Origin of the sequence: Glaciecola sp. 2405UD65-10 (assembly GCF_048820975.1) — a bacterium.
Classification (GTDB): domain Bacteria; phylum Pseudomonadota; class Gammaproteobacteria; order Enterobacterales; family Alteromonadaceae; genus Glaciecola.
In genome coordinates, this window is the sequence record NZ_JBMEUF010000001.1 from 2,364,531 (window position 1) to 2,479,873 (window position 115,343).

The window sequence follows — 115,343 nt, forward strand, 5'->3', positions numbered from 1 at the left end:
AAGGCTTGCACGCTCACTCCCATTCGCCCATAGCAAACGGCTGACTCTGCTTGGCAAAAATCAGTTACCAAGCTTATGATGTCATCACTTGAAATACCCACATACTGAGCCACTTTTTCGGGCGTATATTGAGACACATATTGTTCCACTTCCATTAGCTGCGGGGTGTATTCAAGCAAGTGCCCCGGCTTAGTAAGCTTGTGCGTAAATAAGGTGTTTACCATTGCTAGCAATAACAACACATCGCTGCCCGGTTTCACAAAGTGATGTTGGGTGCTTATATCGGCGGTTTCTGATTTTTTAGGGTCAATCACTACCACCTTACCACCGCGCGCTTGAATGGCCTTCAAACGCTTTTTGATATGAGGCACGGTCATAATGCTGCCGTTTGAAGCCAAAGGGTTGCCGCCAATAATCATGAAATGCTGGGTGTGATCAATGTCAGGAATAGGGATTTGAGACTGATGCCCAAACAACTGGCGGCTCACAATATGGTGAGGGAGTTGGTCAACTGACGTCGCGGAATATCGATTATGTGATTTTAATGCTCGGTAAAAATAGGGGCCAAACAATATAGCCCCCATGTTGTGAGCGTTAGGATTCCCTAAATAAGTGGCTACCGATTCTTGCCCATGCTCTTGCTGTACCTTAAATAAACTGTTGGCGACTTCATCTAAGGCTTCCTCCCAGCTAATTTCTTCCCAGCCATTCACTGTTTTTCTAAGAGGTGTTTTTATACGGTCAGGATCATCATACAAGTCTTTAAGCGCCATGGCCTTGGGGCATACATGGCCTTCACTGAAAGGGTTTTGTTTATCACCCACTATTGACACAATTTGTCTTTCTTCAGTGGTAACTTCAATACCGCACATTGCTTCACACAAAGTACAGGTAGAAAAATGCTTTTGTTTTGACGCTGCCATAAAAAACCTTATTAAACGTTAAATTAACGTATTGTTAACAAGTTTAATTTAGCCCTTAAGCGCCTTATACACAAGCATCATTGCTATGAATAATTCGTTTTACTAGTTTCGATACAGCGTTTTAATTAAATGATAACCAAAGCGAGTTTTTACAGGCCCATGCACTTTCAGAATTTCTTTTTTAAATACTACGTCGTCAAAGGCTTTTACCATTTGCCCACGTTTAAATTCACCTAAATCACCGCCTTTTTTACCCGACGGGCAAGTAGAATACTTTTTAGCTAAGGTGCTAAAATCTTTGCCTTTTTTGATCTGCTCAAGAATATCCTGAGCTTGTTTTTCGGTTTTAACTAAAATATGTAGGGCGCAAGCGCTAGCCATAATAATGTCCAAGGTAAACAAATATGCGCGAATAATACCTAAAACCGCGGGTAAAAGCACTTTAATTGCCGCCCTCAAATGCAGGTATTGCTTGCCCTGAGCGCGTTTTTACTATACTCTCGCGCCTGTTTCCTCCTCCACATTAAAAGTACCCCAAATATATGAGTTTCTCTTCCCTAGGTTTATCAAGCCCCTTAGTAAGTGCTATTGAAGCAAAAGGCTACAAAACGCCAACGCCAATACAAGAACAAGGCATTCCTGCCGTGTTGTCTGGTAAAGATGTAATGGCCGCTGCCCAAACCGGTACTGGTAAAACAGCTGCCTTCACGCTTCCGCTTATTGAACGGTTTGCCACTCACTACAAAGCGCCGCGCGCTAACCATATTAAGGCACTGGTACTTACCCCTACTCGCGAATTAGCGGCTCAAGTAGCGGCCAATGTGGATGAATACAAAACCAATACTGATATCCGCTCACACGTAGTGTTTGGCGGCGTGTCTATTAACCCGCAAATGAAAAACCTGCGCCGTGGCGTTGATATATTAGTAGCTACTCCAGGGCGTTTGTTAGATTTATTTAGCCAAAATGCCGTAAAATTTGCAGATTTAGAAGTACTTGTGCTTGATGAAGCCGACAGAATGCTCGACATGGGCTTTATTCATGACATAAAACGCATTTTAAAATTGCTGCCACAAAAACGCCAAAACTTGTTATTTTCAGCAACCTTTAGCGATGATATTCGTCACCTTGCCGGCAGTATTGTGAATGATCCTATTGAAGTGTCGGTTACGCCTAAAAACACCACGGCGAGTAACGTTGAGCACTCGGTTGTATTTTTAGAGAAAGCGAATAAAAGTAAATTACTTAGCCATTTAATTGAAAGTAACAATTGGCAACAGGCTTTAGTATTTAGCCGAACTAAGCACGGTGCAAACCGCCTAGCTAAACAGTTAACTAGCAAAGGCATTACGTCAGCGGCTATTCATGGCAACAAGAGCCAAGGCGCACGTACAAAAGCATTAAAAGAGTTTAAGAGCGGTGAACTTAGAATTTTAGTTGCCACTGATATTGCCGCACGCGGCATAGATATTGACCAACTTCCTAATGTAGTAAACTACGACTTGCCAAACGTGGCTGAAGACTACGTGCACAGAATTGGCCGAACAGGCCGCGCTGGCGCCTCAGGGCAAGCGGTTTCATTTGTCACTATTGAAGATGTGAAGCAATTAGCTGATATTCAAAACCTGATTCAGCAAGTTATTCCGGTAATAGATGTGCCGGGCTTGTCATCAAAACAAAGTTTGCCGGCTATGTCATTGAAGCCTGTAAAAGCAAAGCGCCCTAAAAAACCGCGCCCTGAAAATGCACGCCAAGGCGCACCAAAATCAGGAGCTCGCAAGCAAGAAAACCAAGGTTCTGGCAATCCAAAATCGGGCAACCGTTCAAACAATCGACGCCCTGCACGCAACAAGCCTTAAATTAATAGGGCTGCGCCATGGAAAATGGAATGCCTATAGATTCTTGGGCTTTTTCAGGGTTTCCAATCATTTCATCGTAAGGCGAATCATGCACCATGATCGCCTTTTTAACGCCACACATTTCGAACATTTCACGAATTTGCTGCGTACTAAAAAATCGCATGGGTTTGTCAGCATTGTCGTAAACAAAGCCTGACTCATTCTCAATATGTAATTTCACTAAATATACATTCATTTCGAACGACTGAACTTCTAAAGTGTCTATATCAATAGCTTGCTGATTTATGTCAGCCATCAAAAATTTTTTCATTTGTTTTTCACCGCTAGGGCACTCCAAATTGGCTTGTAACCTAAGTTTGTACGAAATTTACCCCAGTGGGTTCAGTGAAAATTAAAGTGAATAGAAGAAAAAGCGCGTATATTGAAAATTACAGCGCCAACACCATGTATACTAAACTACCCATGTGCTTGCAGATATCTTAACAGGAGAGTTATATGTCGAATGAACAAAGTCAAATTGAACAAATGAAGCCCTATTTAATTATTGCTGGGGTGTTGTTTGTTATTTTGTTGGCCGTGATATTTTGGCCAGCATCAAATGATAGCGATACAGCCAATAAGCTAGAAGAAAACGATACTAGCCCAGTGGTAGTTGGCGAACCTGCGCCTAATGCAAGCCCTAACCAGTTTGAGAGTGAAACCGGCATTACTGATATGGTATCACCCGATGTATTTGAGCCCCCGCAAGCGATAGAAGAAGTAGAGTTAAATGGCGAAAGCGTAGTAGAAGAATACTTAGCCGAAGAAGTTCCTGAAGAGATTGTGGTAGATACCAGTGATGCAGCCGTAAAAAGCGCACTTATATCAATTGCTAAATCGCCAATTTTAGGCAAGTTGCTGGTAAACGACAGCCTTATCCAAAAATTCGTTATTAATGTAAGCAACCTTGCTGATGAAGAGCTCACCATAAAAGATAGCTTAGTGGTTACTCCTGATGGCGAGTTTAAAACCTATAACCAAGCAGGCGGAAAGTGGATAGACCGAGCCAGCTATACCCGCTACACACCATACGTTGATACCCTTGAATCAATGGAAGTGAGCGAGTTGCTAAGTATATACGATACTTACAAAGCTGATATTGATGAGCGATTTGCTGAAATAAGCCGCCCTGGCGCTCGCTTTGATGATGCCCTAATTGACGCCATTAACGAGTTGCTCGACACCCCAGAAGTACCCATGCCTATTGAAGTGTTTAGTGAAAGTGTAGTGTACAAATATAAAGACCCACGCATAGAAGCGCTCTCGGGCCCGCAAAAGCAATTATTGCGTACAGGCCCCGATAACATGCGCCGCATTAAAGATGTGCTGCGAACACTTAAGGATGCACTAGAAGCAAGAGAATCATAGACAGCTATGGACTTTGCATCTATTCAACAACAAATAAGTGAAGCGGGTAGCGAGGCTGAACAAAGCAGTATGCCGCCGGTAGATAAGTGGGATCCTGAATTTTGCGGTAATATGAATTTAGTGATTAAACGCAGCGGCCAATGGTGGCATGAAGGTACACCATTTACCCGCGCTAAACTTATTAAGCTACTGGCAAGCGTGCTAAAAAAAGAAGGCGATGACTACTTTTTAGTGACTCCCGTTGAAAAAATTGGAATTAAAGTAGAAGACGTACCTTTCATAATAATTGACGACGAAACAAACGATGCAGGTATACAGGTTAAAACCCAAACGGGTGACGCCGTTACCTTAGGCAACAAGCACAAAGTAGAGCTTAGGGAATTTGAAGGGCAGCTTGTTCCTTATTGCAATATACGCCGTAACCTTTGGGCCCGTGTGCATCAAAATGTGTTATACCGGTGGGTAGAGCAAGCCAATGAGCTTCCCCTTGAAGGGAAAACTCAGCTTAATTTACAAAGTGGTAGCTATACATTTTGCATAGGCGAATTTTAGTTACGCTTACGTTTATTTATTCACTTTAAAGGTATTGTGCAAACCTGAAAGTAGCCTAATGTTAGTATCAAGCTGCTCTGCGTTTTCTTGCATTTGAGTGGCTAAACTAGCATTGTTATTTGCCACCTCAAAAATACTCTCTACATTCGTGTTAACCGCTCCGCAAGTTTGCTCTTGCTGTTCACTGGCCTGAACAATACCCTTAAGTAAGTTAGAAATTTCCGCAATTTGCGTGTAAACGCTCTCTATAGATTGCGCAGAATCATTGGCCTGAGCCGCGGTGTTGTTAGCTGAATCACGCGAATCATGCATTTTACCCACCCACTCCTCTAAGGTGCTGCGCATGGCTTGAGTACTCGCAATGGTTTTCACCGCTGATTCTTGGGTACGGGTTGAAAGCGCTCTTACTTCATCGGCTACTACCGAAAATCCTCTGCCGCTTTCACCCGCGCGCGCCGCCTCAATAGCCGCGTTCAAGGCAAGTAAGTTAGTTTGATCGGCAATAGATTCAATTTCACCTATTGACTGCGCCACCGTATCAGAAGCAGTCATGAGTTCATCAGCAATAGATGCGGCTTGGTCAACCATAGATGATAAACCTGTAACGCTGTCACGGCCGCTTATAATGAGCGTTTTGGCATGTTCGCACTGCTCAGTAGTAGAGCTTACTGTGGTGTTGGTTTGCGCGGTGTTTTCTGCCACAGCCTTTGAGCCCTCACTCATAGACGCAATTGACGACGAAATATGTTGCATTTCTTGTTGCTGTTGAACAATGCCTTGCATGGTTTTTTGCGCAATCTCTAAAGTACGTGCGGCCACTATTGAAAGTGCATTAGACGCATCGGAAGTGCGGCCCAGTATGGTTCTTTGCATGCCTTTTTGCATACCCAAATGAAACATAACAATGCCTTTTGTTCCATGACCCCCCAGCACAAATCGGCTTATACTGTCGTATTCGTTTTTGAGCTCTTTGGCTAATTGCGGCGCTGACACCAGTTCGGTTTTAAAGATAACCAAGCCCAGCAAGCTCACAAGCACAATTGCCATTCCTGCCAGCCAATCAGTGGCTAAGGTAATTACACCTGCACTTAACAGCATAGCCGTAAGATAAATAGACACTTTGGTGTTATACGAAAACTCTGATTTTCGTTTTGCAGTTCCGCTATTTACCGCGGTATAAAATTCTTTTGCTCGCTCTACTTGTTCCGGTTTAGGTTTTACCCTAACGGATTGATAGCCTATCAGCTCAGAGCCGTTATAAATTGGCGTAACGAAAGCATCAACCCAGTAATATCGGCCGTCTTTGCAGCGGTTTTTTACTATACCTTGCCAAGATTGCCCTACTTGCAGGTGCTCCCACATGTCTTTAAACGCTGCTTTGGGCATATCGGGGTGGCGCACCATGTTGTGATTTTTGCCCACAAGCTCTTGTTCCTCATAACCGGCAACTTCACAAAAGATGGGATTAGCGTAAGTAATAACGCCTCGTGTATCGGTGGTGGAAACTAGCTCTTGGGATTCATCAAACGTGACTTCTTCATCTACAACATTCTCGTTACGGCGCATATAGTTACCTGTGACTTTTCAAATGGCTAGCTTATTCAAATACTTGGAGGCTAAGCCTAAGATTTGACTTGAAAACTTTGATTTGCTTAGCTTTTTGTCTTATTGTGGTACAAATAACTTTGAGGCTTACAACTATGATAAAAAACCTAGCATTTTCAAAATACTTACTTGCAGCAACAAGTTGTGTATTGATCAGCTTTCCTGCCCTAAGTGACACCCACATATACGTTAGCAAACTTATCACCAGCGCTGATTCAAAAGTGCGCAGTGACAAGACTGTTATCGTCAAGAATAACAAGATCATGAGTATTAAGAGCGGTAAAGTGGCCGGCGGCGAAGATGACACATTCATTGACCTGAGTGATTACACCCTTATGCCAGGATTTATGGACATGCATACCCACTTAACTTCACAAAATGAGGGGCCGGCGGGGTACATGAAGCGCTTCACTAACAATGAAGCTGATAACGCGATTGCGTCAGTAAAGTATGCTGAAATAACGCTTATGTCAGGCTTCACTACCGTTAGAAACTTAGGTGATATGTTCAACGAAACCGTAGCTTTGCGTAATGCGATAAAAAAAGGCGTAGTGGTAGGCCCACGTATTTATACCGCCGCGAAATCTATTGCTACCACTGGCGGTCATGCTGATCCAACCAATGGTTTTAGCAAGCGTTTAATGGGCGTGCCTAAGCCTGCCGATGGCGTAATTAATGGGGTAGCGCAAGCCCGCGAAGCGGTGCGCCAGCGTTATAAAGACGGCGCAGATTTAGTAAAAATTACCGCTACCGGCGGCGTGTTGTCAGTAGCCAAAAGTGGCTTAAACCCACAATTTATGACTGATGAACTTGAAGCCATTGTTAACACCGCCAAAGATTACGGCATGACAGTTGCCGTTCATGCCCATGGAAAAGAAGGGATGAAGCGCGCTATTTTAGCCGGCGTTGATTCAATAGAGCATGGCACCTATATGGACGATGAAATATTCAAGCTTATGCGCAAACATAATGTGTTTTATGTACCTACAATATTAGCGGGTAATTTTGTGGCCGAAAAAGCAAAAATTGACGGTTACTTTCCTGACATAGTGCGTCCAAAAGCTGCATCTATTGGCCCCTTAATTAAGAACACCTTTGCGAAAGCCCACGAAAATGGCGTAAGTATTGCTTTTGGTACTGATTCAGGCGTATCAGCCCATGGGGATAACGGGCAAGAATTCGCGTTAATGGTAGAAGCGGGTATGTCAGAAATGGATGCGATTAGATCGGCCACCCTAAATGCCGCGAAGTTACTCAAAATTGATGACCAGCTTGGCACCATTGAAACGGGTAAACTGGCTGACTTTGTAGCCGTAAAGGGCAACCCTCTTGAAAACATAAGTTTGCTTGAAAACATTGATTTTGTGATGAAAGACGGAACAGTTTATAAGCAGCAATAGGTATAAAAGTTAAGTGTCATTAAGCGATAAACTTACCAAGCGTATAAAACGATTAGTTAACTCAAAGCATATGCTAAGCGGTGTAGGAGTGGCGTCTTTTTTAGAATCCACAGTAGTGCCTATACCGCTTGAAACCGTGCTAATTCCGCTTATGCAATCAAGGCGCGATAAGCTATGGTTAATTGCCGCCGTTACCACACTGGCTTGCATATTAGGTGCCTTGCTTGGCTACGCCGTGGGTTACTTTCTATTTGATGTATTTGAAAAATATATAGTGGAATATGTGGCAAGTACTGAGCAAATAGACCAGTTTCAAGATGCCATGAAAACCGAAGGCTTTTGGTTTGTATTTAGCACGGGCGTTACTCCTGTGCCCTTACAAGTGGCTATGATAGCCGCGGGGCTTTCAAAGTATTCATTGGCCTTGTATTTACTGGCGGTAAGTTCAAGCCGAATCATTCGCTATTTTGGTTTGGCAATATTAGTTTATTATTTTGGTGATAAAACCGAAAAAGTCATAAAGCGGTATAAATGGCAAGTTATTATAGGCGTAAGCTTAACGGTGGGCGCATTTGTAGCCTACCGCGTATGGCAGTTTTTCGCCTAACATTAGGTGTAAATTTACACATTAAATCACACATAAACGCTCGGATAAAAAGAGGCTATAACATGAAAACATTAATTAACTTAGCAGTAGCGTGCTGTATTAGCGTAGTAGCAAGCAGCACGTACGCTGACGTAAAAGAGAAGCTAGAACAAGCAATAAAATCTGACGTGCGAAGCGCCGCCGAAATTGAGCGTGACCGCAACCGCAAGCCAGCTCAAACACTTGAATTTTTTGGCTTAGAAGATGATATGTCAGTAGTTGAGCTAATTCCTGGCGGTGGTTGGTACACCAAATTACTAGTGCCTGTACTAAACGAAAAAGGTAACTATTACGGCGCTATTGGAACTGGCCGTATTGAACGTGATTTGTCAGAATTACCGGGTTTTGAGCGCATGAATATTATTGCCAAAGATGCCAAGTTTGACCGCCCAGAAGGCCAACGCTTTTACGATTTAATAGCCGGCTCTTTAGGTTTAAATAACGTAGACATGGTACTTACCTTTCGTAACTATCATAACTTCAGTGAAAAAGGCCGCGCAAAAATGAACGAAATAGCGTTTGAGGCATTAAAACCAGGTGGTATTTATGGTGTGGTAGACCATACCGCTCGCCACATGGAGCCAATGACTGACAGCAACCGCCGCCGCGTTGACCCAGTAAAAGCGATAAAAGAGATTCAAGACGCAGGCTTTGTATTAGTTGATTATACTGACCTTCACTATCGTGAAGATGATGAACTAGAATATGAAGTAGGCGCAAAAAGCGTAAGCGGTAACACCGACCGCTGGACTTTGAAGTTCATGAAGCCTGAATAATTATTTAGGCACTATGTAGTCATAAAAAAGGCCCTCAATTGAGGGCCTTTTTGTATCTGTATTACACGCCTTTTTTAATCAGGTATGTGTAGGGCAATTCATTGGTTTGGCTGGCTAGCAAGGTATGTTGCATAAACCTGCAGAAGCTTGGCACATCACGCGTGGTGGCTGGATCATCAGCGGTTATTAGCAATGTTTCGCCCTCTTGCATTTTACGTACTTGCAAGCGCACCATCATAACCGGTTCAGGGCAACGCAAGCCAAGGGCATCTAGGTGATGATCAGGGCCGCTAGGCTCTGAGCCTTTTAGCCCTTGCTCGTTTACTGCCATTTACTAAATACCGTAAGATTCGCGATAGCGGTTAATGTTGTCTACCGAATGCTTGTTGTCTTGATGGGTCGATAAATAATCAACCACATCAGCCAGCGTAACAATAGAGAACACCTTGGTGCTGTAATCACGCTCTACTTCTTGCACTGCACTTAGTTCGCCTTGGCCGCGCTCTTGGCGATCAAGTGCTATAAGCACACCGCCTAGGCTCGCATTATTCGCTTGAATAATTTCCATAGACTCACGAATTGCCGTACCCGCGGTAATTACGTCATCAACTAACATTATACGGCCATTTAGCTCACTGCCTACTAAGTTGCCGCCTTCGCCATGGGTTTTGGCTTCTTTGCGGTTAAAACAATAAGGTACGTCTTCACCGTGGTAAGTACTTAGTGCAATAGCCGTGGCCGTAGCAATAGGAATACCTTTATATGCTGGGCCAAATAACACATCAAACTCTACACCTTCAGCCATTAGCGCGGCTGCATAAAAGCGACCTAAAGTAGCTAAATCTTTCCCAGTATTAAACAAACCCGCATTAAAAAAGTAAGGACTTACTCTGCCTGATTTAAGCGTAAACTCGCCAAAACGCAGTACTTTTCTCTGTATGGCGAATGCCACAAATTCACGTTTGTAGTCTTGCATGGTGTACCTGTAGTTAGCGTTAAGTTAAATTAATTTAAAGCTGTGCGTTGCTCTTCAAACAACTCTTTTATGCCAATGCGAGCAAGCTCAAGCATTTCGTGCATTTCTTCCATACTAAACGGTTCGCCTTCAGCGGTACCTTGTACTTCAATCATTTTGCCGGTGTCAGTCATGACTACGTTCATGTCGGTTTCAGCGTCAGAATCTTCTAGGTATTCAAGGTCAGCAATGGGATTACCTTTGTAAATACCTACCGAAATAGCCGCAATCATGTGCTTAAGCGGGTTCGTTTTTAAAATGCCTTTGCTACGCATCCAAGTAAGGGCATCTACTAAGGCAACACAAGCGCCAGTAATAGACGCAGTACGAGTTCCGCCGTCAGCCTGAATTACGTCGCAGTCAACCGTAATGGTGTTTTCGCCAAGTAGTTTTAAGTCAACCGCGGCGCGCAAAGAGCGAGCAATTAAACGTTGAATTTCAAGCGTTCTGCCACCTTGTTTACCACGAGCTGCTTCGCGGTCAGAACGAGTATGAGTAGCGCGCGGTAACATGCTGTATTCAGCTGTTATCCAGCCTTTACCTTGGCCTTTCATAAAGCGTGGAACGCCTTCTTGAACACTAGCATTACATAATACCTTGGTGTTGCCAAACTCAATTAACACAGAGCCTTCGGCATGACAGGTAAAGTTACGAGTAATAGTAACTGGGCGAATTTGACTAGCGGTGCGGCTGCTTGGGCGCATGTATTAGAGCTCCTAATGGTAATAAAATACCGTGAACGGGATGGCAAGGGTGATTGTGAGGCAATTATAACGTAATAGTTAAGCAGTTTGAATGCTAGAGTGCTTTGAAACGAGCAAAACTCATAAACATAGCGTACACTATGCGCCATTAGCGCAGGTATAGCCTAAAAAACGCACAAACCCTGCGACAATCCAAAACACTTAACTAAGGATACACGCCATGATATGCAGCATGACAGGCTTCGCCCGCACCGAATTGAAAGCCGATTGGGGCACCGCTGTTTGGGAAATTCGTTCTGTAAACCAACGTTACCTAGAAACCTTTTATCGCATACCTGAAAACTTTAGATCGTTAGAGCCTAGCCTGCGTGATCGCCTACGTAAAAAATTACAACGCGGAAAAGTAGAATGTTCGCTGCGTATTACGTTTAATGAGTCAAACGCTACCGGCCTTACCGTAAATGAAGACCTAGCTAAAAAATTAATTAGTGCGGCCCAATGGGCACAAATGAATGGCGCAGAGGGCAATATTAACCCAAGCGACATTTTAAAATGGCCAGGTGTAATTGCCAGCGCTGAAGCCGACATGGACAGCATTCAAAAAGAACTGCTGGGTTTGTTTGATTCAGCCTTAAAAGAATTTGTGCAGTCACGCGCCAGCGAAGGCGAAAACATGAAGGCATTAATTGAGCAACGCTTAAGTGCCATTAGCGATGAAGCGACAAAAGTTGAAGGGCATATGCCTGCGATACTAGAGTGGCAAAAAGACCGCATTCGCGCCAAGTTTAATGAAGCTAAAATAGAACTAGATGATAACCGCGTTGAACAAGAAATGATTTTGATTGCGCAGAAGTCAGACGTGGCTGAAGAACTTGACCGCTTGCGTTCGCACGTGAGTGAAACGCAAAAGATAATGGCAAAAGGCGGCGCTATTGGCCGCAGGCTTGACTTTATGATGCAAGAATTTAACCGTGAAGCGAATACCCTTGGTTCAAAATCGATTAACGCAGATGTAACGCAAGCGGCCGTTGAGCTTAAGGTGTTGATTGAGCAAATGCGTGAGCAGATTCAGAATATTGAATAAAGCTCACTAGCGCTCACAATAATCCATAAGAAACTGAAAAACCTCGTTTTATAGCGGGGTTTTGTTTTTTATCGTTCCGTATTTTTTCATTCTGTTTCATCCAATTGGTGAGTATTGTGGTGAGTATTTTTCGCTGCTAGTCTCAAACTACTGGTGAGTACATGAGGTGAAAAAATGCCAAATTTAACAGTTAAACAAGTCAACATACTTGCTAAAGGACAGCATAGTAAAACATCCGATGGCAATGGATTGTCCTTCGTCGTTCCGAAGCGTGGCGAACCTTATTGGTCCCTAAGATATACCTTTAACGAAAAGAGGAGGGAGAAGTCTCTGGGTAAATTCGGGCAATTGACACTGGCGGAAGCGCGCGGTGAAGCAGAGAAAACTAGAACATTAATTCGAGATGGTATCGATCCGCTTTCTGTTGGATCTGTAGAAAGTTTAGAAGGTATGACATTTGATCAATTATTCAAGGATATGTATCAAAGCAAACTGTTAAAACGTGATAAGCATCCAGATATTCCAAAAAGTAAGTATGAAAATAACGCTTCATCTCATATCGGCCACTTAAAAATTGAACAAGTAATTGCAATCCATGTTCGAAATATCTTGGATATCATTACAAACAGCGGGCGTACAACAGTGTCAAATGATGTATTGGGTCTCCTAAAGCAACTTTTTAAGCATGCTATTCAACTTGGTATTACATCAAATAACCCTGCTTCAGCTTTTTCCTGTAAAGATGCCGGAGGAGTTGAAAAGCCAAGAAAAAGGGTCCGAGCATTGAAGAAATTGAATATGCCTTTTCGGTATTCAGAAAACATTCGGATTCATTCACACGCGATAATTACTTAGTTTGCTGTCTGCTTATTACACTAGGCGTTAGAAAATCAGAGTTAATCCAAGCGCCCTGGAAGGAATTCGATCTAGATAACGCAGTGTGGCACTTACCAAAAGCGAGAACAAAAACAGAGAGCGATATCAGCATACCACTTCCACAACAGATTGTGTGTTGGCTAGAAGAGCTGAAAGTCCGCTCTTATGGCTCTGGGTATGTACTCCCAGCAAGACGCAAAAGCAAGGTGCCTTATATGGGAAAAGACACAGTAAATAGTGCAGTGAACAGCCTGTTTGGAATAGATAAAAGTAAAAAGGTTCCGCCTCCGAATCGTATGGGACAATTAGAGCACTTTACTATTCATGATTTTAGGAGAACATTTAGAACCATCGCTGGCCAGCTAGGTTTCCACTCCGACGTTTGTGAGCGCTGTTTAAATCACAAGGTTGGTAATATGCCAGAAGTTTATGATCAAGGTGACTATTTTGATAAAAGACTAGAAGTTCACGAGGCCGTTTGTTCAAAGTTACGTACTGTAATTTAGAAGACGATTTATAATTCAGTTAGTCGGTTCAGTTAATAGCGTTAAACTGAACCTAGGTTCACAAGATTAGTTGAGTTGAGAACGAAATTCAGCCACCCAGTTTATGAAACAAATCTGCTCAAGCCTTACTAATTTGTCGAAGTACTCTATGGGTTTTGATTCAAATACAGGCCAAAGAATCATCCAATATCCTAGGATAACACCAACACCTAAAATTTCTTCACTCTCTCCTAGTTCAGCCCAACCAAAAGGCATTTCATCATCTTTATCAGTTAGGAAATTAGCAAAGTTGTGCCCTAAGTAGTACAGTTGAGCAGGTAATATTTCAGTCATATCCTCATTTTCAAACACGTACCGTCTTACTGAACCGTCAATGTTTTTTCCTCTCTGAGAGTTTAAGAACTGAGTAGACAACTTCCTATCGTCCAATTTCATACTATGTAGAGCACGCCAAGCAACGGAAGTCGCGAATTTCCTTAAAAGCTTACTTTCCGCAAGAGGGTATCTATATTTTCCAACAAAAAATTGAGAATCAAAAACTTCATCGAGAGAGAACGGCTCAATGGGCATACTTTTCCATTGTTCAAGATCATCAACATTTGGGGGCATTATTAGAGAAGCCATTTTGTTTTCTATTAAATCACCTAATTTGCTATCACATTCTTGGCACATTAAATTAGGCTTTGGCAAATCTTGTTTTGGTAAGTCTTGACGATCAATCCAATTGAATTTGTATCTCTTATGACCTTGTTTATCTAATTCGCCAGCAATTCGTTTTCTAATAAAGTTAGGTATTACATGACTCTTCGCTAATTTTTCTCTTTTTTTTTGACACGCTATACAAAACATATAGTTACATTGTCCTTTTTTAAAATCAAAAACATTTATACGTCACCATTTATCTATTTTAATTAGATGTCCAGCACGTAACTGAAAAAACTCTATAGAAGTTTGGTCTTGTACTTCCTTTAACGCATGTTTGACTGCATCACAGACACAACATTCATTTATAATAATCCATAGCTTTTCAATATCCCTAGCGCCTCTGTAGTCAAAAGCATAAAGTAGAACCTGTCCGATGGCATAACGCAATTTCCCTAAAGCATTTTCATCTGGATTAATATATTTAAGCTCAACAAGGATCTTTTCGGGGCTTCTTATATATAAATCATATCGTCCATGTTTTTGTTCATCTTCAACAACAAATTTATAACTTTGATTTTTTAGATATGATTTTACTTCTGGTAGTAAGATATTATATTCATTAAATGACATCTCCGTACTAGGGACAGAACGGCGGGGAGATGTGGCGGGAGCCACTTCATTTTCATCAAAAAGACCGTTCCATTCCGTAGAACCATTAATGAAATCGAAGACCTGATTATGGTTACGGATAATCAACAATCGCCTCTCTCCAGAGTCAAACTTTAACTTGAGAAGCGGATCTCTCAAACGACAACCTGGAGTAGTACTTCTAGCAAGGCAAATATCAGCTTTAACACCCGAAATATAAGGCTCCAGCTCAAAGCGGATTCTTTCACAATGTAATGAGAAAGGCTCAACTCCAGTTACATGCACACGTTTATTTCCGTTATACTTGATGAAGGTTGGGCTTCCAAATCTCTCGACCATCCGAGCTAAGACCTCCAGAAGCAAATTAGCTTGCTCTTGGTTACATTTACCAAACTCTTCAATCGTGCTTTGAAAGGAAGCTCCTTTATCCCTAGATATCTTTTTTAAAAAAGTTAGTAATTTTTTTGCACTACAGCTTAATTCGGTCATATCCCTTATCACTCGAATAACATCATATCTCGCCTAAGTTAGCATAACATGCTCTAACTATTACCATTTATCCACAATAAAATATCAGACAGCAACCAGCGGGCTTTCCCCTTGCCAACGCTGGAGGCTGGCGGGGTTTCTCCCGCCTTTTGCATACGCCACCAGGTAGTGCGGCTTATGCCGGTTCTGCGGCAGCGTTCAGTCTGGCTTATCAGCCGCTCTTCTTCGCCATAAAGCTTTAAAATGCCCGCTCGTTTTTCAAATAACTCGTTATTCATGTTCATCCCCCAATTCCACGCGATTCTTTAGTATCCAAGTATCAACTTTGGATCTTCTAAAAAAGGTTCGCCGCCCTGCAAGCTTGTAGCTGGGCAACCCGTCCCGTACTTGTTGCCGCAAGAAATTCGGGCTCTGTGCTGTGTACTAGACACACTCTTCAAATGTGAGGAACTCTTTACTGTTAATTTGCATCCCAAACTGCACCACTTAACCTCCTAATTTGCATTGAAAACTGCTGTGGATAAAGTTTATCGAGATAAAGAGCGTATGGTGAACCGCCGTTTCCTAACAATGGTCAGCCATTACTTGTTTGAAGCTGACTTCTGTAATCCCGCTGCGGGTTGGGAAAAAGGTCAAGTGGAAAAGAGTGTTCGCTATGCTCGCTCCTTTATCTTGCAACGATTGCCGCGCTTTAGCGGTTTAAGTGACTTGTGCAAGTGACTAGAAACGCAGTGTATTGACGACGGGCAAACACGTAAACACCCTCAGTTTACCGACAAAACTATCGAAGACGTTTGATATCAGGAGCAACGGCAACTAATGAAGGTGACAGCACCGTTCGATGGCTTTATACAGCACAGCAAAAAGTCTCTTCAACGTGCCTAGTGAGCTTCGACCGCAATCGAGACTCGGTGCCCGCCAGCTTTGCCAACCGGCGAATTTGTCTGCGTGTTTATCCAAGTAAACCGTGCTTTATCGCAGAAGGTCGGCAGATAGCTGAACATAATCGTGTGTTTATGACCAGCCACGACACGCCCGGTAAAGTCATTTATGATTGGCAGCTTTACTTGTTGGTTGCCCAGCGCAAGCCGGGTGCGCTTCGCAATGGTGCTCCCTTTTACAACATACCAGAGTACTTTAAACACCTGCAGTCTATCTTACTGCAAAGAGTCTGTGGCGATAAAGTAATGGTCGAGGTCTTGTCGTTGATACTACATCATGACGAAGCTGATCTAGTCAGTGCGGTTGAAATAGCTTTAGAGGCTAACTACCCGTCCAAACAACATGTAATGAACTGTCTACATCGTATCATTACACCATCACTGCCCATACCCATAGTCAGTGGTCTGCAACTGACTACCGAACCAACTAGCGACACATCAAGATACGACACACTACGAGGATAACGACATGCACAATGAAGCACTATTGCACACCGTAAAAATATTGGAATTACATGGAATGGCGAGGATAATTACGGAGTTGTCATCTCAAGATTCACCTGTCTTTTAACAAGCGTTACCGATACTCGACACACTCACGAAAGCAGAAGTGGTCGACAGAGAAGTACGCAGTATTGCTTATCAAATGAAAACGGCTAAGTTTCGCGTTTATAAAGATTTACGCAGCTTTGACTTCAGCGAGAGTGAAGTCGATGAATGCCTCATTGGAGGACTTCACCGCTGCGAATTTATTGAGAATAGCCAAAATGCAATATTCGTCGGTGGATCCGGCACCGGTAAAACTCATCTAGCAACGGTGCTTGGCGTGCAAGCCATTTAGCACCATCAATATCGTGTCAGGTTTTTATCCACTATCGAGTTAGTCAATACGCTAGAGCTTGAAGAATAAGCTGGTCATGTGGTCAGAATGGCAAATCGATTAGCCAAATGCGATTTAGTGATACTGGATGAATTAGGCTTTGTGCCCTGTAGTCAAGCGGGTGGCACCTTATTGTTTCACTTGCTTAGCAAGCTTTTCGAAACCACCAGTGTGCTTATCACCACTAATCTTAACTTCACTGAATGGTCGAAAGTGTTTGGTGATGCAAAGCTAACAACTGCATTACTAGATAGGCTTACTCATCATTGCCATATTATGAAAACTGGCAACGACAGCTTCCGATTCAAAGAATCAACCAAGAAATCGAAGGAGAAAAAGGCTAGAAAATAGAATATGAATGTGGTCTTATTAGGCCAATTGATTGGATCAGTTTTAGATGAAAATCGTGGTTCAGTTTTACCTGCAAATTAACACTTATGGGTATAGTTTCTAGTAACGGGGCTACTAGCATTTTGGTACGTTGAAGCTTTTAAATATAACTGTTAAATATTATCTGGAACTATTGTGGAATTTTTTAAATACAAATACGACGAGCTTTTCAACCCAGTATTGCAGGCCCTTCACAAATTGGGTGGGTCAGGCTCAAATAATGAAATCGAAGAAGCTGTGATTGAAATACTTGGCTTGACAGATAAAGAAGTTGAAGACAATCACCGAGGCAACACGTCAAAATTGTCATACAGATTAGCTTGGGCTAGAAATTACCTTAAGAGGCTTGGGTTGCTAGAGAACTCGGGGCGAGCACTTTGGACTTTGACTAATGAAGGTTTAAAAACCCATAAAATTGATAAAGATGAAGCCAAAAAGATAGTTAAAAACTTATCAGGTGTAAAAACGAAAAAAGCATCTGTAAAACCCGGAAAAACAGATACCAAACATGTCGTAGAAGAGTCTTACGAATTGAGTGAACTATCCTGGGAAGAAGAACTTATTGATGTATTTAAGGCCATGGAGCCAGACGCTTTTGAACGTTTGAGTCAGCGCTTTCTTCGAGAACTTGGATTCATAAACGTTGAGGTTACCGGTAAGTCTGGTGATGGCGGTATCGATGGTGTAGGTGTTATGAAAATTGGTGGTGTACTCTCTTTCCATGTTGTATTTCAATGCAAAAGGTATTCTGGATCAGTCTCATCACCAGCAATAAGAGATTTCCGTGGAGCAATGATAGGCCGCGCTGACAAAGGGTTATTTATAACAACAGGCACATTTACTCGTGACGCCAAACGAGAGGCTCAAAGAGATGGCGCACCACCCATAGACCTAATTGATGGTAATGCATTGGCAGAACAGCTAAAAGAGTTGAGACTAGGAGTGGATGTAAAGATGAAAGAAGACGTGACAATTAAACCCAAATGGTTCACTGAAATATAGGGTAATGACTCGTGTCTTATCCTACATGGTCGCTAGGGCGATTCGACTAGTTTCTTCTTTCCTCATCAACAGCGTTCATGCTGCCATCAACATATTTTTCTAAAACAGGAATAAATGCTATGAACAAAGCTACCATCAATGCGAACATCAGAAGTGCGGTTTGAAAATACGTCTTGTTTAATTCCTTATTCTTGGCCCAACCTTCTCCAAGCTAGACTTATTTATAAAAATAGGGATCCTAGTAGGTTCGCTAAAATCTTTTGTTATTTTTCATCTTTTATTAAAAGTAACCAATGCTTTTTCGCTTTTCTGAAAAACGCTTTGGGTGGCATCATGTAAAGTTCACAAAACTCTTCGCTAAATAACTCGCAAAAGTCTATTATTTCTCTCAAGTTTACTAACAAGATACAATTGATAGAGAAGCAACCCGATGAAGGGTTCTTTTAAATATGCAATGATTTGCTTTGTAGCGAAAATCAAAAGACTCCGTAACTTTTAAAAGCCACTACTAGAAAGGAATGTTCACCTCCCCAATGAATTTAAGTACGAAGTCCTCCGCAATTTGAGCATGTTCTTTGTCGCCTATTTGTTTCCAGAGATGATATAAAATTTGAGATTTTCTCTCATCACCAGTCTCAAAAAAATCGCCTTGAAACGACGTATCTTCACTGTGTAATATAATTACTTCATATAAAGCTAGAACAACTTCTTCCAGTGTTGTTTGTGCATCGCTTTCGTTTAATTTGTTCATATTTTCCCGTTTTAGTTGTGTTAAAACATTACTTAGTTCATAAACAAGGAAATACGGTTATTAACTCTTCTTTAAAGTAACTATTTCATACCTCCTTTTACCAGAGAATAAACAGCCAAACATTTTTTAAAAGACAAGGAACTAGCATGCCACTGCTGCCTAGCAGCTCTTTACTTCCGACTTGAATACAAGAATCCTAACGGGGGAATTCAACCAACATCGCCAGCGGTGTAAAGCTCGCTAGCAACTTCACTTAAACGAAAAACTATTATCTTTTTAGACAATAACTCTTTAAACGTGAATGTTTCCCCGTGCAATGTATTTAGCGAATCGGCAGATTTATCAAAGTAGTGTACGAAGTGAAACACACCATCAATCTTGATTCCGCCAGCGCTTGTTAGCACCTCTCTAAGTTTGTTTGAGTCATACATATACTGTTTCCTATTTGTGTTAAAGAATGCAAATTTTCACACTATGTTGCTTTCAAAAACAGCGAAACAAACATATTTTCATTTTTATATTCCTTAGAAAAATACATTACTTTTTAAAATTCACTACCTCGTTGATAAATAATGACAAAATACAGGAGTGATGATAATGTTTATAACTGTACTAAAGTTGTAGTTTGTTAACTCAGGACAGTTTTAGTATTACCAACGTTTCGGCTGCCCCCATACACTAGGATTGTCTTTCAAAATATGGAGATTTTAGAAGCAGTACCACGACCTGATTTTTTAATTAAGTCTATTTCTGAACAAGGTTATAGCCTAAAGTCAGCTATTGCCGATTTAATCGACAATTCTATTACAGCAAACGCAACAAATATCCAAGTCTTGGTTGATTCAGACAAAGAACCGTTTAAGCTATTTCTTGTCGACGATGGCGACGGCATGTCCCGCCAAGACCTAATTCAAAATATGCAGTTCCCTAGCTCTAATCCTGAGACATTACGCGAAACCGCTGATCTCGGTAGATTCGGTTTGGGCCTAAAAGCTGCGTCTTTTTCACAGACAAGACAATTCACTGTAGTTTCTAGAAAAAAAGGTAGTGATAAATACTCAGCAATCAGATGGGATGTTGAGCACTTAGTGACTTCTAAGTCATGGCAAATGTTAGTGGTAACGGATGACGAAATAGCAGCAATGCTTAAGGAATTTGAAGCCTTAGATAATGAGTTTTTGAACAAGTCAGAATCGTTCATTCCAAACACATTTGTCGTATGGTCAGGCCTGTATAAGTTTGAAAACTACTTAAAGCCTCAAAACAGAAAAAATGCGTTGGCACGTGAAATTGTTAATAATACTGCTGATCATCTAGGCATCGTATTTCATCGATACTTGGAGGAGAAGAATAATGTAAACATTCGTGTGAATAATACTCAAATAAAACCTTTCAATCCTTTTCCAGAAACCGAGCAAGCGTTGAGGAAACTAGAATTCCGACAGAAAGACTTTGGTCAAGACAATATTCGTTTAGAGGGATTTATTCTGCCCTCGTCAAGTATAAAAGACTCAAAAGTGAGTGGAAATGTATGGACGTTGCCTAATAAAAGCTTATTGGATCTAGAAGGCGTCTATATTTATCGGTCTAACAGGTTAATAATTTATGGTGGTTGGAACGGATTAATAAGAAAAGCGCCGCGCCGGCAACTTGCTCGACTAAGAGTAGACATTGGGAATAATGCTGACAATTTACTGCATCTAAACGTTGCAAAGTCAAAAGTCATAATCCCCCATGATCTAGTGAACGCCTTTAAAGAGTATATTGAAGAACTTACCTCTGAAGCCGAAAAAGAGTTTTACAACCGTGGCATAAATAGGCTCGATGATAAGAGTGGCGCAAAAGAGGCAACCCTGCTAACAAAAGTTCATTCAAACAAGGGGCCTCTATTAGAAATAAATGAGAGTTTCCCAATTTATAAAGGGTTGCTTTCGACATTGGGCAAAAATGAGAAATCCCAGTTGCGCTTATTAAACAGAATGATTAATACGACAATAAACAAGATTAGAAATACACATGAAAGCGTTCATTACTATAAATGCGAAGAAGCTCAAACTGGCGATCTTGCTGATATCATCAAAAAATTAGTCGAACAAGGGTTTAGTAAGTCGTTTATAACAGACGAAGTCATTAAACAGATGGGCATTGATGTTAAAACCCTTCCTGAAGAAATATTGAAATTAATGGAGTAAACAATGGATAGTTACCGATTTAAATATCAAAGTGCGATTAAAGATAAATTCATGGAGCATATTAAGACTGAGAACTATGAGTCGTTAGACAAAATGCGTGCCGAGCTTTTTGCTAAAATTTATGAAAGCGTTACCATTGTTGCAGATGCTCTAGGCTGGACCAAAATAGATAAAGAGACCTTTGAAAGTTACTTTGAAGTCGTTCGAAAAGAAATCCAAGCAAACCATATAACAACCATTAATCCGCCTACAATTCTCTCTAAGAACAAAAAAACGTGGTTAACCGAATCAAAGCAGAAACAAATACAGTGGAATTATACTTCTCGATATTTAGAATATTTAAGAGGCTTGGGTCGCTCAGACTCTATAGTTGATGAGATAGAAAGCTCTAGTTTAAAAATACTAAGCAAATTAGCTGACCCAAAGAGTCCATCACATACATTCGTCAAAGGACTCGTAGATGGAGACGTTCAATCAGGAAAGACTGGTAACTTTAACGCTGTAATTAACAGGTCTCTTGATGCTGGGTATAAATTAATTATAGTATTTTCAGGAATCATGGACGACCTCAGAACACAAACTCAAGCACGAATAGATACGGACGTAATTGGTGATGGTAAAGGTGTAGGTTTGAAGCAAGGATTTGGTCATAGAGGTAATGAGGGTGTAATACAAGTAGTCTCTATAACATCAGAGGATACGGACTTTAACCGTCCACTGGCTACAGCTAAATTTTCACTAAACCAAACGAACATTCTTGTCTGTAAAAAAAATGTAGGTATTTTAAAAAATATACTTCTTTGGCTAAATGACAACCTACCCCCAGATGAATCGAAACATAGTATTCCTTTATTGATAATAGATGATGAGGCGGATAACGCATCACTAAACAACGAAGGTCACAAAGGAAAAAACTACGCTTCAAAAGTAAATGGACACATAAGAGCAATACTTGGGCTTTTTCACAAGAAATCTTACCTTGGTTATACCGCAACTCCTTTTGCAAATGTAATTCAAGATAGAAATGATACATCTGAGGAGATGTGGAAAATTATCGATACATCGAAGGGCCAGAACAAAGAAGTGTCCTTTGAGTTAGTAAACAATTTGTTCCCTGAAGACTTTATCTTTCTGCTAGAAACACCGACAAATTATATCGGGGCTCATAGAATTTTTGAAACACTACAACCAAGCAAGAAGTTGCCCGTTGTATTTTCTATGGATGATTATATCTCAGAGTTCCCCAGTAGAGTTCTTGATAACGACGGAGAAGTAATAGGGGTCGAGCGTTTTGATAACAAACAAAGTTGGGATGAACGTGTTGGTAAGTTTGGAAGTTATTTAAGTTTCGCTACATTTCAGGAATACAAACGAGAGACAAGAGCTGCTAAGTCGAGTGATAATTTCCCGAACAAGTTGCCTGAAAAGCTCAAAGACGCTGTCATGTGTTTCATAATCAATATCGCCATTAGAGAAACTAGAAGAAAAGCCTTGATTGATTCAAAACTTTACCAGCGACACAACACAATGCTAGTTCACGTCTCAAGGTTTATGTCTTGGCAAGATAAAACAGCACGTTTAATTGCTGAGTATTTTGATGACTTAGCAACGAGACTAAAATCTGACAAACCTGATTCTCCTGGGTCAATTTATAAAAAGTTCGAAAGGGTTTGGTCTGATTATTGTGCCGAAATAGTAGGCTCCATTCATCAATTCTTGCCTGACGATTATTTTGATGAGTTCATGCGCCCAGTGTCTTTTGATTCTGTAGTTCCTAGATTAATTGAAGCTTCAGATGGTATTGATGTGCTAGCCCTGAATAGTGGGACGGGCTCCGAACTAGGATACTCGTCAACAGTAGGTCGAAAGGTGATAGCTATAGGAGGTAACCGCTTATCGCGTGGTTTCACATTAGAAGGGTTAACAATTAGCTATTTTGTTAGAACAACAAACTATTCTGATTCCTTGCTACAGATGGGCCGATGGTTTGGATATCGCCCAGGGTATCTGGATTGTTGCAAGCTGTTCACTTCAGACGAGCTTATCTCTAAATACGACTCGACAACATTATGTATTGATGAACTTAAAGACGAATTTAAAAAAATGGATGAAAAAGGTGCTACGCCACGAGAATTTGAACTTCGTGTACGAAAGCATCCTGGGTTTTTCCAAATCACTAGACCTTCCATTTTAAAAAATACCGTTAGCGAACGGTGGTCTTATCAAGACTCACTTGTTATGACTACTGAATTTGATGTAAGCAAAGATAAGCTTCAAAAAGTTTGGTCATCATTCAAAGAGATTTTAGTGCCGTTGTTCAAAGGGGCGACTAAAAAAGGTACTTTGCTCGCAAAAACCGTAACTGCGGACGACATTATAGAGGTATTAGAATCTGACAATAACTTCGACGAATCTCGACTTAAACTTTTAAAACAGTATATTGAAAATTGCAAAAAGAAGAATTTACTTACATCTTGGACCTTAGCGATAAAACTAACAGGGAACGCTTCTTTGGAAAAAGGGTTTGGGCTGTTAAAGGGAACCGACACAGGTCTTGAACATGACGTACAAATGGCCGTAAGAAAAGGACCAACCAAGATTAAGGGTAACCACTTTTACGACGATTTCACTAACAAACAAAGATTTAAAGCATCAGGTGCGTCTGCCAACATAATGAGCGGCGGTGCAGATATGAAAGTTGGCTTAGAAGATGAGATCATCTCCGAAGCTGAAAGAGAGTTTGTGGATAATAAGGTGAAATCAATTCTTAGTAAAGAACCTTCTCTCGATAAAAAAGAAGCTTTATCACAAGCCCAAAAGAAAACTAAACCAGAAAATATATATAGAGAAAAGTTGTCCAAAAGCCAAGGTACACTAATCGTTTATCTCTTTGACCCCTTCTATGTATTTAATCAGGTAAAAGGGGAAGAACATAAAGAAATAAAAGAACTCCTCAAAGAAAAAAGTCAAACATTGACTGAGCCATTGGTTGGCTTGGCAATAGGTTTTCCTCCAATAGCAAGAGGACTGGACCCTGGCGGTGATTATGTTAAAGGCGATTATGATTTGGACATTATATCCGAAGAGGATAACGAAACTATTGAACAAAATCTGCCATTGGATGCGAGTTAATTATGAAGTTGTCAGATAAGTGGGGCTTACTTAAATCTAAAGATATAAGCTCTGGAATAAACGCAATACGATTTGATTCAGATAGCGAATTGGAGCTTTTTTTAGCGTTGGATGAAAGTAACCACCGTGCAGTTTTGCTACATCTTCCAGAGTCTTTTTCATCGATGACGGAGCCACTAAAAAACGATAATGTAGAGCTATTACTTTTAGATGCTTCTAAGTGTTTAATGATCCGCTTACTTGACCCTGATTTTTATGGTCTGTTTGATGACCTTGTGGTTTCACTATATCAATCGATAAAGCACTTATCTGATGAAGTCAAGGCATCCCAAGTGTTGATAAAAACATACATAAAATGGAATGTGTTTTTTAGCAAAACTAGTGAAAAAAGTTTAAGTCGAGAACGTATTTTGGGGCTTTGGGGTGAGTTTGATTACTTGTTAATGTTATGCGACGGGCAAAATACCTCTCAACAAATCGATAAATTAGTAAAATCATGGACGGGCCCTTTTGATGCGACTCATGATTTTGAGTTAAACGCTAAATCTGTTGAAGTTAAAACAAAGCTCCTAGCATCGCAAACAGTAAAAATATCCAGTGAATTTCAACTTGAATTAACGGAAAGTAAGCCACTTGAGCTTTCAGTAATTTCAGTTCTAGAGTCAGAGTTTGGACTTTCACTTTTTGACATATTTACTTTACTAAAACAGCTAGTTTTAGACAATAATGCGGACTATACAGCTTTGCTTTCTGCTTTAGAGAAAGAGAATTTAGATGAAGATAGACTATCTAAATACTCACATCTTAAATTTATTAAGAAAAAGCATGAAGTATATAATTGTAGTGACGAAGCCTTTCCAAAAATTACTGACTCAAGACTACCAGACGCTATATCTGGGGTAAAATATAGGTTAAATCTCCAAGAGCTGACCGAATACCGAATTGGACATGAGATTTATTAAATGCAAATAGATGATGCAAAAATAGCAAGGGACGACATACTAAACGCAAGTTTAGATGATGATGGTTTTGTAGAACAAAGTGTGATCTTAGATGAGATTATGCCACTTTTACTTGAAACTAAGGTGGTAGATTCTGAAGATATTAGCCACGCTTATTATGTTTCTCCTGACAACAAGATAAAAGTAAATGGCTACTCGATAAACAATACTGGAGAGCGACTCCAATTATTCATTGTTGACGAGAGCTTTCTCAATTTGAATTCTGAGGAATATTTAATATCTCAGCGAAATGTTTATGAAGAACAATTCAAACGTGCAGTTCGATTTGTATCTTCAGCTTTGCAGCAAAAACTAGAAAATATTCAAGAATCAGAACCTATTAGGCCCTTAACATCGAAGCTTGCTAGTGAAGAGGGCTTTCTTCAGTTTGACGTAGTTGAAATATTCTTAATTACTTTGTCTGCGACAGTATCATTTAGAGGGGAAGAACCACAGCTACGGAGTATTCACTTTAAAGAAGAGCCAAAAAGCTACAGCCATAAAACAGACGGTAAAACCACCAAAACCAAAGAAATCCTATATGTAAGAAGAGTTATAGACTTAAATTATCTAGCAAATGTATTTGCGTCTCAAGGCAGAGCAGAACCCCTTAAGGTCATTTTTAAAGACGTAATTGGTCGTAACATCGAAGTAATTAAAGCGGCCGATGAGATTGATTTTGAATCTTATTTATGCGTCTTAGAAGCATCTATTTTGGCTGATTTATACAAAAGATATTCTAGCCAACTATTAGAGAAAAATGTCCGTTCTTTCCTTCAGTTTAAAGGTGTTAATAGGGGCCTACGACAAACGATTAAAGAAGAACCAGAGAAATTTATTGCATATAATAATGGCCTTACAATCACGGCCACTAGTGCTAAGACTGGATATCATAAAAAATCGCTATATATAGAAAGCTTAGAAGACTTTCAAATTGTAAATGGCGGTCAAACAACGGCTTCAATCTATTTTTCAAGTAAAGATGGTCTTGATATAAGTAATGTGAAGGTCATGGCGAAGATCAATATAGCCAAAAACAGTAAGGCAAAGGATCTTGATGATTTAATCTCAAAAATCAGTGAATTTTCAAACAGTCAATCAAGGGTTTCAAGAGTCGATTTAAGATCCCGAAGCTCTAAGCTGATACAACTGAAATCTTTAAGTGAGACAGTATTAACCCCTTCTGGAAAAAAATGGTTTTTCGAGAGAGCAAAAGGTGATTTCAATACCCAAGCTAGGAAGAGCAATAACGCTAATAAGTTAAAAGAGACATTTCCGACTGAAAGACGATTCACCAAGGAATTACTTGCCAAATACTATTGCGCTTGGGGTGACAACCCGCACTTGGTAAAGAAAGGTGGCGAAAAGATATTTCGTTTGTTCATCGAGTCTATTGAACCTGAGGATTCGGATGGCGTCGAAATAGACCGAAATTTTTATGAAAGCTTAATATCTAAAATCATACTCTTTAGAAATATGGAAAAAATATATGGTCAGGGCAAAAATGCAATCGGTCAATTGAGGTCTGCTGTCGTCCCTTATTCCATAGCATCTATACACATGTGGTCCATTTTGAATGAAAACCAATTCAAACTAGAAAATCTATGGAAAAAAGAGGTTTTAAGTGAAGAGTTTAAGGAGTATTTGAAACAACTCCTTGTCTTGATGAATGACTTGATCAAACAGTATTCCCTCAGTGATGATTTTGGTGAATATTCTAAAAAAGAAGAGTTGTGGTTAGCAATCAAAAACTCCACTGAACTTAATGATTTTTTCGCGTCTGATTATTCCGCAAAAATGTTAACTGAAGTCTGACTACCAAGGAGCTATCTTGAGTTTTACTAACGAGCGAAATATGAATCAAGAACTTGAGCAGATATCTTTTAGGTTTTTTAAGTTGTTTGCTCGATATGAATCATTGCTAAAAGAAAGAGGTTTCGTTGTCTACCGAAAGGGTGTGTAATTCTGAATTGGGATAGATTTTCGAACGAAGTCATTAATCAAATGTTTATTGAAGAACTGGTGGATAATAGTGGTAAATGAATTACAGCTGAGTAGTCAAATAAAAAATAAAGATTATAAACTTTAAAAAGGGATTAAGTATGAATGAATCTTTGGTGTTGAAGTTTGACCCTAACACAATAGAACACTTAGGTGTTTCATTGTATTCAAAACTTCCAAGTGTACTATCAGAGTTAATCAGTAACTCTTGGGATGCTGATGCAGATAATGTTGCAATTGATTTTATGGAAAGTGGTGATAATAAAGAAATTGCTTATGTAGATGATGGTGAGGGAATGACGTTTGATGAGTTAAACGATAAATATTTAGTTATTGGCCGCAATAGAAGAGAGGATACACAAAGACAAAAAAGTGCTAAGGGTCGACCAGTAATTGGTAAAAAGGGACTCGGCAAGTTATCTGTATTTGGTATATGCGACGAGATAGAAGTGACATCTATAAAGAAAGGTTTGAAGAACCATTTCATAATGAACTTAGTAGAAATTAAAAAAAGTCGTGGTAATAAATACTCACCTGATTTGATATCACACAATGAAGTTACTACAGCTGCTTCAGGTACAATTATCAAACTTAAAAAAATTAGAAGAAAAAGTAATTTCGATTTAAATGAAATAGCTCTAAGTCTATCTAAGAAATTTATTATATTTAGTGAAATGAAGGCCAGCTTAACGAGAAACAGTGAAAGTAATTCTAAGGTAGAAATTACAAATGAACTTAAATTCAGCACTTTAAATAAAGAGTTTGAATGGGACTTCCCAGATAAAAAATATGATGAAAACTATAGTCATTGGGAACAGGTACTTGGTTCTATTATTACCTTGAAAACACCAGTTAAAGATACTGAAATGAGAGGAATATACCTCACATCAAGAGGTAAAATTGTGAATGTAGCCTGCTTCTATGGTGCACGCGATAACGATCAGTTTCACAGCTATGTTACAGGATACCTTCAAGTAGATTTTATAGATGATTTTGATGATGACGTGATATCAACAGATAGGCATTCACTCAACTGGGAGCACGAAGAAACTCGCTCTCTCCAGGAGTACATGCAAAAAATAATTAGAAAAGTAGGTGTTGAATGGAAGAAGAAGAGAGGTCTTGAAAAGAAAATGTTAGTTGAAACCTCTCATAAGATTGGAATAGACATATGGAAATCAAAATTACCAACCTTTGAAAGAGACTTAAGCGATAAAATAATAAACCCGATTTTAGAAAATTCTAATATTGATATAGATGAGTCAGCTAGAATTATTGATAGTGTAATTGGTAAGTTTAATAACAAAGCTTACAAAGAGTATGCAGATAAAATAGCGCAGATATCTACAAGTGATGAAGATATTCCAAAGTTACTAGAACTGATGGATGATTGGAAAGCTATTGAATCTAAACAATATCGAGATTTAGCAACTTCTCGCGTTGAGGTCATAAAGCAATTTGAACACTACATTGAAACAAACACAAAAGAAGTACCAACTCTTCATAATTTTTTAAAGAAATTTTCTTGGTTACTTGACCCAAGAATTTTAGAATTTAGAGATGAGGTCACATATTCAAACCTCCTAAAAGAAAGTTATCCTGATGAAAATTTAAATGAAAAAGATAGACGAATTGATTTTTTATGTAGCAATGCATTAGGAGAAATTCTATATGTAATAGAAATTAAAAGAAGCACTTATACGGTTGATTATAAAGCATTAGAGCAAGCATACGATTATGCATCCTTTTTAGAGGAAAAATTTGCTTCAGCTACTGGTTTTTCAAGAGTGGTATGTTACGTGGTTGGGGGACAAAAATCCGCTGACAGGCGTTTTAAATCTAAAGAAAAAACATATTTCGAAACAGGTCAGGTTTTCGTAAAAACCTATCGAGAATTGCTAGAACAATCAAAAGAGTACCATAGAGAATTTATTGAGACATATGATTTACATAATTCATAGTCTAATTACTACTTTCCAATCAGCTGTGCCAAATACCGTGGTACAGCATTTCCTACTGTAAATATTGATTTGTTCTAGTTCCCTCAAACAATGAAGTTGTATATTTCAGCTGCGCTGTTTTTTCTTCTTATACTTGAATTAATTTGTAAGCTTTCTCATTTAGTAGCTTTCTTTTGAAGAAGCCTCAATGACCATTGATTGTCTAGAACCGTCATTCCAAAATAACAAAACGCATTGCTCCTATTCGCTAAAGATCATACAAATTGCAAGAATAATCACTACCTGATCTCTGAGCTACGATAAAGTCGCTTGGTACTTAGACCGACAACTTCCCTTGCTAATCACACAGATTCATATTAATTAGCTTGTAAGAGAAACAACTCATTTACGACCCGAGCAATCTGGTTTGCTAACAATGGTGGTACTGCGTTGCCAACTTGATGAAACTGGTTTGTTCGCTTACCCACAAACTGGTATGAATCAGGAAACGTTTGAATTCTTGCAGCTTCTCTGACTGTTAAAGAGCGGCATTGATATGGTGAACCATGAATAAAATAGTGACCATCTTTACTAATGTGAGAAGTAATCGTACTTGATTGCGAGCCTAAGCTCTGCACTTTGAATCTGTCGACAAACTTTCCGCTGTTCCAGTTTTTATGTTTTGGCGCTAAATATTTAGGAAAGTCATTAGCCCTAGCATTCTTGCCATAAACTTCTCTATATGTTGCGCAAAAGAAATACCTTAATAAATCAGTATCCATATGAGGTCTGGCTTCATGGTGGGTGATATCCGTATTTGGAGAATCTTTTACAAATTCGGTATACATTGAAGCATTTTTTACTTTTTTATACTTTGCAGTGCTAGCAGTAAATAACCTTGAGGATTTTATTAGTTTCAAATTTAATTTTAGAGTATTGACCATTTTCATTTCGAAGTTAGCGGCCTTAATTAATGAATTGATACCGGCCTCCAAATTTCTCAACCAATTCTCGGCAGAGTCTTCATTGAATCTTCTGCCTCTGTTGGAGAGTGGGCTGCGAATTGCTGGCAAATCTTCAATAGCTTCTTTTACCGCTATTTTATCAACCTTCTTCAACGCTGGGACCTCATCGCGGATATTGTTTGAATTATTCTTTATCCCTAAAACTATGACTCTGTGACGATTCTGAGGAATGCCATAATCCTCAGAATTGAGAACGAAATCTCTGGGGTTCGAAACGCCAGCGATAAACCTATTGCCTGTCTTCAAACTGTAGAGTGTATATCCAGTTGAACAGCCCTCTAAGTCCCTCACGATTTGTTCAAAAACAGGACCTCCATCGATTTGCGACGATAGCATGCCTTTAACATTTTCCATTATAAATATGTCTGGAGAAAAGACTTCCATTATTGAAAGATATTCTTTGTACAGGAAGTGTCGGTTGTCTTCTTCTGGTTTGTAGTCCTTATTACCTTTATTTCTGGCCCTTCCTACTAGCGAATAAGCTTGACATGGTGGCCCTCCAATAAGAACAGTTGGCTCATTTGATGTAGTCTTTTCTAATTGGTTTTTAATGCCCGTAAAGAGCTTTTTGTCCGAGGCAGTATCTTTGCCTAACTCTAGCAAAAGCGTTTCTCTTTTTGCTTGCTCCCAAATATGAGCAGTTACATCCGAAGCTGGACTAGATTTTTTTCCAGCTACATACTGGTAATATTCATTTGGTATCTCGATATCAGCTTTTCTGAGTAATCGAAAGAACGCCCTCAATGTTAAAGTCGAGTGGGCATGAATATCTTTTTCAACGGAAATTAATCCTTTGAATGGGTAATTTCCGTTAGAGTCTTCATATGAAAAAAAACCTTCGCCTAGACCACCTGGGCCAGCAAATAAGTCGATTACATTTATAGTGTCTTTCAAATCCATTTAACCAAAAAATGTTTTGACCCAGGATAACTGTATTTTCCTGATTGTAAAGGGTTGGCACATTTTTATTTTGCGAATCAGAATTTAACAATAGATTTTGATGTTTTTAGAGAAAGTCCAAAATGGTGACTAATTGGTGATTAATATCTGAATACACTATTAAAAATAATAATAAAATATTGTTTAGTATGCCTTTTTATAAATAATTCAACAAGCAGATCCAGAATATTGAGTAGTGTGAACTCTTCTTTATAACTTAAATAGCTTGCAGCTTTGGTGGTTGCCCAGTAACCACCAAACAACCACCTGTATTAGCGAATATACTTAAGCTACTGAAAGTTATTAGAAGCACAGGCCGGCCATTACATCCAAACCAACTAATTTCCCACTTCAAAATGCTTCGCGATTACGGTTTCTTCCTCAACATGCACCCAGTTTAATCCTAAGTGCAAATCAACGTTCATTTTTTGAATAAGTGATTGTAAGTTGGCGTAGCTTTCTTTTGCGCCGCTGGGCATTACTGATACGGTAATGCGCATCCCATTTTCAACATTGCCATTGGCGTAACAATCTTTTATTTCAGCGCCGTCAGCCGACCACACACCGTCAACCGGTTCGCAACATGCACCAGCGAAATGCGCGCCTAATTTAGGCCCTATATATGCCAGTACTTCTTTGTATTGAAATTGTGCAGACGATATAAGCACGGTATAACGTACTCTACTTGCCGAATTATCTGCTTCAAGCTTACTGTTGTTCATAAGCAAAGACATAATAAACCTCGTAAATTACTTGTGGTTTTTATAAAAATACCAAGTGAAGACTACCACTAATAGCAGCGTAATACTTAGTAAGTTCTCGGTGGCAAAGTATGAAACTATATCAAGCAAACCGCGCGTACTTATATGATTCGTAGACGCATTCAGTGAAATTAAATCAACCACCAAACCAACCAGCCCTAACGAGCCCAAAAAGGTGAGTAGAGTTTGAATACCCCGATTTTGCCGGCTAAGTTGTTGGCTAATAGAACGGTTAAGCCGCTCTTGAATTAATGATGATAATTTATCTATTCGCCCTTGTTGCTCGTCAAATAACCACGCAGCTTGAAACTGGCTTAGCAAACTACGCCGTATACCCTGCATGCCACCGGCTGACGCTGAAAACTGAATATTAATAAATTCTATATGATCATTGCGCTGCTGATGCACCGCCATTCCTTTATTTAGCTGCTCAACCATTGCGTTGTCAAAATACGCAGCGTTAAAGTCTTTCAATGTGCGCTTTAGTAAGTCTTCTACGCGAGCCATTAAGGCTGATTGAAACTGCGATAACACCATTACTCTATGCACATCTTCTATTGCGTTGCTGTCTAAAATCAGCGAATTTCCCGAGCCTAATAGCAGAGTGTTTGAGCGTTCATCAATGTTTTTCAGCCATGAAAAATAAGCAGCCTCTTCTAACTCTGGCAGTTTTACCAAGGTACGCGCTACCCACAGTGGCTTGGCGTTACAAAGCGTTTCTTTTGTATCTACAAAGAATTGATACTTTTGCGGTGCAATTAACTTACCTCCGCCTTGGTAAGTATATAGGCGCTCAAGTATGGGGCTAACAAAGGTTTGTGATAACTCTTCAATACGCCGCGTTACTTGAATGTCATTCAAAGTATCAAGATTTTCTTGCACCTTTAGCTCAACAAACAATACGGCTAAGCAATTGTCATAACAATATACTGCAGCATCAATAACGTCTGGCTCTGCCAGTAAATTCGCGGCCTTAATAACGGCTGCTGGTTGATAAAGTACAGGCAAGTTGTCAAAGGCCAAACTGCCATAACCGGTGGGCCAAGGGTTTTCTAATACACTTAGTGTGGTATCTGCACTCAATAATTCTTTAATCAAATGCAATCTTTCTTCTGAGTTTTCCAAGCGCTCTGTTTGCCAATTCATTGGCACACAAATAGGCGAATAACTTAATACGTTTATTGGCATAACTTCTTTTTCTTGAATGAATTCAATGCCCAACACTATAAAGCATGTACTGAATATATGTCGAAAAAATTACATTTTTTAATAACAGTAGGCTTTTGATAATACCCGCCTAGCCATTGGCTTAACCTTAGGCCTAGCTAGCTAACGCAATAGTATTCAGTAATAAGCACAACCTACCTTACATATAAAACTGATATGGCATATTACTAAGGGCGCCACTTTCCATCAACTCAATAGTTTACACCTAAAATATAGCGCAGAACTTTCAGAACAAGTGTTTGATATTGAACGCGGCGGCGTTATTAACATTCAAGAACTTCAAACTACCATTCGAAATGTAAATAAGCAGGCTGAAGATTGCCTGCAATTAGTCAATTTTATTGACGAATTTATTATGAAGCAAATTGGCACTTATCACGCCCTAGAGCTGTGCGAAAAAGATATCAATTACGGAAATAACTTACGAACTGATTTGAAGCGTTTTGAAAATGGCGATCTTTCCAAGTCTGAATTAATTGTTGCTTTAAAAAATGCTAGCGCCACTTTTAAATTACACTCCAATTTATTTGAAGAGCCTATTGCACAAACAGTGAGCTTTGTATTTAGAACCATGATACCGCTAGTCGTATTTATCTCGTTGTTTAATATTTTGTTTATTACCCTGGTTTCAAGAAACATTACCGGTTCCATTAGAAGTGTAATTAGGCTGTTAGCAGAGCAAAGAACCCGAGAAGACCTTGATTCGCAAATTAACATGCGGGTAACCGGCGAATTAAAAACACTTTTAGATGTAGCGAAAGAACGTATTGAAAACGACATCTTAAACTCTGAGAATAACGAAAAGCTAGAAAATTTAATTCAGAAACGAACCGCACTATTAAGCAAAGCAAATGAAGAACTCGCTCAGTTTGCCTATAAAGCCTCTCATGACTTAACGTCCCCCTTGACCTCTAGTAAAGGTTTAGTCGGTTTTATTAAAGAAGACATAGTAAATGGAAATGTAGAAGAGGCACAACTCAACTTAGACAGAATTTATGTGCTATTAGAAAAGCAGGAAAAGTTGATTAGAAATGTACTTACGCTCACAAAAGCGCAAAGTACATTAGATGAGCAAGAAACTATTGACTTCAACGAAATACTGGCAGACATACGTGTGCGTTTGCAAGCTTCACTTGATGAAAACAACATAAAGTTAAGCACACACATAGCGCTTAATTCTTCATTTCAGTCAAGTCTTGCTCGCGTTACTCTTATTCTCGAAAATCTAATCTCAAATAGCATAAAGTACTATGACCCCACTAAAAACTCAGCCATAGTTACTGTAGATGTAAGGCAAGAGAATGAAACGATTGTGATGAAAGTCATAGACAATGGCCTGGGCATGCCTGAAGATAAGCAAGACGATGTTTATAAAATGTTTACGCGATTTCATCCAAAAATTAGCACCGGTACAGGCTTAGGTATGTCAATAGTGAAGCGGGAAGTTGAAGCCTTACAAGGTAGTATTGATTTTACAAGTACTGCAAATGGCACTGAATTTGTTGTGCGTTTACCCCAACACAGGAAGGAAGCTGATGTATGAAAGATGTAGGCATATTAGTTATGTATTCGTCATCTGATAACCCCAGCGATCACGACAAAGCATATTCATATGATAGCGTGGTCGATTTTTTGGTTAAGGGCCAATTTACGCCTGATACCGTTAGGGAAAAGCTCGAAAAGTTATTGGCTGACTAGTTTTAAGACATAATGGCTTTCTCGAGCGCTAGTGGGTCAAAGTGGATGGGCGATAACAGCAAGCGGCTTCCACAGCCCTAACTATTTTAAGTTGTCTTGTATTAATTGATGCTTTGCATGAAGTAACTGATATTGTTGCAAGCCAATAATACAAATCAATGAACCCACTACCGGAAAAGCAAACAGCATAGTGCGAATAACTAAAAGCACATCCGCACTTTGCTCTACGTTGGCGTCATAGCCAAAAGCAGTAAGGAAGTACCCCAACATAGTAGCGCCTAAACCGTGTCCTATTTTCATTAAAACAACCACAAGGGCAATAAATATAGCTTCTGAACGAATGTTGCGTTCGTAATTAAGCTTGTCTACTACATCTGGCGCCATGCCCCAAATAACTGACCATAAGCCCCCTGCTGCTACGCCAACGAGCGCACACCCAACAATAAACTGAAAGTTAAATTCATACACCGTAAGCGTAAAAAATGAAACCGCTATAATACTTAATAAATGAGCGGAAATTAAAGTGTGATGTTTTTCATAGCGCCTAGAAAGATGTGACCAAATTGGCGTAGACAACGTTTGCGCTACAACAATAAGCGTTAAGCCTCCAGCAATTAAGCTTTGGTCATTAAGGTTATACTTACAGAAAAAACTAAAGCATTTAGTAAAAACGGGAATACTAACAGCCGAAAAAAAACTTGCGAATAAAATGATTAAAGCTTGTTTGTCAGTAAATATGCTTTTAATTCCGCGTATTTGTTGAGACCAATTTGAAACCGATTGACTGCCTTGAATATCGCGCTGCTTAATTGAATACCATGATCCCCACATAGCAACTAACGAGCAAATTGCAGCAAATATAGAAAATTGCTGGAATAATTTAGCTTGCTCATAACTATCGTCTGACTCAAAAACGTAAAACGCTGCCAAAGAAACACACAGTGATCCAATTGAACTACAACAAAAACGTAAGGTGGCTAAATGCGCACGCTCTCGACTGTTATGGCTGATCCTAGATAAAAGTGCGTTGTGTGGTAAATCAATGAGGGTATAGCTGGCTCTAAACAATAACAAGCAGGCCAATAGTGTCACTATAGGGCTACCACTCACTACAGGTATAAAGAATATAGCAATGAAACTTAGCGCACACATGGGTGCACCAAATACAATAAAACCGCCGTATTTACCAAATTTATGGCTGTACATGCGGTCTGAAATGAAGCCAATTACTGGGTCAAGTATAGCGTCAACAATTAGCGCTACAAATACAATTATACCCGCTAGTTTAGGGTCAATAGCTAACACATCGGTAATGTAAAATAGCAGGAAATAACCTAGCGTATTAGCTACAATATTTTTACCAAAGTTGCCACTTGCATAACCTAAAGACTGCAAGCGTGAAAGGGGCGCAAACTTAGCCGACATTTATTTATTGCCACACATAACTAGGTACATCAATTATTACATTTAAATACGAAACCTGTTTGCAACATTATATTCTTTAAGTAACAGTTTTATGAACCTATGTATGTTTGCTTTTATAAGCTCATAAGCGACAATTAAAAAGACTGTTTTGCAAAAATGCTTTGTTCAAAACAAAGTTGAGAAGCGCCTACCACACCACCAAGATCGCCTAATTGACTCGCTAAAATTTTAGGTATTGGCAATTTGTTTCTATCAAATTCACAAAACTTTTCCGTATCAATATACTTAAGCCAATGATCAAGCAAAGGCAAAGGTAACCTCCCCCCAATAATGATGGCCTCAGGGTCAAAGGCTCTGGCTAGCACCGTTAACGCGTGCACTAATTGTGTAGCAGACCGTTGTAACCAAGCTTGCAAGGGTTCGCATGTTTGTACTGAAAGTTCGCGCAAATCAGCAAAGTCCTGCACTTCAATATTGTGTGATTGAAGCTCTTTTAATAAATCAGCGCCTGAGGGTCTAGGTTCGTTTAAATTAGGAAACGGCGCACCAAATGCACCAGCATTTCCATTTTTACCCCGATACACTCGCCTATCAATAATTAAACCGCCGCCTATACCATGGCCAATATGAACAAATACAAAGTGATTGAGTGAGCTTCCTGCACCCGCTACATATTCACCCCAAGCGGCACAAGTACCATCGTTTTCAATATAAACGGGGTAGTCAAGACGTTCGCTAAACGCCGAAATTAAATCGACCTCTTCTAACTCTGGAAAATATACCGCATTCATTTTCCGGCGTTCATATAAAAAGTCTCCAGGTATAGATATACCTACCCCACATAGCTTTCGTTTCGCCACACCGTTAGGCTTTAATTGTTCATCTATAAACTTGCTTATTGAAAGGCATAACGCATCTAATGAATGTTCGCTACTTAACTTTACGGTTTGGCTAAATTTAACCCCGCCAGTCCAGTCAACTAAGGCAATTTCCATATATGCACCTGTAAACGTTACGCCTACAGAATAAAGTGCATCTGAATTCAATCGTATTGTTTTTACAGGCTGCCCTCGAGCACCTGTTTGTTCGGCCTTGTCTAATACCAATTTTTTATCAACCAAAGCTTTGGTTAAATTGGTTGCTTGTACTTTTGAAAAGTTTAAGCGCTTTGCTACGTCAACCCGAGTACTGCTTTTATCACGCCGCACAATTTCTAAAATTAACCGCTCACTGTTACTCAATTCAATATTTTGCATGATGATTTTGCGCACTTCTGTTCAGGTTTATATTCACTAATGTCAAATAGTGTAACTCAAAATAACTCACTTATAAAAGCGATTAATTAAATTAAGTTTTATAAACTTAATAAATTTGTAATAAATGCAATTTAATATGCAGGCTGTTTTTACTCATGGCTTAACACGTGCCAGTTAACATTTTATTTATGGAAAAAATTATGCAACGAGCATCAAGATTTAGTTTAATTTCAGCGTCAATCGCGCTAGCTTTAACTCACCAGTCATCGTTTGTAAATGCTCAGGAGAGTGCCCAGGCTACAAACGAAACTGAAGTGATTACCGTTACCGGTACGCGGCTGCAAAATCAACGTGCAGCCCTGCTTAAATATAACTCTGAAAATATTATTGATGCTATTTCAGCCGATGAAATTGGAGCATTGCCTGACTTTTCAGTAGCCGAAGCAATATCAAGAATTACCGGTGTATCTACTGAAGATAGAAACGGCGATGCGGAGTTTGTGGTTATTCGAGGCATGCGATCTGATTTTAATTACCTATCTATTGATGGCGCTATTGTGCCTTCTACTCGCAGAAACGGCCGCGCAACCCAGCTTAGTGTTATTCCTTCAAGCGTTATTGACACTACCAGCGTTGCAAAAAGTTTTTCGGCCAATATGGACGCAAATGCAATTGGCGGAAATATTAACGTACGCACTCGCAGTGCTTTTGATTACGACACCACCTACTTTTTTGCACGAGGAGCGTTAGGTAAGTACGATCATGATGAGAGCCCAGCTGATGCAGGACTTAGTTCCAGAGCCAATTTAACCTATGCAAATTCATTTGGTAAAGATGGCGCCTTTGGTGTTGTTTTCTCAGCAGGGCATTTGCTTTCCAGCGGAGACACATGGCTACCCGGCGTAGCTTATAACGAATACCGAGTAATTGGTGAGCGAGTGAATGATGCCAATGAAACCGAGCAATACACAACACGTTTATATGAAGACGGCATGGCTGATAGTATTGAGATCCCCCACGGTAATCAAACCTATCAATATAACAATGAAATTGAGCGTAATGGCGCGCTTCTAAAACTGGAATATCGTAACAATAGCGATAGTTTATATCTAAATTTATCATCGTATATTTTCACTGAAAACGATACTGAAAAGCGTTGGGATAGCCTAATATTTCGTTCGAATGAAAATGCAATACCTGAGAACTTAACGGCAACGAGCGGTTTTGTAGACAGCGCTAGAACACAGCGCCAATATTTTTTACAAGGCGATAAAAACACATTAAAAAGCATGACCTTTAATGCCCAGTACCAAATTAATGACGAGCAAGACATTGCCTTTTTAGCATCTAAAGCTTCGGGGGAAAGAGAGAACCCGTTTTACCAAATTAGATTTGAAGCCGATGATCGCTCGGCCTTTGCGTATGAATATGACAGCAGTGGCGATTATCCTATTATAAACCTAAGTACGCCAAGTAATTGGACCAATACTGAACTTTTCACTCCAGTATTTTATCGTGACCGTTTTGACATAAATGAACAAGACGCGTCGCAAGTTAAAGTTGATTTTACTAGCAACTGGCAAGCCGCAAACAAACTCGGCATAAAATTAGGCGCAAGCACGCGCACCGATGAACGTTTTCAAGACCAATTATTTGATTACGACTATCGCCCTAACAGTGATGCAGTGAACGAATATACCTTAACGAATACCTTATCTGACGACACTAATTACTTCTCGCCTAACTTAGTACCAGGCCAGCCACAACAATTTATTAATCCTGATTTATTTCTACAATACTTTGCCGATACCAAAAACGAATGGGATGATACAAAGAATCAAATTAACGAAGGTTTGAGTAGCCAATTTGTGGTGGAAGAAACCATTAATGCAGCGTACGTAATGGGCCGCTATTCCTTAAGTAACGTTACTTTAATAGGTGGATTGCGCTATGAAGACACCGATGTAAAATCAACCGGTGGGCAACGATTAGGTGATGACGACCCCTCTACCCCAGAATATGTGCTGAACTCCCAATCAGGTGGGTACAGTAAACTGTTGCCATCCATTATTGCGAATTATCAATTAAGTGACAATATGAAGGTTCGTGCGGCTTACAGCGAAACTTTGGGCCGCGCTGAGTACGATGATTTAGCCGTACGCGGCAGCCGCAATATTGATGATACCAATCAAAGTATTTCCATAAGCTCTGGTAACACTAACCTGAAACCGCGAGAAGCTCAAAATATTGATCTATCGTTTGATTACGCCGTTCCTGAATCAGGTGTAGCAATATCGGCAGGGCTATTTCATAAATCAATAGCGAACGAAATTTATAACCGCAAAGAAATTGAAACCTTAACGATTAATGGGCTTGAATATACACAAACCACAACCCAACCAACCAACGCCAATACTGTGAAACTAAAAGGGCTTGAAGCAGGGGTTTTATTAAATAGTTTTGATTTCATTTCAAATGATTTAGAAGATGTGGGTTTTTCTGCTAACTACTCATATATTGATAGCCAATTCAATATAGAGACTAATGATGACAACGAACGCGAACTATTTGGTTTGTTTTATCAACCCAAAGAAATTGCCAATATGAAACTGTTTTGGTCACCTTCACGTTTCGATATTCGCTTAGCTTTACGTTACAAAGGAAAACGTCAAGTATCTGCAAGTGCCTCTTCTGAAAGTTATGATGAATTTATAGCGTCGCAAACCTTTGTTGATTTACGTGTTAAATATAAATTTAAGAACGGACTCAACGTATCTATTGAAGGCCGAAATTTATCTAACGAAGCTGAGCACCAAATGCTAAATTCTAATCGAATACATTGGACACGAGATTACGGAAAATCATTTTGGGTAGGTGCTGCTTACCGTTTTTAATAGAGCTTGCGGCATAGAACATGCCGCAACTTCTCCTCGCTGGAAGTAGAATTTTATAAGGATTTACATTTATGTTCAAAATACGCCTATTTTGGCTAACCGTAACTTTAGTATTAAGTAGTTATGCGCATGCAAGTCATATTGACACTGTACTTAAGCATTGGAACAAGCCTTCAAACAACTATGTTTTTGTGGTGGCCCATCGAGCCGCATTTATGGAAGACGGCAGAATTATTTTGCCAGAAAATTCACTTCCTGCCATTCAATATGCAATAGACCTTGGTGTTGATATGGTTGAGCTAGATGTACGTGCCACAAAAGACGGCCGATTCGTGATTTTGCATGACAGTACTGTTGACCGCACAACAAATGGAACGGGCAAAATTGCAGACCTTACCTATGAAGAGGTACAACAGCTTAGGTTAATAGACGAAGTTACCGGCGATGTAACAGAGCATATTATTCCAAGCCTTGAAGAAGTGTATACGCTCATACATGGCAAAATTATGGTGAATCTTGATCCTAAGCTTGACCTAGAAGCTTTAGGGGAAACCCTTACCATTGCCAATGATATGGGAGTGTTATCGCATATTATTTTAAAAGGGAAATCAGATACTCCTGAACAGCGTGAAAAAATACAACGCTTGATACAGTCATTACCGTTTGAAGTTGATTTTATGCCTATGCTAAGAGACAAGAAAATATCGTCGTTTGCTGATATTACAGCCACTTACGAACTTCTTAAGCCTTCAGCGGTAGAAATGGTAGTTGGTATTCCTGATTATGAAGACGGCAGCTATTTAACCAAAGATGGCGGCGTGCTTTTTTCTCCAGAAACACGCAAGATTAACAAGGCGTACAATAGCCATTTGTGGATCAATACCTTATACATAGACGCACTAAGGGGGCGCTTAGAAGCCTTGCAATGGAATGGCGGCCGGCACGATATATTAGGCCTGAAATACCCTGTTGAAGTATTTGATTTTTGGATTGATCACGGCGCAAGCGTTATTCAAACAGATGAGCCGAAATTCTTAATTGAATATTTGGAAAAAATGCAAAAGCGCTAGCAAACTCTTCCCTTGTTGTTTCTTGTGTTGTGAACATGGCTTTTTTCTTACTGAGAAAAGCCATTTTTTAGTGTGGGGTTATTGCACAACTAAACGAAAACATCTTTACTGGCTAACCAGTACTTACTGCCATTTTTTTCTGCTATATGGTAAGCCCAATCAGCTACGTGTGAGGCTCTTTGTGCATCACACGTGAAGTACGTACCAAGTTCGTTGGTAATTAGCTTGTCATTTACCACTAGGTTTTGTTCTTGCCATTTAGTTTTGTGCTCAGGCGCGGCTAAGTAGTCTCGTTTATTGTTGTTACACGCTTTATGCGCGAGCACAAAATTATGCCCTAAATCATTGTTATACTTTGTAAAAGGAATGAAGTGGTCAACTTCGGCATTGCCTTTAAGCGGCTTTTTACAGTAAAAACAATTTCCCTTTTGGATGTCTTTTAATAAGTTTGATGCTGACTTTAACGACACCCTTGACGTACCAAATAGGAAGTCTGAAAGCTCACCTGCGCGGCCTATTACTTGTTGATTTTCTTGAATTTTAGAGACCTTTTCTATCCAGCCTTGGCGTGAAAACTGAACGACTAAGTCATGAAACATGCGAAAGCAGTCTGCAATGCCGGTGTTTAACTCAATATAAGGCCTGTTTTTTATATGCAAAAACAAATAACACTCTTCCACCTTCGACAAAACTTGTAAGCGCCAAAGCGGCCCTTCCTTTAAAGTGCGCATAGTGTTTCGATAAATTTGAGGCCACAGGGGGGATGACTTCGCTTGATTCAGATTATTTGCACCACTTCTTTGAAGCTCACATATGTCGGCAATAATTTTGGCTTGTTTACCCGAGTTTTGTAACAAAATGCCGCCTTGTTGTTGCGGGCCAGTTTCTGAAAAAAATGGTTTAGCGTGTTGCCAATAAAGTAAAATCAGTTTTTCCACTATTTCATTTAATGAAATCATTAACCGACCATTATTCGGAACATCCTTTTCAATGCATATATCCGCTAAGGCATGCAAAAAAGCAAACTTGTAAGTCGATGAAAAATCCCCTTCTTGCAGCAAACGCTGCATATAGGAAATAAAATCAATTTGATGTTTATAAAGCGCTTCCATTTATTTCTCTAATACTAATGTTTGCCAATGAATATCATTTCGGCCCAACTCGTCTTTTACCCGCTCAGTTGTGAGTAACACCAACAAACCGTTGGCTTTAGCCAGTTCATTCACCTCAGTAGCGCTTACCGAATATGCACTTCTGCCATCGTTAAAGTTGCCATGCCGTAATGTAATTATTAGCCTTCCACCGGCATTGAGTAAACATGCAATATTGCGCATTGATACTAACCTTTCACTAGGCGATAAGTGCATCCAAACGGCACTTAATAGTACTAAGTCAAACTTCTTTTTAAGAGCCTGGGTTTGCGTTAAAAGGGGTAAGTCATCTTGATACCAAGTTATATCATGTTCGGTTGCGTTTTCTTTCGCTTTCAGTAGCAAAGGTAAAACCGGCTCACAGGCATATACAGTTAAGCCCTGCTTTGCAAAAAAGCGAGCGTCTCTTCCTGAGCCAGCACCTATATCTAATACAGTTCCTTCTTGCGGCAAATAACTAAGCCAACTTTTATGAACAGATTCAAATAAAGCATTGTCGTATTGTTCTACCAAGGCATCGATATTATTTGCATAAAACACTAGGTTGTTGTTCATGAGCTTACTCTTACCAGCGAATTACTTCTTAGTTTATAAGCTTGGTTATTGCTTCTTTAATCAAGTACCGACCATACACCTAACTTAATCATATTTAAACACTGACACCCAAAGCCCTTTGCATCATCCGCCGAATATGCGCATTGGCATGCCGTCAATATCTCGGTAAATTTCATTAAAGCGTAAGCCTTCGTAGCTTACCTTGCTTTGGCCATCAAGCCCAATTAGCACGGTGTGTAAATCACCTATTCTTTCGCGCAGCTCTTTTGCTAATTTGCTATTCACCAAATACCATGAAGCTTCCATTTTCGCCTTACTTGCTTCACTGCTTCGCTTGGCTTTATATAAGTAAACCGTGTTTGTTTCGCGGTTTACTGCAAATATCAGCAACTTTCGCTCAAGTAATGCTTCTTGCTGAGCCATCAAGCTTGTTTCAGTGCTTGCCAAGCTTGGCTTTTGGCTAGTTATTACAATTCGATTTTCCCACTTCAGGCAGGCTAACTCGGTGCATTCATCATAACTTGCAGGCTCAGTGTTGTTGGCATTTATGCCATGGCCATGGGCCGTGTTAGTTAGCAAAGCGAAGAAATAAGCCATAAAAGTAATGGCTTTTGCGAATACGCGTACACAGCTTAAATATGGCGTCATTTTGGCATCCTCAATTATTGGTATTTTTTTATACCCTAGCCCGCAGGTTTTCGATCCACTTAAAGTGGGTAAGCGGAATGAGAATGTAAGTAAGTTTCATGTTAGTCTGTGTGCGTGTTATTAAAACAGTAACTAAGCCACTATAAAATATAAGCCATCACTGAACTAAATTGTTAATTGTGCAGTACGTACACTTTGAGCAAGGCTTTTTATGCAAAGTGGGCCACAATCGTTTACCCATAAAAATGGAGATTACATCATGATTACGTTTACCGTTAACGGTGAAACTCGTGAGTTCGCGGGCGACCCTTCTACCCCTGTACTTTGGTACCTACGCGACGAACTGCAACTCACCGGCCCTAAATTTGGATGCGGTATGGCCCAATGCGGGGCTTGTACAGTGCATATTAACGGCATAGCTCAGCGCTCTTGCATACTCCCCCTTTCTGCCGTTGCCGGTAGTAAAATAACCACCATAGAAGGCTTAAGTGAAAATGGTGATCATCCGGTTCAAGAAGCGTGGATAGAACACAAAGTTCCCCAGTGTGGTTTTTGCCAATGCGGCCAAATGATGCAAGCCGCTAGTTTATTAGCAAGTAATCCAAATCCTAGCGATGAAGAAATTGTGCAGAATATGTCGGGTAACATTTGCCGATGCGGCACATATCCGCGCATTCATAAGGCCATTAAATCGGCATCAAAAGCAATGGCGGGTGTTGAATATTACGTTCCTGAAAAAGCAGGAGAAAACGCATGAGTAAATATTTTGATTTAGACCGCCGAGGATTTTTAAAATCAAGCGCAGCCGCTGGTGCGCTTGTGCTAGGCACTTGCTTTGTTGGAGCAGCTCCGCGTGCAATGGCGGGCGTGCTAGCAAAACCTTCGCAAGCAGCTAAACAAGCCAATTTATTTGTTGCACTGCGCCCTGACGGCATAGTTGAAATTACCTGTCATCGTTCTGAAATGGGCCAGCAAATTAGAACTGCTATAGCCCAAATTGTGGCTGATGAAATGGAAGCTGCCTGGGACAAAGTAGTGGTGATTCAGGGTAAGGGTGATTTAAAATACGGTGATCAAAACACCGATGGTTCTAGAAGTATTCGCTATAATATGCAGCGTTTGCGTGAAATGGGCGCTAGTGTTCGCTACCTTATGCAACAAGCTGCCGCCGCGCGCTGGAACGTACCTATAGACCAATGCACCGCGCAGCAACATGCCGTAAGCCACAGTTCAGGCAAAACTCTGCAATATGCTGAATTAGTTAACGATGCACTTAGCATTACTCCACCTGGCAACGAAAGCCTTACCCTGAAAAAACGCAGTGAATGGCGCTATATAAATACCGCCATGGAGCACATTGATTTAAAAGACATTGTTACCGGTAAAGCCACTTTCGCTGCCGATGTATTAGCACCTAAAGCGCTAATTGCCATGATAGTGCGCCCACCCGTGGTAGGCGGCAAAGTAAAAAGCTTTGACGCAAAAGCAGCCAAAGCCATTGAAGGTGTTGTTGATATTATTGAAATGCCTGCTGCGCAAGGTGCGCCATTGTTTCAACCCAAAGGCGGCATTGCCATAGTGGCACAAAACACGTGGGCGGCCATAAAAGCTCGCCGTGTATTAACCGTTGAGTGGGACAACGGCAAGAATGGTGATTACAACTCAAACACCTTCAAAGACGAATTACTTGCAACGGTTTCAAGCTCGCAAGCCTCGGTGCGTGAATTAGGCAACGCGTCAAGCGTATTAGCCAACGCTAAAGACGAAAACAAATTAGTGGCGCAATATTACGCGCCTCATTTAGCGCAGGCTCCTATGGAGCCACCTTGTGCAACCGCAATGTATTACAAAGACCGCGTAGACGTATGGGCCGCCACACAAAACCCGCAAGCCGATATGCAAACGGTGGGTACCATGGTAGGTATGCCTAAAGAACAAATTAATGTTCACGTTACTATGCTAGGGGGCGGGTTCGGACGTAAATCTAAGCCCGATTTTTCGGCAGAAGCGGCTTATCTCTCAATGAAAACCGGCAAAGCTATTCGCGTACAATGGACTCGCGAAGACGATATTCAGCATAGCTTTTATCATGCTGTATCCGCTCAACATATTGAGGCATCTCTTAATGAGAAAGGGGCGATAGAAGCCTATCTTCACCGCACGGCATTCTCGCCAATAGCGTCTACCTTTCAAGAAAACGCTACAGTTGCAATGGGTTTTGAATTGCGCTTAGGTTTTACTGATAACCCCATTAACACCCCCAATATGAAGTTGGAAAATGGTGAAGCGCCGGCAAAAACGCGTATTGGTTGGATGCGTTCAGTATCCAATATTTTTCATGCGTTTTCTATTCAGTCATTTATTGCTGAAGCGGCCCACAAAGGGGGGCGTGACCAAAAAGACTACTTACTCGAAACCATTGGGCCCCCGCGTATTTTAGATGTTTCAGAACAAAACGCTGATTACGACAACTACGGCGCTGATAAAGCAGAATACCCTCTAGATATAGGAAAGCTGCGCGCCGTAATTGAAAAGGTAGCTGACATGAGCAAATGGGGCCGAGAACTGCCTAAAGGCCGTGGTTTAGGCATTGCCGCCCACAGAAGCTTCTTAACCTATGTGGCTACAGTAGTTGAGGTAGAGGTGTCTGATAGCGGCGAATTAAAGATAATAAAATCATGGGTAAGTATTGATGCAGGCACGGTAGTTAATACCGACACCGTTATTAACCAAGTGCAAGGCGGCTCTATTTATGGGATCACCGCTGCTATTAGTGAAGGCATTACGTTTAAAGAAGGTAAAGCCGAGCAAAGTAACTTTCATAATTACAGAGTGCCTCGAATGAGTGACAGCCCACTGGAAATAGACGTAGAAATTATTCCTAGTGACGCACCACCGGCTGGAGTAGGAGAACCTGCAACGCCTGTTTACGCGCCGGCTTTATGCAATGCAATTTTTGCAGCTTGCGGAAAACGTATTAGGCACTTGCCAATTGGGGATCAGTTAAAAGCCTAGCTTTATAAGCTAAACTCTTATTACTTTAATACTGATTAAGGCGCGCATTCAATTTGCAAGAATGCGCGCCTTTTTTGTTGTTCAGCTAATTGAATACCCCCTTTCGCACATGAAACTAAAAACGCAGTTACCCACCACACCTAAGGCTTGCTTAGAAGAGCCGCAAGCGAGAAACAATAAACGCTAGCCCTTTACTTCAAAATACTTTACAAGCATGGCTAAAATTAATTGTTGTAATACATTGATGTAACAACAAAAAAACTGCTATGGTATAAAAAAAGAACACCCTCCAAACAGCTCTAGCTACATTGAGCTACCCAACTACTCTTAAGGAAAACACAGTGAAAAAAACATGTGTATTGATTATGTTGTTGTTTGTATCTTGCAGTGCCCTAGCGAAAGATAGCTTTGAGCAACTAGAAAATTTGTTTGAAAAGTGGCGAGCATTTGAGTTAGCCCCGCTTTATAAAAACGCACCCGATTACCGTAAAACTACATTTGAAGCCCGCCACGCCCAGTGGGCGCAATTTAAACAGCAGCTTCTTAGTTTAGATTATTCACAATGGACGCTTCCCCAGCAAATAGATTGGTTTGTAATGCTAGCGGAACTGAACGGCTATGAATTTATTGAACAAGTATTAAAACCATGGGGGCGTGACCCAGCCTTTTATAAACAGGTATGGACCTACAAGAGCGATGTGCCAGCACATGAAGGCCCAACACCACACTACGTAACCGAATTATGGACGTACAGCTTTCCTCTTAGCGCAAGTGAGCAAGAGCGCTTAATAAGCGATTTATCGCGCATAGCACCTTTACAAGCGCAAGCAAAAGGTAACTTAACAGGCAATGCCAGAGAGCTTTGGGTAGCCGGAATACGCGATATAGTTGAGCAATATGACGTACTAAAAAGTATTAGTGCTGACATTAAAGCAAGTAACAATAAACAACTAATTGAGGTGCATGAACAAGCCATGACATCAAGTTTTGAATTTGCCGCATGGTTGCACGAACAAAGCCCCAAAAAAACCGCGCCATCTGGCTTAGGAAAGGCTAATTACCAGTGGTATCAACAACACGTTCACTTAGTGCCAATGTCATGGAAAGATGAAGTTCGCCTACTTGAAAGAGAACTTGACCGAGCTTGGTACTCACTTAAGCTTGAAGAGCAAAGAAACCAAGATTTGCCACAACTTGTTGCGGTTAAAAACCAAGAAGAATACGAAGCGCTAGCCGAGCGTTCTGCTGATTATTTTCTTAAATTTTTAGATGAAAAAAATATAGTCACCGTTGCTGATTATTTTAAACCCGCTTTGTACGAACGTTTAGGGAAATTTATACCCGTAGAAACCCGCAATTTTTTCTACATAGGCACACATTTTGACCCAACTCCCCTTTATTCTCACTTTTATCATTGGTTTGAACTTGCCATTATGGAGAACGATCCTAACCCGCGTACTTTGCGCAAAGGCAGCCTGCTATACAATATTTTTGATAGCAAAAATGAAGGTACGGCTACCGCAGTTGAAGAGGTATTTATGCAAGCGGGTTTGTATGATGAAAACCCACGCGCTCGCGAAATTGTATGGATAATGTTGGCGCAAAGAGCGGCCAGAGGACTAGGCTCTTTATATGCTCATGCCAATGAAATGACCATGGAAGAGGCTGGCCAAATACACATGGATTATACCCCCCGCGGCTGGATGAAAACCGAGCCTGATTTATTGATATTTGAACAACACCTTTATTTACGCCAACCCGGATATGGCACCAGTTATGTGACGGGTAAAGCTTTGCTGGAAAAAAGCATTGCAAAGAAAGCCAAGCTTGATGAAGAAAATGGACAAAAATTTTCATTGAAAACATTTTTTGATGAGTTAAATGCAGTAGGTGGAATTCCTATGGCATTAGCCACTTGGGAAATGACCGGCGAAAAGCCCGCTTTTTTGCAAGAGGTTGAGCAGGCCGCGCGCTCAAATGAGCCCAAATTTACAAAATAATTACCTGTATTTAATAGCTTTACATAACTGTTTACACTTCATTTTACACTGTGCAAAAATTAAACGAGCGTTTATTTTTTTGCTATGGTATAAGATATATACTGTTATAAAACAGTAGCTTGCTAAAAATAAAGTTCACAGAGTATCGTGAATACACATAATAAAAAGGGAAATTACAATGAAACACACCATGTTGAAAATAGCAGTCACCGCAGCAGCGGTATCTGCTGCGTTAAGCTGTAATAATGTATTTGCACAAACAGAAGAAGAAACCGTTGAGCGAATTAGCGTTACCGGCTCATTAATTAAGCGAACCGATATGGCGGGTCCATCGCCTCTTACGTCAATTGACGCAGAGCAAATAGCCAATACCGGTGTTACCGATTTAATCAGCTTATTCACTAAATTGCCTATTTCAGGCCAAGGTACCTTTTCTACACAAGGTAACAGTTCAGATGACACCGCAAATGGTGGCTCTAGTGTTTCCTTAAGAGGCTTAGGGGCTGATTCAACCTTAATATTAATTAACGGACGCCGTGTATCGGTTTCACCTTTTGCAAAAGGGATAGATACTGCTTTTGTTGATATTAACAATATTCCGCTTTCAGCCATTGCCCGTGTTGATATATTAAAAGACGGCGCATCAGCTACCTATGGTTCAGACGCAATAGCCGGGGTTATTAACGTTGTATTAAAAGATGACTTTGAAGGCGCTGAAATATCAGCTAAATATGGCTCTACTGCTGATGGTGGCGGTACAGAGCAAAACGTAAGTATTATTTGGGGCGCCGGAACCGACGACTTCAAGCACACATTTATACTCGATTACTTTGATCGTGAAGAAGTACTGTATGCAGATAGATCATACTCACGTTCAGCCAACCAAGCGGCCCTGCGCCCTAACGATCCAGATGCGGTAGATTTTAGAAGTTCAGCGGGTATCCCAGGTACAATTGCGCTTCGCTCTGATCCAACGGCACGTATTGTTGACGAGTTTGGCAATGACACCTGCGCACCAGAAGACATAGACCGCGCAGCAAATATATGCCGCTATGATTATGCGCCAGTAATGACCATGGTACCTGATGCAGAACGCTTTAGTTTTAACTATTTAGGGCGCTACGAAATTAATGACTCGCTACGCGCATTTATTGATTTTAACGGACAAAACGCAAAATCTACTGTGCGCGGTGCAGGTAGCCCAAGTTTTGACGAGCTATTTATGGATGGTGACAACGCCAATCATCCTTTCGCAGATGACCCAAGCAGTATTTATTACCAGCAAGACTTAACTATGCGACGCCGTACGGTGGATATTGGTAATCGTGAAAAACGTGTTGATACTGATTACTACCGCACTATTTTAGGTTTAAGTGGCGAATTTGATACTTGGAACTGGGAAGCAGCATACAGCTATATTAAAAGTGAATCAGTAGAGCGTGGTGTAGACGGTTTTCCTAACTCTCGCCGTGTTCAAGAAGCCATTGATAGCGAGTTATGGAACCCGTTTGAACCCTCATCAAATTCACAAGAGTCTTTAGACTTTATTGAAACCACCACTACCCGTATAGGTAAATCAACGAATCGTACTGTAGATGCAACGATTTCTGGCCCTATTATGGAAATAGCGGGTGGCGATATTATGCTTGCTCTAAAAGCGGAGTATCGTGAGGAATCAATTAGTGATAATCCTGATGATCAGTTTTTACGCGGCGAAGTATTTGGTACAGAAGCCACGCAAGCAAATGGACAGCGTGATAGTACCGCAATTGCGGCAGAATTTGCGATTCCAGTGCTAGACGAACTTGAAGTACAGTTTGCGGTTCGCCACGAAGATTACAGTGATTTTGGTACTACTACCGATCCAAAAGTATCTTTCTTATGGGCACCTTTAGAAAATGTATCATTCCGTGGTTCATACGGTACCGCATTTAGAGCGCCTTCATTGCATCAATTAGGTTTAGGCAGAACTGACGAATCACCTAACCTCGTCGACACAATACGTTGTAATGCCGTTGATATTGCTTGCCAACCTCAAGAATATACGGCGGTGTTTGCAGGTAACCCTGACTTAGGTCCAGAAGAGTCTAGCAGTTATAACTTAGGTGTGATTTATGAAGTAACTGAAGATTTAGATTTCTCACTTGATTACTATAGCTATGATATTGAAAACATTATTGATTCAGATACGCAGTTTGTACTCACTAACTTTGGTAATGACTCAAGCATAGTAGAGCGTATCCCAACATCTAACCCATCTGATCCAGGCGAAGTTGTTCAAATTTTTGATTCATTCCAAAACATTGGCGACTTAGAAACCACTGGACTTGATTTAGACTTAGGTTACCGCTTAAGTAATGACATGGGTGACTTCAAGTTTGGTTTTGTGATGAACTACGTTCTTAAGTTTGAAGAATATCGCCCTGACGCAAGTGGCGGAAAACGTTTGAACTTACAAGAAGGTGAGTTTGAGCAGCCAGAAGTTCGTCATACCACCTCACTTGACTGGATGAAAGATGATATAAGCGCTACGCTTGCTATTAACTATATAGGTGAGTTTGATGGCGATGCTGATTCAGGCTTTGGTGACAAAACCATTGATGCGATGACTACCGTTGATGTGGTGGTGAACTACCGTGGTATTGAAAATACGACCTTAACTGTAGGTGCAACAAACTTGTTCAACGAAGAACCACCGTTTAGCCATCATGAATTTGTTGGCTTTGTTCAGTCGGTTCATAGTGGTCAAGGGCGCTTCTTATATGCGCAAGCTACCTATAAGTTTTAATAACGTAAGTATGTAACTTAAACAATAATAAAAAAGGAGATTTATACGTAAATCTCCTTTTTTTTCGCTCAATTTATTCAGTAATGGTATTTAGCAATAGCCTTGTCTTACATATGTTTCTGCATAAATGTATCAATGGCTTGCATCGCTTTTAGTCGGGTTTCAGCGCTGCTCAAACTATGATCGCCTTTTTCTAATTTTACAAATGTGACATCTTTTTCAGCATCTTCTAGCTCATCAAACATATCATCTGATTGTTGCCATGGCACTACTTTGTCGTAGCTTGAATGCACCAGCAAAACGGGGGCTTTTACTTTGCTTGCATGATTAATAGGTGATATCGCATTTAGATGGTCTTTATCAAACTTGCCACCGGCCATTACGTCATCCCAATATGCGATTACCCAATGATTTCTTCCGTACGATGCGCGTTCTGAACGTAGCATTTGTGGCAGGTCAAACACGCCATTAATAGCAATTACGCATTTATATAGGTCAGGGGTAAATACCGCACCAGCAAGCGCTGCATAGCCACCATAACTGGCACCAACAATACATACCTTCGAGGGGTCTATAACACCCATACTCGCCAGATGTTCTACGCCGTCACTTAAATCGTCCTGCATTTTTCGGCCCCATTCACCACGTCCAATAAGAGTATGACGCGCACCAAACCCTGTAGACCCTCTAAACTGGGGTTGAATAACCAAATACCCCCTATTAGCAAAGTATTGAGCCAAATAATCAAAATGCATTTTGTCGTAAGATTCTGGCCCTCCATGCGGCATCATAATTGCGGGTAAGTTTTTAGCTTCTATATTTTTCGGGTAGGTCAATAGTGTAGGAATCAGCACACCGTCTCTTGCTTTGTATTCGTGTATTTTTACGTTGGCAATGCCATCAACTGGGATATTGGGGCGAGTTTTAGCTAATATTGACAATGCGCCAGCCTTATACATTAAGTAGCTTCCTGCATTGTTTTCACCATCAGCATAAAAAATTATATTTTCCCAGTCATCAGTGTAATCAACAATGCGCGAAGTAAATTCTGGCAGTGCTTTGGCAAGGCCGCGTAACCTAGCATTTAGTTTCGGTTCAAAAAATTCATACGTTGGCTTAAACCCAGCATATTGTGCGCCGTGCACCACCCGGTTTATGTCAGTGATTGGGCTTTCAACCGTCTTTTGTTCATTACTAAAAAGCGGTTCACTAATAGAGCCATCAATAAGTGAAAGCGAATAATAAGCACGTAAGCCATTTTCACCTGTTTTAGACATAACTAGGCTTTTTTGATCAGCCGCAATGCCTACAAACCCTGTAGTTATATAGTCAGTTGTTTGCTCAAACACATCTACCCACTTGCCGCTTAAATACGATTGGATAGAGTGTTTATTGCTTTTATTGTTATAGCTTTCTCGAGCAATTAGTTCATCATTAGCCCCCACGAAAAAATCAATAGTATCGCGGGTTCCTCGTTTATGAATTCTAGGGCTCGATCGTTTATCTAAACGAACCCGATACAAATTGTAGTCACCGTCTGTGTCATATGCCGGCATAAACGCATACTTTTTGTCGTGCGAAATACCCAAGACTGTACCTAATCGAGTTTGTCCAGGAGTGAGTTTTTCGCCCTTAGCAGCCATCATTTGAAAAAGTGATGACGTTGATACATTAAAGGCAAAGGCAAAACTTATTTCGTGGCGCCCATCGTACCCGCCAATCTTTTTGTTTTGTGTTACCACCATAATAAGTTTGTCTTCAGCAACAAAATAAAGCTCGTTTGGGTTGACCTCTGCTACATCTACTCCATTTATTAATTCGCCCGTTAATGCGTCAACTACCAATACTAGGTCGCGTTTACTCTTTGCGTCGGTTTGGCGAAAGGCTACATACTTGCCTGATGGAGAAACGGCATACATACTTTTGCTTTCTAAATTGCCGTAAGTACTGAAGGGGAGTTGCTGAGCTTGTGAATACAAAAAAGGTGAAACGCAAACCAAAAGAATAGTTAACAGGAGCGCACGCATATATAAATTCCATTTTATTTTTTCTACTACAGCGCTAAATCATATAACAAAAAACCCCTTTGCGGGGCTTTTTTGTTTTTGCGAATTTATACATGCTGATTTTATTTCTATGTAAATTTTCCGTTTACGATTGTACCCGCTACATTCAAATGCTGATCAAGTAAAACCGCATTTGCTTTGTAGCCAGCCTTCAAATATCCCATTTCATTGTCAATACCCATGGCTATAGCTGGATAAACAGAAGCCATACGAACCGCTTCGGTCCAGTCTAAGTGCGCAAACTTTATTGCGTTCTTCACCGCTGCATTCATATTAAGGTCAGAACCAGCCAACGAACCTTCGCTATTTGTACAGCGTCCATTTATAGCGTGTATGGTTTGCCCATCAAGCACAAAAGATTTGCTTTTAGAGCCAACTGTTGACATAGCGTCAGTCACTAAAATTGCACCGCCCTTCTGCTTAGCCGACACCGCAACTTTAAATGCAGCAGGGTGCATGTGGAAACCATCAGCAATAATACCAAACCATGAGTTCTCATTTGCCAATGCGGCCCCAACCATGCCGGGTGCTCTGCTTTGTAAAGGCGTCATTGCGTTATACAGATGAGTGAAACCACTTAAACCGGCATTAAGCGCAAGCTCGCATTCATCAAAGTTAGCGCTGCTATGCCCGGCACTAACCACTACACCTGCTTCAACAATTTTACTTATCATGCTGGGAGAAGTGAGTTCAGGCGCAATAGTAATCAGCGTTTTGCCCTTGCTCAACGACGTCACAATATCAAAACCTTCGTCATCTATGATGCAGAATTTTTCTTGCGCATGCGCGCCTTTGCGTTCTGGATTAAGAAATGGCCCCTCAAGATGAATCCCTAATATGCCATCAACGCCTTCATCTATTGCTTGAGTTACCGCAGCAATAGCTTTTCGCATTGCGTCAAAGCTATCAGTAATTAAAGTAGGGTAAATACCCGTGCTGCCATACTGGCGGTGAGCATCAGCGATTATTTTTAAGCTTTCAACACTAGGGGCTGAATTAAACATAACACCGCCTCCACCATTCACTTGTAAATCAATAAACCCGGGCGCTAAGGTTTGCCCTTTTAGGTCTAAACCAATGGGTAAATCTTTAGGCAACGAAGCTTGGGGAATAAGATCTGTAATGGTGTCATCATCAATAATAAGAGCATAGCCATCAAGTAGCGCTTCGCCATCGAATATATTGCCATTTATCACTGTTTTGATCATTTGTGGTATACCCTTAATGTCATAATCAATCTATGTTTGCCGAGGAATTTAGCTTACTTTGCCACGGTCAGAATTTGTGACCTTTAAGCCCACAAAGGATAACATTAAACTAAAGTGGCGTGACACAATTGTAATGATAAGTCATATATCAACAGGCAATTAAACGCAGCTAAGCAGCCAGCACCTAAGCGCGTAAAATTACTTAATTGTTTGCAAAAATTACACTAACCACTGGCCTAATTATGAAAAAGCATAGATAAATCAACAAATTAACTATGGAACCTATTTTGCTAGTATCCTGTAAATAGTTAAACTAGGATTTTCACATGACAGACATCGCATTTTCAGCTTACCTAGCCTTTTACGTATACTTACTTATGCTGCTACTTCAGTGGGGCATTGCTACAATAAGCAAAGCTAAGCAGGCAAACGCTGTGCCAGGTAAAATTGATGAATCGTTATCACACAGCAGTTTTATTTTTAGAGCTCATCGTACTTTTCACAACACGCTAGAGAACAGTGCATTATTTGTAGGGACAGTGCTATTTGCTTTTACTATTAATTACCAAAGCGCGTTATTTGCTATATGTATTTGGGTATATGTAAGCGCTAGGCTTGTACATATGGCCTTGTATTACGTTATTGCTACTGAAAAAAATCCTAGCCCACGCACGTACTTTTTTCTAATTGGGCTTATTGCAAACATTGTTATGCTAGGTCTGCTTGGTATGCGCTTTATATATTAATAGGTGCAAGCAGTAAGTTTTAGTGGGTTTTGCGCTACCTAATAACGGTAGGCACTAGTAAAAAAAGCTAGAAAATAGCACCGCACTGTGGTCATATAAACAATGTAATCAGGGCGGTTTACACTCTTTTAAGCAGCGTAAGCCTTGCTTAATGATGAATGCTCAATTTCACACACTCCCCGCAGTATTGCTGCAAATAACACGGTGAACCTTTTGCGCTATGTATAAGAAAAAACTTTTCTTTTTTGGTCTTGGCACGTCTTTCATTCTTTTAATTGCCTTGGCTTCCACTGCCATTTCAGCTCATTTAACGCGGCAAAACTTAGAACAAAGCACTATTGCTCAGTCTTTGTTAAGTGAGCATCAACAACTTTCGAATACCTCTTATCGCCTATTCAAACAACTCACCGATGAAATTATTTTTGGAGAAAACGCCAACCAAGCAAACGTGAGAAAAAAGCGAACAAAAATTAAAACCGCAATTACCAATATCCGCCGTTTAGAGTTGCTTCAGCGTGAGGCATTGGGGGAAGAGTCGACCATAGGAACCATTGAAGATACTGATGAACTTGAAGCCTTGATCAACAATATTATTAACAAATTTGAGAAGATTGTTGATAATAAAAACAGTGTACCCATTGCGCAAAAACAAGACTTGCGCAGCCTACTTGAAGAAAGTATCGACAATGAATTTAGAGAAGCTATTAATGCGGCGGAAAGCCGCCAAGGTAAAGTTGTTGCTAGTATTAATGCGCGAATTAACGCCTTAAATACGGCTATTGTTTGGTTTACGCTCATTTTAGGTGTATTAGTTGTGCCTTTAATCGGCTATGCATGCTATTGGTTGTTTCATCAGCTATACCAACCATTAGCACTCATCCAAGGGGCAACGAATACCATTGCTAACGGCAATTATCGTGAGCCTATTTCAGCTACTTTAGATAGCGAGTTTCAGCAATTAGCTATGTCTATTAACCAGCTAGCCAAGCGCTTACAAGAGCATGAACAGTACGAGGCGAAATCTCGCAAAGAGCTTGAATTTCAAGTAGAGCAGCGTACAAGTGAACTCACACAAGCTAATTTTCAGCTCACTAAAATTGATTCTCGGCGTCGACAATTTATTGCGGATGTTTCACATGAACTGCGCACTCCTCTAACTATAATTAGAGGAGAAGCTCAAGTTACCCTGCGAGTGAAGTCGATTTCTGAAAATGAATATAAAGACACCTTAAATGTGATTTTAAATCAAGCGATTAACTTAAGTCATTTAGTAGATAGCTTATTGCTTTTAACCCGGGCTGAAATGACGCAGTTGCACTTATCGTTGGCGAGTACCCCTATTGAACCTATAGTGGTATCTGAAGTGCACAAATGGCGAAAACTGTGTCCCAAGCGTAATATTTTGCTTGAAATACCTAGTGATACGAAACAGGTAAAAGTACGTATTGATGCACAAAGAATAGAACAAGTACTTTCAATTTTGCTAGACAACTCAAATAAATATTCGGCAAGTGGTGCCTCAATAAATGTTAGTACTTGGCATGACAGCGAACATGCGTATATTTCAGTGTCAGACTTAGGACAAGGGATAAGTGGCGCCGAAATTGAAAATATATTTGAGCGTTTTGTTCGATTTAGTAAGCACAATGAAGGTGTTGGACTCGGCTTACCCATTGCAAAAGCAATTGTAGAGGCGCACAAAGGAAACATCACCGTAAGCTCTAAACAAGGTGAAGGCTCCACTTTTACTATTTCCCTACCATTAGAAAAATAAATATGAAAATACTAATTGCAGACGATGAACTACCTCTTTTACGATTTTTGGAAAAAGGTCTAAAATCTGAAGGATATGAATGTAGTTCCGTCAATTATCTTCATGAAGTGCTTCCTTATGTGAAAAAGCACTCACCTCAAATATTGGTGCTTGATAGGCTATTTGGCGACGAAGACAGTGTATCCATTGTATCTGCTCTTAAAAGCTTACCAAATGCCCCGATGATTTTAATGTTAACCGCTTTAGACGAAGTCAGTGAACGCGTAAAGGGCCTTCAAACCGGTGCTGACGACTACCTATGTAAGCCTTTCGATTTTGATGAATTACTGGCTCGCATTCTTGCTTTAAAACGATGCGCTGTTCAACGTGCCCCTAAAAATGAAGACCTTGTTGGGATATCACAACTTACATTATATCTTGATGAACGTATTGGGAAGTTGGCCGGTAACGAACTCGCCCTTACAAAAATAGAATTTGAATTGCTGCATTATTTACTCGAAAATAAAAATAAAGTGCTATCTAGAGAGCGTATATTAAGCCGCGTATGGCAGACCTACAGTGACCCAAATACCAATATTGTTGATGTATATATAAGTCGCTTAAGAAAGCGGCTGGATGCTGATAAGAATATTGTGATTCAAACCTTAAGGGGCAACGGATATCGCTTGGGTACAAAGACCCAAGCTTCCCATGAATTGTAGACTAATTAATAGGTGAAAGAAGCTTTTCGTTTACCACCAAGTTTCGCACCCCATGGGCGTGGTCTTCATTGAAGATATTGCTTTCGCACCACTCACCCACGCTATTAATATCAACTTTTGCTACTTTGGGTCTTACGCTCCAACTAACCTGTAAGGGTGACGCTTTTTCGTTGTAAGCAGGGCCTGTGGTAGAACCTAAATACTCTACTGGTGTGCCAGTGTTACTTGGAATATTTACGGCTTGATGGTATCCATTTTGCGAAGCAACTGCTGTAACATCCGCAAAATCTAATGCGTCATCATCGTTCACAAGTACAAAAACCTGCCCTTCAACGCGCAAACCCGGATTTACAGTGCTCTCAGCCAAGCAAGCGCCAAGCGATGGACCTGGGGTAACACTTGCTGAGGAATACACGTAGTGAAGCTCGATGGTGTCTCCCACCATTAAAGAGTCGCCTTTACCTGCGCAAATATTGTTATTCGCGGGTGTGCTTTCTGACGAAGACAAACTGCCACTGTACTTAAATCCAGTTTTATGTCCTTTGCCATCACCATCACCGGCGTAAGTGGTGAATTCTCCACCTTTGTGTTCAGCATTCTTATGAAAATGAATATTGCATAAGTTCATTTGGGTTGAGGGTACCGCATAGCCAAATAAGCGCTTGTTTGCGCCTGCTTTTGCATCAATATCACGAGGCGATTGTGGGCCAAAGCCCTTGCCATCGGTGTTTTTTGCTAGCAAGGCTCGTTGCTCTTTAATCAGGCTTTTACTATGCGAACTATGATCGTCAGCCGTTGCAGGTAGGCTGCAAATACTTAAAACTGCGGCCGCAAGTGATGCGTAAAGTGGCTTTTTATTACTGCCTAACTGAGTCATACAAAATCCTTATTCACTTTTATGTTAGCTAATTTTTGCGTTTTTTTGATAGTCCTAATACTAAATACGTAAGCTGAAAAAGACTTTGCTTAAACATTAAAATAAGATTAAAAACTGTCGGAGTTTTTTACGTTGGGAAATAAAAACCTATAAAACTAGCGTGAAATCATTAACTTAAAAAGTGGCTCAATTTGTGCTATGAGCAGCCTTGCGAAAGGTGTGTATCGTTTTAGTTGAAAAACTTACTACTCTTCGCTTAAGCAATAAATTAAAAAACACTAGGATTGTGAAATGAAAAATAAATTAAGTAGCTTTTTTTCCGGCGCAGCATTAAGTGCCGCAATTTTAGCAAGTGCGGGCAGCATTCAAACCGCTCAGGCATCAGTATTATTATCGGGGTGGAACGGTTCTACTGAAAGCGGTTTTGGTCAAATTGCGATGTCAAAGAATGATGATGGCTCTAGCCGAGAGTTTACCTTTGACGAATTTAGTGACTTAGGTTTTGATAATGGCGTTAACTATTTCGGCGATACCTTTAACGGATTTTTCGTCAACAACAATGGCAACGTTACGTTTGGAAACAGTTTAAGTACGTTTACCCCGGTATCTTTTCCTACAGCGAACACGCCTATGATAGCGCCTTTTTGGGGCGATGTTGACACGCGCTGTGCCGATTGCGGCAACGTTTACCTAGGCTCACCTGACGAAAACACCATGGTAGTAACCTGGGATTCAGTAGGTTCTTTTAGTAACAATGCTGACACTACCAATACTTTTCAATTAGTATTAATTGACCGTGCAGACACAGGCGCGGGCAACTTTGACGTTGAATTTCGCTATGACGATATTAACTGGACGTCTGGTACAGCATCAAACGGTGTTCCTGCTCAGGCTGGCTATGATGCTGGTGACGGCGTAAACTTCTTTACCGTACCAGGCTCGCAAACAGAAGAAATTGCTAACATTGATACGGCCAATAGTAATACTGATACTGCCGGCTTATGGCGCTTTGCGATTAGAGAAGGTGCCTTACCAGGCGCAACACCTGAAAGCCCAATATACCCGGTTATTGATCCAAGCAATCCAACCACTTACAACTTTGAGTTTGAGATAATTGACCCTAATACGCCTATATTTATAGACCCTGATGTAGCGGTAGGTTATGACTTCATTGTAAACAACGGTCCAAATATCGCTTCAGTATTATTACCAACCGGTTTTGACGACAATTTATTTGATTTGTGGTTATGGGATATGGGTCTTGGTGACTGGTTTGATGCCAATATAGTACTTGAAGGTGGCGTAAGCTATACATTCGATTCTCCAGTTGACCGTTTCCGTATATTAGGTATTGATGTTGACAACATGCTTGATCCAACTGATGGCGAAGTATTTGTAACCGGCCTTACCTTTGATGCGGCTGGCAACATCAACATGGATCAAATTGCTATTACTGAATTTGTAGATGATGGTACAACTAATGTGAATGCCCCAAGCGCAATATTGTTAGTGCTTTCTGGTGGCTTGATGTTGTTCGTTAGAAGACGTAAGCTTCGCTAAACCAACTAGTTACATTAAAATAAAAGGGGCATAAAGCCCCTTTTTTAATGATAAGGACCGCAATTATGATAATACGTATAAAAACAGCCAAACACGCGTTAAGCGTTATTAGATTGATTATCATCGCATTAGGTATGTTAGCAATTACCCCCCTTGCTCAAGCCAAAATAGTAAGTAACAAAACATTTGGCTCGTGGAGCGTTACATGCGGACAACAAAATTGCGCTATGACCCAGCTTGTAACTGCAGATGAGGCCGCGAAACAAGTGATGCTGGGTGTGTCAGTCAACTTTGCGTTTAAAAGCAAACTGGGAAGTATGATGGTACGCTTGCCTGCTAACATAAATATGAAAGGCGGCTTAGGTATTAAGGTAGATGACAATAGCCCCATTCAGCTGCCAATATCACAGTGCAATGCGAAGGCATGTCAATCTGTTGTAGCCATTGATCAAACCTTGTTAGATGAATTTTCTGAGGGTACTGTTGCTAAATTTGCTTACGCCAGACAAAATCAACAGCAATTAATTTTGCCTATTTCTTTAACATCATTTCGCCAAGCTTACGACTATTTAGTACTGCAGCAGGCAGCGCGTCAAACCAAAAATAGCCGCAAGTAAACGTATTTAATTGTGAGAACTTAGCTACATACAAAAAGAGCGCCTCAAGGCGCTCTTTTGTTTACTGGAACATGAATATTAATCACGCTCAAATATTCGCACGTTTTTAAAATAGCTTTCCCCACTTGGACGCGATACATCGTGATCCATTACAAAGAATAGGTATTTCTTGTCGCCAGTATAAAATTGGCCTACAGGGATACTAAACTGCTGGTACTCACCACTGCCATCGTATCTATAATCTAGGCGGCCCCATAACTGCGTGCCGAATACACTAAATGTAGAATAACGTGAAATAGATGGGTCTTTATCAAATCCTATGCCGTGTATTTCACCAATAGCTGATGACTTAAATTCAAACTCTATAACCGTATTAGGTGTAACGGTATATTCTAATCTAGCTGCGCGCCAGCGGTTACCGGTCATTTTAAGCGTTGCACCGTCATCTTCTATACTAATGGTGCCCGTTTTATCTTGCCCGTAACCATAGCCGCGCATACTAATTGTATTGAAATCTATAGCCTCTACTGCTGGCTCTTCTACTGTTAGTGTGCACTCACCTTCGGCAAACAACAAAGCTGATGGAACGGCTCTTAAGCCTCCAACTTTTTGTAAAATGTAGGCGGTATCGTTATCAAACTTGATTCCTACAACACCATTTTTATGGCTTAGCACGCAGCTTTTATCAAAAAATGTTTGGCCATTATCAATAGATACGAACAAACCACTGTTATTCTGATACGACCAACTGTTAGTAGCCGCTACTATTTGGTTTTCATTTTGCGGATTAACGGCCATTTGATAAAACACACTGCCTACGGCTTCACTAATAAGTAAACTAAATGCATTGTTTGTATATTCATAAATTTCCGATTTGCCGCCCTTTGTACCTAAAAAATAAAGCTCATCTTCATACGAATATGCAGTGAAGGGGCAAAAACCATTAGGTAATGACTCAGTGAGCACGACTTCACCCGCTTCATCTAGTGCCATCATAACGGAACTCCCCTCACAGTTTGCAACATACAATAGGCCGTTGTGCTCTACCACTGAACGGAACACTTTGTTGCGCTCACCAATAATCACTGGTTCGCTGGGGTTCATTAGTGCACTATTGGTGCTAACAAGCCCACCATCTACGCCATCTCGATACGAAGTGATGCCGTTAAAATTAACTAATTGGCGAGAATAAGCGTTGCCCCAAAAGGCACCTGAACTAGGGCGGCTATCATAGTTGGTTAATACACTGGTAGTTGTTTCGGCACTAACTTCGTTGTATGAGAATAGGAAATCGTTGGCATTACTCCAAGGCGAAATAATTCCGTGCACGGTATCGCCATCTTGTAAGAGTGTCCAAGCATGCCCTTGCAAACTAGAAAATGACACCCCTTCAAATTGAGGTTCATCATTAGTCACTTCTTTTGCCATCTTTACAACGCCATTGTCCATTGCGCTTATATAAATGTTGTTATTCGTAATGGCTAGGTCAGTGGCCACTATGTTAACGGCATTATTGGTTACTTCGCGCAATTCAGACACGCCGTCATCGTTGTATACGTTTAGTTGATACACGCCCCAATAATCAGTTATCCATGTGGTGCCATTTAAATTACTTATTCCTAAAAACTTATTTAAATAACGCTGATACGGGCGGTGCGGTAATGTAGTATCAAATTCGCGTTTAGCACTTTGCTCTTTCACTAATTCATTTTCAACAAAAGCATAACGCGCGGGATAGTTACCCCAAGTGCTTCCGGTACTTATAAATACCACTTCGTTGCCGGTGTCTTCAGCTACAAAGAAGTTAACTATGTTTTTACTTCCTGTTTCAAGTAATGATTGGCTCAAGTCGCTCATATCAAATACTTGTTTTTTAGTTGCCACCAAGCTTTGTGAACCGTAATCAGCAATGCTAACTACACTGTCACTGAAGCTTTGCACTAGCTCGCTGTTGTGGGTTGTTAAATCAAGTTTATATAGCTGCGAACCACTGAAAAAATACAGCTCGTTGTTACTTTGCTTATTAAAATAAACACCTTTTATATTAGTTTCGGGGGTAATGTAAGTAGTGTGCTGATTGCTTGTATCAATGCAATCAATCTTCTGGTTTCTATTCGCTATACACATAAGTGAGCCATTTGCAGATATCGCATAAGGTTGGTCAGTTGTGCTTCTATAGGTGCTAAGCGCTATGTTAGCGGGCTCCCAACTTCCAGTGCCATCACTCACGTAAAGTGCTGTGGTAGTAATTGCAAAAAGTTGATTATTAAAGGCAGCTAAGGAAGTAACATTATAGTTACCTAAACCTTCTACAAACGGTGTCCATTGCCCTTGTTCTTGCTTCCATACCCCTGCCACGTCAGAAGATAAATAAATGTTGTCGTTGTGAACTGCTGTACTGGTGAAAGCGCCGCCGCCTCCCCATCCAATAGTTTTTACGCTAGTTTCGCTCGCTCTAGACATTTCAGTGAAAAGAAACATGTTGAGAAATACTACTATCGCTAAACCAAAGTTAATTAGACCTAAACGTTTCATGATGTAACCTATGATTTTAAAGTGATAGTGTCCGTACTGTATGAATAATGATGCTTTTCCCTATCTGGCTTTCAGCATAGATGAGTTAGCTAAGAAAGTAGGTATGCTAAAAAATACTTAAGTGGGATCTTCGCTTAGAATATTTTAGACTTTATGCTAAAAAACATGGAGCAACCTTCGAAAACAGTCACTTATGTATTTGGCTTAGCATTCACTATAAATTGAGGGCTTCAGATTATTTTAATGATATGAAATATACACACATTAATTAGGGATGATCGATCATACCTAACTTTGCGTGATGGAAAACACGCAGGCATAAAAAATGCAGTACTGTGATAGCTAAATAAAGCCTTTAGTACTGCATTTATATTTTGGGACCTAATTCAAGATTAAGGCCTAAAATTGATACTGAACACTCACTCTTGCGTTAAACGGTGCGCCTGTACCAATGTTGTTGTCATTGTGTGCTGATGGGAAGTATTCTTCATCTAACACATTTTCAAGATTTAATTGAAAACTTAAGTCTTCGCTATAATCATAGTATGCAGCTGCGTCAATACGCGTGAACTCAGGGAGTTCAGTGGTATTGCTTAGGGTGGCATACTGTTCAGACTGATGTACCAAGCCTAAACCTAAGCGCCATTGGTCATTTATAGCAAACTGGTTCCAAAGCGTGATCATGTGCTCAGGTAATTGGGCAAGGCTGCGATTGGCAAGGTCGCCATCTACTACGCGGCCCATTTCTTCACCGTCTAAATTGCTATAGCCGGCATTAATTGTCCAAGTATCAGTTACCGCACCAACTAACTGAATTTCGAAACCTACGGTTTCGGTTCCAGTAAGAATAGACGCTTCAGGATTGTTTGGATCTTGCGCGGTGCCGTTTTCACGCTCAACTTCAAACACTGCTGCTGTTAAGCTTAGTTTGTCACTTGCGTTCCATTTTACGCCAATTTCTTTGTTCTCAAATTCTTCTGCATCAAGTGCTGCGCTTGAAAGTGAAAGCGTTAAGAATTGGTCACCAGAGCGTGGTAAAAATGATTTGCTATAGCTGGCATAAAAGCTTAACTCTTCGCTAGGCTTATAAATAAGTCCTGCGCGCGGTGACATTTGTGAATCTGAGCTTGATAAACGGCCATTGTTACCATCAGTTGCACCATTTGCCGCTTCAATAGCATCATTTACGTCTATGTCGAAGTTGTCATATCTAAAGCCGGCAACCACTATCCAGTTATCATTTAGCTTAACTTCATCTTGTACAAATACTGACGTAAAGCTCACATCTGAGGCTCTGTCACGAACCGGCGAGGTAAGTGTCATAGCAGGAATGTTTAGCGGGTTGGTAAATGCAAAGCTTACTTGATCGTCTTGCGAAATCTCGAAAAATGCATCGCGTCTATTGTTGCTGGTATCTTGATTACCATACTCAATACCCGTTAATAGAGTGTGCTCGATATTGCCGGTAACAATTTGGCCAATTACGTTTGCTTGAAACAATAGGTTCTCACGCGAGGTAGTGTCGCGGTAGCCATCAAGGCGCACTGTTTGCGCGGTGCTATCAAAACCAATTGGATATAGGTTTTGGTACACTTTGTCGTAATCAGCTAGTTGAAAGGTACCGTTTATGCTCCAGTCTTGATTTAGCGAGTGGTCAACGCGTACGCGAGCAATATGGGCTTCAAGTGTGGTGTTGTTGAAATCAGGATCACCAAAATAAGTGTCAGTGTATCCTTCAATTGGCTTGTTGTTTTCAGACGGAATACCGCGGTCAACCAACCTGTCGTCGTTCACATATTCGTATGATGCCACTACGCTAGTATCATCATTTACCAACCAAGTGTAAGTTGGGTTTATAGCGTAACGTTCACCATCTTTAAAATCACGATGGTTGTCAATTGAATCAAACACGCCGTTTATACGAAAAGCGTTGTTTTCATCAATAACTTTATTGGTGTCTAAGGCGATTGATGCGGCAGAAAAAGTATCAATACCGGCTGATAAGCGAGTGAAGTCATCACCAAATTCAGCCACTTTAGTGACACGGTTTACTACACCACCACCGCCGCCACGGCCAAATAACAAGGCGTTAGCGCCTCGTAAAATTTCAACACGTTCTAGATTATAAAGGGGGCGAAAATATTGAACATCGTCACGAAGGCCATCTACGAAGAAATCAGCAGTGGTGTTTTGGCCGCGAATGGTAATTTGATCTCGATGATCTTCACCCAAGCCAACGCTTACACCTGGCGTATATTGCATTACATCAGCAATACTAAACAATGCTTGCTCAGAAATTTGCTCAGCACTTACAACCGATACCGACTGCGGCACGTTAACTAAAAGCGTAGGGGTTTTCACACCCGATGCAACTTGCTGTCCGAAAAAGGCACCACGAACTGTAATTCGCTCTACACTCTCTTCTTTATTTTCAGCTTCTTGGGCAAACCCAATGTGGCTGTATAAACTAACACAAGCCGCTAATGCCAAGGTAATTTTACTTAATTTCACTCACTGCTCCACAATCACTAATGCTATTGGTAATGATAAACATTCTTATTTAGTGTGCGCACTATAATGATCTTTTTACTAAATTTAAAGCACTTGAGTGAAATTGTGTGCTGCTTTGTCAATTATTGTATACTTTGGTTTAGTTTATACAGGATTATTGCTGTTTTAGCCGATACATTAAAATTGCGGCGCGTTTGCTTTGTGCAGGAAATGCGTTTAGGTCAGCGGTTTCGTTAACGGTGTGCCCGCCAGTTCCACTTAAGCCAAGGCCATCTAAAGCCTTACTGACATATTCCGCGGTAAATGAAATATCAGCAGCTCCGGCATTTAATGGGTTAACAGCAATGACCTTACCTTGGCCAAGCTCTTCACTTATTTGGCTATACATATTTAACAAGCTTTTGTTGCCACTAGTTGGCGCCAATGGCGGATAGCCTTCACCAAAGCTAATTTCTGCCTGCGTATTAGGTAAGTTTTGCGCCACAATTTTACGCATTTTTCCTTGCACCCGCTTCACCTGCTCAAGTGAAAGCCCACGAATATCACCGGTGACTATAAATGACTCAGCCACCACGTTGTTCTTGCCGAAACTACTACCACTGTTAGATTTTGTGTTATTTGAAACGCTTGTACCGCCCATTACACGGCCTGGATTAAAGGTAAGTAAGTCTTCACTACGTAACTCTTCATAAAAGGTGTGTAGAATGCGCGCGCCTTCAAAAATTGCGCCCGCACCCACTGCGTCTTGAAATATTTGTGAAGAATGCGCAGGAATGCCACTTACCTTTAGGGTCCAATCGCTAGAGCCACGGCGGCTGATGTTCGCGGTTGTGTATTTGCCATCACCGTCTTCAAAGCCTAGCGCAATGTTGGCCCACTTAGCCCCTTCAATTAAGCTCTTTTTTGATAATGCTAAGGGTTTTCCGCTAAGTTCTTCATCACCCGTCATAATTACCATAACATTCATGTTTTGCAGCTCGCCTACCGAATGCAGGGCTCGAAGGGCTTGCAGTATAATAAGATTACCGCCTTTCATATCACTAATACCCGGGCCTTTAGCTTTGTTGTTATCAAGCAGTTCAAAGCCTTGGAATGGGCTGTCTAATTCAAATACCGTATCTAGATGCCCTATAAGAAGTAGATTAGGGCCTTGGCCGCCTTCAAGTTTGGCTATTAAATGCCCTGCACGCCCAAAGGCTTCGCCAGATTCAAAATAGGCATTAAAGCCAAGTTCAGTAAACTCGGGAATAAGCACGTTCGCCACTGATTCAACACCGGCAAAATTCATGGTGCCGCTATTAATATTGACTATTTTTTCTAGCTCTTTTAGCGCCTGCTGGTTAGTCGAATCAATAAAGCGAGTTAGTTGCGTTTCTGTTTTTGTTAAACCTGCGTTTTCTTGTGCAAGTGCATGCGCAGAAATGAAAAACGATAAGGTGGCGAATACAGTAATAAGCTTTTTCATAAGGGAGGCTCATAAGTAAATGAATATTTGGGAGAATACATGATAATAACGCCTTAGCGCCAAATAACAAACTATCTGTTTTGATAGTATTTATATTAGCACTTGGCTATTTTATTACAGTGCTTTTATTATTGATTTTATAGGTCTATATTAGGTGTTCAATTTATTACCACAGGAAGGTTTCATGATAACAAGAAAAATAATTTCCACATTGGTTTTACTTAGTAGTTTAAGTGCCGCACTACCTGCTTGGGCACAATCAAAAGCACTAGTGGGCGGGCGCTTAATAGATGGTTACGGGCATCAGCCTATTGCCGATAGTGTTATCTTGATCAAAGACGGTATTATAGAACAAGTGGGCACTGTAAAAACCTTGCCTGTACCTGAAGGTTATGAAGTGATATCAACAGAAGGCATGGACGTATTGCCTGGTTTGTGGGAAAACCACGCCCACTTAATGTTAAATGGACATTCTGATTATACCTACTGGGACAAAGCCTATATTAATAAACTAGGCAGTGAAATAATGCCAGCCAGCGCTGAACAGCTGCTACTTGCCGGTATTACCAGCGCGCGTGATTTAGGTGCGCCCTTGAAAGAATCTATAGACGTAAAAACCAAAATTGATACAGGTGAACTACCGGGCCCACGTCTTTATGTATCTGGCCCGTTTTTACAGCACAAAGCGTATCCTGGCACAGAGGCGTTTAGATGGGGCATTAAAAATCCTTCTGATGCTAAACGCAAAGTGAATAAACTAGCTGATGCTGGCGTAGATATTATTAAATTAATTGACCACGACATGATGAGCTTAGAAACGTCTCAAGCTATAGTGGATCAAGCCCACGAGCGTGACTTAATAGTGGTGGCGCATTCACATAAGCCCGATGAAATTAGGCGTGGTTTGGCCATTGGTGTAGATAACTTTGAACATACTGGATTAACTACAGCCCCAGCTTACCCTGACGATATTATGGAATTGTTAATTGAACGCACCGCTAAGGGTCGCGTTGCTGGCGGCCCTTTGTATTGGACGCCCACTGTTGAGGGATTATGGAACTATGATTTAACCGTAGCCAACCCGGAACGCCTAGACAACCAATGTTGGCATCGTGGTTTAGAGCCAAGCACTATTGAAGACATTAGGGCTTCATTAGAAAATGTAGGGCAACTTGATTATATGGCTCTTACACCTCTACGAAAGCCTACTCTTAAGAACAAAATAAAGCAGTTGAAAGAATCCGGCGTGGTAATGCTAATTGGCACCGATAGCGGAATTCCAACGAAGTTTCATTGCCAAAGTACGTGGAACGAGATGGCGTTTTGGGTAGATGAAATGGATATTCCGGCCATGGATACTATAAGAGCTGCCACATATTGGCCGTCGGTACTTATGAAAGTAAGTGATAAGTCAGGTACGGTAACTGCTGGCAAATACGCTGATATTATTGCGGTTAAAGGCGATGTACTGCGTTACATTAACTTACTGCAGAATGTTGATATGGTTATGAAAGGCGGCCATGTTTATAAAATTGATGGCAAGGCTACTTTTGATTAAGTAGCTTTGGCGCCACAAAAAATTTAAAGGATGATAAATTGTTATGCACGCGCATCTAAAAAAAGTAATTAAACCCAGTATGTTCATGGCCGTAATAATGTTATTTGTGGCGAATACATCTATTGCTGCCCAGCAGCAATTTCTAATAGGGACATACACCCAAAGCGACAGTGAGGGAGTGTACAAAATTACGCTCGATGATGAAAAGCAAACATTGACTAATTTAGGCTTAGTTGCCCGGGCTACCAATCCAGCCTATTTAAGCATTAATAGCGAAACCAAAAACATGTTAGCTGCGCTTGAAAATGATAGCGGCGGCATTGCTAGCTTCATGTGGAACGAAGCGTCAAAGGACTATACAATGGTGCAAAAAATTGAAGATTTGGGCCGCCATACCTGCCATATATCCACTAGCCCAAATAACGAAAAGGTAGCTATTGCGAATTATTCCTCAGGCGACATTCGTGTATTTTCAATTGATCAACAACTTATGGCCTTATCGCAAAGTGCGTATTTTAAGAACCAAGGCAAAGGTGAGCATAGCCGCCAAGAAGCGCCGCATATGCACTATGTGCAATGGGATAAAACGGGGCGGTTTTTATATGCGGTAGATTTAGGCACTGATGAAATTAAGGTATTTGATAGCCAAAACGATGCATTTGATGCCCAGCTTGCCGCTAAGCTTGATATTGGTGATGGCCCGCGTCATATAGCCTTACACCCAAACACAAACGTGGTTTATTCGTTGAACGAATTATCAAACACCGTTACCGTGTTTGAGCAACAAGCCGATACTGGGAAGTTATTGCGCCTGCAAAAAGTGAACTTGCTTGAAGATGCGGAAGTAGAAGGCAACTGGGCATCGGCCATCAAGGTAAGTGCTGATGGACGTTATGTTTACGCGGCAGTGCGCGGCGTGAATAAAATAGCGGTATTAAGCGCGAATACAGAAGGTAAACTAGCATTAGTGCAAATGCATTCTACTATGGGTAATTGGCCACGTGATATTGAGCTTTCAGCTGATGGCAAGTACTTACTTATTGCCAATCAGAAATCAGGCGATATTTCAGTACTAGCCAGAGACGAAAAAAGCGGTATGTTGTCAGCCACTAAAATGCAGCTAGCACTTAGCACACCCTCTTATATTGGTAATTTATAATAAGCTGAAACTTAGGAAATGGACTCTCGCAAAATTAGAGAAGGCACAAACGAGTGATCAATATCTAAATTGCTATGCTGATACACATCTTTGAGTACTAATTTTGCGGCCATGTGCCCCATCTTATTTACAGGGTTATCAATAGTGGTAAGTTTGGGGTAAATATAGGATGACAATATGGTGTTATCAAATCCAATAATTGAAATATCACGCGGCACAACCATACCAAACTCGCGAGCATAAGTAAGTGCGCCTAAGGCTATTTCATCGTTACCGCAAACAATTGCAGTAAACTCTAAGCCAAGTCCTAGTAGCTGTTTAACCCCTTCAATACCGCAGTTTTCTTTATACTCACCCTCAAAATATAAGGCTTCATTGAATGTTAAACCATGTTCATCAAGCGCGCGTTTATGCCCGCGCAAGCGATCTTTTGAGTCAGCTTTAAATTGTGGCCCCGAAATATACGCTATATGCTCATGGCCTAAATCAATCACGGCTTTAGCGGCTAAATAGCCGCCTAATTCGTTGTCTAAATATATACACTTTGACTCTAAATCTTCCACAATACGGCTCATGAAATAAATGGGCGTATCGCCTTTTGATAGCTGTTTTAAATAATCATCATCTACAGATTCAACATGCACAATAAGCGCATCACAGTTGCGCGAAATAAGAAATTCAATTCCGTCTTTTTCTCGCTCTTCTTCGCTGTGTCCGGTGGTTATAATGACATGTTTACCAGCAGATCGTAATTCAGCTTCAATGCCCGCCATCATTTGGCCAAAGAACGGGCCATGTAATTCCGAAACCAAAATACCTACACTGTTGGTGCGGTTAGAAGCCAAAGACTGAGCAATGGCATTAGGCCTATAACCTAATTCTTGCATGGCTGACTCAACTTTTTTACGCGTTTTTTCACTCACCGGCGTTTTGTTATTAATAACGCGTGAAACAGTGGCAAGTGAAACGCCCGCTAAATTTGATACTTCGTAAATTGTCGCCATGAAATTCCTAAACTACGCGTTAATCTATGTGTTTTTTAAAGCCGAAGTTAATGTTAACACAATGGTAAAAGAAGCTTTAGTTTAATCATATTGTTACAAACATAGACTCATTTAAGCGGCTCGCCTTTGTATCAAATCTTTACTAATTTGCGCGTTCTTCTTAGTTGATAAAGGATAAAACAACATTAAAATTGCACTTGCTCCGGCAAACGCTGCTGGTATTAGGCTCATCAATAAATGCATACCCGGCAAAGCGGCATCAACGCTATCAGGATTTAACCCTTCGTAGCCATAACCGGCCAATACAACTAACACCAAAGCGCCGGCAAAGCCGCCGCCGGTTTTTTGCACAAAGGTACCGGCTGAATACACAAGCCCAGTCGCTCGCCTACCATTTTTCCATTCAGAATAATCAGCAGCATCACCTAGCATAGTGAAAAACAATGTTGGCATCATTGCCGCAAAAAATTCAGCCGAACACCCTAGAATAAACACAGCCTGAACATCCCCTTCAGGTATCCAATAAAAACCCGCCGTTAATAAACCACTGCATACAAGCGACAATATAAACAGCTGCGGCTTGCCAATTTTACTAGACAAATAACTGGTACATAGCGCCCCTAAAATAGACACTACCAATAGCGCAATGAAGTACTGGCCCGCTAATAATTCATCGCCAATAACATACTTGAAGTAATAAGCTATTACGCCGTATTTAATGCCATTGAACATCATGGTTAAAAAGCCCATGCCCAACAATATTAGCCAGGGTTTGTTAGTGAGTAAGTCAAGCATGTCACGCTGAGTACCGCTTAAGGTATCAGCATTTTGGCGAGTAAAACGCTTCGCTAATACCCACATACCCACCACTACCACGGCAAAAAATAAGCCGCTTAACCAGCCACGATAATAAAAGAACAAAGTAGCTGATAAAAGAGGCAATATAATGAGGGGTAAATTTTTACTCAAATCAAATAGCTCAGTTTTTAAAGAGCGAGTTTGATCCACAATGGGCTGAACGCGTTCATGAGTAAAGGCGTAAGTAATTAGCATTAATACCGTGAGTAAGGCCGCAAACAAATACATGGTGTATTGGTAGCCTTGCGCTTTGTCGCCCTCACCAAAATAAGCCACTAATTCGGGTAAAAAGCCCATAACCAACAGGCCACCGGCAAACGCGCCAGCAAAACGAAAGCCCGATAAGCTTGTGCGCTCTGTATCACTTGGTGTCATTACGCCCATAAGCGCTGAATACGGAACGTTGTTAATGGTATAGGCAAGTGTTAAACCTATATAAGTAAGGTAAGCGTAAACCAGTTTACTGGTGTAATTCATGTCAGGCGTGGTAAAGCATAGCACCATGAAAAGCGCTAATAATGGCGTAGACCACAAAATCCAAGGGCGGAACTTACCTTGTGGTGTATTAGTTCTATCGGCAATCATGCCCATAATAATGTCGGTTACGCCATCAGATAAACGCACCACTAAAAACAACATAGCCGCTGCCGCCGCACTAATTCCAAAGGTATCGGTATAGAACACCGCTAAGTAAGCAAGTGCCCCTCTCCAAACCAAATTTGCGGCCGCATCACCCATTGCATAGGCTATTTTTTCTTTTACCGGCAGTTTATGCATAGTACTTCTTACCTAATGAGCTTAATTTATGTGTTTTCATCTATTGCTAATAAGTGCTTTGTACGCATAACCACTTTGTTTTATGGTTCTAATTTGCGTGTCGTAGTCTACGTATACTATGCCAAAACGCTTTAAGTACCCCTCAGCCCATTCAAAATTATCCATTAAGCTCCAAGCAAAATAGCCATGCACCACCACCCCTTTTTCGATTGCATCATTCACTGCATTCAAATGTTGCTGATAGTAATTAAAGCGGCGCACATCTTCTACCTTCCCAGCCACTATAACATCATCAATAGATGCACCATTTTCAGTTATGTATATGGGAGGGAGGCTATATTTTTCATTTAAAGACACTAACAAATCAGTGAATGCTTGTGGATATATTTCCCACCCAATATCCGTTCTAGGCTCGGGCGGCTCAATTTGAAAAAAGTATTCTTTATCATCATAGCGATATATAGCTCTTGTGTAGAAATTTACACCCAAATAATCGGTAGGCTGCGAAATAATTTCCATATCACCCTCTACAATATCGGGGCGATGCGCAATAGGTAGCTTATTAATAATATCAGGGTACTTACCCTCGTATATGGGTTGTATATACCACTGGTTAAAATAGTCGTCAGCGAATGCGGCAGCTTGTTTGTCGGCTGCTGAATCTGTTTCGCTGTAACAAGGTGTAAAGTTAAGCACTATTCCATTTTTTGTATTCGGGCTAGTTTTCGCCAATACTTGCATTGCTAAACCATGGGCCAACAACAAATGGTGAGCAGCTTTACGGCCATATTCTTTACCTACTTTACCTGGCGCGTGAACACCCACTTCGTAGCCTAAAAATGAACTGCAAAAAGGTTCGTTTAAAGTTGCGTAAGAATGAACCAAATCACCAAAGGCGGTACTGATTAACTCAACGTAATCTCTAAATTTGTATGCGGTGTTGCGGTTTAACCAACCACCTTCGTCTTCTAAATACTGTGGTAAATCCCAGTGATATAGCGTAACGAAGGCTTTAATATTTCGGCTTTTTAGGCTTTCAAGAATGTTGGTGTAAAACTGAACACCTTCTGGATTTAACTTACCTTCTTTGGTAATAACACGGGGCCACGAAATAGACAAACGGTAAGCATCAACGCCTAATGAGTCAATTAAGGCAATATCTTCTTTCCACAAATGAAAGTGATCACATGCCGTTTGACCATTTGAGCCATCCACTACCTTATTTGGCGTATCGCAAAAAGTATCCCAAATACATGGCAGCCTTTTACTTGCCCCACCTTCTATTTGAAATGATGCGGTGGCTACACCATACACGAAATCTTTTGAAAGCATTTTAGAGCTTTGGGGTAACGAGAGTTTTGCTGTCATGTTATTTAGAACCTACGTTTAAAATTATTTAGAGCAATATATCGCTCGGTAAAAATTGCTTTAGCAAAAAATGAAAGCGCTTACATTTAAGGTTAATTGTTTCTAATTCGAATATCAACCACTTTATTTTATTGCCTATTTAATTATATTATTCAGCCAGTTAGCCGCCAAATACAGAGCGTAAAATTAGCTTTCGACTTCATATTTGGCATCTAGTTGATTTTCACTCAGACTAGCATCTTGCGATTTACAATAATGCTGAATAAACTCTGCATGAGAGGGTAGTTTTTCAACCGCATTGGCAATAGATGATTTAATGCTTTGCATAAAATTATGCAGTTCTTGATCACTCATAATGTTGGCAATTTTATGATACTGACTTGGCATAATGCCTTGCCCTAACATAACCTGCGTCCACGAATCCACACGGAAAATGTCACCATCATCTAAAAAGACACGCCCGGTTTCTTTAAACAATTTAATTTTGTGACTTAAAGAAGGCGGTACTTCCATATTTTTACAATGCTGCCAAAACTCGGAGTCATTTCGCTGCGTGGCCTTATAGTGCAGTACAATAAAATCTCTTACGGCATTTAGCTCTGAGTCTGACTTGCTGTTATATTCTGCTACCGCTGAAGGTTCAATTCCCTCAAAGGGAAACAAACGTAATAGCCTAATAATGCCTGACATAATTAAATGAATGCTGGTAGATTCTAGCGGCTCTATAAACCCACTCGATAACCCCAGGGCAACGCAGTTTTTATTCCAGCCCTTGCGGCGTTTGCCGGTATTAAATTTAATGACTCTTGGCTCAGTCAGCGCTTCGCCATCAATATTAGCCATTAAGGTGCTTATTGCTTCTTCATCGCTACAGTATTTACTACAAAACACAAGGCCATTGCCCACTCGGCTTTGCAAAGGGATTTTCCACTGCCAACCGCTGTTACGAGCAATTGAGCGAGTATAAGGAATAGGCGCTGATACAGATTTTGTTTGTACGGCGACCGCGCTATCACATGGTAAATAATGTGACCAATCATCAAAGCCAGTGTGTAAGGCTTGCTCTATTAGCAACCCTTTAAAGCCAGTGCAATCAATAAAAAAATCACCTTCAATGGTTTGCCCTGAATCTAATGTAAGTGATGCAATATCGCCTGTATCATTATGTTTGTTTACGCTGTTAATTTTTCCTTCAATACGCGTGGCACCTAGGTTTTCGCTAAAACTCCGCAAAAATTTAGCGTATAAACTGGCATCTAAATGATACGCATAGTTAATAGGCGTAGTGTTTGATAGTGCAAATTTATTCGCCTTGGCAGCTTGTAGTTCATAGCAATACTCACCAAATTCTGCACAAATGCCTTTACGTAAACCGTGAAGCCAAAAATGATGAAACTCACCTGCCCAGCACTCTTTGCCCGTTACGCCAAAAGAATGAATATAGCTATCACCCTGTTGCCCCCAGTTTTCAAACTGAATACCTAACTTAAAAGTAGCCTGCGTAGCGCGCATTAATTCTTGTTCATTAATACCCAGCAGTTTATGAAAGGTTTTAATAGGCGGTATAGTGGCTTCTCCCACTCCTACAGTGCCAATGTCGTCAGACTCAACAAGCGTAACGCTTACATTGTTGCCTAGTAATTTTGTGAAAGCCGCGGCGGCCATCCAGCCAGCAGTTCCGCCTCCAGCAATAACGACGTTATTGATTGTTTTTGTCATGCTTTAGCTCCCTTTAATTTAACCCGCATTACTATTGCAGTTCTTTTAAAGCATTCAGTAAAACCCTATTTGTAGGGAGTCCACTTAAATATTGATGCACTTTACCTTGTACGGTTTCAATGGCTTGTACCGCAAATTTACTCGATTTTGAAGGTTGCTTATGTGTACTTTGTTGAGTATTAAAGCCCATGCCATAAAGTACGTATTGATAACTAGCTGATGGAAATATTTCTTCGTTTTGCACAAAATCATAGCGGCTTGGCGGTTGAAATTGCCAAAGCCTTAACATCTCTTGTAATGACTCACTTATTGAATCACCTTGTTTATTGTCAAGCCAATATTGCGAGTCGTTGCGTTCACTAAGCACGTAATGAAGCTTAAGAAAATCAATAACGCGCTGCCATCTGTATGTGAACCTTGCGTTAAAACGTTTGCTGATTATATCCATATGCTTACGCGTTCTAGGCAGTTCATCTGACAACATACTCACTGATAATTCAACCATGGCTAAAGCCGAGGCTTCAAGAGGTTCGATAAAGCCTGCTGACATGCCAATAGCTAAACAGTTTTTATGCCAAAACTCTTCTCTGTAACCCGGGGTAAAACTCAGCTTTTTAGGTTCCAAGTTATCAGCACTCTGACCACCCTGAGAGCTTGCAACATAAGCAAGTAAGTCTTGTTTCGCTTGTTCGTCACTAATATGTTCGCTTGAATAAGTATAGCCAACGCCTCTTCTTGACTGTAAGCCTATATCCCAAATCCAGCCTGCGGTTTGTGCGCTTGAAATAGTCGCCGATGCAATTGCATCATTTTCACTGCAGTAGGGTACTTGTAGCGCAAGAGCAGAATCATTAAATAGGATGTGCTTTTGGCTGATCATATTTACTTTATAGTGCTTGCCCAGCAATAATGATTGCTGGCCGGTACAATCTATAAATAGGTCACCCTCAATATTGCCATGCTTAGCCGTTTGAATGGCTTGTATGTCACCATTTTCACTCGAAATAATGCCATCAACATGAGCAAGTATATGCTCTACGCTAAGCTTTGAAGTACAGTGTTCTTTTAACAATTGGGCAAATTTACCCGCATCTAAATGATAGCCGTAGTTGGTAACCGCTGCATAAGCAGGTGTGCCTTGTTGCTTAGGCGCTAGGCCTGCTTCACATACATGGCTTTGAATATTAATCGCATCTGCAAAAGATTGTTTTTTATAGTAACTTTGCCAAGCACCGTGCAAATCTATTTGGCCATAGCCATCGGGGGTCATGAAGGGGTGATAGTAAAAATCTGATTGACTCAAATTATTCCAATTGACAAATTTAGAGCCTTGCTTAAATGAAGCGTCACACTTACTTAAAAACTCAAGCTCGTTAATTCCCATTCGCTCTAAGGTGTTTCGCATAGAAGGCCATGTACCTTCACCTACACCAATCGTTGCCACGTTTGGAGATTCAATTAACACAAGCTTAATATCGCTAAGTGCACTAGTGCAGTGCTCGGCAGCTAGTATGCCAGCGGTAATCCAGCCCGCTGAACCTGCGCCCACAATTACAATTCGTTTTATAGGCTTATCCATATTTAGCTCCTTTAATAACGATGGTTGTAATTAAAAAATAAATACCGTGCTTATGCACGGTATTTATTCACACACACACTACTTCATTTACACAAACAGGCTTAGAAGGTATAACGCGCACCTAATGCATAACGCGCTTCTTGTTCTGACAAGCTCCAAAGCTGAACAGACGTTCTGCCATGGGTTCTTGTATCTTCACCAGTAATATTGATACCTTCAACAAATACCGACAAACTTTCATTCACTTGATACGCTACGTTAAAGTCGATTTGCGAGTAGGCTTCTGTATATCCAGGCTCATTAATATACTGCGCTTGCGTGTACAAAAATTTATCACGCCAGTTGTAAGCAATTCTGGCTTGAATAGCATCTTTTTCATACATCAATATTAAATTGGCTGTATCACTTAAGCCCACTAAAGCAAACTGGGTTATTGATGGGTCACCGTTGTTATCAAATCCTACATCGCCATTTACGGTTGTATAGTTGGCCTGAATACCAAACCCGGTATCACCTAAGAAGTGCTGTGCAGCCACTTCAAATCCATCAATTTTTGCTTGTTTATTGTTTACAAACTTAGTCACGGTGAAGTCCATCAAAGGATCGTCACTATTTGCTATCACGTCGTATTCGACCTCAAAGGCTTCTGCTGGCATTGAGTAAAAGTCAACGCCATTTTCCATAGCCGCTACCATGGCAAACAAGTTAGTATCGGTAATTTCTTCGCCTAATTCTTCTAGTGCCGTTATAGCCGCTTGCGCTCTTGGGCCCGCTGTGGCATCACGTAAACCATATACATTTTCGACAACCGGCTGGCGGCCTGCAAAATTGTTTACGCGTTTTTCGTAGTAACCTAATGATAAGTAACTCGTATCTGAAATATACCATTCTACTGATAAATCTAAGTTGTCAGATTCAAGGGGAAGCAAGCTTGGATTGCCGCTTGACGCTGTACCTAATTGCACTCCAGCTAAGGTTGTTGGGCCTGAAGGTCCTGATACAGATGACGCCGCAGCACTGAGCTGATCATACGTAGGGCGCGAAATAGTTTTGCTATACGAGAAACGTGTTATTACATCGTCTACTACTTCAATGTCAAAATCAAAGCTAGGTAACAAATGGCTGTAGCTAGCATCTTCAGAAAAATCTTGCATGCCATCGCCAAACCTTACGTTAAAGTCATTGTTCCCTTCCCATGCTACTGCATTAGGCAAGGCAACATTAGCAGTTGACGTAATATCAGTGCTTTCAAAACGCAGGCCCGCATTAACATTGTATGGGCGACCGCCTAGTTCACCCTTAAGAGCAAGCTGGAAGTAAGCCGCCGCTACATCTTCCTCAATTGTTCGGTTAGTCGCAAATGCGCCATCAGCAACGAAATCAAAACCATAGTTTTGCGCCGCCCAAGCGCCTACTTGTGATGCACTGCCTGTAAACCCAGTGTTCAATGCGCCATTGCTTGAGTAATCGTTAATTTCACTTGTAAAATCAACTGGGGTTAAGTAACCCTCTGGTAATTCACCTGGGTTTTCAACCCCCCAGTTCCCCATAGTATGGCGGGTTAAGCTTTGTGTAGAATGACTTTCCATGGCACGTGACTCAACACCAAATTCAATGCTACCTTCTTCAAATTCATAGGTGCCCATCACTCTGAATTGGTCGATTTCGGTTTTTTGGGTAGCGTAATTCATATCAAGAATAGATGTGCCTACGTCATCTTGGTCAAGCACGCCATTACAGTTTAGGCCCCGTCGAGCATCACAATCGTCAAACTCTATGCGCATAATTGGATAACCGTCAGTAAAGTCAACACTTTGCCCTGCTACCACATTTGAGCCTAAGCCAGTATTTACCCAACTGCCGTATTCTGCATCAGGAGTGCTTTCTGCGGTAGAGCTGTGCCCATCAAACGTTAGTGTAAAATAGTCATTTACTTCATAGCGTAAGTTAAGGCCTAAAGAATCATTTTTATTGGTTTGGTTAAGCTCTTGTAGCGCTAAACCTAAGTCACGCGGGGCTTGATCACCTCGGTCTTCGTTGTAATCTACTGGTGTTGCCACCGTTTCATCATCAAAACCTAAATTAGATTTGTATGTATCCATCCAAATCGATTGCTCTGCGCGAGCTTGAAAAATATCTTGTTTTGAATGGGTATAGTCTAAGGTTGCAGTAAGCGCGTCAATGGGTCTAAATTGCACAGTAAGCTGTGCGTTTGTGCGCTCACGCTCTTGGTCAGTAATGAAATAACGCAAATCAGAAGGCATTGAATATAATTGCCCCAACTCTGGCTCATTGCTTAGTTGAATATCGCTTGCAGCCTGCGGGATAGTGCCATCATATTCAGATGTTCTCCATTGATTAACAAAAGCGCCTGACGCTGAACTGTGTCGCTCCTGCACATTAGCAGACAACGAAATGCCAAAAACTTGTTCTTCATCGGTCCAACTAACTAAGCCCGAAAGCTCAGGTGTTACGTCATCGCCCACACGATTAGTGGTATCCATTAGGGCTTTCGCACCCACACTGGCTTGAAAACCAGGGTTATCTAAAGGCTTGGCAGTAACAATATCAATTGTGGCACCAATGCCACCTGTAGCAATGTTTGCTCGGCCTGTTTTATAAACTGAAATTGATTTAACTGAATCAGAGGCTAAGTTCGAAAAATCGAAAGCGCGTGAGTTGGCAACACCACCGCCAGCTGGCAAACTCGAACCCGGCATGGTTCTGCCGTTTAAGGTAACCATATTAAAATCAGGTCCAAAGCCTCGCACGGTAACTTTACTGCCTTCACCGTTTTCTCGGTCAATAGACACACCGGTAATACGCTGTAAAGATTCCGCTAAGTTGGTGTCGGGGAATTTACCAATGTCTTCAGCAGAAATGGCATCAACAACGCCTGCACCGTCTCGTTTAAGTCTGGTTGACTCGCGAATACTTGAACGAATGCCGCTAACAGAAACTACCTCCACATCAGCATCCACCTGATTTTGTTCTTGTGCGGCTGAAATAGCAGGTATGCTGGCTACACCTAATATAAGTGACAAACTTGTTGCAATTCTTGTTTTAGTAAATCCATTCTGATACATAATGTGTTCCCCAAACCATTGGTAAATATAAACATTTTAATATGCTATAAATTTCTCTCAATTTTTGGCAATCGCCTGATAAACGATTCGAGTGTGCCATCAATGAAAGCGCTTACATTTAAGTTAGATTATTATTGTTAAGAGGTCAAATATTATTTTACAAACACACCCCGAAAATTAACAAAACTTAACATTATTGAAACAAGTTAGTTTGCTGGCATTTACGATTAAATTCATTAAAAATCAGTAGTTAAGCATAGATTAATCGTACTATAATTTACTCAAGACCTCATAAAATAAAAAATTTAATTATTTTGTAAGCGCTTACATTGTTGAGCTTTTAACAATTCGTTATGTATAAATTAAATGGCATAAATGCACTACGCAAAATAATTTATTTGTAGGATTATTTTTTGCATAGCGGGTTTGTGTCATAAACTACGCGGCGGTTATTTTTCAAGCAGTTTAACCCCAAACACCTTTAAGTAAGCAATGGTGCTTACTTACACTCAAATGGGAAAAAAACATGTTACATTCGCACTTAGACTATACTCGCTCCTCCTTTACGCCCGCACCTATTATCAAACCGCCTTATTGGGGTTTTCGAACCCAGCACGAAATTACCAAAGGGGCTTGGAGCCAAACAAATATAAGCCATCAAATAAATTTACCCGAATGGCAAACTTACCTACAAGACTTACCACGCGACACCTATGTTGATGCTCGTTGGAAAAGAATGTCGTGGTTATATATTGATGATGATGGCGAAATGAATACCTTAGCTAATTGCCCTATGGCGCAAGGCGGGCAATTTAACGATGCTGACACCATGGCTGATAAACTTCGCTTTTATCCCGCTCTTGAGGATAGCTTCTTACAGCGCGAAGACGTGCAAGCTTTTGTAAAAGCATGGGCCGATTTGTGGGGCATTAACCCTAAAGAGCCTATTTTAATGCAAATTAATGGTGTAAAAGGTGACAAATTACTCGATCCTTTACAAGGCCAAGGTATTCACCAAGATGGCAGCCAGTTTTTGAGTATATTGGTACTGAACCGAGAAAACGTAACTGGCGGTCATAATACTCTGTACCATGATAAAGCTGGGCAGCAACAGATTACGCACTCAACTATGGCACCCGGTGATATTATGCACATACGTGATAACGAGGTATTTCATAGCGTTTCGTCGGTACAAGCGCTTGACACTAACAAGCCATTTGAGCGCTTTATAATTATTATTAACTGCCGCTTTAATGATGCTTTTCAAAACAAAATACTCCGAGAACACTTTCCCGATGTAGTGCTAAATGAAAAATAAGACCATTTAATAACGAGTAGGTTAACAAGAGGTAGTCATCATTGTTTGCAAGCGCGGAGTAAATGTTACTTCGTTCTTGCAAACGATGGGTCCCACAGGCTTACTTTGTTGCGGCCTGAAGACTTTGATTTAAACAAGGCTAAATCAGCTTGATCGATAAGCTCGGAAGGCGTTTGGGCATTAAATTGCAAACACGACACGCCAAAGCTACATGTAACGGATACATTTTCAAATAAGCTTGCTTGTATATCAATGCGCAGAGTTTCAGCACTTTCCAAGGCTTGCTCGAAGCTTGTGTTTGGTAGCACTACACAAAATTCCTCGCCGCCAAATCGTGCCACCACCGCCTTATTGCCATCAAAGTGACTTTTCAGTTTACTTGCTACTGCACGCAGTACGGTATCCCCTTGGGTGTGCCCGTATTTGTCATTGATCAATTTGAAATGATCAATGTCTATCATCAGAATACTGTAGTCACTTGGAAGGGACTTAACGCTCATATCGCGTTCCATAATGTCAAACAAGATACGGCGGTTAAAGCAATCGGTGAGTGGATCACGTGCGGCAAGATAGTCTAGTTCTTCATTCAGCTTTTTAATCACGACAAAACGCCGGTGAATGAGAAAAGCAATAGCAACGCATATCGCTAATGACAAACCTAAAATCAAACTAGCATATCGATTCTTAGTGAGTTCAAGTTCAGTAATTACACTTCCTTGCTGGGCTATTCTAATTTCGTGATTTTTTCTAGCTAACTCGAGTGAATCCAACCGGCCTTTCTCTTTAAGTGTATCTAATTCTAATTCTAGCCTTACTGAATGCAACTTCGCTTTTTCTAGTGCTAACTCGTTGTTGTTAACTTCTGTTTTCATTGCTTCTTGCAAACTAATTTCTTGTTCCGCGTAGCCTAGCGAACTGTCTACATTTCCACGTTTTTTCTCGGCGATACGCAAGTACTGCAAGGCTAATTGTTGATGCATCTTATTATTTAATTTTTCAGCCAACGATAAAGCACGCTTAAGCACACTGATTGCCTCATCTATATTTACATCAGTTAAGGCTCTGCCCAGAGGAATAAGTGCTTTCATTTGATAAAACTCACTCTTAGCTTCTTGCGCTAGCGCAATTGAGCGCCGATAAAACTCAATAGCCTTTGCTGTATCATTCTTAGCAAGCTTTGTGTTTCCAAGAATGCGCTGGGTTATAGACCGCTTCTGTTTGTCATTCAGCGCTTCATATATTGCATCTGCTTGTGTTGCAAACGCATATGCAGATGCATAATTTTCGTTTTGCAAATCAATGATTGCCACTTCTCTTAGCGCGGTAGATAAGGTTTTGGGGTCTACCTCGCCTTTAGCTAAATTAATACTGGCCATATAAAACGAGCGCGCTTGCCCAAACTGCTTTAATCTAAAATATATATGGGCTAGTTGATTGGATGTTTTTGATATACCTGCAGGGTCAGCTATTTTTTGATAATACCTAAGTGCTTGGTGAACATACTTTAACGATTGTTCGTAACGGCCTATATGCCTATAAATAATCCCAGCGCCCATCAGCGCTTTGGCGCGCCCCTCTGGGTCATCAATATTTTTATGCATCTCTAAGCTTCTGTTTGCATACTTAAGTGCCAGTACATAATGACCTAAATAGCGCTCAGCTTCTGCCAAAGTATTAAGCGTTCTCGCCATAGAGCCTTGATCATCTATTTGCGTATATACCTTAAGGGCTTTTGTGTAAAACTCAGCGGCTTTTTCTCTATTTTCTAGGCGCTTGAATGACTGTGCGGCTTTTACTAGTGTTCTACCAAGCAACTTTTGAACAGCCATGTCGCTATCAGTTAAATATTCAACCGACATTGTGTATTGCACGGTAGCTTTGTTGTACTGCTTTTGCCCATAATGGCTATCTCCTTTAGCCTTTAGCGCAGCGCCAATAATTGAGCTATCAGATGTTTCAAACGCTTGTAAAACTGTATCGTCAATGATTTCATCAGCTAAAGAGAACTGCTTGGTTTTTATCAATGCATTGGCATAGCCAATAGCGGATAACAAAGCGTATTTTGTATCGGCGAGCTCTTCAAAAGCCAGTGAGGCGTCAAGAAAAAAACGTAAAGCTGTTGTATGGTTTTTTCTGTCGCTGGCTAATTTTCCTAACAAATAATTTGCATGCGCGCTTACAGAGATGTTGTTATTTTCTTGCGATAATCTAAGCGCTTCGTTGGCTAACTCAAAACTTGTTTGCGGCATCGAATTTTGTACCAAACGAGCTTTACCAAGCAAATCCATCGCACTTGTAGGCTCATTCGTTTCGGGCGCCACTGCACCTAACCTAGCTTCTAATAGCGGCGCAATACAAAACAACAGAATAAATAGAACAGCCCGCATAATCACAACCCCAAACATCTAATTGCGTGTACTAACTATAGACCTTTGTATTGTTTTTGAACAGAAGTTGTTCAAATTTAAAGTGATTTACTTTCGTAAACAATCAAAAAAAACATTTGTTTCACTAAGGTGTATTGATTTTACCCGTTTCAAGCCCCATCACCAAAAAACAAACAACTTACTTAAGGAACGATAAGCTATGAGTCGACATTTTGATAAAGCCGATGGTTTATGCGAAAACAGCGATAAAGCCACTGAGGGTTTTGTATTTAACCAAACCATGTTACGCATTGCCGAGGTAGAACGTTCCCTCGATTTTTATACGCGCGTTATGGGTATGACCTTACTTAAACGCCTAGATTTTGAAGACATGAAGTTTAGCCTGTTTTTCTTAAGTGCAGGCGATGATTTTTCAGATATTAGCGAAGATGACAATGAAAGAACCGCGCAAACATTTGGCCGCCCTGCTATGTTAGAGCTTACTCACAATTGGGATGATACAGCCGACTCCGTTAGCTACCATAACGGCAATAGCGAGCCAAAAGGTTTTGGCCACATTGGGTTTCATGTTCCAAACTTAGACGCTGCTTGTGAAAGGTTTGAATCATTAGGTGTGCCGTTTCAAAAGCGCCCCAATGACGGCGCAATGAAGGGAATAGCATTTATTAAAGATCCAGACGGCTACTGGATAGAAATATTTGATGCAAAACAAACCGCTAAGGTTTGCAGCCCGCATTTAAAAAAGTAGCCATTAATTAATGCTAAGTGCCAGATTAATCTGCGTAACCCCAAGGCGCGGTTGGCACTGCTATTTCTTTGCTCAAATCAAAATCCACTCTAAATTCCCTACCCTCTCGTATTAGGCGGTAGGTGAATTCTTTAGGGTAAATGTACATTTGCCAAATATTGGTGCTTGATTGCGGAATACCTTGTTTAGCAAACAATTCTTTTGAATATGCATCCGCCGGGAATGATTGCACTTGCGCCCATCCAGCATCAACAGTGTGTCCACCATACATAGTAGATTCTGAATAACTTCCGTCATCATGGCGGTGGTCATGCTTCAATAAAAGTCCTGCGCCTGTTTTCGTAATAATCCATGTTCGCGAAGCGTCGTCTCCTACGTGAAAAGGGATTTGCAATTGCTGATCAGTGCAGCGCCTAACATGCATAATTAAGGGATTTTCACTCATGCTACTAGGCCCATGGTTATCAAGAGTGACCTTGCCTAAAAATGCTTTTCCGCAAAGCGCTTTTAGGCTATTAAAAAATGCATCGTGGCTAGCAATTGAAACCAAGGGCGCGGGTTTTATAACATTCCCCTGTTGCTCAGCACTAATAGCTGATGAAGCGCAAAGGCTTAAGATAAAAAGTGTTATTAAACGAAGGAAACTAGCTTTCATGGTATTTGGGCTCTTAATTTGTTTATGTAGTTGCATACTAGTTAAGTCTGCAACTATTAGCTACTCAGACGCTTCAAAAATAAACACTTCTTCTAAGGGTTTATTAAACAAGTGTGCAATTTTAAAGGCGACTTCTAATGAAGGATTATACTTATTTTTTTCTATGGCCATAATAGTTTGGCGCGTTACGCCAACAGCTTCAGCCAATGCTTGCTGCGTCATTTCGTCTGCAAAAAACCGGCACTCTCTCACCCTATTTGTAATTGCCATACTTACTACACCGCGTCTTTTCTATAAAGCACAATTTGATGCCCAAACCGCACTATTTCCGACAATATAAATGCAAACAACAATACATGCATTTCAAACAGAGGAAGAGGGAAGTAGCTTTTTATTGTAGCCTCCACACCAATTACATGGGGTAAAAGTAATTGCCCTATGGTAATAATTACGCCCACACTCAGCACCCAATAACCGCTGTTATTCGCCGTATATGCGATTAAGCGATCGCGCTCATCACCCTCTATTTCAATCTTTTTCCCGGCTGCAGCAATTAAAGACTGAAAAATAATTTCAATAACAATGATATATAAAATTGCGCTACTTAAATTGCTCATTGCCAAGTTAATAGCTTCTTCTTCTGACATGCTTTGCATGTTGATGCTACATACTTTTATGGTGTACGAACCAAACACGAACAAGGTTGCAATAAGCGACAACCACGTACTTTTTTCTTTCAGTGTCATGTTCATGGTATTCATCCCAATTAAATTAAATGTTTAAATTAACGTACATAGAGTAAACAATTTAAATCTTTATGTATAGTATTTTTTACATCAAGGTGTGATCTGGCCATAATCGCTGTTGTATTAAGGTTTTGCGTTTCCTGGCCCCGGTAATTATTGTGAAGCCATAAACCTGCTAATATTGGTTTGCCGCAAGCCCATATGTACTCAACAATCCTTTAAATTAAACAGAAAATGCATTAGCATTAGCCTTGTTAGCTGTGCAGTTCCTATAACTGAAAACATGCAACTCCCTGGATCAGCAGACAGGGCATAACTGAGCTGGCAACTTAATTTATAATATTTTATGGAGCCCTGTTATGACGAAAACCCTTTGGATTAAAAATCCCCAAGCCGTATTTACTGCCAATGACCTTGACGCCTCAGGCGGGGTGGTTATTAAAAACGGTAAAATTGTTGAGCTTGTGGCTAGCGGCCAACAGCCTGTTACTCAAATTGATGAAACCGAAGACGCCTCACAATTAGTCATGTTACCGGGTTTAATTAATACCCATCATCACTTTTATCAAACGCTTACCCGCGCATGGGCGCCAGTAGTCAATCAGCCCTTATTTCCGTGGTTAAAAACACTTTATCCTGTTTGGGCCAAACTTACCCCTAATGCGCTGTCATTAGCTTGTGACGTTGCTTTAGCAGAGTTGCTTCTTTCAGGTTGCACCACCACTACTGATCATCATTATTTGTTTCCCACCGGCATGGAAGATGCCATAGATGTACAAGTAGACTCAGTTAAACGTATGGGTATGCGAGCCTTGCTAACCCGTGGCTCAATGAGCTTAGGGGAAGATGAAGGCGGTTTGCCTCCTCGGCACACGGTACAAACGGGCGATGAAATTTTACAAGATAGCCAACGCTTAATAAGTACCTACCATGAACGCGGAGACGGCGCATGGCTGCAAATAGCATTAGCGCCTTGTTCGCCATTTTCAGTTACACAAGAAATTATGGCTGATAGCGCAAAGCTCGCTGAAGCAGAAGATGTGCGTTTACACACGCATTTAGCAGAAACATTAGACGAAGAAGATTTTTGCTTAAAAATGTTTGGTATGCGTACCGTAGATTATTTAGAAAGCGTAGGCTGGTTAAGTAATAGAACTTGGCTTGCCCATGGCATTCATTTTAATGATGATGAAATTCGCCGCTTAGGTGCAGCTGGAACAGGCATTACGCATTGCCCGGTTTCAAATATGCGCTTAGCTTCTGGCATGTGCCCCACACTTGAACTTATTGAAGCGGGTTCCCCAATTGGCCTAGGAGTTGATGGCTCGGCTTCTAACGACGCTTCAAACATGATGTATGAAGCACGACAAGCGCTCTACTTACAGCGCTTAAAGTACGGCGCTAAAGACATAACTCCTGAAAAAGTACTCGGCTGGGCAACAAAAGGCTCGGCTGCACTAATAGGCCGCAGCGATATTGGCGAAATTGCGCCTGGTAAGCAAGCAGACCTAGCCTTCTTCAAGCTTGATGAGCTTAGGTTTAGCGGCAGCCACGACCCCATTTCAGCACTGTTGTTATGTGGTGCCGATAAAGCCGAGCAAGTAATGATTGGCGGAAAGTGGCGCGTAAAAGAAGGCCAAATTATTGGCCTAGATACGCAAAGTTTAATAGCTCGCCATAAAGCCGCTGCCGCGCAATTAGTGAGCTAGGCTACTACAACATCAACACTTGCCCTTGTTGGGCAAGAATAAAGTGAAAACCTAAAGTGTTGGCTTCTTGCAACTGCTTAGCTACCACCTTACGTGGGTTTTCACCACTTTTTAAGCTGTATTTAATATGGCTAATAACAATTTTCATATCCTCAAATTGGCTTTTATTTTTAGCCAACAAATGAAACTTTGTTAGTTCTTGCATTAAATACTTTGGGGTTAAGTGACCAAACAGTAAGTTATCAGGGCGTTTATTATCAAATGATACTTCAATGACCATTCCGCGAAGCCTTTTATGTTCCATACTGTTAGCCAAATACTGCCAAACCACCGCTAACTTACCTTGTTTTTCGACTTCGTCAGGCCCTGTGTCACCAAAATATACAAATATGTCATTTTGGTTTTCAATCACAAAGGCGGTAGATTCTAAAGGATGGCTCAAACTAAATGCGGTAACCTTAAGTTGAGTATCTTTGATCAAACTGGTTTGCTGCGGCGCTAAATCTACTACATCATATTTATTTAGCTGTGGCTTAATGCCGCGATTGGTAAAATTAGCCCAAGCCTGCCAATTAAAATAGGTATCACTCATAGTTTTATTGACCGATTCCAAGGCGTATATCGTTTTATTATTATCACTAGGGGAAGCAATTAGTAAACCCGCTACATGGTCAAGATGTCCATGGCTAATAAGATAAGCTTTTACATGGTGATGAAGAATATTGCCGTTAGCTTTTAGCTTTGGGTCAGGTGGTGTAATTAAGTGACTAAAGGCATTATTTGCTAAGGCTACATCAATTCCGTTTACTAATGAGCCTGCGTCCAGGGCTACATAGTTTTCATCGTTTACGCTGCGCAACAAAAAAGCGCTTAAGTTACCGTCTTTAATCCCGCCGGTATCACCTAAGGTTACCAACTCAAAAGCGGGTGAAACCCCTTTGTTAATTGATGCAGCTTCGCTTGACGTTTCACCTTGGCAGGCACCGCTAAACAGGGTAAATAAAAAAATATAAACGTATTTCATGTAAGTCCAAAACAGCAATTAGGTTTAGCATTCACTGTTTATTTGTATGAAACAGTAAGTTGCCTTGTATTGCCTAATATTAAATAGCATTTAGGCCGGCGTGAACAGAAAAAATGCACCACCTTCACTTTAGTAAAACTTGGCTTAAATTATGCTAAAAGTTCATTTAATGTACAAATATTCACTATTGGTTCGCATTAATGGAATATGCTTCAAAGCCAATATAATAAGTCCTGACAGCACTTTAAGGGCATTCAATGAATATTAGAATTATATTTTTGGGCTAGCCCATCTTTGAGAGGTGTCAATTAAATGACTTTGCAACTTAAGTTTTTTTACTCTGTAGCAGCCGTAATTGTTCCCATTGTAATAATTGTAGCCAGTTTTACTGGTTATGAATCATTCAATGAGGCACAAGAAAAGGTAAATGTAAGTGTTGAAACCCAAACCGAACATATTATTGACGTGCTAAACACTACTGACAATATTATGGCTCAACGCGTACAAAACAGTATGCGTTTATTAAAAAAAATGGGCGCTGAATTGGGCTCAGCGAAACAAGACGGTACCGTTATGGTAAATGGCGTATCGGCAACCAACATTGTATTGGGCAACACCCCCCAAGGTAATAATTTTGAATTGGTAGATAGTTTAACGGAAATAATGGATGGCACAGCAACCATTTTCAGTAAAACCGGTAACGACTACATTCGTATTTCAACCAATGTTATTAAGCAGAACAAACGCGCCATTGGTACAAAACTGGGAGCAAACGGCAAAGCAATTAAACTCATTAACAAGGGGGAAGCTTACTATGGGAAAGTCGATATTTTAGGGTCTCCTTACCTAACAGGCTACGCACCGTTAACCAATAATGCCGGCCAAACTATTGGTATTTGGTATGTTGGCTATTCGGCCGATTTAGCCGAAGTGTTTTCTACTATAGAGCAAAGTCGCATTTTAGATAAAGGGTTTATTGCTCTGTTAGATGATAAGGGAAATATACGCACGCACTCGCAGCATGTAAGCGCAAGTGAAGTAGCTAACGCGTTAAAAGATAACGATAGCTGGGATGCTACTCGCGTTGAGTTTGATAAATGGGGCTACACTGTTGTGTTGGTAGCCAGTAATAAAGAGCTTACCTCAATAGTGACTTCAAATGTTGTAAAAGCGGTACTCATACAGGTGATTTTTGGCGCGTTAATTTTAGCGACAGTGTATTACTTACTTAGAAAAATAGTAGGTAAACGTATTGCAGACTACATAAATTCAATCAAACAAATAGCCTCAGGCTCTAGTGATATGTCGCTTAGATTCAGTGAATCACACAGTGACGAGTTTGGCGAAATGGCAAGAGGTTTAAACAGTTTATTTGAAAAAGTACAAAATACGATTTTAGATGTACAAACCGCTTCTCAAACCCTTATTGAAAAAACCGACTCTTTAACTCAGCTTGCCACTAGTACGCAGCAGTCGGTGCTGAATATGAGCAACGAAGTGTCGAGTATGGCTGAATCAGCCACTTTACTTGAAGCGAAAGCGTCTGCTGTTGAAGAAAACACAAACAAGGCCGATGAAGCCGCCAAAAGTGCTGACGAAGAAACCAAAATGTCGGTACTCACGCTTGATAAAACAATTCAAGATATTCAGGTGCAAGCAACAAATACGCAAAGCTCTGTGTCGGTAATTGAAGATCTGGCTCGTTCCAGTGAAGAAATAAGCGGCGTAATGGAAGTTATTAGAAATATTGCCGATCAAACCAATTTGCTTGCCCTAAATGCCGCCATAGAAGCTGCGCGCGCGGGTGAGCAAGGCCGAGGTTTTGCGGTAGTTGCTGACGAAGTAAGGTCATTAGCGAGCAGAACGCAAACCTCAACCGAAGAAATTCGAAGCATGATTGAAAAATTACAAGCTGGCAGTAAAGAGGCCTCAAACGCAATGGCTGCAAATAAAACCTCAGCCTTAGAAACCGTTGAATCAACGAAGAAAACAGGCGAAGTTCTTCAGAAAGCCCTTCACTCGGTTGACCAAATTAAGTGTTTGAATGGCGCAACTGCATCAATGGCAAGCCAGCAAAAACAAGTTACCGTGGAAATTAAAGACGGTATCGACATGGTTAATCGTATAAGTGATGAAAACCAACTTAGTACAACCCAAATGAAGCAAATGTGTGACGAGCTTTCTGTTATTGTGAAGAGTATACGAGGAAAATTAGCCAGTTATACCAGTAACACCTAAGCAAATCTTCCTTCAAATGGTGGTCTACCCTTCGTATAATTCTAAGGGTAGTCCGTCAGGGTCGGGGAAAAACGTGAAGCGTTTGTTGGTGTATTCGTCAATTCGAATTGGCTCGCATTCAACATTATGTTGAGTTAAATATGCTATAACCGCATCTATGTCATCAACCCTAAACGCTAAATGACGTAAGCCCTGAGCTTCAGGACGCGAAGGCCTTTTAGGCGCGTCTGGAAAAGAAAATAACTCTAACTGGCTGCCATCAGGCAAGGCTAAATCGCATTTATAAGAGCGCCTAGCTTCACGATAATTTTCTGCAATAACGCTTAGCCCCAGAATATTGGTATAAAAGTGCTTAGAAGCCGAATAGTCACTGCAAATGAGTGCAACATGGTGTATTCCTTTAAGCATCTAAGCGCTCCTCTTGATCATTTAAAGACTAAATTTAAGCAGCAATTTTCTTGCAGGCTTCAATGCATATTTCACAAGATTCCATGCATGCTTTGCACTGGGCATGATGGTGCGCATGCTTTTCACATTCAACGCGGCAATCTTCGCAAAGCGCTAAGCAAACCTTTGCCATAGCAGGTAAATTAGCATTAGAAGAAGACGCTAAAGAGACCATAGCTTCTAAAGCCGGTAGCATTGCGCGAGTGGTTCTTAGGCAATCAGCAATACTGGTATCATCATCAGCGACTAATGCAATGCAATGATCCAAACAAACATTCCCCGAAGCGATACACCCTTGTGTAGCCTCAATAAGTGCGTCGTATTTATGCGCTGCCTTGCCAGGCATTTTTGCTTCATGCTTGCCGTGCCCGTCAATGGCCGCTAATGCTGGACTAGTGGCTACCGCTGCAGTTACAAGCCCTAGACTTGATATGAGTTTGCGTCTTTGCTGTTGGTTTACCATGATTAGTTACCTTTTCTTTTAATTAGTGAGTGGGGTAAATTACACTACATTGCCCGTAAATTCACGTGATGTTTACACAAAAGTAGCTCCCTATATGGCCTACTAATATTGACATCTATCGATTTTCTAGGCGGTTGTAATCTAAAAATCCGGCTTCAATAGCGTTGTTTGTTTGGATATACGCGTGAATTCGGTCACTAAACGCCCAAAATTTAGGGTGGGTTCGTCTTATGCCGTAATCGCTCATCATGCTGGCATAGTCTTCTTCAGTTTTCATAGTTAATAAACGCTTAACCCAAGCGTCAATATTGTCAGCATTCACTTGCATAAACGTATTTGGATATGAGCCTCCTATACCGTTTAATACGCTAATGTTATGTTTCTCAGGCCACAACTCTGCATCTTCAGAAAACATTGAGGTAATACTTTTGTGTGCATTGTTTTTAAGCAGTGATACGTAAATTGAGTCCCCGCCACTTTGCGTAATTTCCACCAATGACAATTCACTTAGCAACGCAACTGATTCACCCTTAAATTGGCTTAGCTTTGATAGTGCTGCTTGTATGTTTGCTGGCTTAATTTGCGTAATAGAACGGCTTGTATTTACTGATTGCCCAAGGTGCTTTTTAAGCTTCTCATACAGCTGAGTTTGATGCTTACCAGTACTATAACTTACAGATGTACCCACATATTTATAAAACTCTGGATCGTATAAGTAGTCAATGAGCTTTTCGTCAGAGTCAGAATACCACTGGGCAAGTAACTCTTTGCGTGTGTTTTCAGGCAAGAAATCTAGAAACATGTCTTCGCCATCCATGCGCAGAAAATCCATATACAAACGCGATAGCAGCTGATGCCCAACATTGCCATATACGTCATAACCCGCTACTAATAAATAATAGATTTTTTCGAGTAATGGGTAATCAATTACCCATGCTGTTTGTGGTTCATCACCAAATAACCCCTTATACACCGAGGCATTATCATAGTGTCGAAATACCGTGAGGGCGGCACTTTGATTATGTTCGCGCCCCTCAGATTGCCCTGACCATATAATATCTAAATCTATTTTGGCACCCGCTTCTTTTTCTGAGACAAAATTCTCAATAATGAATTGGTTTTTAAGCTCTGAGGTTTTTTTCGCTTTTTTAGAGTATTTAACCCAGTTACTTAAGGGCATAAAAATATCATCTTGCGCACTGGGAAGCTCTAAAGCATCAGCGTAAATGTCAATTTCTTTAGCTAATTTGTAATTTATGGGAAGGTCGGGATTTACGAAGAACACCCAGAAATGATCTCGAATTACATTAACGGCAACCTGCCCCCTACATACCGGGCCCTTAATAAAGTTATCTATAATGAAATGTGCTTCATCTAGCATGAATTTGTAGCGTGACTCCATAGGAATAGCATGAAACGACGCAAAAGGATTAGCCGCCACTTCCGGTGAATAATGAGGCATTGAATTGACTTCAAACTTAGGCGCTACAAATAATTCGTGCCATCTGTTCATGCGCCAAGCATTTAGTGCATAAGGTAAATGCGATTTGCTTACCACCGCTTCAAGCATAGGAACTAGGCGATAATAAACACGAGAGACTTTGGGGTCATCGTATGGGCGGCGGGTGGCTATTTGCTCTGGCGGTGTTCCCGGCGCAGTAGATGAGCGAATAAGTTTAAAAAACTGAGGGGCTTGGCCTTTTTCAGTGAGCTCTTCAAAATAAATGTTTGCTAAAAACAAGTGCTCATATATATAACGATTAGTAAGCTGTTTTTTACGTGAAGGCCCATTTAAAAAGTCTTCCCATTTCTCAATTTCAGTTAGGTAAGCTTGTGACAACGGCTCTCTTGCTGTGTAGTAAGCCCCTTGTGAAAGCCAAGTTTTTAGCGTGGCCTGTTCGCTACTGGCTAAACTGGGCAAGGCATAGGGCATGCCCCATAAAGGGTTTTGCTTAGTATATAACTCCATTTCATTTGGCGTAGGGCAAATTTGTTCTCGCTCATAGCCAAAGGTAAAATCATCACTTAAAATTTCGGTTTGTGGCAAAGGATGCTTTTCTTTAAGTGCCAATACCTGATACATAAGGCTAGCTTGCTCATTGGCTGTACGATTTTGGTCATGCTCATTTAGCACGGGAAAAAAGCCTTTTTCACGCCACTGAGCGGTGCTTATCCCATCTTCAAACAAACGCGTAAGTGGCGCATGCGTTATACGGGTAGCATCGTATACTTGCGCTTTTGTTGCACCGCGCTCTATTCCTTCAATCGCGGTCATTTTTAATTGGCACGCCGCATCGTAACAACTATGGCACACCACGCAGCGTTGCTCTAATACGGGTTTTACATCTTGCCAATAATCAATGTGATTTTCAGGCAAATTGGCTACCACACGCTCTCGTGGTTTAGATTCTCCATATAACTTATCGAATACAACCGCGCATGACGGCACCATTACCGATATGAGCAATAAGCTAATTAAGACCGCGCGTTTATTCATGAATTGTGTCCAGAGAAGGAAAAGATAAGATGGTATTTTTAATGCTTTACAGAGCAATTGTGCCACATTATGTTAAGCCAGTGTACAAAATTACAAAACGCTAAGCGCCATTGCCTAATTAAGACAACAGCGCCAATATAAAAAGTAAACGGGGAAAGGTGCTTTTAACTGTAGTTAAGGGCCTACTAACCTACTTTGCGGACTGTAATTTGAATATCGGTTTGTTCTAGTACTTCAAATTTAGCCTCTTCAAAAGAAGGGATACCAAACGCACCTACATTGTTACTAAAACCATAGCCTTCCGTAGGAATTCCGTAATCGTTAAAGTCCATTTTCTGATTGTTGTTTTCATCATGGTAAAGCTTGATGGCATAACTACCGTTTTCAATATTGCTAAATGTGTAACTTACTTTGCCATTTGTCACGGGGATCATAGCTAAGGCTGCTGCTTTACCTTCTCCGTTGTAATTAGCTTCTGAATCAAATAAAGCAACCATTATCTTACCTTCATGCTTAGTAATGTTGTTTAAGGTAAGCGCAAGCTCATTTGCTGAAATACTAGCGCTGGCTGCTATTAAAGAACTTGCTACTAATGTATTTCTTAAAATTGTTGATACTGTTTTCATGATGTTCTACCTGTTAGTTGATTTGACAGGTTTAGAATAGCGAACATTGCATTACAGAGAATGTGCCAAAGGTTGAAATATGCATTATGACTTTTGGCACATATATGTATTTTAGATGTAAGGGCTTAATTAGCTCAGCCTAATTGAGCTACTTTACTAGGTGAAATTCTGTTTGGCGGCCGTCCATATACTCAACCGTTTCACCATCAAAGAACGCATTTTCTTCCAGCATAATACGAATTTCCTTGCCCCATTGTTCAATAAAGGTAGCTGCGTTTAGCTCTATTGAATAGGCGGTGTTTGCGTGCAATGGGTAGTCACCTTGTATGGGAACGCCACCTTGTGAGTCCCACATGCCTAGCGTAGTACCTGCAGCATGCCCGTGGTATCCCAAAGGGTGGGTATAAATAGACGGTTTTATTCCTTCAGCAATGGCTTGCGCACGCGCTTCTTTTAGTACTGCGTTGCCTGTTTTACCCACTTTAAATAGGTCAGTAAATATATCTTGCAACTTATTACCATTGGCCAAAGCTTCTTTTAAATAAGCGGGGGCGTCAGTTTCATTGTTATTTAACACATAAGCATGTTGCTGCTGATCAGTATTTAATCGTAAATAAGTAATCCCAAAATCCATGTGTAGTAAATCTCCCTTTTGCACCACTTGAGGTGCCGAGCGCTTACTAAAAGCTTGTATATGATCAAACTTCTCAGGGCTGGCACGCTGAATACTCACACTGGGGTGAAACCAATTTACTAAGCTCAATGAGCGGCTTTTATCACGCAACCACCACACAATATCTTCAGTAGTAGTTTTGCCCGGCTTAATAAAGCCACTTGTGTAGGCCTCCTGAATAATTTGGTGTCCAATTTTGACTATAGTGGGGTAAAGCGTCATTTCAAGTTCGGTGCGTGTTTCAAGCCAAGCAAGTGAAAGCATTTCGGCCGATACCACACGTTCACTGTATTCGCTTCCTAATTTATCCATAAACTCAAGGTATTCTGTGGCGGTAATACCATCAGCCAATGCAAAATGCTCTGACTTATTTATGCCGATTTTTTTGGGGTCAATTTGCTTGATCAAATCAACTAAACGTTGCCACTGACTAGGCTCTTCTTCTTTGTCCCAAGCTTTTTTAAAAAGCGTATCTACCTGATAGCGTGCCACCGCATAGCGCTGCAGATCTTTACCTTCACCGGGGTCAACAATAAGTAATATCGTGCGCCTGCGGGCTGATAGCCACGTAGAGGGAAGCATCGTTTTTAACACCGGGTCTTCATTGTATTCACGTGATATAAGCAACCACATATCTATGCCTTCACGGCGCATTAAAGCGGGAAGTGTATTGTTGAGTTTGTCGTTGAGTAACTCATCAATAGTGCGTGAGCGCTCTCGCATGGGCATAATAAGTGTATAGGGGTCGGCGGTTTGAGCTTGAATCTGCTCGGCATTTGCAGGTAAGGCTTGTGCATGTTGCAGCATTAAAAAAGATGGCGCTATTGCACATAGCCATTGGCAGAAACTTAGTATACGTAAATTAGACATGAAAAAATCCGTTTAAATAGCGAATCACTACTCTTACGTATGTGTATTAAAAATGCAAGGTTTTGGTATACGTGGCGCTTACTAAGCTTTTAGCTGTTACTCAATAAGCAGCTCTACCCATACAAGGCGATGATCAGAACTCGCTTGTCTGTCTTTTACTAACCTGTGAAGTTCGTCACTTTTACTTGGCCAAAATACGCCAGCATCTTTAACAGTAAAACCATAACTAGAAGGCAAAACATAGTCAGCCCTTGCTCCCCAATATGCGGTATAGCGATTGCTGAATGCCTCGCTCGATGCCTCTGCGCCACCAACACTTGTTGGAATAAGAGTATTATTCACCAAAGGACTTTCGGTCAGTTGCTCAATAACGTCAGGCCTATGTTTGTCACCAATGTCTGCCGCGTTAAAGTCACCCACCAGTACAAAACGGTCATTTTCTTTTAAGCTTTGCTTTTGGCCAGTATCATCATAAATATAAGCGCCGCGCTCTGGATTGAGGTAGTCAGCCATAAGGCGAATCTCATCATGATTTCGCGTGCCGTTTCTATCCTCTTCACCGTCAAAATTAGGCGGAGTGGGATGCATGGCAAGTATATGTATTATATTTCCATTTACGTTAACAGGTATATCCCAATGTGACTTAGAACTTAATCGAAAGGCCTGCCATTCGTTATCTGAATACCAAGGCTTAGGCTTTTCATTGGCATCGCTTGCAGGTGTAATAGGTTTTTGCGCATTTGGCATGTGCTGCCACTTAAAGGTTTGAAAGGTGCGAATATCACTTGTTTCAATAGGATATTTTGATAGCACAGCCATGCCGTATTGGCCCGGATATAAACCATAGCCATAAGCATCGCCGCCGTATTTTTCTTTCTTGCCGTTATTGTCTAAATCAAAAACACTTGGCTCACCAGTGTTTACCGTACTAACATAAAAAAACTTGTAATCAATTGCTTGTTGCCCATTTTGAGGCACATTTACGTAATGCTTAACAAAGCTTTCAATACCTTGTGATGTGTCAGCTATATAATCGAACTCGTTGAGTAACAAAATATCAGGCTTAACACGCTGAATTATTTCGGCAATATTTTTAACTTGCTGGTGCTCACCATCTGAAAGCACGCGTTTTAGCACCTCAGCACTAGGCGCAAGTCCTAACGCTTTGTAATTGGTAGATTCCATGCTTACATTAAAGGTGGCCACTTTCAGTGGCTGCGCACAAGCAAAGGAAGAAAAAGAAAACAATAACAATCCAACTATTTTAAGGTTCATATTCGTTACTCTTTAGTTAAGGCTAAGGGTTTATCTCGGCGGCAATCACCGTTATTTCAACCAGTAAAGCTTCGCGTGCCATATTGGCGGTAACGCACGCTCTAGCAGGTGCATGCCCTTCTGGCACCCAGTTATCCCAAACGGCGTTCATTTGTGCAAAATATTCCATATCTTTTATATAAATGGTAGCTGATAAAATATGCTCTTTGTTACTACCTGCTTGCTCAAGCAGCAAATCAACCTTATCTAGCATCGTTTGCGTTTGTTCGCTTATACCTTGCGTTGCATCAGAGCATACTTGCCCACACAGGTAAATAGTACCGTTGTGCTTAACAATGCGACTCATTCGCTGCTTAGTTTCTATTCGCTCAATTGTCATTAATATATGCCTTTTATTGCTTAGTTCATAACGTGGTGTTGGTCAGTATTTTTGCTATTCAAATAAACCATAGTATTGTTTTTGATGTTTTATCGCTCTCTTAATTCTTTTAAGGGAATTTGAATGTTAGTATGTTTTTAATAAGTCGCACATATTATTGTTGCAAGTTCTTCACTAAAGTAACACTGTTATCTTGTTTATAGTGATGTGTGTAGAATATAAAAATGAAACGCTAATTTATAAGGAAAGTTCAATGAAAAAAGGTTTAATCATCTTAGCAATTATTATTGCGATTATCGTAGGCGGGGCTGCATATTTGTTGTCAGGCGCGGGCGATCTAATAAAAGAGCAAATTGAAAAGCAAGGTAGTAAGTTCTTGGGCACCCAAGTCACCGTTTTTAACGTAGATTTAGCTATATCAGAAGGCCGCTTAACGATTAACGACATTGATGTAGAAAACCCTCAGGGTTTCAGTGACGAAGACGCGTTTAGCCTTGATGGCATTACTTTAGACTTAGGCCAAATAACAGGCGAACCATACACCGTTGATGCAGTACGCATTGATGCGCCTGAAATTTTGTACGAATTTGATGCGAGCGGAAAAGGTAACTTGCTTGTATTAAAAGATAATTTGCAAGCCAATTTACCTAAAACAGAAGAACAAGAAACGACTACTGAACCAGGTGCAAATCCATTAGTGATTGTAAATGAAGTTGTGGTAAGCAACGCTCGCTTAAAGTTAAATTTTGAAAATTTAGATACCGGTGAATTTGAGCTTGAGCAAAAAGCATATGAAGTCACCCTCCCCACATTTAATGCTGGCTCAATTGGCCAACCCAATGGCATGCCTGCTGACCAAGTAGGCGCGGCTATAGTTGAAGCAATGCTTGATAACGCGATTAAGCAGGCAAAAGCAGAAGTGAAGAAAAAACTTGAAGCCAAAGCTAAAGAGAAATTGAAAGAAGAAGTTGCTAAACAAAAAGAAAAATTATTAGATAAAGCAAACGACAAACTGTCTGATTTACTTAAAAAATAACTTTCTAATTGTACTTATTTCAAAAGGCCTCGTAGTAATTTACGGGGCTTTTTTTTGCGCTGTAATTTCATACATAAGCAAAACACGGGCTCTCCCTACTATATTTTAATTGGTTAAAATTAAAACATTACTATTTCATGTCGATAAACTATTTAAGTGAATATAGCGGCGAATAACTAGGCCCTTGTATTTCTGCGTAAGCTTTTGAATTTAATTTGTATTAAAAGAACTACCCATAAACATATCTATTCGATTATCTAGCACCCATTATACTTTTTAAGCTGGTGGGTATAGCAAACAAGGTAAATTTTAATGTTTTTTAATCAGAAATTAGAAGCAGAACTTCTAGCTACACAAAATGATTTATATCTAAAAAAGCAAATATTTGACAGCTTAAGCGACGAAATGTTGCACATTGAACTATGTGAAAAAGGCCTAGTAAAAAATGTGAACGAGCTTTTTGTTAATGAAACAAATATGCAATTAGAAGAAATTGCTGAGCGTCAATTTTTAGATTTAGTACACCACAAATCGCGCACTAGTCAGCACTATAAAAACTTAAAAAATGCACTGGAAAACAAACAACATTGGTGCGGCGCGGTTGAACTGCATAAAAATGATAAGGTCATTTGGCTAAGGGTGATAATTCAGCCTATTTTAGATAAAAATAAGAATTGCCTGTATTTTGATATTTTCGCCAATAACTTATCTCGCACCATTGAGAAGTCTGTTCACCAAGATAATATGATGTCAGCATTACTTCGTTCTATGGCGGTCATTGAGTTTACGCCGCAAGGCATCATTGAAGACGCCAACGCTCTGTTTTTAACATCTATGGGCTACCAATTAGATGAAATTGTAAGTAAACATCATCGAATTTTTTGTTTAGAAGAGGAAAGTAGCTCCTCTGATTATGTAGAATTTTGGAAAAAGCTCAACAGAGGTGAATTCATAGCACAACGGTTTCAGCGCGTTGATAAGCACGGCAATATTGTGTGGTTAGAAGCATCGTATAATCCTATTTTTGATAGCTACGGGAACCTCTACAAAATAGTTAAATTTGCGACCAATATTACAGAGCAAGTATTACTAGAAGAAAAAACGAACAAAGCGGCTATGATCGCGTTTGAAATTTCACAAGATACCGATAAGCATGCCAATCATGGCGCTGAGTTGATGCAACAAACCGCTGATGTAATGAATCAGCTAGGTGAGCATATGACATCAGCTTCTGAAAACATTAATGCATTAGAGACTCAATCAAAAACCATTGCTACCATTATACAATCTATCAGTAGCATTGCTGACCAAACTAATTTACTGGCCTTAAATGCAGCAATAGAAGCAGCAAGAGCGGGAGAACAAGGCAGGGGATTTGCCGTGGTGGCTGACGAAGTTAGAGAACTAGCATCGCGCACTAGTCGTTCAACAAAAGAAATTGTAGACGTAGTCGCAAAAAATCAAGATTTAACCAGCCACGCTGTTTCCACTATTCATGACAGCCAAAACACAGCATCAAACGTATCAAGCCGGTTGAGCGAAACAAGTGTTGTTATTGAAGATATTAGAGAAGGGGCTCAAAAGGTTGTTGAGGCCGTTTCTACATTTGTGACAAACTTAGATGACCGCAAGTAAATGCTTTGTTTTACGTCATCTTTTTGTGATTACCGCACCTCTTTGTCATTACCGCGCAGGCGGTAAACTCTTAAACCCCCTCTGAGTCATTACCGCGCAGGCGGTAAACTCCTAAACCCCATTTCTAATTTATACTGCGAGCGCACTGTAAGAGGTTCCCACCTACGTGGGAGTGACGCGCTTAATATTTGCTAAGCATAAGCTTGACTTTGCTTGCTATGCTTGAGCATGTAAATACCCGGCAAAGTGGTTATAAAAAAGGCTGTTACTATAAATAACGCATAAAACTCAATTGAGGTAGGCGTCTCAATATAATCAGGTACAAAGGTACGATTAATATTGGCTATTGCATTTATAAGCCCGTGTACAAAAGCAGCCGGCCATATACTTCCGGTGTAAGCTACTATTCCGGCAAAGGAAATACCGAGCAGAGCGGCATAAAAAACTTGAGCGAGTACGTCAACAGTAAATCCGTTCAATAAATTCAAAAGGTGCAGAAGACCAAAAATCAAAGCTTGGGCAATCGCCGCTTTAAGTAAGCCATTACTTTGTTTTTGCCAAGCGCGATACAAAATGTAGAAGGCCATCGCTCGCATTAAAATCTCTTCAAACACCCCTGTTGCCAAGTTTTCAAAAAACCAGAAAGGGACTTTAGCTACCGAGAACACCAACCTTTCCCATTCCACTCCACTTAAGTTCAGGCAGGCTATTAAGACCATGGGTAAAATAGCTAACACCCATTTGCTTCCCCATTCACTCTTAGGTTTAGAAATACCGGAAGCTCGCAATGCATCAAGCTTCCAAAGCAACAAAATCATAAGCAATGCCGTTGCGTATCGTGTAAATACCGCAAATGTTTCGCGCGTGATGTCAGGAAAAACTTGCGTTAATAATACCGCTCCAAGCTGAGATATCACCACTCCAAGGAGTACCAACACAACCGTAAAACTAAGCGGAAAAATAAGGGTAAGGCGTTTGAAACTAAGCATAATCATTTGCAACTTTTTAATAAATTTGTATATAGCCTGCCTGCTTAATTATAAAATTCACACTATAAAAATCTATATTGGTAAACATCTGAATTTAAAGAGCTATTTATCTTATTTAAGTATTTATAGAAATTTATATAAGGACAAACTACAGCCTTGCGTTATTATTTAGAGCGAATTTTAAGTGTTTATATAGAAGTATTAAGTGAAACCACCTTTTCAAACTGCTAATTTTACAGTTGACCCTATTGCCGGCAGCGTGACGGGCCCCCAAGGGAATATTTGCAAAATTCGCCCGCGTACTTTTGAGCTTTTACTATTTTTAGTGTCTGCAGAAAATAAAGTGGTGAGTAAAAGTGAAATACTTGAAAAAGTATGGAGCGATGTAGTGGTAGGTGAGCACGTTGTGTTTCAGTCAATCAATGAAATCCGGCAGGTATTCTCACCAAGCAATGTTATTAAAACAATACCCAAGCAGGGTTATGCTTGGACCATGCCAGTTACCTCAGTAAGTAAACCAATACTGCAAAATAGGGGGAGTGAACAAACAAGTAATAGGCCTAAGCGCATTATACAAACGTTGCTCTTCTCATTCTGCGTTGTATTGCTTTTTATTCTCATATGGGCGAACAAGCAACCCGACGCTTATATTTCTGGCTCAATAGTGGTGTTGCCGGTTAACAATCAAATTGACGACAGTGATCACGGCTGGCTGTCTTTAGGTGCAATGGATCAGCTCATTCAACAGCTAGCCTCAAACAAAAATAGTGGCGTTTTGCATACTGATTATGTACTAGAAGTTATGCAAAGGGCTAATGCTCCTGCTTACGGTTATAGGCAAAGTGATATTGATAAGCTATTTGTTGTGTCAGGCGCTTCCTTAATTGTTGAGCTTGCGTTTTCTGGTACTCCCCAAGATTACCAACTACTGTATACTCTGCACCGCCCTCACGGTAGTAACAAAGGCGTATTATTCTCTTCGCGAATTGCTGACGCGATTGATCAACTCGCCAAACGGATTTCCAAGACTGGCGGCTTAAAGTTAAATGAACTGGGAACTGACTACCATTCTGACTTTGCTAATGAATTAATTGCCAATGCATTAGAGGCAAAGCGAGATAATAAGCATGAGTTTGCTAGTCAGTTGCTACAATCAGCAATTATTAGTGAACCGCACAACTTAACGGCCCAACGCTTACTGTTACAAATAGTAATTGAGCAAGGTGATATTGAAAACAGTTCCTTGCTATCAAACTCACTGCTACAACAAATTAGTACCTACGAAACCCCTCACCGCGAACATATAAGAATTTTGTTTTGGAGCGCAGTGAATTTAATAATACAGAAAAAATTTGAGGCCGCAGAGCCATTATTAGAAGAAGTAGATGCTTTATCGTCAACGCTCAATGACTGGCTTTATTTAGCGTATTTGGCTGAGCTTAGAGGACAAATTGCACAGTTTCATCAAGAGTTTGAAAACGCCGAAGCGTTATATACCGAAGCAATCAACTTTCATAAAGTACTTCATTGTCCCTTCGGTGAAAGCAACGGTTTGTTAAATTTATCTATGCTAGAGAAAGAACGCGGTAACACTCAGAAAGCCGAAATTCATATAAATAAGGCACTAACTCTAATTAGGAAGCGCCAACTTAGTGAATTAGAAGTACGCGCTGTAAGTTGGCAAAAGCAACTGTTGCAATGACGCAGCTCTTTGTCATTACCGCGCTTCTTTTGTCATTACCGCGAAGGCGGTAAACTCCTAAACCCCATTTCTAGTTTATACTGCGAGCGTACTGCGGGAGGTTCCCACCTACGTGGGAATGACGCTTGGGGTTGTGGGAATGACGCACTACTTTTGTCATTACCGCGCAGGCGGTAAACTCCTAAACCCCACTTCTACTTTATACTGCGAGCGTACTGTGGGAGGTCCCCACCTACGTGGGAATGACGCTTGGGGTTGTGGGAATGACGCTCGGAGTTTTGGGAATGACGCTCAGGGTTGTGGGAATGACGCTCAGGGTTGTCGGAATGACAAACATACCTACAAATAATTAGCATAAATGTTTAGCTAAGCTTGTCTAAATAAAGAAATAGTTTAACAATGTTCTTCTTAGCTTTAAAAGTTGCGTAATTGGATCAGCGCGGCGGTTTTATCCCTCTTCAACAGGAATGTCTATGTTCAACATTGTTCCCTCAAATCGCCAAGAGCACTTGCTCATTGTAATATCAGAGCTTATTAAGCAGCAGCATACGCAATCAGCTAGCAGCATATTTACGCCGGTGCATGTAATGGTTGAAAGCTTAGGTATGAAGCACTTTGTGAATATGGGAATTGCGCGCCATTTGGGCGTGTCTATGAACATTGAATTCCCCCTTGTATCACGCGGTATTTACAATATTTGTCGCTTAATTTTAGGCGAAAACGAAGTCCCTAAAGAATCTTTGTACAAACGCGAAATACTGGTTTGGCGTATAGAAAGCATTTTACGGGCAAGCGACTTTATCAATAATGAAAACGCTGAAGCCGCTAACACCTATTGGCAAAACGCGAGCGATCCAAACAGAGCGCGCTTTATGCTGGCGCAAAACACAGCTGACGTGTTTGAGCAATATATGCAGTATCGTCCCAATTGGTTTGAAAGCTGGGAAAAGGGCGAATCAGTTATTGAGCAAAACACCTCTATTGCAGATATTTTAGAGCCTTGGCAGCGTTTGCTATGGCAAATGCTTATAAAAGATAAAGCCGCTACGCTAGGAAACGGCAATTACCCTGCAAAAATACTGCAATCAGCAATAGAGAAGTTTGAAGTAGGTAAGGTGGAATTACCTCAGGTACTACACATTTTTGTGGTAAATGCGCTTAGCCGGCAACAATTAGAGTTGCTGTATAAAATTAGCCAGCAAATCGACATTTTCTTTTACCATTTAAATCCTTGCGGCGAATATTGGGCTGACCTAGTCACTGACAAACAACGCATGCACTTATGCTTAAAAGCCGGTATAGATAATTTTTTAAATGAAGATTCCCCCAATAGCTTACTAGCCAATTTAGGCACTCAAGGCCGCGTGCTTTTTAAGCAGCTTCAACAAATTGACTACCCTGATTTTACTGACAAAGCCCTATTTCAAGACTTGCTCAAGCAATCTGGCAAAGCGCCGGCTACTCTGCTTGAAGCCGTTCAGCAAGATTTACTAAAAGCGAGCACGGGCAGTATACAAAATGTAAAAGAAGACAACTCGGTAAGTATACATAGCTGCCATAGCCATTTACGTGAAATCCAAGTGCTACATGACCAACTCTTGCATATTATTCAAGCTAATAAAGATGCAACAGACGAACACGGTAATAGCGCCGCCATTCATCCACACGACATAATTGTGCTGTGCCCCGCAGTGGAAGAATACGCCCCTTATGTAAAAAGTGTGTTCCGTGACTTGTTTGATAAAGAGCAGCCGGGCAACCCGCGCTTAGTGTGCTCTATTGCCGATCGCGCGCCCTTAGACGCTAACCCCTTAATTAGTATGTTTATGGACATGCTGGCTTTACCTGACAGCCGCTTTTCGGTGAGTTCATTAATTGATTATTTGCATATTGAAAGCGTACAGCAACAATTTGACTTAAGCCTTGAAGATGTTGAGCTGTGTGAAGCATGGATAGCGCAAGCCAATATCTTTTGGGGTAAAGATGCCAACCATAAAGCTAAAGTAATTCAAGCGGAGAAAAGCAATAACTTGTACACCTGGGAATGGGGTTTATCGCGCTTGTTAAAATCAGCCCTATTTGCCGATTCAGCCGAAAACGATGTCCCTTTTGCCATGCTGCATTGTGTTGAAGGGCAAGGCCTTAACGTGCTGGCTAAACTTATGTTGTTTATTGATTCACTGCAAGGCATTCACGCTGGCCTAATAGGTGAAAAAACCATGAGTGACTGGCTCAGCTTTATGCAACTACATATTTTAGAGGTGTTGTTTAGCGGCAATGCCAACAACAATGCAGTGAGCGCTATAAAACGCGCGCTTAATCAGGTAAGTATGAATACCGCAAATGCGCGCTTTGATGACAAAGTATCCTTAAGTGTTGCCCGTGAAGCCCTAAGTGCCGTGTTATCTATTCCCGACCCACTCAATCAATTTAACACGGGCCAAGTCACCTTTTGTTCTATGGTGCCCATGCGCAGCGTTCCGTTTAAAGTAATATGCGTATTAGGCTTAAACGACGGCGTTTTTCCGCGTACCACCCAAGCACTCAGTGTTGATTTAATGACCCAAGAAAAACCTCTTGAAACCGACCGTTCAAGGCGCAACGAAGACCGTTACATGTTTTTGGAAGCCATCATTTCGGCTCGCCAGTATTTGTATTTGAGCTATCAGGGTAATAGTCTGAAAAACAACTCTGAGCGCGAACCCAGCTTAGTGCTGCGTGAATTTATAGATTACCTAACACTCGCTTTTGATTGCGCGCCAGTCACGCATCACACTTTGCAGGCTTTTAGCAAGAAGTCGTATCAGCTAGGTAAACTGGCAGACACCAGCTTTGCTAGCCGCCCCTCATTTGCTCAGCCATGGCTTGATGTATCAACAAGAGCTTCATCTGATAAGCTAAGTTTACAAGTAGAATATGAGCTTCCTAGCCATATAAATACCGATGAATTAGTGCGCTTTTTTAAAGACCCTTTTGCCTATTTCGCAAAGCATCATATGCACCTGAGCTTTGAGCAATTTCGTGATGCCCAAGATGACGTAGAGCCGTTTGAAGTGTCTAATTTAACCAAGTATCAGCTAAATACTGCCATGCTTAAATACGCCACTGAACCCACTGAGGAGTTTGATGCCAACTACGAGCGCTTGTATCAAAGCGGTGATTTACCCGAAATAACCCGCGAACAAAATATTGAGCGTGAAGTATTCGAAATAGTGCAAGCAGGATTTTTAAGCTATTTACAAGAAAACCCTGAGCACGAACTTGCCTTAACTGAGCAACAATACCAAGATTTTTCTTGTGACATTGAACTGCCCAGCGCCAATAGCAACAACCAAACAGTAACATTAAGCACATCAATGCTAGCTAACGCCCAACACCAAACCACTGTGCGGGAAACAAAGCCCGTTAAAATAATTCAGCTGTTTGAATTTATATTGCAGCATGCCATTAAAGTAGCGGGCTGCAATAAAGGCGTATCAAGCACTTTGATATACCTTGATATAAACGCCACCCGTAAAAAATACTTGGAGTATTTAGGCGGAAAACTCGTTAATAAGCCCAAAGCAAAAATTCAAAGCTTAGCGCTTAATTATGAAAACGGTTTTGATCAAGCCATGGCTAAGGGATTTTTACAAGCCATACTAAGCGCGTATAGCGAAGGAATGCAAACCCCCTCTCCCTACTCCATTAATATGGGCGAAAAGCTTAGAAATGTGCTGCTAAAGCCTGAAGAAGTGAGTACTAACGAACTTATAAAAGTGTTAAATGATGACGCAGCCAATGAGCGCAGCGGCAATGCGTATCGTGATTACTTTTTCCCCAACAACTTCAGCGTAAGTGAGCAAAATATTGCAGTTTTAAAAAGTATCTTCTTTGCCAACTTACCCGAATCTGTGGAGCTTAAATAATGAAAAGCATAACAGAGTTTGAAGCTGCACTTAGTTACCCCTTAAATGTGAATGACATGCCTTTGCAAGGCCAGCAAGTAATAGAGGCCAGTGCCGGCACAGGAAAAACCTACAACATTACACGCATATTTTTAAAGCTTTTACTGGTTAAAGAAGCCACGGTTGAACAAATACTCATAGTGACATTTACCAAAGCGGCTACCCAAGAGCTAAAGGGCCGCATTGCGTCAGAAACCAATAAATTGCTGCATATTTTAAGCAATGAGCCCGAACAGCTTGACCCGCTTTTCACGCAAATGATCAACAGCATAACGCTTCCTAGTAACGCAGTGCCGAATTCACCAGCATCTGAAGAAAGCGAACTGAAAGAAGGTGACGCAAGGCCTTTATTTGAACAAAAAGTAGCATTTGCGCAGCGCTTATTAAAGCAAGCGTCATTGCGCTTAGATGAAGCCTCTATTTTTACCATTCACAGCTTTTGCCAGCGCATAATTAAGCAAACCGCCTTTATGCGCCAACAACCATTTTCACTTGAATTGGTGCAATCGAGCGCAAGTTTTATAAGCGAAGCGGTAGAAGACTGGTTTAGACGAAATCAACAAAATGAGGAGGTGTTAAGCACTCTAAAACACCTCAAATTATCAAGTCCACATGCCTTTATCCAAGAGTTTTCATCGGCATTATCGGGCTTTATTGAGCCCGAACTCATGCCCGAATCAGACCCACTCTTGCAAATGAAAGTGGCACAAGCAGAACAAAGCCTAGAAGCGGAAAAATCCAGCATTGTTGCGTATAAAAATACTTTTTTTGAGCAATGGGATGAAGCACACGGTACCGCGCTATTAAATGATTTTAAACAACTAGTGAATGCGCATGCAGAAACCATTCAAGCCGCGCTGAGTGATGCTAAAGCGAACAAAAAAGCCCTTGGGGTGTTTGAAGAATTAAGGCACTGGTTAACAGAAAAAGACCCTAGTTTGCCTGCCATAAGCAACTTAAAAGTCTTACTTGCCAAAAAACACGCCACGCTGTGCGTAGCCGCTTTAAATGACAGTGCGCTCACCGCGAACACCGAGGCTTTATTTAGCGCTTTACTAAGCGCATTTACAAGCTACTTAGAAGCGAGCAAAGACGCGCTAAACGCATTTGCGAAAACCCTAAAAGGCGTAGATAAAATCCGTAAGGATATTCATAAGCCTACTACGCGCGCGCGATACAGCTTAATGCTAAGCGCCATACAAGACATTAGGCAAACCGTTGCGCACAAAAAACAAAGCCTTGGATTTATGGACCATGATGACACCATTGCCCAGCTTGCAAGCGCAGTCCAAAGTAATAATGAAACGGTAATCAACTATATTCAACACAATTATCCTTACGCTTTAATAGATGAATTTCAAGATACCGACAGCGCCCAGTTTTCTATATTTTCGCGCTGCTATCCGCCCAATAGTCCTGACCATTTGCTGCTTATGATTGGCGACCCTAAACAGGCTATTTACGGCTTTAGAGGCGGCGATATCAATACCTATTTGGGCGCCTATGAAAATGCATTCCCTAAGTGGTCAATGCAGCATAATTTTCGCTCTAGCGAAAACATGATAGATGCCTACAACACGCTATTTTATGGTGAAAGCCTATTAAGCAATAGTTTATCAATAAAGAGCTTGAAGGCTCGATTGCCTGCACAGCACCAAGAACAAGGTGCCGAGCAAGTATTAAATACGCCTGAGAGTAGCGAAACTAAGGAAAAAAGCGCCTTACATGGCAAAAGTTTATTTGCTGAAAACATTAGTTACCCGTGGATTTATCCAGGCAAAAAGGGTGATGGTGACACCCCAGCGCTTGTTGATACCCTGCAAGGTGCAATACAGTTTCAGTTACATCGTGACGTATGGAAACCTAGCGACCCACAACAAGCTACTCCCAACCTTAGAGCCGAGTTCAAGAAAGAACAAGCCGAAGCGCTAAGTAGCGAAGTGATAAGGCTTTGCAAGCAAGCCCAAATTGGCGAAAACCCTGTTCAGCTGAAAGATATAGCGGTTCTAGTAGCATCCAAAGGTGAAGCTAAGCATGTACAAACAGCGCTGGCGAAAGTAAACGTACCTTCGGTATTTTTGAGCTCGCGCACAAACATATTTACTAGTGATCAAGCCAAGTCATTGTTTATGGTGCTTGATGGCATATTACACGTTAAGCAAAATGATAAGTTTTTACGCGCCCTAAGCACTGACTTGTTCGGTAAATCTCCTGCGTTTTTGCATACGTTGCTAGATGATGACAAGGCATTTGATGCGGCTAAAAATGAGTTTTTCGAATACAAAAAACTGTGGGAGAAAAAAGGCGTTTTTGTACTGGTAAGTGAACTCATAAAAGCTAATTATGTGAATGTGAGTGAAGAAGAATCGGCCGAGCGTAGCCTCACTAATTATATGCATTTAGCCGAAATTCTTAATACGCAAAGTAAAACTACCGAACATGCGTATCAATTACTCAATTGGTTTAATAAGCAAATTCCAAATGATAATGACATAGCCAACAGCCATGATGAAACCACCCATCAGCGCTTAGAGTCAGATGATGAACTACTCAAAATTGTGACTCTGCATGGCTGTAAAGGCTTAGAATATCCTATTGTATTTATTCCTTTCGCTGGCTTTGCACCTAAAAATTTACGTGCAAAACATTTGGTTCAGTTTTCAAAAACCAGTGAAAACAATAGCAAATATATTGTGAAACAAGTGGGTGAAAACGAACATGCCAAGGCCGCGCAAATTGAAGAATTTGAACAAGAGCAGCTTCGCTTGCTGTATGTGGGAATTACCCGAGCCGTTCATCGTTGTTACTTAGGTGTGGGCAAACCTGCACTTTACCAGCGCTCGGCTTTGTATCCCCTAATACAAGCTCAGTCAAGTGGTTCTGATGAACTATGTGATACACTTAGCGAGCTTCATCAACTCAACCCTGGTTTATTTAATTGGCAGTTTTTTGATGAAATTGACACTCAATTTACTTATTCACCGCAAACCACTGAAAACACCTTAAGCGCATCTAGCTTTAGCGGCAACAGTGACTCACAGTGGCAATTGTATTCGTTCTCGCGGCTAAGCAAGCACACCCAGCATGTTGACTTACATGACAAAGGCAAAGACGATAGCGAAAGCTTGCAACAGCCGCCAGCCGAGCAAAAGCCTGATGCAAACACGCCGCTTGAATACCGCTTTAGCATGGAGCGAAGTGCCGATACCGGCACTTTGTTACACAATTTATTAGAAGATCATGATTTTACTTCGCCCAATGGAGTTGAACACGGTGAAGCCTTAAGCGCAGATGAAAATAACCCCCATATTATGGTGTATCAAAACGCTGCCCGCGTATGCAATGTTGAGCAAATGAACGCATGGCTAAACGAAGTGCTTTCAACGCCACTGCCTGCCTTAAATGAATTTATACACAGTACGCAGAAACAAGCCTGGGTAAGTTTGCATCAACTTAAAAAAGGGCATGTACTAAAAGAACCTGAATTTTACTTTCCTATGCAAAGCGTAGCGCATGGTCAATTGATGCAAGTGCTTAATTTGCATAGAAAGCAAATGGCTGAGCAAAGGCAATTGAGTACCCCGCTAAGTGCCAGCGTAACCGCAGAAAGCCAATTAAGTGCCAGTGCTTTAAAAGGTATGATGCATGGCTTTATAGATTTATTGTTTGAACACGACAACAAGTATTACGTAGCCGATTACAAATCAAATCATTTAGGCAATGAGCCAGCAAGCTACAACGCCGAGAATATGACCGCGGCCATTCAGTCACATCAATATGACTTACAGTACGTAATATATAGCTGGGCGCTAGATAGGTTTTTGCAGCACAAACTGGGTGAGAACTACGATCGCGCTTCGCATTTTGGCGGCGTCTACTATTTGTTTTTGCGGGGTATGTCACCTAATTATCCTTTAGGAACTGGCGTGTATGCAGCGCAATTAAGCCCTGAAGTATGGCAAGCCCTTGATACCTTGCTAGATGCAGCACCAAGCCAAGGAGATGCATAATGAAGTTTACATCACTCTTAGCGCAGTTTGATCAAGTAAGCGCAGCCGATGGCGTAATGCTTAGCAATATTTTAAGGTTTTATCCTTTCATAGGCAGCGATTCTGAGCAAAGCATCTTATTTGCGACCTTGCTTAAATTTCACATTCACCTGCAACAAGGCAATACCTGCCTGCCTTTGCACAAAATAGCCGGCAAGCTACTTTTTGCCAGCGCTTTACCAGAAACTGGCAACATTGATACAGAGGCAGATGATGCACCTACCAATGAGAATGTCAAAACGGGCATAATGCTCCCTGAGGTATCTGAACTCAGTGGGATTATTGAAAAATGGATACAAAACCAAACAGAAGCCTTTCCTTATTTGTTCGAACAGGCAGAGCTCAGGCTTCATCGCTACTTTTACTACGAAGCCGAAATAGCGCAGCACATCAAGCAAATTAATCGAAGCTTAAATGTGCAACTAAGCAGCGAACTTCAGCAAGTTTTCCAAAATTTGTTTCCTAATAAAAGCCGTGTTGATTGGCAGGCTGTTGCGGTAGCTAGCGCCTTGAATCAAGGCCTAATGATTTTAAATGGTGGCCCGGGTACCGGCAAAACTCACACTCTGGCGCGCATGTTAATTATGCTGCAAATGCAGTTTCCCAACAAAATAATAAAGCTAGCCGCCCCCACTGGGAAAGCGGCACAACGCCTGCATGAATCCTTAAGTAAAACCTTTGCCAAACTTACAAGTACAGAACACTCAAGCTTGGCAAAAGTTATTAGCCGAATCCCCAAAGACACCACCACATTGCATAAATTGATTGGTACTCATGTGGGCAAAACTACCAGTATTAAAAGTGAGCATAAGAAGCTGGGCTGCGACATTCTAGTCATTGATGAATTCTCAATGGTTGACGTTGCCCTATTCGCTAAAACTTTACGTGCTTGCAAGCCCAATGTGCAACTTATATTGGTGGGTGACACTCAGCAATTACCGTCAGTAGAAGCGGGAAATATATTAAAAGACTTAAGCCATACCGCTGGCATGCAAAAATCAGATAACATGCTGAACTTTATTACTCAGGTAACGGGGTATAAGCTTGAAGCAGAACTAGCAAACGGCGCTGACCATATTGTGACCTTGTATAAAAACCATCGCTCAGAGCAAAATGTATCTGATATAGCGGATGCCATACAACAAGGTAACATTAGCTTGTTGTCAAACTTACTCACTGAGCAAAACGATACAGCAAGTAGCTCGCAAAAAAACACCTCTTTGTACGCCGACGATTGTGACGAAGCGCACTTTAAACTAGGCCTAGCGAATAAGTTAGCAGCACTTATTGAGCACTACCAAAACGCAATACAAAGTGCGCCCACGCCGCAAGCTTTACTTTATGCATTAAATGAATATCGCGTACTTACGCCCATCAGAAAAGGCCCTTACGGTGTACAGGGGCTTAACTATTTCATTACGCAGCAACTCGCACAGCATAAGGTAAGTGCGTATAACGCACCCATTCAAGCGTTTCACGGGCAGGCCATTATTATTAATGAAAATGACTACTCCGTGGGCTTAAGTAATGGTGACGTAGGTGTGGTGTGGGATAGCAACAAAGGAACAGATAAACCGCCTGAGTTGGTCGCGTTTATTGAACAAGATGATAAAAAAGTAAAGCAAGTGAGTTTACACAGGCTGCCTAAATACGAAACGGCATTTGCCCTCACGATTCATAAAACACAAGGCAGTGAATATGAGCAAGTATTATTAGTGCTTCCGTTTGGCGGTGCACAGGGCTGCACGCAAGAATTGCTATATACTGGCATAACACGGGCGCAAAAGTCAGCCGATATACTCGCCGTGCATTCAGTGTTACACGCTAGCCTTAAGCGCAGTAATCAGCGCGATACTTGCCTAGCTAGCCTGCTTCAGCAGCCACCTGCTAACTTGCCGTAAAAGAATAACATAAGGGATACAATGAAGTTTCTGCATACATCTGATTGGCATATTGGCCGCCAGTTTCACAATGTTTCGTTATTAGAAGACCAAAAACATGTGCTAGCTCAAATCATTGAGTACGTCAAAACCGAACAAGTAGATGCGCTTGTAATTGCCGGTGATATTTATGACCGTGCCATTCCCCCAGCAAATGCCGTTGCCTTGCTCGATGAAACCCTAAACACAATATGTTTAACGCTTAACGTCCCCGTAATTTTAATATCAGGCAATCATGACAGCGCAGAAAGGTTGCGCTTTGGTGCAGGGCAAATGAAGCAGTCAGGCTTGCATATTTTAAGTAAAATAGAAGATGTTACACAAGCCGTTGTAATTAAGGCTGAGGACCTTGAAGTTGCTTTTTACGGCATACCTTACTGCGAACCCTTAAGCGTAAGGCAAGTGTTCAATGAAGAACTAAAAAACTATGACGATGCGCATACGTTTTTGGTGAACAAAATTAAAGATGCAACACTGAGCAATCAGATTAATGTATTAATCAGCCATTGTTTTATTGATGGTGCTGAAGAATCAGATTCTGAGCGGCCTTTACAAATTGGCGGCGCCGACAGAGTAAGCTATACACCCTGCACAAGTTTTGACTACGTTGCCTTAGGCCATTTGCATAGCCCCCAATACAAAGGCGAACCACATATTCGCTATTCTGGCTCTATTATGAAATATAGCTTTTCAGAGCAACATCAAAAAAAAGGCCTAAGCTTAGTTGAAGTAGACAAAACAGGCTTAGTCAAACAGACTCACTTACCCCTTAAACCCCTGCGCAACATGCGAGTAATAGAAGGCGAGCTAAACACTATACTTGAGCAAGGTAAACTTGACCCACATAGCGATGATTACTTACTGGTTCGTTTAACTGACAAACACGCCATACTTGATCCTATGAGCAAGTTGCGCGCGGTATACCCCAATGTGTTGCACCTTGAAAAGCCCGGCATGTTTGACCCAAGCAACAGGTTAATGACGCAAGCTTCATTAAAACGTGGC

87 protein-coding genes and 2 pseudogenes (2 of these 89 cut by a window edge) are annotated in these 115,343 nt (G+C 40.9%); 44 read left to right on the top strand and 45 right to left on the bottom strand.

Annotated features, from left to right (window positions below; genetic code table 11):
• Together ACOI22_RS10550 and ppiC are read right to left on the bottom strand one after the other, a co-directional pair.
• Window positions 1-923 carry the 5' end (the start) of a molybdopterin-dependent oxidoreductase gene (locus tag ACOI22_RS10550; protein ID WP_420671988.1) on the bottom strand. It extends 1,219 nt beyond the left edge of the window, so only the first 923 of its 2,142 coding nucleotides appear in the window; it begins with the start codon at window positions 921-923; the stop codon falls past the left edge of the window.
• Between the two features lie 102 nt (window positions 924-1,025).
• On the bottom strand, window positions 1,026-1,304 hold the full coding sequence (gene ppiC, locus ACOI22_RS10555) for a peptidylprolyl isomerase PpiC (protein ID WP_420672359.1): 279 nt from the start codon (window positions 1,302-1,304) through the stop codon (window positions 1,026-1,028).
• Window positions 1,305-1,465: 161 nt separating this feature from the next.
• Here ppiC and ACOI22_RS10560 point away from each other — a divergent pair, with 161 nt between their 5' ends.
• The gene (locus ACOI22_RS10560) at window positions 1,466-2,782 is read left to right on the top strand and encodes a DEAD/DEAH box helicase (RefSeq protein ID WP_420671989.1); all 1,317 of its coding nucleotides are present in this window, start codon (window positions 1,466-1,468) and stop codon (window positions 2,780-2,782) included.
• A gap of 1 nt (window position 2,783) precedes the next feature.
• Here ACOI22_RS10560 and ACOI22_RS10565 read toward each other — a convergent pair whose 3' ends face one another.
• On the bottom strand, window positions 2,784-3,092 hold the full coding sequence (locus ACOI22_RS10565) for a DUF6482 family protein (protein ID WP_420671990.1): 309 nt from the start codon (window positions 3,090-3,092) through the stop codon (window positions 2,784-2,786).
• A 185-nt stretch (window positions 3,093-3,277) separates the two neighbouring features.
• Here ACOI22_RS10565 and ACOI22_RS10570 point away from each other — a divergent pair, with 185 nt between their 5' ends.
• Together ACOI22_RS10570 and ACOI22_RS10575 are read left to right on the top strand one after the other, a co-directional pair.
• Window positions 3,278-4,189 (top strand): DUF3014 domain-containing protein, encoded by a 912-nt coding sequence (locus ACOI22_RS10570; RefSeq protein ID WP_420671991.1) that lies wholly within the window; start codon window positions 3,278-3,280, stop codon window positions 4,187-4,189.
• Between the two features lie 6 nt (window positions 4,190-4,195).
• Window positions 4,196-4,741 (top strand): DUF1285 domain-containing protein, encoded by a 546-nt coding sequence (locus tag ACOI22_RS10575; RefSeq protein ID WP_420671992.1) that lies wholly within the window; start codon window positions 4,196-4,198, stop codon window positions 4,739-4,741.
• A 12-nt stretch (window positions 4,742-4,753) separates the two neighbouring features.
• On the opposite strand, the gene ACOI22_RS10580 is transcribed toward ACOI22_RS10575, so the two are convergent.
• Complete coding sequence (locus ACOI22_RS10580) at window positions 4,754-6,307, bottom strand: methyl-accepting chemotaxis protein (RefSeq protein ID WP_420671993.1); 1,554 nt, start codon at window positions 6,305-6,307, stop codon at window positions 4,754-4,756.
• 134 nt (window positions 6,308-6,441) lie between these two features.
• Between ACOI22_RS10580 and ACOI22_RS10585 the strand changes: the two genes are divergently transcribed.
• From ACOI22_RS10585 to ACOI22_RS10595, 3 genes are all read left to right on the top strand, one after another.
• On the top strand, window positions 6,442-7,746 hold the full coding sequence (locus ACOI22_RS10585; protein ID WP_420671994.1) for an amidohydrolase family protein: 1,305 nt from the start codon (window positions 6,442-6,444) through the stop codon (window positions 7,744-7,746).
• Window positions 7,747-7,759: 13 nt separating this feature from the next.
• A complete protein-coding gene (locus tag ACOI22_RS10590; RefSeq protein WP_420671995.1) occupies window positions 7,760-8,353 on the top strand; it encodes a YqaA family protein in 594 nt (197 codons plus the stop codon).
• A 62-nt stretch (window positions 8,354-8,415) separates the two neighbouring features.
• Window positions 8,416-9,168, top strand: a complete 753-nt coding sequence (locus ACOI22_RS10595) for a class I SAM-dependent methyltransferase (protein ID WP_420671996.1) — start codon at window positions 8,416-8,418, stop codon at window positions 9,166-9,168.
• Window positions 9,169-9,229: 61 nt separating this feature from the next.
• Here ACOI22_RS10595 and tusA read toward each other — a convergent pair whose 3' ends face one another.
• The 3 genes from tusA to rph are packed head-to-tail and all read right to left on the bottom strand — an operon-like array spanning window position 9,230 to window position 10,887.
• Window positions 9,230-9,499 carry a sulfurtransferase TusA gene (gene tusA, locus ACOI22_RS10600; protein WP_420671997.1) on the bottom strand — a complete coding sequence of 90 codons (270 nt, stop codon included), beginning with the start codon at window positions 9,497-9,499 and terminating at the stop codon, window positions 9,230-9,232.
• A gap of 3 nt (window positions 9,500-9,502) precedes the next feature.
• A complete protein-coding gene (gene pyrE, locus ACOI22_RS10605) occupies window positions 9,503-10,144 on the bottom strand; it encodes an orotate phosphoribosyltransferase (protein WP_420671998.1) in 642 nt (213 codons plus the stop codon).
• Window positions 10,145-10,173: 29 nt separating this feature from the next.
• Complete coding sequence (gene rph / locus ACOI22_RS10610; RefSeq protein ID WP_420671999.1) at window positions 10,174-10,887, bottom strand: ribonuclease PH; 714 nt, start codon at window positions 10,885-10,887, stop codon at window positions 10,174-10,176.
• Window positions 10,888-11,107: 220 nt separating this feature from the next.
• Between rph and ACOI22_RS10615 the strand changes: the two genes are divergently transcribed.
• From ACOI22_RS10615 to ACOI22_RS10625, 3 genes are all read left to right on the top strand, one after another.
• Window positions 11,108-11,971: a YicC/YloC family endoribonuclease gene (locus ACOI22_RS10615; RefSeq protein WP_420672000.1), complete on the top strand. Its 864-nt coding sequence runs from the start codon at window positions 11,108-11,110 to the stop codon at window positions 11,969-11,971.
• Window positions 11,972-12,145: 174 nt separating this feature from the next.
• Entirely contained in the window at window positions 12,146-12,826 is a 681-nt protein-coding gene (locus ACOI22_RS10620) for a tyrosine-type recombinase/integrase (protein ID WP_420672001.1), read from the top strand.
• Between the two features lie 44 nt (window positions 12,827-12,870).
• Window positions 12,871-13,353, top strand: coding sequence for a tyrosine-type recombinase/integrase (locus ACOI22_RS10625; protein ID WP_420672360.1), 483 nt, complete (start codon window positions 12,871-12,873; stop codon window positions 13,351-13,353).
• A gap of 66 nt (window positions 13,354-13,419) precedes the next feature.
• Here ACOI22_RS10625 and ACOI22_RS10630 read toward each other — a convergent pair whose 3' ends face one another.
• From ACOI22_RS10630 to ACOI22_RS10640, 3 genes are read right to left on the bottom strand one after another with little or no spacing between them, the layout of a single operon-like run.
• Window positions 13,420-14,202 (bottom strand): hypothetical protein, encoded by a 783-nt coding sequence (locus tag ACOI22_RS10630; protein ID WP_420672002.1) that lies wholly within the window; start codon window positions 14,200-14,202, stop codon window positions 13,420-13,422.
• Between the two features lie 42 nt (window positions 14,203-14,244).
• Window positions 14,245-15,135 (bottom strand): hypothetical protein, encoded by an 891-nt coding sequence (locus ACOI22_RS10635; RefSeq protein WP_420672003.1) that lies wholly within the window; start codon window positions 15,133-15,135, stop codon window positions 14,245-14,247.
• A 53-nt stretch (window positions 15,136-15,188) separates the two neighbouring features.
• Window positions 15,189-15,413 (bottom strand): helix-turn-helix transcriptional regulator, encoded by a 225-nt coding sequence (locus tag ACOI22_RS10640; protein ID WP_420672004.1) that lies wholly within the window; start codon window positions 15,411-15,413, stop codon window positions 15,189-15,191.
• Between the two features lie 633 nt (window positions 15,414-16,046).
• Here ACOI22_RS10640 and ACOI22_RS10645 point away from each other — a divergent pair.
• The 4 genes and pseudogenes from ACOI22_RS10645 to ACOI22_RS10660 all read left to right on the top strand — a co-directional run.
• A pseudogene (locus ACOI22_RS10645) lies at window positions 16,047-16,091 on the top strand (hypothetical protein); the annotation flags it as partial.
• A gap of 60 nt (window positions 16,092-16,151) precedes the next feature.
• Window positions 16,152-16,541, top strand: coding sequence for a hypothetical protein (locus ACOI22_RS10650; protein WP_420672365.1), 390 nt, complete (start codon window positions 16,152-16,154; stop codon window positions 16,539-16,541).
• A 4-nt stretch (window positions 16,542-16,545) separates the two neighbouring features.
• Window positions 16,546-17,307 (top strand): annotated as a pseudogene (gene istB, locus ACOI22_RS10655) (IS21-like element helper ATPase IstB).
• A 174-nt stretch (window positions 17,308-17,481) separates the two neighbouring features.
• On the top strand, window positions 17,482-18,348 hold the full coding sequence (locus ACOI22_RS10660) for a restriction endonuclease (protein ID WP_420672005.1): 867 nt from the start codon (window positions 17,482-17,484) through the stop codon (window positions 18,346-18,348).
• Between the two features lie 508 nt (window positions 18,349-18,856).
• Here the strand turns inward: ACOI22_RS10660 and ACOI22_RS10665 are convergent.
• Window positions 18,857-19,099 (bottom strand): hypothetical protein, encoded by a 243-nt coding sequence (locus ACOI22_RS10665; RefSeq protein WP_420672006.1) that lies wholly within the window; start codon window positions 19,097-19,099, stop codon window positions 18,857-18,859.
• Window positions 19,100-19,308: 209 nt separating this feature from the next.
• Complete coding sequence (locus ACOI22_RS10670) at window positions 19,309-19,530, bottom strand: hypothetical protein (RefSeq protein WP_420672007.1); 222 nt, start codon at window positions 19,528-19,530, stop codon at window positions 19,309-19,311.
• Window positions 19,531-19,797: 267 nt separating this feature from the next.
• Here ACOI22_RS10670 and ACOI22_RS10675 point away from each other — a divergent pair, with 267 nt between their 5' ends.
• From ACOI22_RS10675 to ACOI22_RS10695, 5 genes are all read left to right on the top strand, one after another.
• On the top strand, window positions 19,798-21,291 hold the full coding sequence (locus ACOI22_RS10675) for an ATP-binding protein (protein WP_420672008.1): 1,494 nt from the start codon (window positions 19,798-19,800) through the stop codon (window positions 21,289-21,291).
• 3 nt (window positions 21,292-21,294) lie between these two features.
• Window positions 21,295-24,423 (top strand): Z1 domain-containing protein, encoded by a 3,129-nt coding sequence (locus ACOI22_RS10680; RefSeq protein WP_420672009.1) that lies wholly within the window; start codon window positions 21,295-21,297, stop codon window positions 24,421-24,423.
• 2 nt (window positions 24,424-24,425) lie between these two features.
• On the top strand, window positions 24,426-25,385 hold the full coding sequence (locus tag ACOI22_RS10685) for a PD-(D/E)XK motif protein (protein ID WP_420672010.1): 960 nt from the start codon (window positions 24,426-24,428) through the stop codon (window positions 25,383-25,385).
• Window positions 25,386-27,239 carry an AIPR family protein gene (locus tag ACOI22_RS10690; RefSeq protein ID WP_420672011.1) on the top strand — a complete coding sequence of 618 codons (1,854 nt, stop codon included), beginning with the start codon at window positions 25,386-25,388 and terminating at the stop codon, window positions 27,237-27,239.
• 287 nt (window positions 27,240-27,526) lie between these two features.
• Window positions 27,527-29,386 (top strand): ATP-binding protein, encoded by a 1,860-nt coding sequence (locus tag ACOI22_RS10695; protein ID WP_420672012.1) that lies wholly within the window; start codon window positions 27,527-27,529, stop codon window positions 29,384-29,386.
• A 356-nt stretch (window positions 29,387-29,742) separates the two neighbouring features.
• Here the strand turns inward: ACOI22_RS10695 and ACOI22_RS10700 are convergent, their stop codons facing one another.
• The 3 genes from ACOI22_RS10700 to ACOI22_RS10710 all read right to left on the bottom strand — a co-directional run bounded on the left by ACOI22_RS10700 (window position 29,743) and on the right by ACOI22_RS10710 (window position 33,278).
• Window positions 29,743-31,284: a DNA cytosine methyltransferase gene (locus ACOI22_RS10700; RefSeq protein ID WP_420672013.1), complete on the bottom strand. Its 1,542-nt coding sequence runs from the start codon at window positions 31,282-31,284 to the stop codon at window positions 29,743-29,745.
• Window positions 31,285-31,667: 383 nt separating this feature from the next.
• Window positions 31,668-32,063, bottom strand: coding sequence for a hypothetical protein (locus ACOI22_RS10705; protein ID WP_420672014.1), 396 nt, complete (start codon window positions 32,061-32,063; stop codon window positions 31,668-31,670).
• Between the two features lie 15 nt (window positions 32,064-32,078).
• Window positions 32,079-33,278, bottom strand: coding sequence for a hypothetical protein (locus ACOI22_RS10710; protein ID WP_420672015.1), 1,200 nt, complete (start codon window positions 33,276-33,278; stop codon window positions 32,079-32,081).
• Between the two features lie 274 nt (window positions 33,279-33,552).
• On the opposite strand from ACOI22_RS10710, the gene ACOI22_RS10715 reads away from it, so the two are divergent.
• Together ACOI22_RS10715 and ACOI22_RS10720 are read left to right on the top strand one after the other, a co-directional pair.
• Complete coding sequence (locus ACOI22_RS10715; protein WP_420672016.1) at window positions 33,553-34,860, top strand: sensor histidine kinase; 1,308 nt, start codon at window positions 33,553-33,555, stop codon at window positions 34,858-34,860.
• Window positions 34,857-35,015: a hypothetical protein gene (locus tag ACOI22_RS10720; protein WP_420672017.1), complete on the top strand. Its 159-nt coding sequence runs from the start codon at window positions 34,857-34,859 to the stop codon at window positions 35,013-35,015. The genes ACOI22_RS10715 and ACOI22_RS10720 overlap by 4 nt, the downstream gene beginning before the upstream one ends.
• Before the next feature lie 81 nt (window positions 35,016-35,096).
• Here ACOI22_RS10720 and ACOI22_RS10725 read toward each other — a convergent pair whose 3' ends face one another.
• Window positions 35,097-36,440: an MFS transporter gene (locus ACOI22_RS10725; protein ID WP_420672018.1), complete on the bottom strand. Its 1,344-nt coding sequence runs from the start codon at window positions 36,438-36,440 to the stop codon at window positions 35,097-35,099.
• A 134-nt stretch (window positions 36,441-36,574) separates the two neighbouring features.
• Window positions 36,575-37,696, bottom strand: a complete 1,122-nt coding sequence (locus ACOI22_RS10730) for an ROK family protein (protein ID WP_420672019.1) — start codon at window positions 37,694-37,696, stop codon at window positions 36,575-36,577.
• 200 nt (window positions 37,697-37,896) lie between these two features.
• Between ACOI22_RS10730 and ACOI22_RS10735 the strand changes: the two genes are divergently transcribed.
• Window positions 37,897-40,590, top strand: coding sequence for a TonB-dependent receptor (locus ACOI22_RS10735; RefSeq protein ID WP_420672020.1), 2,694 nt, complete (start codon window positions 37,897-37,899; stop codon window positions 40,588-40,590).
• 71 nt (window positions 40,591-40,661) lie between these two features.
• Complete coding sequence (locus ACOI22_RS10740; RefSeq protein WP_420672021.1) at window positions 40,662-41,660, top strand: glycerophosphodiester phosphodiesterase family protein; 999 nt, start codon at window positions 40,662-40,664, stop codon at window positions 41,658-41,660.
• 89 nt (window positions 41,661-41,749) lie between these two features.
• Here ACOI22_RS10740 and ACOI22_RS10745 read toward each other — a convergent pair whose 3' ends face one another.
• From ACOI22_RS10745 to ACOI22_RS10755, 3 genes are all read right to left on the bottom strand, one after another.
• Complete coding sequence (locus tag ACOI22_RS10745; RefSeq protein ID WP_420672022.1) at window positions 41,750-42,772, bottom strand: HNH endonuclease; 1,023 nt, start codon at window positions 42,770-42,772, stop codon at window positions 41,750-41,752.
• Window positions 42,773-43,366, bottom strand: coding sequence for a class I SAM-dependent methyltransferase (locus ACOI22_RS10750; protein ID WP_420672023.1), 594 nt, complete (start codon window positions 43,364-43,366; stop codon window positions 42,773-42,775). It abuts the gene before it with no gap.
• 123 nt (window positions 43,367-43,489) lie between these two features.
• The gene (locus ACOI22_RS10755) at window positions 43,490-44,014 is read right to left on the bottom strand and encodes a DUF4174 domain-containing protein (RefSeq protein WP_420672024.1); all 525 of its coding nucleotides are present in this window, start codon (window positions 44,012-44,014) and stop codon (window positions 43,490-43,492) included.
• A gap of 259 nt (window positions 44,015-44,273) precedes the next feature.
• Between ACOI22_RS10755 and ACOI22_RS10760 the strand changes: the two genes are divergently transcribed.
• The 4 genes from ACOI22_RS10760 (at window position 44,274) to ACOI22_RS10775 (ending at window position 51,817) form a co-directional block, all read left to right on the top strand.
• Entirely contained in the window at window positions 44,274-44,771 is a 498-nt protein-coding gene (locus ACOI22_RS10760; protein WP_420672025.1) for a (2Fe-2S)-binding protein, read from the top strand.
• Window positions 44,768-47,029, top strand: coding sequence for a molybdopterin cofactor-binding domain-containing protein (locus ACOI22_RS10765; RefSeq protein ID WP_420672026.1), 2,262 nt, complete (start codon window positions 44,768-44,770; stop codon window positions 47,027-47,029). Before ACOI22_RS10760 ends, ACOI22_RS10765 begins: the two co-directional genes overlap by 4 nt.
• Window positions 47,030-47,370: 341 nt before the next feature.
• Window positions 47,371-49,029 carry a hypothetical protein gene (locus tag ACOI22_RS10770; protein ID WP_420672027.1) on the top strand — a complete coding sequence of 553 codons (1,659 nt, stop codon included), beginning with the start codon at window positions 47,371-47,373 and terminating at the stop codon, window positions 49,027-49,029.
• Window positions 49,030-49,207: 178 nt separating this feature from the next.
• On the top strand, window positions 49,208-51,817 hold the full coding sequence (locus ACOI22_RS10775; RefSeq protein ID WP_420672028.1) for a TonB-dependent receptor: 2,610 nt from the start codon (window positions 49,208-49,210) through the stop codon (window positions 51,815-51,817).
• Between the two features lie 107 nt (window positions 51,818-51,924).
• On the opposite strand, the gene ACOI22_RS10780 is transcribed toward ACOI22_RS10775, so the two are convergent.
• Window positions 51,925-53,844, bottom strand: coding sequence for an alpha/beta hydrolase family protein (locus ACOI22_RS10780; protein WP_420672029.1), 1,920 nt, complete (start codon window positions 53,842-53,844; stop codon window positions 51,925-51,927).
• A 107-nt stretch (window positions 53,845-53,951) separates the two neighbouring features.
• Entirely contained in the window at window positions 53,952-55,091 is a 1,140-nt protein-coding gene (gene nagA, locus ACOI22_RS10785; protein ID WP_420672030.1) for an N-acetylglucosamine-6-phosphate deacetylase, read from the bottom strand.
• A 326-nt stretch (window positions 55,092-55,417) separates the two neighbouring features.
• On the opposite strand from nagA, the gene ACOI22_RS10790 reads away from it, so the two are divergent.
• The 3 genes from ACOI22_RS10790 (at window position 55,418) to ACOI22_RS10800 (ending at window position 58,312) form a co-directional block, all read left to right on the top strand.
• Complete coding sequence (locus ACOI22_RS10790; RefSeq protein ID WP_420672031.1) at window positions 55,418-55,837, top strand: MAPEG family protein; 420 nt, start codon at window positions 55,418-55,420, stop codon at window positions 55,835-55,837.
• Between the two features lie 220 nt (window positions 55,838-56,057).
• On the top strand, window positions 56,058-57,611 hold the full coding sequence (locus ACOI22_RS10795) for an ATP-binding protein (RefSeq protein ID WP_420672032.1): 1,554 nt from the start codon (window positions 56,058-56,060) through the stop codon (window positions 57,609-57,611).
• Between the two features lie 2 nt (window positions 57,612-57,613).
• On the top strand, window positions 57,614-58,312 hold the full coding sequence (locus ACOI22_RS10800; RefSeq protein ID WP_420672033.1) for a response regulator transcription factor: 699 nt from the start codon (window positions 57,614-57,616) through the stop codon (window positions 58,310-58,312).
• A 1-nt stretch (window position 58,313) separates the two neighbouring features.
• On the opposite strand, the gene ACOI22_RS10805 is transcribed toward ACOI22_RS10800, so the two are convergent.
• Window positions 58,314-59,189 (bottom strand): delta-class carbonic anhydrase, encoded by an 876-nt coding sequence (locus ACOI22_RS10805; protein WP_420672034.1) that lies wholly within the window; start codon window positions 59,187-59,189, stop codon window positions 58,314-58,316.
• 291 nt (window positions 59,190-59,480) lie between these two features.
• On the opposite strand from ACOI22_RS10805, the gene ACOI22_RS10810 reads away from it, so the two are divergent.
• Entirely contained in the window at window positions 59,481-60,749 is a 1,269-nt protein-coding gene (locus ACOI22_RS10810) for a nidogen-like domain-containing protein (protein ID WP_420672035.1), read from the top strand.
• 65 nt (window positions 60,750-60,814) lie between these two features.
• Window positions 60,815-61,366, top strand: a complete 552-nt coding sequence (locus tag ACOI22_RS10815) for an invasion associated locus B family protein (protein ID WP_420672036.1) — start codon at window positions 60,815-60,817, stop codon at window positions 61,364-61,366.
• A 78-nt stretch (window positions 61,367-61,444) separates the two neighbouring features.
• Here ACOI22_RS10815 and ACOI22_RS10820 read toward each other — a convergent pair whose 3' ends face one another.
• From ACOI22_RS10820 to ACOI22_RS10830, 3 genes are all read right to left on the bottom strand, one after another.
• Window positions 61,445-63,901, bottom strand: a complete 2,457-nt coding sequence (locus tag ACOI22_RS10820) for a hypothetical protein (RefSeq protein ID WP_420672037.1) — start codon at window positions 63,899-63,901, stop codon at window positions 61,445-61,447.
• 399 nt (window positions 63,902-64,300) lie between these two features.
• A complete protein-coding gene (locus tag ACOI22_RS10825) occupies window positions 64,301-66,412 on the bottom strand; it encodes a TonB-dependent receptor (protein WP_420672038.1) in 2,112 nt (703 codons plus the stop codon).
• Between the two features lie 154 nt (window positions 66,413-66,566).
• Window positions 66,567-67,877, bottom strand: a complete 1,311-nt coding sequence (locus ACOI22_RS10830; RefSeq protein ID WP_420672039.1) for a M20/M25/M40 family metallo-hydrolase — start codon at window positions 67,875-67,877, stop codon at window positions 66,567-66,569.
• 184 nt (window positions 67,878-68,061) lie between these two features.
• Between ACOI22_RS10830 and ACOI22_RS10835 the strand changes: the two genes are divergently transcribed.
• A complete protein-coding gene (locus ACOI22_RS10835; protein WP_420672040.1) occupies window positions 68,062-69,435 on the top strand; it encodes an amidohydrolase family protein in 1,374 nt (457 codons plus the stop codon).
• A 43-nt stretch (window positions 69,436-69,478) separates the two neighbouring features.
• Window positions 69,479-70,594: a lactonase family protein gene (locus tag ACOI22_RS10840; RefSeq protein WP_420672041.1), complete on the top strand. Its 1,116-nt coding sequence runs from the start codon at window positions 69,479-69,481 to the stop codon at window positions 70,592-70,594.
• 11 nt (window positions 70,595-70,605) lie between these two features.
• On the opposite strand, the gene ACOI22_RS10845 is transcribed toward ACOI22_RS10840, so the two are convergent.
• From ACOI22_RS10845 to ACOI22_RS10870, 6 genes are all read right to left on the bottom strand, one after another.
• Entirely contained in the window at window positions 70,606-71,598 is a 993-nt protein-coding gene (locus ACOI22_RS10845) for a LacI family DNA-binding transcriptional regulator (RefSeq protein ID WP_420672042.1), read from the bottom strand.
• A gap of 111 nt (window positions 71,599-71,709) precedes the next feature.
• Window positions 71,710-73,233: an MFS transporter gene (locus ACOI22_RS10850; RefSeq protein WP_420672043.1), complete on the bottom strand. Its 1,524-nt coding sequence runs from the start codon at window positions 73,231-73,233 to the stop codon at window positions 71,710-71,712.
• A 36-nt stretch (window positions 73,234-73,269) separates the two neighbouring features.
• Entirely contained in the window at window positions 73,270-74,601 is a 1,332-nt protein-coding gene (locus ACOI22_RS10855; protein WP_420672044.1) for a GH1 family beta-glucosidase, read from the bottom strand.
• A 186-nt stretch (window positions 74,602-74,787) separates the two neighbouring features.
• Entirely contained in the window at window positions 74,788-76,320 is a 1,533-nt protein-coding gene (locus ACOI22_RS10860; protein WP_420672045.1) for a tryptophan halogenase family protein, read from the bottom strand.
• 31 nt (window positions 76,321-76,351) lie between these two features.
• Entirely contained in the window at window positions 76,352-77,899 is a 1,548-nt protein-coding gene (locus ACOI22_RS10865) for a tryptophan halogenase family protein (RefSeq protein ID WP_420672046.1), read from the bottom strand.
• Between the two features lie 101 nt (window positions 77,900-78,000).
• Window positions 78,001-80,985, bottom strand: coding sequence for a TonB-dependent receptor (locus ACOI22_RS10870; RefSeq protein ID WP_420672047.1), 2,985 nt, complete (start codon window positions 80,983-80,985; stop codon window positions 78,001-78,003).
• Between the two features lie 526 nt (window positions 80,986-81,511).
• On the opposite strand from ACOI22_RS10870, the gene ACOI22_RS10875 reads away from it, so the two are divergent.
• A complete protein-coding gene (locus ACOI22_RS10875) occupies window positions 81,512-82,303 on the top strand; it encodes a 2OG-Fe dioxygenase family protein (RefSeq protein ID WP_420672048.1) in 792 nt (263 codons plus the stop codon).
• A gap of 65 nt (window positions 82,304-82,368) precedes the next feature.
• Here ACOI22_RS10875 and ACOI22_RS10880 read toward each other — a convergent pair whose 3' ends face one another.
• Window positions 82,369-84,690, bottom strand: coding sequence for a diguanylate cyclase (locus ACOI22_RS10880; protein WP_420672049.1), 2,322 nt, complete (start codon window positions 84,688-84,690; stop codon window positions 82,369-82,371).
• Window positions 84,691-84,889: 199 nt separating this feature from the next.
• On the opposite strand from ACOI22_RS10880, the gene gloA reads away from it, so the two are divergent.
• Window positions 84,890-85,438 carry a lactoylglutathione lyase gene (gene gloA / locus ACOI22_RS10885; protein ID WP_420672050.1) on the top strand — a complete coding sequence of 183 codons (549 nt, stop codon included), beginning with the start codon at window positions 84,890-84,892 and terminating at the stop codon, window positions 85,436-85,438.
• A 25-nt stretch (window positions 85,439-85,463) separates the two neighbouring features.
• Here gloA and ACOI22_RS10890 read toward each other — a convergent pair whose 3' ends face one another.
• From ACOI22_RS10890 to ACOI22_RS10900, 3 genes are read right to left on the bottom strand one after another with little or no spacing between them, the layout of a single operon-like run.
• Complete coding sequence (locus ACOI22_RS10890) at window positions 85,464-86,093, bottom strand: hypothetical protein (protein ID WP_420672051.1); 630 nt, start codon at window positions 86,091-86,093, stop codon at window positions 85,464-85,466.
• Window positions 86,094-86,153: 60 nt separating this feature from the next.
• Complete coding sequence (locus ACOI22_RS10895; RefSeq protein WP_420672052.1) at window positions 86,154-86,363, bottom strand: helix-turn-helix transcriptional regulator; 210 nt, start codon at window positions 86,361-86,363, stop codon at window positions 86,154-86,156.
• Between the two features lie 5 nt (window positions 86,364-86,368).
• The gene (locus ACOI22_RS10900; RefSeq protein WP_420672053.1) at window positions 86,369-86,845 is read right to left on the bottom strand and encodes a hypothetical protein; all 477 of its coding nucleotides are present in this window, start codon (window positions 86,843-86,845) and stop codon (window positions 86,369-86,371) included.
• A 353-nt stretch (window positions 86,846-87,198) separates the two neighbouring features.
• On the opposite strand from ACOI22_RS10900, the gene ACOI22_RS10905 reads away from it, so the two are divergent.
• On the top strand, window positions 87,199-88,548 hold the full coding sequence (locus ACOI22_RS10905) for an 8-oxoguanine deaminase (protein ID WP_420672054.1): 1,350 nt from the start codon (window positions 87,199-87,201) through the stop codon (window positions 88,546-88,548).
• A gap of 4 nt (window positions 88,549-88,552) precedes the next feature.
• On the opposite strand, the gene ACOI22_RS10910 is transcribed toward ACOI22_RS10905, so the two are convergent.
• Window positions 88,553-89,572, bottom strand: a complete 1,020-nt coding sequence (locus tag ACOI22_RS10910; RefSeq protein ID WP_420672055.1) for an MBL fold metallo-hydrolase — start codon at window positions 89,570-89,572, stop codon at window positions 88,553-88,555.
• Window positions 89,573-89,884: 312 nt separating this feature from the next.
• On the opposite strand from ACOI22_RS10910, the gene ACOI22_RS10915 reads away from it, so the two are divergent.
• Complete coding sequence (locus ACOI22_RS10915; protein WP_420672056.1) at window positions 89,885-91,810, top strand: methyl-accepting chemotaxis protein; 1,926 nt, start codon at window positions 89,885-89,887, stop codon at window positions 91,808-91,810.
• Between the two features lie 24 nt (window positions 91,811-91,834).
• On the opposite strand, the gene ACOI22_RS10920 is transcribed toward ACOI22_RS10915, so the two are convergent.
• The 7 genes from ACOI22_RS10920 to ACOI22_RS10950 form a co-directional block, all read right to left on the bottom strand.
• Entirely contained in the window at window positions 91,835-92,218 is a 384-nt protein-coding gene (locus ACOI22_RS10920; protein WP_420672057.1) for a VOC family protein, read from the bottom strand.
• A gap of 34 nt (window positions 92,219-92,252) precedes the next feature.
• Window positions 92,253-92,720 (bottom strand): four-helix bundle copper-binding protein, encoded by a 468-nt coding sequence (locus tag ACOI22_RS10925; RefSeq protein WP_420672058.1) that lies wholly within the window; start codon window positions 92,718-92,720, stop codon window positions 92,253-92,255.
• 115 nt (window positions 92,721-92,835) lie between these two features.
• Window positions 92,836-95,217, bottom strand: coding sequence for a fatty acid cis/trans isomerase (locus tag ACOI22_RS10930; protein ID WP_420672059.1), 2,382 nt, complete (start codon window positions 95,215-95,217; stop codon window positions 92,836-92,838).
• Between the two features lie 185 nt (window positions 95,218-95,402).
• The gene (locus tag ACOI22_RS10935) at window positions 95,403-95,843 is read right to left on the bottom strand and encodes a DUF2141 domain-containing protein (protein WP_420672060.1); all 441 of its coding nucleotides are present in this window, start codon (window positions 95,841-95,843) and stop codon (window positions 95,403-95,405) included.
• A 148-nt stretch (window positions 95,844-95,991) separates the two neighbouring features.
• Window positions 95,992-97,386: a M24 family metallopeptidase gene (locus tag ACOI22_RS10940; protein WP_420672061.1), complete on the bottom strand. Its 1,395-nt coding sequence runs from the start codon at window positions 97,384-97,386 to the stop codon at window positions 95,992-95,994.
• A 96-nt stretch (window positions 97,387-97,482) separates the two neighbouring features.
• Window positions 97,483-98,661, bottom strand: coding sequence for an endonuclease/exonuclease/phosphatase family protein (locus ACOI22_RS10945; protein WP_420672062.1), 1,179 nt, complete (start codon window positions 98,659-98,661; stop codon window positions 97,483-97,485).
• 22 nt (window positions 98,662-98,683) lie between these two features.
• Window positions 98,684-99,040: a RidA family protein gene (locus tag ACOI22_RS10950; RefSeq protein ID WP_420672063.1), complete on the bottom strand. Its 357-nt coding sequence runs from the start codon at window positions 99,038-99,040 to the stop codon at window positions 98,684-98,686.
• Window positions 99,041-99,293: 253 nt separating this feature from the next.
• Here ACOI22_RS10950 and ACOI22_RS10955 point away from each other — a divergent pair, with 253 nt between their 5' ends.
• Together ACOI22_RS10955 and ACOI22_RS10960 are read left to right on the top strand one after the other, a co-directional pair.
• Window positions 99,294-100,076 carry a hypothetical protein gene (locus ACOI22_RS10955; protein WP_420672064.1) on the top strand — a complete coding sequence of 261 codons (783 nt, stop codon included), beginning with the start codon at window positions 99,294-99,296 and terminating at the stop codon, window positions 100,074-100,076.
• 312 nt (window positions 100,077-100,388) lie between these two features.
• Window positions 100,389-101,711: a methyl-accepting chemotaxis protein gene (locus tag ACOI22_RS10960; protein ID WP_420672065.1), complete on the top strand. Its 1,323-nt coding sequence runs from the start codon at window positions 100,389-100,391 to the stop codon at window positions 101,709-101,711.
• A gap of 191 nt (window positions 101,712-101,902) precedes the next feature.
• On the opposite strand, the gene ACOI22_RS10965 is transcribed toward ACOI22_RS10960, so the two are convergent.
• Window positions 101,903-102,700 carry a CPBP family intramembrane glutamic endopeptidase gene (locus ACOI22_RS10965; RefSeq protein WP_420672066.1) on the bottom strand — a complete coding sequence of 266 codons (798 nt, stop codon included), beginning with the start codon at window positions 102,698-102,700 and terminating at the stop codon, window positions 101,903-101,905.
• 205 nt (window positions 102,701-102,905) lie between these two features.
• Here ACOI22_RS10965 and ACOI22_RS10970 point away from each other — a divergent pair, with 205 nt between their 5' ends.
• From ACOI22_RS10970 to ACOI22_RS10990, 5 genes are all read left to right on the top strand, one after another.
• Window positions 102,906-104,402, top strand: coding sequence for a winged helix-turn-helix domain-containing protein (locus ACOI22_RS10970; RefSeq protein WP_420672067.1), 1,497 nt, complete (start codon window positions 102,906-102,908; stop codon window positions 104,400-104,402).
• Between the two features lie 473 nt (window positions 104,403-104,875).
• Window positions 104,876-108,310: an exodeoxyribonuclease V subunit gamma gene (gene recC / locus ACOI22_RS10975; RefSeq protein ID WP_420672068.1), complete on the top strand. Its 3,435-nt coding sequence runs from the start codon at window positions 104,876-104,878 to the stop codon at window positions 108,308-108,310.
• Window positions 108,310-112,359: a UvrD-helicase domain-containing protein gene (locus ACOI22_RS10980; RefSeq protein WP_420672069.1), complete on the top strand. Its 4,050-nt coding sequence runs from the start codon at window positions 108,310-108,312 to the stop codon at window positions 112,357-112,359. The genes recC and ACOI22_RS10980 overlap by 1 nt, the downstream gene beginning before the upstream one ends.
• Window positions 112,359-114,299: an exodeoxyribonuclease V subunit alpha gene (gene recD, locus ACOI22_RS10985; RefSeq protein ID WP_420672070.1), complete on the top strand. Its 1,941-nt coding sequence runs from the start codon at window positions 112,359-112,361 to the stop codon at window positions 114,297-114,299. The genes ACOI22_RS10980 and recD overlap by 1 nt, the downstream gene beginning before the upstream one ends.
• A gap of 21 nt (window positions 114,300-114,320) precedes the next feature.
• On the top strand, window positions 114,321-115,343 hold the 5' portion of the coding sequence (locus tag ACOI22_RS10990) for an exonuclease SbcCD subunit D (RefSeq protein WP_420672071.1). Its footprint extends 105 nt past the window's final position; only the first 1,023 of its 1,128 coding nucleotides appear in the window; the start codon lies at window positions 114,321-114,323; its stop codon lies beyond the right edge, outside the window.

Coding starts and splice junctions, on each gene's coding strand:
- ACOI22_RS10640 (WP_420672004.1), bottom strand. CDS start 15,413: ATGAATAACGAGTTATTTGAAAAACGAGCGGGCATTTTAAAGCTTTAT.
- ACOI22_RS10740 (WP_420672021.1), top strand. CDS start 40,662: ATGTTCAAAATACGCCTATTTTGGCTAACCGTAACTTTAGTATTAAGT.
- ACOI22_RS10630 (WP_420672002.1), bottom strand. CDS start 14,202: ATGTTTTGTATAGCGTGTCAAAAAAAAAGAGAAAAATTAGCGAAGAGT.
- ACOI22_RS10820 (WP_420672037.1), bottom strand. CDS start 63,901: ATGAAACGTTTAGGTCTAATTAACTTTGGTTTAGCGATAGTAGTATTT.
- ACOI22_RS10920 (WP_420672057.1), bottom strand. CDS start 92,218: ATGCTTAAAGGAATACACCATGTTGCACTCATTTGCAGTGACTATTCG.
- ACOI22_RS10960 (WP_420672065.1), top strand. CDS start 100,389: ATGTTTTTTAATCAGAAATTAGAAGCAGAACTTCTAGCTACACAAAAT.
- ACOI22_RS10790 (WP_420672031.1), top strand. CDS start 55,418: ATGACAGACATCGCATTTTCAGCTTACCTAGCCTTTTACGTATACTTA.
- ACOI22_RS10780 (WP_420672029.1), bottom strand. CDS start 53,844: ATGCGTGCGCTCCTGTTAACTATTCTTTTGGTTTGCGTTTCACCTTTT.
- ACOI22_RS10915 (WP_420672056.1), top strand. CDS start 89,885: ATGACTTTGCAACTTAAGTTTTTTTACTCTGTAGCAGCCGTAATTGTT.
- ACOI22_RS10800 (WP_420672033.1), top strand. CDS start 57,614: ATGAAAATACTAATTGCAGACGATGAACTACCTCTTTTACGATTTTTG.
- ACOI22_RS10860 (WP_420672045.1), bottom strand. CDS start 76,320: ATGACAAAAACAATCAATAACGTCGTTATTGCTGGAGGCGGAACTGCT.
- ACOI22_RS10980 (WP_420672069.1), top strand. CDS start 108,310: ATGAAAAGCATAACAGAGTTTGAAGCTGCACTTAGTTACCCCTTAAAT.
- ACOI22_RS10865 (WP_420672046.1), bottom strand. CDS start 77,899: ATGGATAAGCCTATAAAACGAATTGTAATTGTGGGCGCAGGTTCAGCG.
- ACOI22_RS10560 (WP_420671989.1), top strand. CDS start 1,466: ATGAGTTTCTCTTCCCTAGGTTTATCAAGCCCCTTAGTAAGTGCTATT.
- ACOI22_RS10695 (WP_420672012.1), top strand. CDS start 27,527: ATGAATGAATCTTTGGTGTTGAAGTTTGACCCTAACACAATAGAACAC.
- ACOI22_RS10805 (WP_420672034.1), bottom strand. CDS start 59,189: ATGACTCAGTTAGGCAGTAATAAAAAGCCACTTTACGCATCACTTGCG.
- ACOI22_RS10710 (WP_420672015.1), bottom strand. CDS start 33,278: ATGCCAATAAACGTATTAAGTTATTCGCCTATTTGTGTGCCAATGAAT.
- ACOI22_RS10580 (WP_420671993.1), bottom strand. CDS start 6,307: ATGCGCCGTAACGAGAATGTTGTAGATGAAGAAGTCACGTTTGATGAA.
- ACOI22_RS10840 (WP_420672041.1), top strand. CDS start 69,479: ATGCACGCGCATCTAAAAAAAGTAATTAAACCCAGTATGTTCATGGCC.
- ACOI22_RS10690 (WP_420672011.1), top strand. CDS start 25,386: ATGCAAATAGATGATGCAAAAATAGCAAGGGACGACATACTAAACGCA.
- ACOI22_RS10745 (WP_420672022.1), bottom strand. CDS start 42,772: ATGGAAGCGCTTTATAAACATCAAATTGATTTTATTTCCTATATGCAG.
- recD (WP_420672070.1), top strand. CDS start 112,359: ATGAAGTTTACATCACTCTTAGCGCAGTTTGATCAAGTAAGCGCAGCC.
- ACOI22_RS10945 (WP_420672062.1), bottom strand. CDS start 98,661: ATGAACCTTAAAATAGTTGGATTGTTATTGTTTTCTTTTTCTTCCTTT.
- ACOI22_RS10940 (WP_420672061.1), bottom strand. CDS start 97,386: ATGTCTAATTTACGTATACTAAGTTTCTGCCAATGGCTATGTGCAATA.
- ACOI22_RS10845 (WP_420672042.1), bottom strand. CDS start 71,598: ATGGCGACAATTTACGAAGTATCAAATTTAGCGGGCGTTTCACTTGCC.
- ACOI22_RS10685 (WP_420672010.1), top strand. CDS start 24,426: ATGAAGTTGTCAGATAAGTGGGGCTTACTTAAATCTAAAGATATAAGC.
- ACOI22_RS10855 (WP_420672044.1), bottom strand. CDS start 74,601: ATGACAGCAAAACTCTCGTTACCCCAAAGCTCTAAAATGCTTTCAAAA.
- rph (WP_420671999.1), bottom strand. CDS start 10,887: ATGCGCCCAAGCAGCCGCACCGCTAGTCAAATTCGCCCAGTTACTATT.
- pyrE (WP_420671998.1), bottom strand. CDS start 10,144: ATGCAAGACTACAAACGTGAATTTGTGGCATTCGCCATACAGAGAAAA.
- gloA (WP_420672050.1), top strand. CDS start 84,890: ATGAGTCGACATTTTGATAAAGCCGATGGTTTATGCGAAAACAGCGAT.
- ACOI22_RS10730 (WP_420672019.1), bottom strand. CDS start 37,696: ATGCAAAATATTGAATTGAGTAACAGTGAGCGGTTAATTTTAGAAATT.
- ppiC (WP_420672359.1), bottom strand. CDS start 1,304: ATGGCTAGCGCTTGCGCCCTACATATTTTAGTTAAAACCGAAAAACAA.
- ACOI22_RS10750 (WP_420672023.1), bottom strand. CDS start 43,366: ATGAACAACAACCTAGTGTTTTATGCAAATAATATCGATGCCTTGGTA.
- ACOI22_RS10720 (WP_420672017.1), top strand. CDS start 34,857: ATGAAAGATGTAGGCATATTAGTTATGTATTCGTCATCTGATAACCCC.
- ACOI22_RS10570 (WP_420671991.1), top strand. CDS start 3,278: ATGTCGAATGAACAAAGTCAAATTGAACAAATGAAGCCCTATTTAATT.
- ACOI22_RS10575 (WP_420671992.1), top strand. CDS start 4,196: ATGGACTTTGCATCTATTCAACAACAAATAAGTGAAGCGGGTAGCGAG.
- ACOI22_RS10725 (WP_420672018.1), bottom strand. CDS start 36,440: ATGTCGGCTAAGTTTGCGCCCCTTTCACGCTTGCAGTCTTTAGGTTAT.
- ACOI22_RS10765 (WP_420672026.1), top strand. CDS start 44,768: ATGAGTAAATATTTTGATTTAGACCGCCGAGGATTTTTAAAATCAAGC.
- ACOI22_RS10965 (WP_420672066.1), bottom strand. CDS start 102,700: ATGCTTAGTTTCAAACGCCTTACCCTTATTTTTCCGCTTAGTTTTACG.
- ACOI22_RS10900 (WP_420672053.1), bottom strand. CDS start 86,845: ATGAACATGACACTGAAAGAAAAAAGTACGTGGTTGTCGCTTATTGCA.
- ACOI22_RS10735 (WP_420672020.1), top strand. CDS start 37,897: ATGCAACGAGCATCAAGATTTAGTTTAATTTCAGCGTCAATCGCGCTA.
- ACOI22_RS10595 (WP_420671996.1), top strand. CDS start 8,416: ATGAAAACATTAATTAACTTAGCAGTAGCGTGCTGTATTAGCGTAGTA.
- ACOI22_RS10850 (WP_420672043.1), bottom strand. CDS start 73,233: ATGCATAAACTGCCGGTAAAAGAAAAAATAGCCTATGCAATGGGTGAT.
- ACOI22_RS10895 (WP_420672052.1), bottom strand. CDS start 86,363: ATGGCAATTACAAATAGGGTGAGAGAGTGCCGGTTTTTTGCAGACGAA.
- ACOI22_RS10620 (WP_420672001.1), top strand. CDS start 12,146: ATGCCAAATTTAACAGTTAAACAAGTCAACATACTTGCTAAAGGACAG.
- ACOI22_RS10760 (WP_420672025.1), top strand. CDS start 44,274: ATGATTACGTTTACCGTTAACGGTGAAACTCGTGAGTTCGCGGGCGAC.
- ACOI22_RS10665 (WP_420672006.1), bottom strand. CDS start 19,099: ATGAACAAATTAAACGAAAGCGATGCACAAACAACACTGGAAGAAGTT.
- ACOI22_RS10680 (WP_420672009.1), top strand. CDS start 21,295: ATGGATAGTTACCGATTTAAATATCAAAGTGCGATTAAAGATAAATTC.
- ACOI22_RS10615 (WP_420672000.1), top strand. CDS start 11,108: ATGATATGCAGCATGACAGGCTTCGCCCGCACCGAATTGAAAGCCGAT.
- ACOI22_RS10635 (WP_420672003.1), bottom strand. CDS start 15,135: ATGACCGAATTAAGCTGTAGTGCAAAAAAATTACTAACTTTTTTAAAA.
- ACOI22_RS10670 (WP_420672007.1), bottom strand. CDS start 19,530: ATGTATGACTCAAACAAACTTAGAGAGGTGCTAACAAGCGCTGGCGGA.
- ACOI22_RS10795 (WP_420672032.1), top strand. CDS start 56,058: ATGTATAAGAAAAAACTTTTCTTTTTTGGTCTTGGCACGTCTTTCATT.
- ACOI22_RS10650 (WP_420672365.1), top strand. CDS start 16,152: ATGACCAGCCACGACACGCCCGGTAAAGTCATTTATGATTGGCAGCTT.
- tusA (WP_420671997.1), bottom strand. CDS start 9,499: ATGGCAGTAAACGAGCAAGGGCTAAAAGGCTCAGAGCCTAGCGGCCCT.
- ACOI22_RS10910 (WP_420672055.1), bottom strand. CDS start 89,572: ATGAAATACGTTTATATTTTTTTATTTACCCTGTTTAGCGGTGCCTGC.
- recC (WP_420672068.1), top strand. CDS start 104,876: ATGTTCAACATTGTTCCCTCAAATCGCCAAGAGCACTTGCTCATTGTA.
- ACOI22_RS10775 (WP_420672028.1), top strand. CDS start 49,208: ATGAAACACACCATGTTGAAAATAGCAGTCACCGCAGCAGCGGTATCT.
- ACOI22_RS10905 (WP_420672054.1), top strand. CDS start 87,199: ATGACGAAAACCCTTTGGATTAAAAATCCCCAAGCCGTATTTACTGCC.
- ACOI22_RS10835 (WP_420672040.1), top strand. CDS start 68,062: ATGATAACAAGAAAAATAATTTCCACATTGGTTTTACTTAGTAGTTTA.
- ACOI22_RS10815 (WP_420672036.1), top strand. CDS start 60,815: ATGATAATACGTATAAAAACAGCCAAACACGCGTTAAGCGTTATTAGA.
- ACOI22_RS10955 (WP_420672064.1), top strand. CDS start 99,294: ATGAAAAAAGGTTTAATCATCTTAGCAATTATTATTGCGATTATCGTA.
- ACOI22_RS10830 (WP_420672039.1), bottom strand. CDS start 67,877: ATGAAAAAGCTTATTACTGTATTCGCCACCTTATCGTTTTTCATTTCT.
- ACOI22_RS10705 (WP_420672014.1), bottom strand. CDS start 32,063: ATGTCTTTGCTTATGAACAACAGTAAGCTTGAAGCAGATAATTCGGCA.
- ACOI22_RS10925 (WP_420672058.1), bottom strand. CDS start 92,720: ATGGTAAACCAACAGCAAAGACGCAAACTCATATCAAGTCTAGGGCTT.
- ACOI22_RS10880 (WP_420672049.1), bottom strand. CDS start 84,690: ATGCGGGCTGTTCTATTTATTCTGTTGTTTTGTATTGCGCCGCTATTA.
- ACOI22_RS10935 (WP_420672060.1), bottom strand. CDS start 95,843: ATGAAAACAGTATCAACAATTTTAAGAAATACATTAGTAGCAAGTTCT.
- ACOI22_RS10950 (WP_420672063.1), bottom strand. CDS start 99,040: ATGACAATTGAGCGAATAGAAACTAAGCAGCGAATGAGTCGCATTGTT.
- ACOI22_RS10875 (WP_420672048.1), top strand. CDS start 81,512: ATGTTACATTCGCACTTAGACTATACTCGCTCCTCCTTTACGCCCGCA.
- ACOI22_RS10675 (WP_420672008.1), top strand. CDS start 19,798: ATGGAGATTTTAGAAGCAGTACCACGACCTGATTTTTTAATTAAGTCT.
- ACOI22_RS10810 (WP_420672035.1), top strand. CDS start 59,481: ATGAAAAATAAATTAAGTAGCTTTTTTTCCGGCGCAGCATTAAGTGCC.
- nagA (WP_420672030.1), bottom strand. CDS start 55,091: ATGATCAAAACAGTGATAAATGGCAATATATTCGATGGCGAAGCGCTA.
- ACOI22_RS10870 (WP_420672047.1), bottom strand. CDS start 80,985: ATGTATCAGAATGGATTTACTAAAACAAGAATTGCAACAAGTTTGTCA.
- ACOI22_RS10930 (WP_420672059.1), bottom strand. CDS start 95,217: ATGAATAAACGCGCGGTCTTAATTAGCTTATTGCTCATATCGGTAATG.
- ACOI22_RS10585 (WP_420671994.1), top strand. CDS start 6,442: ATGATAAAAAACCTAGCATTTTCAAAATACTTACTTGCAGCAACAAGT.
- ACOI22_RS10755 (WP_420672024.1), bottom strand. CDS start 44,014: ATGACGCCATATTTAAGCTGTGTACGCGTATTCGCAAAAGCCATTACT.
- ACOI22_RS10565 (WP_420671990.1), bottom strand. CDS start 3,092: ATGAAAAAATTTTTGATGGCTGACATAAATCAGCAAGCTATTGATATA.
- ACOI22_RS10890 (WP_420672051.1), bottom strand. CDS start 86,093: ATGAAAGCTAGTTTCCTTCGTTTAATAACACTTTTTATCTTAAGCCTT.